The organism is Acinetobacter brisouisimilis (assembly GCF_000368265.1).
In the GTDB taxonomy this organism is placed as follows: Bacteria; Pseudomonadota; Gammaproteobacteria; order Pseudomonadales; family Moraxellaceae; genus Acinetobacter.
The window spans coordinates 173,015-288,357 of sequence record NZ_KB851218.1; the positions used below are offsets into that span (position 1 = coordinate 173,015).

General features: G+C 42.1%; 102 protein-coding genes, 5 tRNA genes, 1 pseudogene and 1 riboswitch (2 of these 109 running past the window's edge). Of the genes and pseudogenes, 38 read left to right on the forward strand and 70 right to left on the reverse strand.

All coding sequences use genetic code 11. The features are described 5' to 3' along the window. From uvrC to lpxO, 4 genes and pseudogenes are all read right to left on the reverse strand, one after another. Positions 1 to 607 carry the beginning of an excinuclease ABC subunit UvrC gene (gene uvrC / locus F975_RS02165; protein WP_004749858.1) on the reverse strand. 1,193 nt of this gene lie to the left of the window's left edge, so 607 of the gene's 1,800 nt are visible here — the first part of the coding sequence; the start codon lies at positions 605 to 607; its stop codon lies off the left edge, out of view. A 73-nt stretch (positions 608 to 680) separates the two neighbouring features. Beyond that, positions 681 to 1,004, reverse strand: a complete 324-nt coding sequence (locus tag F975_RS15790; protein WP_416201876.1) for a DUF8200 family protein — start codon at positions 1,002 to 1,004, stop codon at positions 681 to 683. Then, a pseudogene (locus F975_RS16215) lies at positions 978 to 1,283 on the reverse strand (DUF8200 family protein); the annotation flags it as partial. The pseudogene F975_RS16215 and the gene F975_RS15790, both read right to left, overlap by 27 nt. Positions 1,284 to 1,398: 115 nt before the next feature. Next, positions 1,399 to 2,316: a lipid A hydroxylase LpxO gene (lpxO, locus tag F975_RS02175; protein ID WP_004749860.1), complete on the reverse strand. Its 918-nt coding sequence runs from the start codon at positions 2,314 to 2,316 to the stop codon at positions 1,399 to 1,401. Positions 2,317 to 3,028: 712 nt separating this feature from the next. On the opposite strand from lpxO, the gene fadB reads away from it, so the two are divergent. Both fadB and fadA read left to right on the forward strand, forming a co-directional pair. After that, the gene (gene fadB / locus F975_RS02180) at positions 3,029 to 5,182 is read left to right on the forward strand and encodes a fatty acid oxidation complex subunit alpha FadB (RefSeq protein ID WP_004749862.1); all 2,154 of its coding nucleotides are present in this window, start codon (positions 3,029 to 3,031) and stop codon (positions 5,180 to 5,182) included. Between the two features lie 12 nt (positions 5,183 to 5,194). Next, complete coding sequence (gene fadA, locus F975_RS02185; RefSeq protein ID WP_004749863.1) at positions 5,195 to 6,367, forward strand: acetyl-CoA C-acyltransferase FadA; 1,173 nt, start codon at positions 5,195 to 5,197, stop codon at positions 6,365 to 6,367. Between the two features lie 41 nt (positions 6,368 to 6,408). On the opposite strand, the gene F975_RS02190 is transcribed toward fadA, so the two are convergent. The 3 genes from F975_RS02190 to F975_RS02200 all read right to left on the reverse strand — a co-directional run bounded on the left by F975_RS02190 (position 6,409) and on the right by F975_RS02200 (position 8,640). Beyond that, complete coding sequence (locus F975_RS02190; RefSeq protein WP_004749864.1) at positions 6,409 to 6,885, reverse strand: super-infection exclusion protein B; 477 nt, start codon at positions 6,883 to 6,885, stop codon at positions 6,409 to 6,411. Positions 6,886 to 7,002: 117 nt separating this feature from the next. Further along, entirely contained in the window at positions 7,003 to 7,506 is a 504-nt protein-coding gene (locus F975_RS02195) for a GNAT family N-acetyltransferase (protein ID WP_004749865.1), read from the reverse strand. A 39-nt stretch (positions 7,507 to 7,545) separates the two neighbouring features. Next, entirely contained in the window at positions 7,546 to 8,640 is a 1,095-nt protein-coding gene (locus tag F975_RS02200; protein ID WP_004749866.1) for an SLAC1 family transporter, read from the reverse strand. 402 nt (positions 8,641 to 9,042) lie between these two features. Between F975_RS02200 and F975_RS02205 the strand changes: the two genes are divergently transcribed. From F975_RS02205 to F975_RS02225, 5 genes are all read left to right on the forward strand, one after another. After that, on the forward strand, positions 9,043 to 9,738 hold the full coding sequence (locus F975_RS02205; RefSeq protein ID WP_004749867.1) for a DsbA family oxidoreductase: 696 nt from the start codon (positions 9,043 to 9,045) through the stop codon (positions 9,736 to 9,738). Between the two features lie 171 nt (positions 9,739 to 9,909). Then, positions 9,910 to 10,095 (forward strand): hypothetical protein, encoded by a 186-nt coding sequence (locus F975_RS02210; RefSeq protein WP_004749868.1) that lies wholly within the window; start codon positions 9,910 to 9,912, stop codon positions 10,093 to 10,095. A gap of 10 nt (positions 10,096 to 10,105) precedes the next feature. Continuing rightward, on the forward strand, positions 10,106 to 11,383 hold the full coding sequence (locus tag F975_RS02215) for a hypothetical protein (RefSeq protein WP_004749869.1): 1,278 nt from the start codon (positions 10,106 to 10,108) through the stop codon (positions 11,381 to 11,383). A gap of 66 nt (positions 11,384 to 11,449) precedes the next feature. Then, the gene (locus tag F975_RS02220; protein WP_228127400.1) at positions 11,450 to 12,382 is read left to right on the forward strand and encodes a hypothetical protein; all 933 of its coding nucleotides are present in this window, start codon (positions 11,450 to 11,452) and stop codon (positions 12,380 to 12,382) included. Between the two features lie 179 nt (positions 12,383 to 12,561). After that, positions 12,562 to 13,473, forward strand: a complete 912-nt coding sequence (locus tag F975_RS02225; protein ID WP_004749871.1) for a cation diffusion facilitator family transporter — start codon at positions 12,562 to 12,564, stop codon at positions 13,471 to 13,473. Between the two features lie 70 nt (positions 13,474 to 13,543). Here F975_RS02225 and htpG read toward each other — a convergent pair whose 3' ends face one another. The 4 genes from htpG to F975_RS02245 all read right to left on the reverse strand — a co-directional run bounded on the left by htpG (position 13,544) and on the right by F975_RS02245 (position 17,655). Beyond that, positions 13,544 to 15,466 carry a molecular chaperone HtpG gene (gene htpG / locus F975_RS02230; RefSeq protein ID WP_004749872.1) on the reverse strand — a complete coding sequence of 641 codons (1,923 nt, stop codon included), beginning with the start codon at positions 15,464 to 15,466 and terminating at the stop codon, positions 13,544 to 13,546. 100 nt (positions 15,467 to 15,566) lie between these two features. After that, a complete protein-coding gene (locus F975_RS02235; RefSeq protein WP_004749873.1) occupies positions 15,567 to 15,914 on the reverse strand; it encodes a lysozyme inhibitor LprI family protein in 348 nt (115 codons plus the stop codon). A gap of 162 nt (positions 15,915 to 16,076) precedes the next feature. Next, a complete protein-coding gene (locus F975_RS02240) occupies positions 16,077 to 16,682 on the reverse strand; it encodes an OmpW/AlkL family protein (protein ID WP_004749874.1) in 606 nt (201 codons plus the stop codon). A gap of 619 nt (positions 16,683 to 17,301) precedes the next feature. Beyond that, positions 17,302 to 17,655, reverse strand: a complete 354-nt coding sequence (locus F975_RS02245) for a glycine zipper domain-containing protein (RefSeq protein ID WP_004749875.1) — start codon at positions 17,653 to 17,655, stop codon at positions 17,302 to 17,304. A gap of 239 nt (positions 17,656 to 17,894) precedes the next feature. Between F975_RS02245 and F975_RS02250 the strand changes: the two genes are divergently transcribed. After that, positions 17,895 to 19,268 (forward strand): amino acid permease, encoded by a 1,374-nt coding sequence (locus F975_RS02250; RefSeq protein WP_004749876.1) that lies wholly within the window; start codon positions 17,895 to 17,897, stop codon positions 19,266 to 19,268. Between the two features lie 130 nt (positions 19,269 to 19,398). Continuing rightward, positions 19,399 to 20,364: a cation diffusion facilitator family transporter gene (locus tag F975_RS02255; RefSeq protein ID WP_004749877.1), complete on the forward strand. Its 966-nt coding sequence runs from the start codon at positions 19,399 to 19,401 to the stop codon at positions 20,362 to 20,364. Between the two features lie 60 nt (positions 20,365 to 20,424). Here the strand turns inward: F975_RS02255 and cysK are convergent, their stop codons facing one another. The 30 genes from cysK to F975_RS02405 all read right to left on the reverse strand — a co-directional run bounded on the left by cysK (position 20,425) and on the right by F975_RS02405 (position 52,614). Beyond that, the gene (gene cysK, locus F975_RS02260) at positions 20,425 to 21,426 is read right to left on the reverse strand and encodes a cysteine synthase A (protein WP_004749879.1); all 1,002 of its coding nucleotides are present in this window, start codon (positions 21,424 to 21,426) and stop codon (positions 20,425 to 20,427) included. A 184-nt stretch (positions 21,427 to 21,610) separates the two neighbouring features. Next, on the reverse strand, positions 21,611 to 21,949 hold the full coding sequence (locus F975_RS02265) for a hypothetical protein (protein ID WP_004749880.1): 339 nt from the start codon (positions 21,947 to 21,949) through the stop codon (positions 21,611 to 21,613). A 150-nt stretch (positions 21,950 to 22,099) separates the two neighbouring features. Further along, entirely contained in the window at positions 22,100 to 26,293 is a 4,194-nt protein-coding gene (gene rpoC / locus F975_RS02270; RefSeq protein ID WP_034425647.1) for a DNA-directed RNA polymerase subunit beta', read from the reverse strand. A gap of 87 nt (positions 26,294 to 26,380) precedes the next feature. Next, positions 26,381 to 30,466, reverse strand: coding sequence for a DNA-directed RNA polymerase subunit beta (rpoB, locus tag F975_RS02275; RefSeq protein WP_004749882.1), 4,086 nt, complete (start codon positions 30,464 to 30,466; stop codon positions 26,381 to 26,383). A gap of 307 nt (positions 30,467 to 30,773) precedes the next feature. Beyond that, positions 30,774 to 31,142 carry a 50S ribosomal protein L7/L12 gene (gene rplL / locus F975_RS02280; protein WP_004749883.1) on the reverse strand — a complete coding sequence of 123 codons (369 nt, stop codon included), beginning with the start codon at positions 31,140 to 31,142 and terminating at the stop codon, positions 30,774 to 30,776. Positions 31,143 to 31,190: 48 nt separating this feature from the next. Beyond that, positions 31,191 to 31,697: a 50S ribosomal protein L10 gene (gene rplJ, locus F975_RS02285; RefSeq protein WP_004749884.1), complete on the reverse strand. Its 507-nt coding sequence runs from the start codon at positions 31,695 to 31,697 to the stop codon at positions 31,191 to 31,193. Positions 31,698 to 32,002: 305 nt separating this feature from the next. Then, entirely contained in the window at positions 32,003 to 32,698 is a 696-nt protein-coding gene (rplA, locus tag F975_RS02290; protein WP_004749885.1) for a 50S ribosomal protein L1, read from the reverse strand. Positions 32,699 to 32,701: 3 nt separating this feature from the next. After that, positions 32,702 to 33,130 carry a 50S ribosomal protein L11 gene (gene rplK / locus F975_RS02295; RefSeq protein WP_004637639.1) on the reverse strand — a complete coding sequence of 143 codons (429 nt, stop codon included), beginning with the start codon at positions 33,128 to 33,130 and terminating at the stop codon, positions 32,702 to 32,704. A 110-nt stretch (positions 33,131 to 33,240) separates the two neighbouring features. Continuing rightward, positions 33,241 to 33,774 carry a transcription termination/antitermination protein NusG gene (nusG, locus tag F975_RS02300; protein WP_004749886.1) on the reverse strand — a complete coding sequence of 178 codons (534 nt, stop codon included), beginning with the start codon at positions 33,772 to 33,774 and terminating at the stop codon, positions 33,241 to 33,243. Positions 33,775 to 33,780: 6 nt separating this feature from the next. After that, on the reverse strand, positions 33,781 to 34,221 hold the full coding sequence (gene secE / locus F975_RS02305) for a preprotein translocase subunit SecE (RefSeq protein ID WP_004749887.1): 441 nt from the start codon (positions 34,219 to 34,221) through the stop codon (positions 33,781 to 33,783). An 81-nt stretch (positions 34,222 to 34,302) separates the two neighbouring features. Beyond that, positions 34,303 to 34,378 (reverse strand) — tRNA-Trp (locus tag F975_RS02310). Positions 34,379 to 34,428: 50 nt separating this feature from the next. Then, a complete protein-coding gene (gene tuf, locus F975_RS02315; protein ID WP_004749888.1) occupies positions 34,429 to 35,619 on the reverse strand; it encodes an elongation factor Tu in 1,191 nt (396 codons plus the stop codon). A gap of 171 nt (positions 35,620 to 35,790) precedes the next feature. After that, positions 35,791 to 35,865, reverse strand: a tRNA-Thr gene (locus F975_RS02320). A gap of 12 nt (positions 35,866 to 35,877) precedes the next feature. Then, positions 35,878 to 35,953, reverse strand: a tRNA-Gly gene (locus F975_RS02325). A gap of 37 nt (positions 35,954 to 35,990) precedes the next feature. Beyond that, a tRNA-Tyr gene (locus F975_RS02330) sits at positions 35,991 to 36,074 on the reverse strand. Between the two features lie 54 nt (positions 36,075 to 36,128). Further along, positions 36,129 to 36,204, reverse strand: a tRNA-Thr gene (locus tag F975_RS02335). A 98-nt stretch (positions 36,205 to 36,302) separates the two neighbouring features. Next, positions 36,303 to 37,796 (reverse strand): anthranilate synthase component I, encoded by a 1,494-nt coding sequence (gene trpE / locus F975_RS02340; RefSeq protein WP_004749889.1) that lies wholly within the window; start codon positions 37,794 to 37,796, stop codon positions 36,303 to 36,305. A gap of 129 nt (positions 37,797 to 37,925) precedes the next feature. Next, entirely contained in the window at positions 37,926 to 38,597 is a 672-nt protein-coding gene (locus tag F975_RS02345) for a phosphoglycolate phosphatase (protein WP_004749891.1), read from the reverse strand. Positions 38,598 to 38,647: 50 nt separating this feature from the next. After that, a complete protein-coding gene (locus F975_RS02350) occupies positions 38,648 to 39,292 on the reverse strand; it encodes an FHA domain-containing protein (RefSeq protein ID WP_004749892.1) in 645 nt (214 codons plus the stop codon). Positions 39,293 to 39,577: 285 nt separating this feature from the next. Further along, the gene (locus F975_RS02355) at positions 39,578 to 40,012 is read right to left on the reverse strand and encodes a RidA family protein (protein ID WP_004749893.1); all 435 of its coding nucleotides are present in this window, start codon (positions 40,010 to 40,012) and stop codon (positions 39,578 to 39,580) included. A gap of 55 nt (positions 40,013 to 40,067) precedes the next feature. Then, positions 40,068 to 41,567, reverse strand: coding sequence for an efflux transporter outer membrane subunit (locus F975_RS02360; RefSeq protein WP_004749894.1), 1,500 nt, complete (start codon positions 41,565 to 41,567; stop codon positions 40,068 to 40,070). Beyond that, entirely contained in the window at positions 41,567 to 44,662 is a 3,096-nt protein-coding gene (locus F975_RS02365) for an efflux RND transporter permease subunit (RefSeq protein ID WP_004749895.1), read from the reverse strand. Before F975_RS02365 ends, F975_RS02360 begins: the two co-directional genes overlap by 1 nt. Continuing rightward, the gene (locus tag F975_RS02370; RefSeq protein WP_228127401.1) at positions 44,655 to 45,734 is read right to left on the reverse strand and encodes an efflux RND transporter periplasmic adaptor subunit; all 1,080 of its coding nucleotides are present in this window, start codon (positions 45,732 to 45,734) and stop codon (positions 44,655 to 44,657) included. Before F975_RS02370 ends, F975_RS02365 begins: the two co-directional genes overlap by 8 nt. Positions 45,735 to 46,352: 618 nt before the next feature. Then, positions 46,353 to 46,676 (reverse strand): H-NS histone family protein, encoded by a 324-nt coding sequence (locus tag F975_RS02375; RefSeq protein ID WP_004749897.1) that lies wholly within the window; start codon positions 46,674 to 46,676, stop codon positions 46,353 to 46,355. Positions 46,677 to 46,879: 203 nt separating this feature from the next. Continuing rightward, positions 46,880 to 48,076, reverse strand: coding sequence for a hypothetical protein (locus F975_RS02380; protein WP_004749898.1), 1,197 nt, complete (start codon positions 48,074 to 48,076; stop codon positions 46,880 to 46,882). 9 nt (positions 48,077 to 48,085) lie between these two features. Next, entirely contained in the window at positions 48,086 to 48,922 is an 837-nt protein-coding gene (locus tag F975_RS02385) for a hypothetical protein (protein ID WP_004749899.1), read from the reverse strand. Beyond that, on the reverse strand, positions 48,919 to 49,683 hold the full coding sequence (locus F975_RS02390) for a uroporphyrinogen-III synthase (protein ID WP_004749900.1): 765 nt from the start codon (positions 49,681 to 49,683) through the stop codon (positions 48,919 to 48,921). Before F975_RS02390 ends, F975_RS02385 begins: the two co-directional genes overlap by 4 nt. A gap of 1 nt (position 49,684) precedes the next feature. Further along, the gene (gene hemC, locus F975_RS02395) at positions 49,685 to 50,605 is read right to left on the reverse strand and encodes a hydroxymethylbilane synthase (RefSeq protein ID WP_034425596.1); all 921 of its coding nucleotides are present in this window, start codon (positions 50,603 to 50,605) and stop codon (positions 49,685 to 49,687) included. An 84-nt stretch (positions 50,606 to 50,689) separates the two neighbouring features. After that, on the reverse strand, positions 50,690 to 51,427 hold the full coding sequence (locus F975_RS02400) for a LytR/AlgR family response regulator transcription factor (protein WP_004749903.1): 738 nt from the start codon (positions 51,425 to 51,427) through the stop codon (positions 50,690 to 50,692). Between the two features lie 44 nt (positions 51,428 to 51,471). Further along, positions 51,472 to 52,614, reverse strand: coding sequence for a sensor histidine kinase (locus F975_RS02405; protein WP_004749904.1), 1,143 nt, complete (start codon positions 52,612 to 52,614; stop codon positions 51,472 to 51,474). On the opposite strand from F975_RS02405, the gene argH reads away from it, so the two are divergent. Together argH and F975_RS02415 are read left to right on the forward strand one after the other, a co-directional pair. Continuing rightward, positions 52,605 to 54,038 carry an argininosuccinate lyase gene (argH, locus tag F975_RS02410; protein WP_034425599.1) on the forward strand — a complete coding sequence of 478 codons (1,434 nt, stop codon included), beginning with the start codon at positions 52,605 to 52,607 and terminating at the stop codon, positions 54,036 to 54,038. The genes F975_RS02405 and argH overlap by 10 nt on opposite strands. A gap of 13 nt (positions 54,039 to 54,051) precedes the next feature. Further along, on the forward strand, positions 54,052 to 54,324 hold the full coding sequence (locus F975_RS02415) for an oxidative damage protection protein (RefSeq protein ID WP_004749906.1): 273 nt from the start codon (positions 54,052 to 54,054) through the stop codon (positions 54,322 to 54,324). Positions 54,325 to 54,655: 331 nt separating this feature from the next. On the opposite strand, the gene phoU is transcribed toward F975_RS02415, so the two are convergent. Continuing rightward, entirely contained in the window at positions 54,656 to 55,378 is a 723-nt protein-coding gene (gene phoU / locus F975_RS02420; protein ID WP_004749907.1) for a phosphate signaling complex protein PhoU, read from the reverse strand. Between the two features lie 307 nt (positions 55,379 to 55,685). Here phoU and F975_RS02425 point away from each other — a divergent pair, with 307 nt between their 5' ends. From F975_RS02425 to gluQRS, 7 genes are all read left to right on the forward strand, one after another. Continuing rightward, positions 55,686 to 56,780, forward strand: a complete 1,095-nt coding sequence (locus tag F975_RS02425; RefSeq protein ID WP_004749908.1) for a hypothetical protein — start codon at positions 55,686 to 55,688, stop codon at positions 56,778 to 56,780. Positions 56,781 to 56,856: 76 nt separating this feature from the next. Beyond that, the gene (locus tag F975_RS02430) at positions 56,857 to 57,732 is read left to right on the forward strand and encodes a DMT family transporter (RefSeq protein ID WP_004749909.1); all 876 of its coding nucleotides are present in this window, start codon (positions 56,857 to 56,859) and stop codon (positions 57,730 to 57,732) included. An 83-nt stretch (positions 57,733 to 57,815) separates the two neighbouring features. After that, positions 57,816 to 57,935, forward strand: a riboswitch (TPP riboswitch). 93 nt (positions 57,936 to 58,028) lie between these two features. Beyond that, positions 58,029 to 59,924 carry a phosphomethylpyrimidine synthase ThiC gene (gene thiC / locus F975_RS02435; RefSeq protein ID WP_004749910.1) on the forward strand — a complete coding sequence of 632 codons (1,896 nt, stop codon included), beginning with the start codon at positions 58,029 to 58,031 and terminating at the stop codon, positions 59,922 to 59,924. Positions 59,925 to 60,000: 76 nt separating this feature from the next. After that, positions 60,001 to 60,609, forward strand: a complete 609-nt coding sequence (locus tag F975_RS02440; protein ID WP_034425602.1) for an NUDIX domain-containing protein — start codon at positions 60,001 to 60,003, stop codon at positions 60,607 to 60,609. A gap of 25 nt (positions 60,610 to 60,634) precedes the next feature. After that, a complete protein-coding gene (locus tag F975_RS02445; RefSeq protein ID WP_004749913.1) occupies positions 60,635 to 61,423 on the forward strand; it encodes a metallophosphoesterase in 789 nt (262 codons plus the stop codon). A gap of 206 nt (positions 61,424 to 61,629) precedes the next feature. Next, a complete protein-coding gene (gene dksA / locus F975_RS02450) occupies positions 61,630 to 62,145 on the forward strand; it encodes an RNA polymerase-binding protein DksA (protein ID WP_004749914.1) in 516 nt (171 codons plus the stop codon). A 3-nt stretch (positions 62,146 to 62,148) separates the two neighbouring features. Further along, on the forward strand, positions 62,149 to 63,036 hold the full coding sequence (gene gluQRS / locus F975_RS02455) for a tRNA glutamyl-Q(34) synthetase GluQRS (protein ID WP_004749915.1): 888 nt from the start codon (positions 62,149 to 62,151) through the stop codon (positions 63,034 to 63,036). Between the two features lie 30 nt (positions 63,037 to 63,066). On the opposite strand, the gene ftsW is transcribed toward gluQRS, so the two are convergent. The 5 genes from ftsW to F975_RS02480 all read right to left on the reverse strand — a co-directional run bounded on the left by ftsW (position 63,067) and on the right by F975_RS02480 (position 68,167). Continuing rightward, on the reverse strand, positions 63,067 to 64,260 hold the full coding sequence (gene ftsW / locus F975_RS02460; protein ID WP_004749917.1) for a putative lipid II flippase FtsW: 1,194 nt from the start codon (positions 64,258 to 64,260) through the stop codon (positions 63,067 to 63,069). A 20-nt stretch (positions 64,261 to 64,280) separates the two neighbouring features. Beyond that, positions 64,281 to 65,630, reverse strand: a complete 1,350-nt coding sequence (gene murD / locus F975_RS02465) for a UDP-N-acetylmuramoyl-L-alanine--D-glutamate ligase (RefSeq protein ID WP_004749919.1) — start codon at positions 65,628 to 65,630, stop codon at positions 64,281 to 64,283. Between the two features lie 153 nt (positions 65,631 to 65,783). Continuing rightward, positions 65,784 to 66,038, reverse strand: coding sequence for a DUF6587 family protein (locus F975_RS02470; protein ID WP_004749920.1), 255 nt, complete (start codon positions 66,036 to 66,038; stop codon positions 65,784 to 65,786). 18 nt (positions 66,039 to 66,056) lie between these two features. Continuing rightward, entirely contained in the window at positions 66,057 to 67,910 is a 1,854-nt protein-coding gene (feoB, locus tag F975_RS02475) for a ferrous iron transporter B (protein ID WP_004749921.1), read from the reverse strand. After that, the gene (locus F975_RS02480; RefSeq protein ID WP_004749922.1) at positions 67,907 to 68,167 is read right to left on the reverse strand and encodes a FeoA family protein; all 261 of its coding nucleotides are present in this window, start codon (positions 68,165 to 68,167) and stop codon (positions 67,907 to 67,909) included. The genes feoB and F975_RS02480 overlap by 4 nt, the downstream gene beginning before the upstream one ends. Positions 68,168 to 68,320: 153 nt before the next feature. Here F975_RS02480 and xerD point away from each other — a divergent pair, with 153 nt between their 5' ends. The 4 genes from xerD (at position 68,321) to thrC (ending at position 72,763) form a co-directional block, all read left to right on the forward strand. Next, positions 68,321 to 69,238 (forward strand): site-specific tyrosine recombinase XerD, encoded by a 918-nt coding sequence (xerD, locus tag F975_RS02485; protein ID WP_004749923.1) that lies wholly within the window; start codon positions 68,321 to 68,323, stop codon positions 69,236 to 69,238. Positions 69,239 to 69,351: 113 nt separating this feature from the next. Next, complete coding sequence (locus F975_RS02490) at positions 69,352 to 70,167, forward strand: DsbC family protein (RefSeq protein ID WP_004749924.1); 816 nt, start codon at positions 69,352 to 69,354, stop codon at positions 70,165 to 70,167. 98 nt (positions 70,168 to 70,265) lie between these two features. After that, positions 70,266 to 71,567, forward strand: a complete 1,302-nt coding sequence (locus F975_RS02495; RefSeq protein WP_004749925.1) for a homoserine dehydrogenase — start codon at positions 70,266 to 70,268, stop codon at positions 71,565 to 71,567. A gap of 56 nt (positions 71,568 to 71,623) precedes the next feature. Beyond that, positions 71,624 to 72,763 (forward strand): threonine synthase, encoded by a 1,140-nt coding sequence (gene thrC, locus F975_RS02500; RefSeq protein ID WP_004749926.1) that lies wholly within the window; start codon positions 71,624 to 71,626, stop codon positions 72,761 to 72,763. Between the two features lie 228 nt (positions 72,764 to 72,991). On the opposite strand, the gene F975_RS02505 is transcribed toward thrC, so the two are convergent. Next, entirely contained in the window at positions 72,992 to 73,996 is a 1,005-nt protein-coding gene (locus F975_RS02505) for a D-alanyl-D-alanine carboxypeptidase family protein (protein WP_165493024.1), read from the reverse strand. A gap of 214 nt (positions 73,997 to 74,210) precedes the next feature. Between F975_RS02505 and gacA the strand changes: the two genes are divergently transcribed. Genes gacA through F975_RS02520 form a run of 3 tightly spaced genes read left to right on the forward strand, consistent with a single transcriptional unit; the run spans position 74,211 to position 77,907 of the window. Next, positions 74,211 to 74,846, forward strand: a complete 636-nt coding sequence (gene gacA / locus F975_RS02510; protein ID WP_004749929.1) for a response regulator transcription factor GacA — start codon at positions 74,211 to 74,213, stop codon at positions 74,844 to 74,846. Positions 74,847 to 74,859: 13 nt separating this feature from the next. Next, on the forward strand, positions 74,860 to 76,434 hold the full coding sequence (locus F975_RS02515) for a sensor histidine kinase (RefSeq protein WP_004749930.1): 1,575 nt from the start codon (positions 74,860 to 74,862) through the stop codon (positions 76,432 to 76,434). Between the two features lie 18 nt (positions 76,435 to 76,452). Further along, positions 76,453 to 77,907: a sigma-54-dependent transcriptional regulator gene (locus F975_RS02520; protein WP_004749931.1), complete on the forward strand. Its 1,455-nt coding sequence runs from the start codon at positions 76,453 to 76,455 to the stop codon at positions 77,905 to 77,907. 31 nt (positions 77,908 to 77,938) lie between these two features. Here the strand turns inward: F975_RS02520 and F975_RS02525 are convergent, their stop codons facing one another. From F975_RS02525 to lptF, 4 genes are all read right to left on the reverse strand, one after another. Then, positions 77,939 to 79,132: a S41 family peptidase gene (locus F975_RS02525; RefSeq protein ID WP_004749932.1), complete on the reverse strand. Its 1,194-nt coding sequence runs from the start codon at positions 79,130 to 79,132 to the stop codon at positions 77,939 to 77,941. A 13-nt stretch (positions 79,133 to 79,145) separates the two neighbouring features. Next, positions 79,146 to 80,693, reverse strand: a complete 1,548-nt coding sequence (gene gpmI, locus F975_RS02530) for a 2,3-bisphosphoglycerate-independent phosphoglycerate mutase (RefSeq protein ID WP_034425652.1) — start codon at positions 80,691 to 80,693, stop codon at positions 79,146 to 79,148. Between the two features lie 100 nt (positions 80,694 to 80,793). Then, entirely contained in the window at positions 80,794 to 81,867 is a 1,074-nt protein-coding gene (gene lptG, locus F975_RS02535; RefSeq protein WP_004749934.1) for an LPS export ABC transporter permease LptG, read from the reverse strand. Positions 81,868 to 81,877: 10 nt separating this feature from the next. Beyond that, positions 81,878 to 82,969 (reverse strand): LPS export ABC transporter permease LptF, encoded by a 1,092-nt coding sequence (gene lptF / locus F975_RS02540; RefSeq protein WP_004749936.1) that lies wholly within the window; start codon positions 82,967 to 82,969, stop codon positions 81,878 to 81,880. Positions 82,970 to 83,125: 156 nt separating this feature from the next. Here lptF and F975_RS02545 point away from each other — a divergent pair, with 156 nt between their 5' ends. The 3 genes from F975_RS02545 to F975_RS02555 are packed head-to-tail and all read left to right on the forward strand — an operon-like array spanning position 83,126 to position 85,613. Then, positions 83,126 to 84,559, forward strand: a complete 1,434-nt coding sequence (locus tag F975_RS02545; protein WP_004749937.1) for a leucyl aminopeptidase — start codon at positions 83,126 to 83,128, stop codon at positions 84,557 to 84,559. Further along, a complete protein-coding gene (locus tag F975_RS02550; protein WP_004749938.1) occupies positions 84,552 to 84,959 on the forward strand; it encodes a DNA polymerase III subunit chi in 408 nt (135 codons plus the stop codon). Before F975_RS02545 ends, F975_RS02550 begins: the two co-directional genes overlap by 8 nt. Positions 84,960 to 84,992: 33 nt before the next feature. Next, on the forward strand, positions 84,993 to 85,613 hold the full coding sequence (locus tag F975_RS02555) for a hypothetical protein (RefSeq protein WP_004749939.1): 621 nt from the start codon (positions 84,993 to 84,995) through the stop codon (positions 85,611 to 85,613). 29 nt (positions 85,614 to 85,642) lie between these two features. Here F975_RS02555 and F975_RS02560 read toward each other — a convergent pair whose 3' ends face one another. The 6 genes from F975_RS02560 to glnK all read right to left on the reverse strand — a co-directional run bounded on the left by F975_RS02560 (position 85,643) and on the right by glnK (position 91,095). Continuing rightward, the gene (locus tag F975_RS02560; protein ID WP_004749940.1) at positions 85,643 to 86,302 is read right to left on the reverse strand and encodes a riboflavin synthase; all 660 of its coding nucleotides are present in this window, start codon (positions 86,300 to 86,302) and stop codon (positions 85,643 to 85,645) included. A gap of 21 nt (positions 86,303 to 86,323) precedes the next feature. Next, positions 86,324 to 87,616, reverse strand: coding sequence for a DNA adenine methylase (locus tag F975_RS02565; RefSeq protein ID WP_004749941.1), 1,293 nt, complete (start codon positions 87,614 to 87,616; stop codon positions 86,324 to 86,326). 2 nt (positions 87,617 to 87,618) lie between these two features. Next, entirely contained in the window at positions 87,619 to 88,698 is a 1,080-nt protein-coding gene (ribD, locus tag F975_RS02570; protein ID WP_034425655.1) for a bifunctional diaminohydroxyphosphoribosylaminopyrimidine deaminase/5-amino-6-(5-phosphoribosylamino)uracil reductase RibD, read from the reverse strand. A gap of 6 nt (positions 88,699 to 88,704) precedes the next feature. Further along, a complete protein-coding gene (gene nrdR, locus F975_RS02575) occupies positions 88,705 to 89,163 on the reverse strand; it encodes a transcriptional regulator NrdR (protein WP_004749945.1) in 459 nt (152 codons plus the stop codon). 123 nt (positions 89,164 to 89,286) lie between these two features. Further along, the gene (locus F975_RS02580; protein WP_004749946.1) at positions 89,287 to 90,690 is read right to left on the reverse strand and encodes an ammonium transporter; all 1,404 of its coding nucleotides are present in this window, start codon (positions 90,688 to 90,690) and stop codon (positions 89,287 to 89,289) included. A gap of 66 nt (positions 90,691 to 90,756) precedes the next feature. Beyond that, on the reverse strand, positions 90,757 to 91,095 hold the full coding sequence (glnK, locus tag F975_RS02585) for a P-II family nitrogen regulator (RefSeq protein ID WP_004749947.1): 339 nt from the start codon (positions 91,093 to 91,095) through the stop codon (positions 90,757 to 90,759). A gap of 243 nt (positions 91,096 to 91,338) precedes the next feature. On the opposite strand from glnK, the gene F975_RS02590 reads away from it, so the two are divergent. After that, positions 91,339 to 91,566 carry an accessory factor UbiK family protein gene (locus F975_RS02590; protein ID WP_004749948.1) on the forward strand — a complete coding sequence of 76 codons (228 nt, stop codon included), beginning with the start codon at positions 91,339 to 91,341 and terminating at the stop codon, positions 91,564 to 91,566. A gap of 68 nt (positions 91,567 to 91,634) precedes the next feature. After that, positions 91,635 to 93,125, forward strand: a complete 1,491-nt coding sequence (locus tag F975_RS02595) for a YifB family Mg chelatase-like AAA ATPase (RefSeq protein WP_004749949.1) — start codon at positions 91,635 to 91,637, stop codon at positions 93,123 to 93,125. 61 nt (positions 93,126 to 93,186) lie between these two features. Here the strand turns inward: F975_RS02595 and F975_RS02600 are convergent, their stop codons facing one another. Beyond that, the gene (locus F975_RS02600) at positions 93,187 to 93,966 is read right to left on the reverse strand and encodes a TorF family putative porin (protein WP_004749950.1); all 780 of its coding nucleotides are present in this window, start codon (positions 93,964 to 93,966) and stop codon (positions 93,187 to 93,189) included. 497 nt (positions 93,967 to 94,463) lie between these two features. On the opposite strand from F975_RS02600, the gene F975_RS02610 reads away from it, so the two are divergent. Then, positions 94,464 to 95,750, forward strand: coding sequence for an OprD family outer membrane porin (locus tag F975_RS02610; protein WP_004749951.1), 1,287 nt, complete (start codon positions 94,464 to 94,466; stop codon positions 95,748 to 95,750). 97 nt (positions 95,751 to 95,847) lie between these two features. On the opposite strand, the gene ppa is transcribed toward F975_RS02610, so the two are convergent. Both ppa and F975_RS02620 read right to left on the reverse strand, forming a co-directional pair. Further along, on the reverse strand, positions 95,848 to 96,375 hold the full coding sequence (gene ppa / locus F975_RS02615; protein WP_004749952.1) for an inorganic diphosphatase: 528 nt from the start codon (positions 96,373 to 96,375) through the stop codon (positions 95,848 to 95,850). A gap of 114 nt (positions 96,376 to 96,489) precedes the next feature. After that, complete coding sequence (locus F975_RS02620) at positions 96,490 to 96,888, reverse strand: MAPEG family protein (RefSeq protein ID WP_004749953.1); 399 nt, start codon at positions 96,886 to 96,888, stop codon at positions 96,490 to 96,492. 108 nt (positions 96,889 to 96,996) lie between these two features. Here F975_RS02620 and F975_RS02625 point away from each other — a divergent pair, with 108 nt between their 5' ends. Next, the gene (locus F975_RS02625) at positions 96,997 to 97,383 is read left to right on the forward strand and encodes a hypothetical protein (RefSeq protein WP_004749954.1); all 387 of its coding nucleotides are present in this window, start codon (positions 96,997 to 96,999) and stop codon (positions 97,381 to 97,383) included. A gap of 37 nt (positions 97,384 to 97,420) precedes the next feature. Here F975_RS02625 and F975_RS02630 read toward each other — a convergent pair whose 3' ends face one another. Then, positions 97,421 to 99,100: a long-chain-fatty-acid--CoA ligase gene (locus F975_RS02630; protein ID WP_004749955.1), complete on the reverse strand. Its 1,680-nt coding sequence runs from the start codon at positions 99,098 to 99,100 to the stop codon at positions 97,421 to 97,423. A 132-nt stretch (positions 99,101 to 99,232) separates the two neighbouring features. Continuing rightward, the gene (gene parC / locus F975_RS02635) at positions 99,233 to 101,458 is read right to left on the reverse strand and encodes a DNA topoisomerase IV subunit A (RefSeq protein ID WP_004749956.1); all 2,226 of its coding nucleotides are present in this window, start codon (positions 101,456 to 101,458) and stop codon (positions 99,233 to 99,235) included. 276 nt (positions 101,459 to 101,734) lie between these two features. On the opposite strand from parC, the gene F975_RS02640 reads away from it, so the two are divergent. The 3 genes from F975_RS02640 to F975_RS02650 are packed head-to-tail and all read left to right on the forward strand — an operon-like array spanning position 101,735 to position 103,446. Then, entirely contained in the window at positions 101,735 to 102,400 is a 666-nt protein-coding gene (locus F975_RS02640; RefSeq protein WP_416201877.1) for a CsgG/HfaB family protein, read from the forward strand. Positions 102,401 to 102,418: 18 nt separating this feature from the next. Beyond that, positions 102,419 to 102,772, forward strand: coding sequence for a DUF4810 domain-containing protein (locus F975_RS02645; protein WP_004749959.1), 354 nt, complete (start codon positions 102,419 to 102,421; stop codon positions 102,770 to 102,772). 8 nt (positions 102,773 to 102,780) lie between these two features. Beyond that, positions 102,781 to 103,446: a DUF799 domain-containing protein gene (locus tag F975_RS02650; protein WP_416201878.1), complete on the forward strand. Its 666-nt coding sequence runs from the start codon at positions 102,781 to 102,783 to the stop codon at positions 103,444 to 103,446. A gap of 44 nt (positions 103,447 to 103,490) precedes the next feature. Here the strand turns inward: F975_RS02650 and niaP are convergent, their stop codons facing one another. Genes niaP through F975_RS02670 form a run of 4 tightly spaced genes read right to left on the reverse strand, consistent with a single transcriptional unit; the run spans position 103,491 to position 107,649 of the window. Further along, positions 103,491 to 104,810 carry a niacin transporter NiaP gene (niaP, locus tag F975_RS02655; RefSeq protein ID WP_004749961.1) on the reverse strand — a complete coding sequence of 440 codons (1,320 nt, stop codon included), beginning with the start codon at positions 104,808 to 104,810 and terminating at the stop codon, positions 103,491 to 103,493. Positions 104,811 to 104,870: 60 nt separating this feature from the next. Then, on the reverse strand, positions 104,871 to 105,512 hold the full coding sequence (locus F975_RS02660) for a trimeric intracellular cation channel family protein (protein WP_004749962.1): 642 nt from the start codon (positions 105,510 to 105,512) through the stop codon (positions 104,871 to 104,873). 41 nt (positions 105,513 to 105,553) lie between these two features. Then, positions 105,554 to 106,021 carry a YchJ family protein gene (locus F975_RS02665; RefSeq protein ID WP_004749963.1) on the reverse strand — a complete coding sequence of 156 codons (468 nt, stop codon included), beginning with the start codon at positions 106,019 to 106,021 and terminating at the stop codon, positions 105,554 to 105,556. A gap of 41 nt (positions 106,022 to 106,062) precedes the next feature. Beyond that, positions 106,063 to 107,649 carry a TerC family protein gene (locus tag F975_RS02670; RefSeq protein ID WP_004749965.1) on the reverse strand — a complete coding sequence of 529 codons (1,587 nt, stop codon included), beginning with the start codon at positions 107,647 to 107,649 and terminating at the stop codon, positions 106,063 to 106,065. Between the two features lie 382 nt (positions 107,650 to 108,031). On the opposite strand from F975_RS02670, the gene F975_RS02675 reads away from it, so the two are divergent. Further along, on the forward strand, positions 108,032 to 108,643 hold the full coding sequence (locus F975_RS02675; protein ID WP_004749966.1) for an LOG family protein: 612 nt from the start codon (positions 108,032 to 108,034) through the stop codon (positions 108,641 to 108,643). 99 nt (positions 108,644 to 108,742) lie between these two features. Further along, the gene (locus tag F975_RS02680; protein ID WP_004749967.1) at positions 108,743 to 111,178 is read left to right on the forward strand and encodes an AAA family ATPase; all 2,436 of its coding nucleotides are present in this window, start codon (positions 108,743 to 108,745) and stop codon (positions 111,176 to 111,178) included. A gap of 45 nt (positions 111,179 to 111,223) precedes the next feature. On the opposite strand, the gene guaA is transcribed toward F975_RS02680, so the two are convergent. The 3 genes from guaA to F975_RS02695 all read right to left on the reverse strand — a co-directional run bounded on the left by guaA (position 111,224) and on the right by F975_RS02695 (position 115,013). Continuing rightward, entirely contained in the window at positions 111,224 to 112,792 is a 1,569-nt protein-coding gene (gene guaA / locus F975_RS02685) for a glutamine-hydrolyzing GMP synthase (RefSeq protein ID WP_004749968.1), read from the reverse strand. Between the two features lie 138 nt (positions 112,793 to 112,930). Further along, the gene (locus tag F975_RS02690; protein WP_004749969.1) at positions 112,931 to 114,646 is read right to left on the reverse strand and encodes a cation acetate symporter; all 1,716 of its coding nucleotides are present in this window, start codon (positions 114,644 to 114,646) and stop codon (positions 112,931 to 112,933) included. A 10-nt stretch (positions 114,647 to 114,656) separates the two neighbouring features. After that, positions 114,657 to 115,013 (reverse strand): DUF485 domain-containing protein, encoded by a 357-nt coding sequence (locus F975_RS02695; RefSeq protein WP_004749970.1) that lies wholly within the window; start codon positions 115,011 to 115,013, stop codon positions 114,657 to 114,659. 184 nt (positions 115,014 to 115,197) lie between these two features. Here F975_RS02695 and F975_RS02700 point away from each other — a divergent pair, with 184 nt between their 5' ends. After that, on the forward strand, positions 115,198 to 115,343 hold the 5' end (the start) of the coding sequence (locus F975_RS02700; protein ID WP_004749971.1) for a hybrid sensor histidine kinase/response regulator. 3,343 nt of this gene lie beyond the right edge of the window; 146 of the gene's 3,489 nt are visible here — the first part of the coding sequence; the start codon lies at positions 115,198 to 115,200; its stop codon lies off the right edge, out of view.

The following is a 115,343-nucleotide window of genomic DNA, read 5'->3' on the forward strand; positions in this document are numbered from 1 at the left end:
GCAAAAAGCGAATCGAGTTTTGCACATCTTGTGCATAATCTTCAGGAGAAATCAGTCCGACACACGGCGCGGTACAACGTTTAATTTGATACTGCAAACAAGGGCGTTTGCGCTGAGAAAAATAACTGTTTTCACACTGCCGCACATTAAACAATTTTTGCAAAATCAATAAAGTGTCGCGTGCAGCATAAGCACTCGGATAAGGCCCAAAAAATTTACCAATCTGATGTTTGCCCTTGCCGCGTCCACTGGCAATCCGTGGATAAGGCTGATCGGCTGAAATAAAAATATAAACATAGGATTTATCGTCCCGCAGCATGATGTTATACGGCGGGCGATGTAGCTTAATCAGGTTTTGTTCAAGCAATAATGCCTCGGTTTCAGAGCGCACCACCAGCGTTTCAATATCATAAATGCGTGCAACCAAAGCCTGAGTTTTCGGATGTTCAATGGTTTTGACAAAGTAACTCGACACCCGATTTTTCAGATTTTTAGCTTTGCCCACGTAGAGCAACTCGCCGTCCTTGCCTAGCATTTTATAAACCCCTGGCAATTGGGTCATTTTGGCAAGCAGTTGCTCAATGTGTTCGCGGGCGTTTGGGTTCACGGCTGGCTCAGCAATCAAAACAGTTATGACAGTATGTAGCGCCTGAACCCGCAGATTTCAAGAATAAAATGATTTAACGTGCTGCTGCATTACAACTCGCAAGCTCTCGTGAACCACTGTGCCACTCTGCACCTGCCGAATTGCTATAGCTACTGATACGCCCGACTTTCGCTGCCAAATTACGGCAAGAATCAATAGATAAATCATTGCCCCAAGGACCAGACATACTACATTCGTGCCCATTGCAATCCCAAACAACAGGTGCACCACCTGAAATTTGAGTTTGAACTTTACCCCGATAATGACTTGCAGCATACCATACAGTTTCGCCACGGTTGCTTGGGCGACTGGCTGCCTGATTACACTGATTCAAAGCAGGTGAACCCGCTGACCACATGCGTCCCGCCGAGTTTCCATAATAACGTAGCTCACCCACTTGTGCCGCCAAATTCTGACAAGACTCTAGCGATAAATCATTGCCCCAAGGACCAGACATTTGACATTCACGACCATTACAGTTCCATGTCACGCCTGCACCGCCTGAAATGCGGATATTCACATTACCGCGATGCTCTGAACCCGCAAACCATGTGGTAGCATGTCCCAGCACACTCAGCCCCAATGCCCCCAATAAAACCGCAAGTTGTTTGGTTTTCATTTGTATTTTTCCTACCATTGTTTTTTGATGAATTTATTCCAATTTTATGGAATATTTATTTTTAGACAATGAAAAATAATATTTTTTATGCATAAAAAAACGCCCATTATTGGGCGTTTTAAATCACATTTTTTTATTTAAACACGTACGGACGAATAAAGATCAGGAAGAAAATACCGAGCATCAGTACCCATTTTAAAACGTAGTACAACTGACGATTGGTTTTTTTCAACGCTTTGGCTTTTAAACGAATCTGATACACATAAGCAAAGGCTTTATTTAATCCGCCTGTTTGATCATTTGTATCATTCGGTGAGCTTGCCGCAGTCATGACATTTTTACCAAACCAGTGGTTAAATTTTTCCATCAAACGGCTTTTGAGGGGGCGTTCAACATCGGCAAAAAAGATGATGCGGTTCTGCTCTGTGCTATTTTCAGCATAGTGAATATAAGTTTCATCAAATACGACGCTTTGCCCATCACGCCAAGAATACCGTTGCCCATCGACATCAATAAAACAACGATCATCATTCGGAGTCATTAAACCTAAATGGTAACGCAATGAACCAGCATAAGGGTCACGGTGACGAACCAGACGGCTGTTTGGCGCGAGTTCAGTAAACATTGCAGCTTTAATGCTCGGCAGTGTTTTCAACAAAGCTGTGGTTTTTGGGCAAAGCTCTGCTGCTGAAGGATGTGCAGAATCATACCATTTTAGATAAAAACGCTTCCAACCTGTTTTAAAAAAAGAGTTAAAGCCTAAATCATTATAGGTATCTGCTGCTTTAATGCCGCCACGCGAATACAGTGCTTTGGCTTCATCACGAATCATTTCCCAGTTTTCATCGAGGACTTTCAGATCTTTAAAGTATTGCGTTTCGATATACGGCTGATTGGGTACTTTCGAAAAGGCATACATTAAAAAATTAATCGGTGCGAGCAAGGTTGAATGGTCAAAAAACTGACGATAAAACGAATGACGCACTTTGCCGCGATATTGGATATACAGTGCTGATATCACAAAAATCGCTAAAATAATCCATTTAATCATAGTATTACTCAGAATTAATCAATGATTCGATCAGCCTAAAAAAAGCAACTGATTATCATGTTGTGAAATTTTACCAAAAAAATAAAAACTTACTAGAGAAAAGGCTATTCTTAGAGGAATGTTTAAAAATAATTCTAACTTTGATTTTTATAAATTCAGGCAAAATAATTTTCGTTGATTATTGGGTAGATTGATCAATCACGCAATGATTATGCTTCTTTCATAACGATTTATACCAACATATTCTTGGTTATTGTTGAATAATACTTCTTTACGTGACTTAAGTGTGCAGCCCTAAACACCCATCGGAATTTGCTTGTCGGTATTTTCTGGTGAGTCGTGTATTCAAATGAAAGCGCTGTGCAATTTTGTATGCACCCTCCTTGTAGGAGGTTTATAGAATTGACTCAAATGACAAAAAATACATTTTTATAAATTTTTCCAAATTCCCAGACGATATTTTTCAAGCACATGATTTACATCATGATAAATTCTAGAAACCTGTATTTCAGGTATGGATATCCAACAAAAAAACTGCCCAGTTCGCTTTTGATGCAAAAAATCAGTGACCATTGCGTCACGGCTTGATACAACTCCAAGCATATTTTTTGTTTAGAGTTATCGTAAGATGAAAAGCACTCCAGATGCGTGCTTTGCACCATAACCCAATAACATCAACGTACAAGTCCTCCAAAATAAAGGAGATCAGGGCATGATCCACGCTGGCAATGCCATTACCGTCCAAATGCTACAGGACGGAATTGCAGAATTCCGCTTTGACTTACTCGGTGAGTCGGTTAATAAATTCAATAAAGCCACCATTGATGACTTCCAAGCCGCAATTGCTGCGGTACAGGCGCATCCTGAAATTCAAGGCTTAGTGGTAACCTCTGCCAAATCGACATTTATTGTCGGTGCAGACATTACTGAATTTGGGGAAAATTTTGCTCAAGGTGAGCAAGTAATTCAGGACTGGCTGGTAAGCATTCATCAAGTGTTTAACAGCTTCGAAGATTTGAATATCCCGAAAGTGGTTGCCATTAATGGCATGGCTTTGGGTGGCGGTTTTGAAATGTGTCTGGTGTGTGACTACCGCGTGATGGCACAATCGGCACAAGTTGGCTTACCTGAAATCAAACTTGGTCTCTTCCCTGGCTTTGGTGGCACAGTTCGTTTAAGCCGTATCATCGGGATTGACAATGCGGTTGAATGGATCGCTATGGCTGTCCCTAAAAAACCGGATGCTGCACTCAAAGATGGTGCAGTTGATGCTGTAGTTGCCGATGACAAAGTCGTTGTCGCCGCGATTGATTTGGTGAAACAAGCGATTGCTGGACGTCTGGACTGGAAAGCCAAACGTCAGGAAAAACTTGATCCAGTCAAACTCAATCAAATTGAACAAATGATGGCATTTACCACCGCCAAAGCTGCGGTGCTGTCTAAAGCCAACCCTGCCCAGTACCCAGCACCAAAACTGATGCTGGACTCACTACAAGCAGGTGCAACACTCACTCGTGATGAAGCCGTCAAAATCGAAGCGCAAGGCTTTGCCAAAGCTGCGGTGACGCCACAGGCAGAAGCCTTGATTGGTTTATTCATCAATGATCAGGTTGTGAAAAAAGCCTCGAAAAAACATGAGAAAGGTGCACATCCGATCAACCAAGCTGCAGTTTTAGGTGCAGGGATCATGGGTGGTGGTATTGCCTATCAGGCTGCAAGTAAAGGCACGCCAATTATTATGAAAGACATTGGCAATCCACAACTCGCATTGGGAATGTCTGAAGCCAACAAATTACTCACCAAACAAGTCGAACGTGGCAAATTAACTGCGGCAAAAATGGGCGAAACCCTGACCCGTATCCGTCCATCTTTAAGCTATGACGAATTTAAAGAAGTCGACATCATTATTGAAGCCGTGACTGAAAATCCAAAAGTCAAAGAAATGGTTCTTGCCGATGCCGAAAGCAAAGTGCGTGACAACACCATTCTTGCATCCAACACATCGACTATTTCCATTACCCGTTTGGCCAAAGCGCTAAAACGCCCTGAAAATTTTGTCGGCATGCACTTCTTTAACCCTGTGCATATGATGCCACTGGTAGAAGTAATTCGTGGCGAACACACCTCTGAAGAAGCGATTGCAACGACAGTTGTGTTGGCTCAGAAAATGGGTAAAACCCCGATTGTCGTCAATGACTGTCCAGGCTTCTTGGTTAACCGCGTTCTGTTCCCTTACTTCGGTGCATTCGATCTGTTGCTTAAAGACGGTGCAGACTTCCAGCAAATCGACAAAGTCATGGAAAAATTTGGCTGGCCGATGGGCCCTGCTTACCTCATGGACGTGGTCGGTATTGATACAGGCGTACACGGAGCTGAGGTCATGGCGGAAGGTTTCCCTGACCGTATGAAACCAGACTTCAAAGGTTCAATCGAAACTTTATATGAAGCAAAACGCCTCGGTCAGAAAAATGATGTCGGTTTCTACAAATACGAACTCGACAAGAAAGGCAAAAAAGCCAAAATAGTTGATGCGACAACCTATGAGCTGATCGCCGCTGTGGTCACAGGTGAGAAACGCGAGTTTGACCCTCAGGAAATCATTGACCGTATGATGTTGGCGCTATGCAATGAAACGGTTCGTTGCCTAGAAGACAAAATTGTTGCTACACCACATGAAGCAGACATGGCGATGATCATGGGTATTGGTTTCCCTGCCTTCCGTGGTGGACCATGCCGTTATATCGACCAGACTGGCGTCGCTGAATACGTAGCACTGTGCAACACCTATGCACATTTGGGCAAAGCCTATGAAGCACCGCAATTGCTGCGTGACATGGCTGAAAACAACAAGAAATTTTACGGTTAAGGAGCAGCGTGAATGACTACTTTAAATCCACGTGACGTTGTGATTGTTGATGGCGTACGTACCGCCATGGGCAAATCCAAAAACGGAATGTTCCGCAATGTACGTGCCGAGCATCTATCTGCTGCCCTGATTCGTGCTTTGGTGGCACGTAACAGCTTTGACGTAAATGAAGTTGAAGATGTGCTTTGGGGCTGTGTGAATCAGACTCTTGAACAAGGCTGGAACATTGCCCGTAATGCCAGCTTGCTGGCAGGTTTACCAAAAACCGTTGCAGGTCAAACCATCAACCGTTTGTGCGGTTCATCGATGCAGGCGATTCATACCGCAGCAGCTCAAATCGCCACACATCAAGGTGAAATCTTCATTATTGGTGGTGTGGAACACATGGGTCATGTCAACATGATGCATGGCGTTGACCTCAATCCTGAAGCGTCTAAACACTATGCCAAAGCCTCAAATATGATGGGCTTGACTGCAGAAATGCTGGGTCGCATGAATGGTATTAGCCGTGAAGAACAAGACGCTTTTGGGGTTGAATCACATAAACGTGCTTGGGCAGCAACTCAAGAAGGTCGCTTTAAAAATGAGATTGTTGGCGTTGAAGGTCATAATGCTGATGGTTTTAAAATCTTCTGCGATGTCGATGAAGTGATTCGTGCAGATGCGAACTTGGCTGCGTTCCAAGCACTTCGTCCTGCATTTGACCCGAAAGGCGGTACAGTGACCGCGGCAACCTCATCAGCACTGTCTGATGGTGCATCTGCCATGTTACTCATGTCTGCTGAACGTGCCAAAGATTTAAGTCTCAAACCACGTGCCGTGATTCGCTCAATGGCAGTAGCAGGTTGTGATGCGGCAATTATGGGTTATGGCCCTGTACCTGCGACACAAAAAGCCTTAAAGCGTGCAGGCTTAAGTATATCTGACATTCAAACCATTGAACTAAATGAAGCCTTTGCTGCTCAAGGTTTGTCAGTACTCAAAGGCTTAGGTTTGTATGAGAAACAGGATATCGTCAATCTCAACGGCGGTGCAATTGCACTTGGTCACCCGCTTGGTTGTTCAGGCGCGCGTATTACCACGACCTTGCTCAATGTCATGGAGCAAAAAGATACCCAAATCGGTCTAGCGACTATGTGTATTGGTTTAGGTCAGGGTATTGCAACTATTATTGAGCGTATTTGATTTAAGCTTGAAAGAAAATCCCCGCTCAGTGCGGGGATTTTTTAATATAATAAGTTTGGGTTTTTTCTTAACTCATTCATGACTACAGGATCTATCCTAAAGACTTTTTTATTCTCCTCGGTTTTGAGTGTATTAATAATAAATTTCATATTCTCTAACCAAACCACATTCGGATTGGTTGCATTTAATGCCTTCTCAGTTTTTTGCTCACTCATAAACAATGACAATATATATTTTTCATCATAGTTGAGGGACTTCAACTGATCCTTCAACTGTTGGCTTTGCTTGATTTGCTTTCTTTCTTCCTTTACTAACTGAATTTTATCTTGAAAAACCTCAAGCAAAATAAAAGATAAGCTGACTAAAGCTAACAGAATCAATATAGTTCTGTATTCACTTAAAATAAAATTTGATAAATTTTGATCTACTTGAGGAATATTTGCAGTAATAAACAAAAGAATCAAGAAAATAAAAAACACATAATTATATTTTCCTAAATTAAGCTTAGCTTTATCCATAATTATCCCCTTAATCCGAATTCTTAGCTAAATATTTTATCTTATGATCAAAAAAATCTTATGTATGAAATCTTATCTTTTAAATAATTAACATTCTATCAGCCAATTTATCTATATTTATATATTCTTCACCAAATGCAACAGCCGAATATCCTCAAATAACGGCTGCCCCACATTCGCATCAATTGGATAATCTTCAGTTTCACCTGTCAGCACATAACCCCGACGCAAATAAAACTCGATTAACTCGGTACGACAAGACAGCACCGACATTTTAAAACCTGTAACCGCAAAATTTGCCTGCGCAAAATCTTCTGCAAACTGCAACACTTGTTTACCCAACCCTTGATTTTGCCACTGTGGATGTGTAGTCAACATACCAATATAGGCCTGATCTTTATGTTTCTGCACATGCACACAGGCAATCAGTGCAGCAGCATCAAACCACAACAGGATTTTAGAGTCAGCAATAAATAAATCCTGAAGCTGTTGAGTAGAGATCCGATCTCCTTCAACTACATCGGCTTCTGATGTCCAACCACGCATATCTTGTGAGCGGTAAGATAGATTTACCAGCTCAACAATGTCTGGAATATGCTGTTGTGTTGCTTGTATAAACATGATCAGTTCTGGTTTCTTGTATTTTATTTCAGCATTAGATCATGCTTTTTCAAGCATTGACATTAAACATGGTGAAAAAAACAATGAACCCCGATAAACGCCTTGTATAGTTTTTACCATCACCATTGCCCATAACAGCACAATACATCCTGCAAAGCTGAAACCGATATAGAGCAAAGCCTGACTCTGGATTTGCTGGGCAAGATTTAAAATCGCCAGATCAAACACACCCAGAGGAAAAGTCAGACCCCACCATCCCAGATTAAAGCTCAACGCTGTACGGCTATGTTTATAGATCGTAAACAATGCGATAGCGAACCACCACAACCCAAAGCCCAGCAAAATAAAACTGATCCAAATGCCAGCATAATGCATCAAATTGCCGAGTTCGACCAAATGACAAGCTACCAAAATACGAGGAGCTTGCTGTCCCAACAGCAGCAATGCCAGCGCACCTGTACCAATAGGTCCCAATGCCAGACAAACAGACATTGCCATTTGTGCTTCAGGTAGACGATGCAATGCCAAACGCAGCAATAAAATCGTTAATACTGCAAATGCGGGTAAAACTGACATTCCCCATAAAACATAGCAGCCAAAGAGTAAATTCATTGCAGCTGGACTGGCAGGCAAATGTGCGAGCAGAACACCTCCAGAGCTTGCCACCACTTCTGCCGTCACAATGGGTAATAACCAAATCGCCGTCATGGTTTTTAACTGATGCTGCTGATACACAAACATCAGCATAGGTACACCCACCGCCACAGTCACCGCCAAGATGACATCGACGCCCCATAAGAACTCAGCCAAGTCCAAATGTTGCGGCATGAATTTAACCAGACCATTAATAATGGTTGCCAATCCCATGGGAATCGCACCAAAGAAAAACGCCATACTTGAATGTTGAAAAATCTGTTTGGCTTCATGAAAATAAAAAAGCCAACGTAAGCTATACAACACGACAAATAAGATAAACAGCACAATATTTGCCAACCACAATATACGCGCCAATTCCTCACAAAATGCTGTCATCAGTGGAGATTCACTCAAGAGTAGCGCGACGACTCCGGTTCCCATATTGACCGTAAACCAGTTCGGGGTGAAATGTCGAATCAACTGTTGTGGCTGTTGCATCACAAACATCCTATGAGTATTTGTGATCATCTTAAAACAAACCAATTATCAATAAAATTGATTTATTTTTATTTAAAAAATAAGATTTATAGATATAAGATACACAAATCAAGCGTTCTACAAAACCATAACATCTGAATAAAAATCGAAGCTGTTGATCAATCTATATATTTATTCATCCATCGACTATCTCAAGGCTTTCAATTTTCTGCTTAAAGCTCTCATGTCTACACACCCATGGATCTGCCTTTTTCACTGGAGGGAAATCTACGACCTTGCTGATAAAAATAAATATCGTTCTTTTATGGTTATCGCTTAAATATCAGCAGGCTGTTATGGCACAGCTTTTCATTCCCCGATCTAAGCTTTACTATGCAAAGTCTATTTATCAGAGAATCGAATATGCGTGTAGATATTTGGTCAGATGTGGTCTGCCCGTTTTGCTATATTGGCAAAAAGCGCTTAGAACATGTCGCACAAGAAGTAGGCATTGAACTTGACATTCATTGGCATAGTTTTGAACTCGACCCAGATGCACCAGCCAGACATACGGTGAGCAATACTGAGCGTCTAGCCCAAAAATATGGTCGCAGTTTTGCCGAAATGCAGGATATGGAACGCAATGTTGCTGCTCTTGCTGCCAGTGAAGGCATTGACTTCCAGTGGGAAAAAGCCAATTCAGGCAATAGTTTCAATGCGCATCGCATTATTCATCTGGCACAAAGTAAAGGTCTGGGCGATCAAGCCAAAGAAGCATTCTTTCATGCCTACATGACCGAAGGTTTGGCGATTGGTGAACGTGAAGTCATCGAAGAAATTGCCTCACGTATCGGGCTAGATCATGCCGAAGTCGAGTATGTACTCGATTCAGACGAGTTTGCCGAATTTGTGCGTCATGATGAAAAAATTGCACATGAACAGCTCAACATTACAGGCGTACCGTTTTTTGTCTTTGAACAAAAGTTCGCACTTTCAGGCGCTCAGCCGCGCGAAATCTTCTTACAAGCCCTGCAACAAGCGACTCATATTCAACAGGATACCGATGCAGCTCGTTGTGATGATGAGCAATGTCAAATACCACCTTCAGCAGCGCAGTAAATCTGCGCTTTTTTAAAACCAGAAAATGCCACACTATTCATATTAAATATTAATTATATAAATGAGTTATCAATTATTTAACGATCTAAAAATGTTTTTATTAAACATATGTTTTAAACTGAATGAAGTTGTTTATAATTAAAGCCATCTGTGCTTTTTTGTCAGGCTCCCATGCTAAAGTTACAAGAATTTTTACAAGAAAAAGTTCGCTATGATCAGCTGAATTTAGACGAGCTGATCGAACTTGCAAACCACTATACAGATCAAGAGACTAAAGAATATCGGATACTGGAATTAGCCCTGAATCAGATACTGACACAATATCTCAACAAAGCTAAAAACTATATTAGCAAGTGAGCTATTAACAATGAATTTATTAGAAAAAGCATTGCTGATTAAAGATATTCATCAAACTATTGCCATGATTGACAATCAGCATCTACCGCTGTTTAAGCGTGCTCAGGCAACCCACCATCTCAAAGAAATTTTTCAACTCTGTGAGAAACCAATTACCTTTCGGACACCGAAAGGAACACATATTCCTTCTGAGGCACATGTACATTTAAGCAATGAGCTGCTGAAGCTGTCCACATTTAAAAATAGCTATCGGGGGTTGTTTTATGATCGCTCCTTACTGTTACAGGCGCTGAATCAGAATCCCAACATGGGATGGGCAATTTTATACGATCAGGAACGGCGACTATGGCAAGTCTGGCTCATTCCACAAGCACGACGTGGGGCTATTCACTGTAGCTGGAAAGGGCATCTAAACGAAGGCTATCAATGGATGCTACAGCAACAAAACCTGTTGCAGTGTTTACTGACAGATGATGAGTTTAATGAACGTCTGGGTATTCAACCCCCAGTTCGGGCAGAACAGCAACCGCCCGAGCAGTTGCCAAGCGTTAAAATACCCGATGATATTCCTCAACAGCCTTCTACAGAAAAAATCGATCATTCAATCAATATTCACCAAACCTCCCCGATTCGAATTGAAGGTTTTAGCCAGTTATGTTTTGAAGTCATTTTTCAAAGTCATGACCATATTTCAAACTACCTCACCTGCTTTAGTTTGTCTCAGCGGGTCAATGAAATGCAGCATGCTTCGGCAGTCGTTGCTGAACACATCAACACAAACGGTCAGTTTTTAGGTTATATTGCTATTTTAGGCATTCGTGATATTCAGACTGCGGGGCAGCTCGCACAGCAATATTGTTTACAGACTGATACGATCTTAGCCAGCGTCAAAACTCTCTCATGGATTCAGTTTCAGGCCAGTTATAACCGTATTGAGCTCCTATTCAATGAGTATTTACATGCTAAAAATCTGTGGCAGCAGCAATATATGTACCCATTTATTCCAGCCTCAATGATTTTACCGCAGCGTTTTATTCCTTTTGAAGAAAGTGAAGCCAATTTAGAAACACCATTGCTTCTGATGAAAGAACGACAAAAGTATCGGGTATTGCATGGTGAAAAACGGCTACAACTTGCCCCTGACGAGCTTGGTTATCCATGTATTTTGTTTTCACGCCAAGATGGAGTGAGTTGGCAACTATTTCGTGAAATTGTCGAGATATTGCCTCAACCTATTCGTGCAGAAACCTTATATGCTCAAATCCAAAAACTGTTGGCAGAACATTAGTTTTTAAGCAGCTTTTAAAATAGCAGATTTATTCTCATATGCTACATCAATGCTTTTGATGATTTTATGCCCATGATTTATTTCAATGCTTTTATAAATCGAAAATTGCTGATTATGGCACTATTTGTTTCTACAAATACGTTTGCAAACCAATTACTGAACCAAGAACAACAATATCACTTATTCTCATTTTCCAATGAAAATATCTGTCGGTTACACAATCTGCAACCTACACGTTTATGGCCACCTTCGCCATTTCAAAATTTACCCGAAAATCCGTATGCACCTGAGTTTGATCCCTATTCACCCCAACTCAGTGAAGAGCTAATAGCCGTATTTTCTCAAGATTCTTTGGCAGAAAAAGCACAAAAAGCTGAGCAGAATCGTCGTAAACGTCGCATATTTGGTGAAAACCGTACACAGAAAGCAGTCCGTAAAAAAGTCAGTACAGACAATCACTGGGTCAAACATGTGCTGTCAGATTTGTCCAAAATGTTACCTTTTCAAAATGATATGAACCTAGGTTCAAATTCACCTTCTGATGTTTATGTTGAACTCAGCGCTGAAAAAAACTGGAAGCTCACCCCCAAATTTAGCTTTAACGCGGCGCAAACTTTTCGCTATGGCGCACAAAGCCGTAACTATTCGGAAACCAATTTTAAACTTACACAACAAGAATCTAAAACAACGCTTGCATCAACACAGTTTTCAGTCGTCAAGACCTTTGATGAAACCTACACTTGGGATAACCATCTATTTCGCCAGCAGCAATTTCCTAACGACAAGCGTTTAACTTATGGTATTTATTCGAGCGGTATTTATGACAAGACCAAGCGTGATATCGAATTACAAAGCTGGGGACCTTATGTCTCTTGGCGAAGACCATTGTTGTACAATTGGATTTATATCGAAAATGAAGTCTCTTATTACAAGGAGTTAACCAATAATGAGGGACGTCATATTTTTAGTACCTCACTACAATTTCAAACTAACTTCTAAACCAACAGATGCATTGATCAAGATAAGAAGCATTTCCAAAGTGAAATTATTTTCAATATCCTCAAGATTATTATTAAATAAATAACTGATTTTTAAACATTTTTAAAAAAATAATAATTCAATTTGGTTAAAAACTAGCGTAAACTTTCCTTCCCTTCTGCTGCTATTTCATTTTACTTATGTTAATACCGCATTTTGATGATACTCATGAAGATGATTTTATTCACCCTGAACAACGGGCTAAAGCTGCCAGTAAAACCACTTGGGTCAGTGTGGTCGTCAATTTATGTCTATCTATTTTGCAAATCATGATCGGTATTTTTTCTAAATCGCAAGGTTTAGTTGCCGATGGTATTCACTCTTTAAGTGATTTAGTTGCTGACTTTATTGTATTAATTGCCAATCACTTTAGCCAGAAAGATGCTGATGATGATCACCCATTTGGGCACTATCGCTTTGAAAATGCAGCCTCTTTTGTACTAGGGCTTCTATTGGTCGGTGTAGGGGTTGGCATGTCGATCTCTGCAATTAATAAAATTATGCATCATGAACAGATTGCACAAGTACATAGCGTTGCGATTTATGTTGCAGCGACTGCCCTGATCGCTAAAGAACTGCTATTCCGTTACATGCTTCGTATCGCCAAACAAGTCAAATCCAGCATGCTGGTCGCAAATGCCTGGCATGCGCGTTCGGATGCTGCCTCATCTTTGGTGGTGATGGTCGGTATTATTGGTAACCTCATGGGTTATCCGATTTTAGACCCGATAGCAGCTTTGATCGTTGGCTGTATTATTTTAAAAATGGGCGTTGAGTTCGGTTGGGAAGCACTGAGTGATTTGATGGACCGTGCTGCCGATGAAAGTGAAGTCGAGGCGATTCGCCAAACCTTTTTAACAACAACTGGTATCAGTGGCGTACATAACATCCGTAGCCGTAAAATGGGTGACATGATTATTGTTGATGCACATATCGAAGTTGAGGGTTCACTCAGTGTACGTGAAGGCCACGATATTGCGGTCAATGTCCGAAACCAGATTATGCAGAAACATCGAGTGATTGATGTGATTACCCATATTGATCCTGTATAAATTTCACTTTCTGTCTTTAGAAAAATAAAAAGCCTCTGATTTACAGAGGCTTTTTAGATTTAACACACTATTATTTTAATAACAGGCTGTTAATCCGTTTTACATATGCCGCAGGGTCTTCAGGTAAGCCACCTTCTGCAATCACGGCCTGATCAAAGATCACATTGGCTAAGTCATCAAACTGCTCTGAGCTATCGAGTTTTTTCACCAATGGATGTTCAGGGTTAATTTCAAGAATCGGCTTGCTTTCAGGTACTGCCTGACCTGCCTGTTTCAACATGCGCAGTAACTGTGGTGACAATTCACCTTCACTAGTCACTAAGCATGCAGGTGAATCTACCAGGCGGGTCGTTACACGTACTTCTTTGGTTTTGTCTTTGAGTGAGTCAGACAATTTTTCAACCACTGGTTTGAAATCTTCAGCGGCTTTTTCCAGTGCCTTTTTCTCTTCAGCATCTTGCAAGTCACCTAAGTCTACCGCACCTTTAGACACGCTTTGCATTGGCGTACCATCGAACTCATGAACAAAGTTCATTGCCCATTCATCGACACGGTCTGCCATCAACAATACTTCGATGCCTTTTTTCTTGAAGACTTCAAGTTGTGGCGAGTTTTTCGCAGCCGCTAAACTGTCAGCAGTCACGTAATAGATGGCTTTTTGGCCTTCTTTCATACGTGCCTTATAGTCAGCTAAAGAAGTGCTGATTTCATCGTTATTTGATGTCGCAAAACGTAAGATTTTTAAAATACGTTCGCGGTTACCAAAGTCCTCGCCCAAACCTTCTTTGAGTACAGCACCAAATTCAGCATAGAACTGCTTGAATTTTTCCTGATCTTTTTCGTCTTCTGATTTGGCTAAACCATCAATCACAGTCAAGATACGGCGCGCATTACCTTCACGAATGGTTTTGACATCACGGCTTTCTTGTAACAATTCACGACTGACATTCAGTGGCAAATCAGCGCTGTCCACAACCCCTTGTACAAAACGCAAATAGTTTGGAATCAGGTTGTCTGCATCATCCATAATAAACACGCGTTTTACGTACAGCTTAATGCCTGCTTTCGCTTCACGGGTGAAAATATCTTGAGGTGCTTTGCTTGGAATATATAAAAGCTGAGTATATTCGGTATTGCCTTCAACACGGTTATGCGCCCACGCCAGTGGTGCTTCATAGTCATGGGTTAAGTTTTTATAGAATTCAACATATTGCTCTTCAGTCACGTCATTTTTGTTACGTGTCCACAGCGCACTTGCCGAATTAACCGCTTCCCATTCGTCAGTTTTAACGTACTGACCTGCTTTCGGCTCTTCACCTTCAGCCACTTCTTCTTGCTGCCAAACTTCTTTTTGCATTTGAATTGGCAAGCTAATGTGGTCAGAGTATTTATTGATGATTTGCTTAACTTTATAAGATTCTAAGTAATCCAACTTATCTTCACGCAAATGCAAAATAATGTCTGTACCGCGTGAGGCTTTTTCAATTTGTTCAACTTCAAACTCGCCTGTACCACCACTAATCCAGCGAACTCCTTCAGATGCAGCTACCCCTGCACGGCGTGACTCAACTGTAATTTTATCAGCAGCAATAAAGCCCGAGTAAAAGCCAACACCAAACTGACCGATCAGCTGAGCATCCGATTTTTGATCACCTGTCAGTTTAGACATAAAGTCCTTGGTACCTGACTTGGCAATTGTTCCCAGATTTTCAATCGCTTCTTGTGCCGTTAAACCAATCCCGTTATCCGAAATGGTAATGGTTTTTTGCTCTTTGTCTAAACTGACACGTACATGCAAATCAGCATCATCTTCATAAAATTCTGGATGATTGATGCCTTCAAAACGCAATTTATCACACGCATCTGACGCATTTGAAATCAATTCACGTAAGAAGATTTCTGGGTTGGAATATAGTGAATGTGTCACGAGATGCAAAAGCTGGGCAACTTCTGCTTGGAAACTATAATTTTGTGACGCTTTTTGTTCGCTCATGAATCACTCCTTTAAATATAGATCGGTATTTTTTCTTGAATGCTTTATGAATGGAGTAATTCTGAAATTTTTCAATGCTTACAATATAATTTTTTTCACTCTAAAAAGGCCCATGATTCAAAATACGCTGCTGAATCATTGTATCAAGCTGTTGTTGGCGCTGCTGATAAGCTTTGCTTAAGCAAGGAACATTTGCTCCGCAGGCATTACGGGATTTGAGCCATTGCCATTGAATTTCTTTCTGTTGATCACATCCGCCCATGGGCAAAGCATGCAGGATAATTTGATAGATGGTTGCCATTTTCACGTCAGCATCATTCAGTGAACGTCGCTGGCAAATGGTTTTTTCTGCCTTTAAATGGGCTTTTTCACAAGAAAAACTGGCTGCCTGAGCTTGCGAATAAATTCCCAAAACCAAAATACAAAATCCGATAGATAATCGAGTCATCACACTTTCCTCTGTAATCTGTCTGGTCACTCTAGTCTAAAGTTTACAGCCTCTCCAACCCATTATATTTATAAGACAATTCAGTACATCTACTGTAGCAGGCATAAAAAAACCTCATTCAAATGAATGAGGTTTTTAATTCTAACTCTGTTGCAAAGAGACTTAGAAACGGTAGCTATAACCAACAGTATAAACCACTGGATTGACATCTAAGCTGCCAACTTTAGCGCCATTAACTTTGATGTCTGTATTAATATCTGCATAACGTACATCAAAATATAGACCCCAGTTTTGAGCATCTTTTGGCTTATAGTTCACACCAACCTGACCCGCTACGCCAAAGGCATTATCAGCACCAATTTTTGCACCAGGCAGCTTACTTTTCACATCCCATGGAAGGAATGCAGTTGCACCAATACCTACATATGGTGTGAAGCGAGTTGAATTTTTAAAATTATATTTTACGGTTAGTGTAGGTGGTAATTCTTTTAATGATGCAATTTTACCTAAATTATCTGACTTAACATCATGAGAAACTGGGTTTGCCAAAAGCAATTCTGCAGAAAATGGCGTATTACCAAAAAAATACTCTACTGATGGTGTAAATGCAACTTCATTACTTGCTTGAGCATTTTTAACAGCACCATTTGCAAGATTGCTTTCACCTGACGGTGCAATGTCACTTACCCCTACTTTTACCTGCCAATTACCTGCAAATGTTGCAGAAGAAGCCGCTAATAATGCTAGGACTAATGTTTTTTTCAACATGTTTACAACCCCTTTTATAAATTAATTAAATATTAAAAGCTGATTTAAACGAATGCAATACATTTTTTAACAACAACCACAACATTATTTATAATATATTGTTTTAATTAAAATTTATTTTTAAATCATATTGATTTGGTTGGGTTTTAAAATACAAATTTATGATATAAAACCATTTTTATCTGATTTACAATTGATTAATCAGACCTTTTTAATCTGATTATAATAATATTATTCCAACTACTTTAATCTGATTTAAAATAATCAACTTACAATTTATTCTCACAAATAAAATAGATTATGAAACAAGTTTATTTTAAATAATATTTGTGATTATTATGCTAAGCTTATTTTTTAATTTTCAAAAATCAGCATCCCTCATACAAGATTCAACCTATACCAAGATCTGCCGCAAGGCATTTTCATAGTACAAAATAACTGTTTCAATTTGGCAGATCTGGATTGACTTAAATAGCTGAATAGGTGTTAACCAAACTGATGTTGAGTTGAAAAATAATGAACTTAATTATTGTTGTACTTAATTTCTATAACATGATCATTGATCAAAAAAATAATGGGCTATCCGAAGTATAGCCCTATAAATCAACGCGACAAACGTTTATTTGTTTTCTTGGATAGCAGCACCAGCGCCCCCACCAATTGCACCACCGATTGCTGCACCAGCATCACCACCTAATACTGCTTTACCAATGACTGCACCCACGCCTGCGCCAATTGCACTACCTGTTGTCGTTCTTGAACCACCTTGGGTATGGCTAGCGATACCTGCACCTGCAGCAGCACCAACGCCCGCACCTAAACCACCACCTACATGGTTACCAGCACCACCACCAATTGCACCACCTAACGCTGCCGCACCAATATTTTGCTCAGAAGGTGACATACTTTGGCAGCCAACCAGCATCATGCCAGATAAGGCAGTAAGCGCACATAAACCGAGTAATTTTTTCATCATTTTGCTCCTAATAGACTATGCTGTTGTTCAGTATCAGACTAAACTTTTTTGTAGTAAAAAATCATAACATTTTGTTACAACAAAACCCTTTATTACTTTTTTTTGTAATCGATCAAAAGATACGCATACAGCACAAATTCTTCAATATTCATCAGGAAATACTGGAGCTGGGCAAATATTGTGTGAACTCCCTGTCAAGCTTCTATACAATATGCGCGCATGAATTGGAGTGAATAATGTCAGAGACATCTACTTTACGGCGCGGGCTGAATACGCGTCACATCCGTTTCCTTGCGCTAGGTTCGGCGATTGGAACAGGGTTATTTTATGGTTCGGCATCTGCAATAAAGCAGGCAGGACCATCTGTTTTACTTGCCTATATGATTGCGGGTGTAGCCATTTATATCGTGATGCGCGCACTCGGTGAGATGGCGGTACACAACCCTGTTTCAGACTCCTTTAGCCATTATGCCTCTGAGTATCTCAGCCCATTGGCAGGTTTTACCACAGGTTGGACATATGTCTTTGAAATGGTCATTGTGGCAATTGCCGATGTGACTGCATTTGGTATTTACATGGGGTTTTGGTTTCCCGATGTTCCGCGCTGGATTTGGGTACTCTCGGTCATTTTATTCTTGGGCGCGATTAACCTGATTCATGTCAAAGTCTATGGTGAAGTCGAATTCTGGCTATCTATTATCAAGGTCACTGCGATTATTGCCATGATTTTGGGTGGGTTTGGCATCATGTTGTATGGCATGCACATACCCCATAGTGACTTTACCCCAGGCATCGCCAATTTGTGGCGGCATGGCGGCTTTATGCCAAACGGAATTTCTGGCTTTATTGCCTGTTTCTCCGTGGTGGTATTTGCGTTTGGTGGAATTGAAATTATTGGGGTGACTGCGGGCGAAACCCAAGACCCGAAAACTGCGATTCCACGTGCCATCAATGCCGTGCCGATCCGTATTATTCTGTTCTATGTCCTCACGATTTTTGTCTTAATGTCGATTTTCCCATGGAACCAAATTGGAACTGCAGGTAGCCCATTCGTTCAGATTTTTGAAGGTCTAGGTATTAAATCAGCGGCAGCAATCCTGAACATCGTGGTCATTACTGCGGCTATTTCTGCCATTAACAGTGATGTATTTGGCGCAGGTCGCATGATGTACGGTATGGCACTCAAAGGTCATGCTCCGAAAATTTTCTGTAAAACCTCAAAAAATGGCGCACCACTCATGCCTGTTGTGGTCATGACCGTCGTGCTTTTGGCTGGTGTGGTTTTAAACTATCTGATTCCACAAAATGTCTTTGAAATCATTGCTTCAATTGCAACATTTGCAACGGTTTATGTATGGCTCATGATTTTGCTGGCACAAATGGGAATGCGGAAAAAACTCAGTGCAGAAGACATCAAGAAACTGGATTTCCCAATCATCGGCTGGCCAGTTGCTCCAATCATTGCCACAGCATTTATGATTTTTGTGATTGCCATGATTGGTTATTTTCCAGACTCACGCCCAGCACTCTATGTCGGAGCAATTTGGCTCATCTTCCTCGCAGTTGCACATAAGTTTTTAGTTAAACCGAAAAACCGCTCAAAACTCTAGAACTTATTTTGCATGATTTGAATGCCCTGTTGGTACATCCAACAGGGCATTTTTTATGATTATCCATTGGGCAAAGCGTACAATATTGATGAATCAAAACCAGATTCCCAGATTATTTTAAGGGCCATCTATGAAAAAAGCCTCCAGTAACCGCCGTGTAATTTATATCGCCTTAGTTGGCAATCTGATTATTGCGGTGGCTAAGTTTATTGCAGCTTTTCTCACTTCGAGTGCCGCCATGCTCAGTGAGGCGGTGCATTCGGTGGTCGATACACTCAACGAAATTTTGTTGTTGCACGGTTTAAAAAAATCCCAGCAAACGCCCGATGAAGAGCATCCGTTTGGTTATGGTCGTGAACTGTATTTCTGGTCATTTATTGTAGCGTTACTGGTTTTTGCACTGGGTGCAGTGGTGTCAATTTATCAGGGTCTTCATCATATTGCTGAACCTGAAGCCATCACTTCGCCCGTCATTAACTATGTCATTCTTGTCATTGCTTTTGTCTGTGAAGGTTTTTCTTGGTTACTAGCGCTCAAGGGCTTTCGCAAATACAAAGGCGATATGGGATATTTTGAAGCCTTTCGCAAAAGCAAAGACCCAACCACTTTTACCGTTTTATTTGAAGATAGCGCAGCATTATTAGGCTTAATGATCGCTTTTTTGGGCGTATTCCTTTCGCATTATTATCATGCACCTGTGCTAGACGGTATTGCCTCTATCCTGATTGGCTGTATTTTGGCGGTGGTGGCATTTTTTATGGCACGTGAAACCAAAGGTCTACTTATGGGGGAATCTGCCGATCCTGCGCTGCCGAAGCATATTTTAGAACTGGTACAGCAAGATTATGCTGTGCTGCATGCCAATGGCGTACTCACCCAGCAAATGGGTGCACATCAGGTGATTGCATCGCTCAGTTTGGAGTTTAAAGATAACCTGACTTCCGACGAGATTGAAGCTTGTGTTAACCGTCTGGAAATGCGCGTCAAACACATGCATCCTGAAATTGTCGGTTTATTTATCAAGCCACAGACAAAACAGGTCTGGCTACAACGCTTGGCAGAACGTCGCCGCAACGCACAGCAAGATGAAACCTGATAATAAAAAAGACAAGGCATTTTACCTTGTCTTTTTACAACTTCACTTTGTAGGCTGAGCTTATTCTTCAGCAAACAAACCTTCAAACAATACCGAAGACAAATAACGCTCACCGCTATCTGGTAAAATCACGACAATGGTTTTTCCAGCATTTTCAGGACGTGCAGCCAGTTTCGCTGCTGCTGCCAATGCTGCACCACATGAAATACCCACCAAAATACCTTCTTGAGTTGCAGTTTTACGTGCCCATTCCAAAGCTTCTTCACTAGTCACTGGTAAAACTTCATCGACTAAACTGAGGTCTAGGTTTTTAGGAATGAAGTTTGCACCAATCCCCTGAATTTTATGTGGTGCTGGCGTAAGATCTTCGCCACGTTGGTATTGACTAATAATTGGGGATTCAGCAGGTTCAACTGCAACTGAGTACAATGGCTTGTTTTGTACTTGTTCAAAGTAACGTGAAATCCCAGTGATTGTGCCGCCAGTTCCAACACCTGACACCAAAATATCGACCTGACCGCCTGTTGCCTGCCAAATTTCAGGGCCTGTCGTGTCTTGGTGGATTTGCGGGTTGGCAGGATTTTCAAACTGCTGTGGCAGGAAGTAAAGCTCTGGCTGTTCAGTGGCAAGGCGGATTGCTTCATCTACCGCACCTTTCATGCCTTTTGCAGGTTCAGTCAATACCAAGTTTGCACCAAGCGCCTTCAGTACTTTACGACGCTCTAGACTCATGCTAGCAGGCATAGTTAAGGTAATCGGATAACCTTTTGCAGCCGCTACAAATGCCAAAGCAATACCTGTATTACCACTGGTTGGCTCAACAATATGCATGCCCGCTTTAAGCACACCACGTTTTTCAGCATCTGCGACCAGCGCTGCACCTACACGGCATTTCACTGAAAATGCAGGGTTACGGCTTTCAATTTTTGCCAGTACAGTTGCCCCACCTTGAATAATACGGTTAATGCGAACCAGTGGTGTGTTGCCAATTGCTTCGGCGTTGTTGGCATAAACTGCAATACCTAAATTGGCTGGCGTTGGAAATTGTGCATCTGTTGTCATGAGTCTTCCTGAATAGTTTTTTAAAGGTTATTTCAAGATCATAAACCGTTTTAATTCACAATCTCAAATAATCCAGAATCCTGTTTATGAATTTTTATGCTAAGCATATTCTTTAAATGGCTAAGCCAACTCAGCAATGTTCAATTAATTTTTAACAGTATGGATTAAGCTAGAAAACTCAAATTTAATATAAATATTTATCAAAATTTATTACCTCTTTATCATTTAATACACTGCGAGGACTTGATATGTTCTGAACCAGTAAAAACTTATTATTCTTCATTAATTTGATAACAAGAGGCTCAATTTTCAAAAAATCACATCGTATCAATCCTTTAATTCCAGCAACTTGTAGCATAGCAATAAGATAACTCATGAAACTGAAAGTAGAGTGTTTATCTTGTAATTTGCTAGCAATGTTAATGACTTCATTCATAAATCTTGCCAATAATCCTATGACAAGTATAAAAATCATATAACTAAGGACTATTAATATCCTTTCTAAAAACTTTTCATTTTTCATCCCATACTTCTCTTGTTTTATTAGGGCTTAAATTTCTTAACTATTTCTAATTCAAACAAATTAATCACTATTACGTAATAGCTATTTTCAAAGTATATAAACAAAAAAAAGAGCCTCGAAAGGCTCTTTTTTTAGTCAGTCAATTCAAACTTAGAATTGGCTTTCATTTAATGCTTGGCTAAACGCTTGGTCAACATCACTAAAGTCATTGTGAAGTTCAAACTCCGCAGCTTCAGCTTCTTGACGACGACGTTCCAAGTGATACGCAAGACCTGTACCTGCAGGAATCAAACGACCTACAACCACGTTCTCTTTCAGACCACGTAACTCATCTTCTTTACCTGTTACAGCCGCTTCAGTTAACACACGAGTGGTTTCCTGGAATGATGCAGCAGAAATGAACGAGTCAGTAGAAAGCGACGCTTTGGTAATACCCATCAATTGACGCTCAAATTTCGCTGGGAATTTGTTTTGCGCTGCAACTGCTTGGTTTTCTTGTACCATACGGATGTAATCGACTTGCTCACCTTTGATGAAGCTTGTATCGCCACCATCAGTGATATCAACTTTACGCAACATTTGACGTACGATGACTTCAATGTGCTTATCGTTGATTTTTACACCTTGCAGACGGTAAACGTCCTGAACTTCGTTCACGATGTAGTTGGTCAACGCCACTTCGCCTTTCAAACGTAAGATGTCATGTGGGTTTTGTGGACCATCAGAAATGGTTTCACCACGGTTGACATGCTCGCCTTCGAACACGTTAATGGTACGCCATTTCGGAATAAGCTCTTCATAGATTTCAGAGCCATCATCTGGAGCAATAACCAAACGGTTCTTACCTTTGGTTTCTTTACCGAAGCTTACAACACCTGACACTTCAGCCAAGATTGCATGTTCTTTCGGTTTACGCGCTTCGAACAAGTCCGCAACACGTGGCAAACCACCGGTAATGTCACGAGTACGTGACGTTTCTTGTGGTACACGACCAATAACGTCACCCACACCAATCGTTTCACCATCACGTACAGTTACGATTGTGTTTTGTGGCAAGAAGTAGAACTGTTCAGTACCATCAGCCGTATCAAGCACGATCGCAGGACGCATATCTTTACCAGCTACAGGACGTGCAGTTACAGGCAAGATTTCAACTGTGGTCATACCCGTTGCATCATCAGTTTTCGATGTTGCAGTTACGCCATCAGCAATTTGCGAGAAGCGTACTTTACCAGCAACTTCTGTTACCAATGGATGGGTATGCGGATCCCAAGTCGCAACGATACCACCAGCTTCAACCACTTCACCATCTTTCAGTACAATGCTTGCACCGTAAGGAAGTTTATAACGCTCGCGTTCACGACCTAAATCATCTGCAATACCGATTTCACCTGAACGTGAAACAGAAACCAAATGACCTTTGGTATGCTGTACAGTTTTCACATTGTGGAAACGTACAGTACCTTTGTTACGCACTTGTACGCTGTTTGCCGCAGAAGTTCGGCTCGCTGCACCACCTACGTGGAACGTACGCATGGTTAACTGTGTACCTGGTTCACCAATTGACTGTGCTGCCATTACACCAACAGATTCACCTGGGTTTACCAAGTGACCACGAGCCAAGTCACGACCGTAACAACGTGCACATACACCAAATGTAGATTCACAGTTTACAACTGAACGAACTTTAACTTCATCGACACCTGCTTCTTCAAGATAAGCTGCAATTTTCTCGTCAATTAAAGTACCACGAGGCAATACAACTTCATCATCAGATGCACGTTTTACGTCTTCTGCAGTTACACGACCCAATACGCGGTCACGTAATGGCTCGATCACGTCACCACCTTGAATGAGTGGAGTCATGACTAGACCGCCTGCTGTACCACAGTCAGGCTCAGTAATAACCAAGTCTTGTGCAACGTCTACAAGACGACGTGTCAAGTAACCAGAGTTCGCAGTTTTTAATGCAGTATCCGCCAAACCTTTACGCGCACCGTGGGTTGAAATAAAGTACTGAAGTACTGTCAAACCTTCACGGAAGTTCGCTTTAATTGGAGTTTCAATGATCGAACCATCTGGTTTAGCCATCAAACCACGCATACCTGCAAGCTGACGAATCTGTGCAGCACTACCACGCGCACCAGAGTCAGACATCATGTAGATACTGTTGAATGATTTCTGTTTCTCGTCTTCACCTTTCTTGTTTTTCACAAGAGTATAAGACAAGTTGTCCATCATCGCTTTGGCAACTTGGTCGTTGGTACGCGCCCAAATATCGACCACTTTGTTATAGCGTTCACCCGCAGTTACGAAACCTTGTTCGAACTGTTGTTCGATTTCACGGACTTCAGCTTCTGCTTTGGCAATAATTGCTTGTTTTTGTGGTGGAATGAGCATGTCTTCCATACCCACAGATACACCAGAGCGAGTCGCTTGACGGAAGCCCAAGTACATCAATTGGTCAGCAAAGATAACGGTATCTTTAAGACCTAATTTACGATAGCAAGAGTTGATCAGTTTTGAGATGTTTTTCTTGGTCATCTCAAGGTTGATTGACTCGAAGCTTAGACCTTCAGGTACGATTTCCCAAAGTAAGCAGCGACCAGGCGTTGTATCAACAATAATGGTCTGTTTTTCACGTTCGCCATTTTCGTTAATTACAGTTTGGTGTACACGTGCTTTTACACGGGCGTGCATCGCCACTTGACCTGTTGCAAGCGCACGGTTCACTTCATGAGTATCCGCAAACACCATGCCTTCACCATTGGCATTTACCGCATCACGCGTGATGTAGTAAAGACCCAAGACCACGTCCTGAGAAGGTACGATAATCGGCTCACCATTGGCAGGTGACAAGATGTTGTTGGTTGACATCATTAACGCACGAGCTTCAAGTTGAGCTTCAAGTGTTAATGGTACGTGTACCGCCATTTGGTCACCGTCGAAGTCGGCGTTAAACGCTGTACATACGAGTGGGTGTAGACGGATCGCTTTACCTTCGATCAGGATCGGTTCAAATGCTTGAAGACCCAAACGGTGAAGTGTTGGCGCACGGTTCAACATCACTGGATGCTGACGAATCACAGATGCCAAAACGTCCCAAACTTCCGGAGTCTCGCGTTCAACCATTTTCTTCGCAGCTTTAATGGTTGTTGCCTGACCTGAAGCTTGCAGTTTCGCGAAAATAAACGGCTTGAATAGTTCAAGTGCCATTTTCTTCGGAAGACCACACTGGTGCAAACGTAAAGATGGACCTACGGTAATTACCGAACGGCCAGAATAGTCAACACGTTTACCCAACAAGTTTTGACGGAAACGACCTTGCTTACCTTTGATCATATCAGCCAAAGATTTAAGCGGACGTTTGTTCGAACCTGTAATTGCACGACCACGACGACCGTTGTCTAACAAGGCATCCACAGACTCTTGCAACATACGTTTTTCGTTACGTACGATGATGTCTGGTGCAGCCAAGTCTAGAAGGCGTTTCAAACGGTTATTACGGTTGATCACACGACGGTAAAGGTCATTCAAGTCAGAAGTCGCGAAACGACCGCCTTCAAGTGGTACAAGTGGACGCAAGTCTGGTGGAAGTACTGGAAGTACGTTCATCACCATCCATTCTGGCTTGTTGTTTGACTCTTTGAATGCTTCCATCAATTTCAAGCGTTTAGACGCTTTTTTCAACTTCGTTTCAGAAGTTGTTTGAGGAATTTCTTCACGCAAACGTGTGATTTCAGCTTCAAGGTCGATGTCTTTCAACAAGTCCTGAACCGCTTCTGCACCCATTTTCGCAGTAAATTCATCACCGTGTTCTTCAAGTGCATTGAAGTATTCTTCGTCAGTCAGAAGCTGATACTTCTCGAACGGAGTCATACCAGGATCAGTCACAACGTATGATTCGAAATACAATACACGTTCGATATCACGTAATGTCATATCAAGAAGCAAACCGATACGGCTTGGTAATGATTTCAAGAACCAGATGTGTGCTACTGGTGATGCAAGCTCGATGTGACCCATACGTTCACGACGAACTTTTGCAGTTGTTACTTCAACGCCACATTTTTCACAAATGACGCCTTTATATTTCATACGCTTGTATTTACCACACAAGCATTCGTAATCTTTTACTGGACCAAAGATTTTGGCACAGAACAAACCATCACGTTCTGGTTTAAAGGTACGGTAGTTGATTGTCTCTGGCTTTTTAACTTCACCGTGAGACCACGACTTAATCATTTCTGGTGACGCAAGACCAATACGGATGCGATCAAACTCTACTGGAGCATGACCGTCAGAGTCCGTCTTCTTACGCATGATATCGAGCAAGTCTTTCAATTTTTTTCTCCGTGTGCCGAGGAGCATAACTCGCTCGGCTGGGTCACAAATATTGTTTTTTCCTGAAAAATCTAAGCAGTTTAGGGCTTAGTCACCATTTTTCAGTTCAATGTTGATACCTAAAGAACGGATCTCTTTGGTCAATACGTTGAATGATTCAGGCATACCTGGATCCATATAATGGTTGCCATCTACAATGTTCTTATAGATGCGGGTACGACCTTCAACGTCATCCGACTTAACAGTGAGCATTTCTTGAAGTGTGTATGCTGCACCGTATGCTTCAAGTGCCCAGACTTCCATCTCACCGAAACGCTGACCACCGAACTGTGCTTTACCACCAAGCGGCTGTTGAGTTACAAGCGAGTAAGAACCCGTTGAACGTGCATGCATCTTGTCATCAACCAAGTGGTTCAATTTGAGCATGTACATATAACCAACAGTGACAGGACGATCAAATTTCTCACCTGTACGACCATCGTACAGCTCCATTTGACCAGTCTTCGAGTAGCCTGCAAGGTCAAGTAACTCTTTGATTTGGCTTTCTTCAGCACCATCAAATACAGGTGTTGCCAAAGGCACACCTTTACGCAAGTTACCTGAAAGTTTCAAGACTTCTTCATCAGTCAAGGTATCAAGCTCTTCTTGCTCACCACCGACTTTGTTATAGATCTTGTCAAGGAAATCACGTAGTTCAGCCATCGTACGTTGCTGTTTAAGCATCTTGTCGATTTGCTCGCCCAGACCTTTTGCAGCCAAACCTAAGTGAGTTTCAAGAATCTGACCCACGTTCATACGTGATGGTACGCCCAGCGGGTTCAATACCACGTCAACAGGAACACCATTGGCATCGTGTGGCATGTCTTCTACAGGCAAGATGTTTGATACAACACCTTTGTTCCCGTGACGACCCGCCATTTTATCACCAGGCTGGATACGACGTTTCACTGCCAAGTAAACTTTTACAACTTTCAATACGCCAGTTGTAAGTTCGTCACCTGTTGAAAGTTTGCGTTTTTTCTCAGCAAATTTCTCATCAATTTCAGCGCTCTTCTCTTTCAAGAACACTTGAATTTGACTTAAACGTTCAGCGATTGCTTCATCAGTCGGTTGAATCTCAAGTAAATCAACCAACTCAAGACCTGATAGAACAGATTCAGCAAGCTTGTCACCACGTTTAGTTGTACCACCGCCATTAGATTCTTGATCTGTCAATAAGCGAATAATACGTTCACGTGCTGCTTCTTCAAAGATTTTGAATTCTTCTTTCAAATCTTTGCGGTAAGCATCAAGTTGTGCTTTTTCAATTGCTTGTGCACGTTCGTCTTTCTCTAAACCATCACGAGTAAAGACTTGAACATCAATAACTGTACCTTTAGTACCTGACGGAACACGTAAAGAAGAGTCTTTTACGTCAGCCGCTTTTTCACCAAAGATCGCACGAAGCAATTTTTCTTCTGGAGTTAACTGAGTTTCGCCTTTTGGTGTCACTTTACCAACAAGGATATCCCCTGCTGTTACTTCAGCACCAATATAAACGATACCAGACTCATCCAGTTTAGACAGTGCAGCTTCACCAACGTTAGGAATATCAGCCGTAATTTCTTCTGCACCCAATTTAGTATCACGTGCTACACATGACAATTCTTGGATATGAATCGAGGTTAAACGGTCTTCTTGAAGTACACGTTCAGAAAGCAAGATTGAGTCTTCGTAGTTGAAGCCGTTCCAAGTCATGAACGCAACACGCATGTTTTGACCCAATGCCAACTCACCGCCATCGGTAGAAGGACCATCAGCCAATACATCACCACGACCTACTTTATCACCCAAGTTCACGAGAACTTTCTGGTTGATACAGGTGTTTTGGTTTGAACGTGTATATTTGATCAAGTTATAGATGTCGACACCAGCTTCACCAGCAATCATCTCATCTTCATTGACACGAATTACAACACGCGAAGCGTCAACAAACTCGATCACACCACCACGGTTCGCAATCACACACACACCAGAGTCGCGTGCTACGTTTGCTTCCATACCTGTACCAACAAGTGGCTTGTCAGCAAGCAAAGTCGGAACAGCCTGACGTTGCATGTTTGAACCCATCAATGCACGGTTCGCGTCATCGTGTTCAAGGAATGGAATCAATGATGCCGCAACAGATACAACCTGCTGTGCAGATACATCCATATGCGTCACTTTTTCAGGTGGCATACGTACAGTTTCACCTTGGTGACGAACTGTAACCATCTCATCGATCAAGTTACCTTCAGCATCAACCGCTGAGTCGGCTTGCGCAATAACTGTACCCACTTCTTCAATTGCAGACAGGTATTCAGTTTCCTCAGTAACACGACCATCAACAACTTTACGGTACGGAGTTTCCAAGAAACCGAAGTCATTGGCTTTTGCATACACAGAAAGCGAGTTGATCAAACCAATGTTTGGACCTTCAGGCGTTTCAATCGGACATACACGACCATAGTGTGTATGGTGTACGTCACGCACTTCGAAGCCTGCACGCTCACGAGTCAAACCACCAGGTCCAAGTGCTGATACACGACGTTTGTGTGTAATCTCAGACAATGGGTTGTTTTGATCCATAAACTGAGACAACTGGCTTGAACCAAAGAATTCTTTGATTGCCGCAGCGACAGGTTTAGCATTGATCAAATCTTGTGGAGACAAGTTATCAGTTTCTGCTTGGCTTAAACGCTCTTTTACAGCACGTTCAACACGAACCAAACCAACACGGAATTGGTTTTCGGTCATTTCACCCACAGAGCGAACACGACGGTTACCCAAGTGGTCGATATCGTCGACTTCACCTTTACCGTTACGGATTTCGATCAAGATACGCATTACATCAATGATATCGTCATTCGACAAGATACCTTCAACTTCGCGAGATTTCTGATCTGTACCCACTTCGTATGGACGACCCAAACGACGGTTAAACTTCATACGACCTACAGGTGACAAGTCATAACGTTCTGTAGAGAAGAATAAGTTATGGAACAAGTTTTCTGCTGCTTCTTTGGTTGGTGGCTCGCCTGGGCGCATCACTTTATAAATTTCAACCAAAGCTTCATCACGGCTAGATGTTGTATCTGCGCGTAAAGAGTCTGCAATAAATGAACCGCGGTCAATATCATTGGTAAACAGGATGTTAAATTGCTTAACACCGCCTTCAGCCAATTTCACCATAATGTCATGGCTAAGCAAGGTATTTGCAGGAATCACGTCACCATCACGTAAAGTCACGTTTTCTGCAATAATACGCTCATACAAGTATTCATCTGGAACAGGCAGTTTAGTCAGACCTGAAGCTTCCATTTGACGTACATGGCGTGCGTTAATACGTTTACCTTGTTCAACAATCACTTTGCCAGAGCTGTCAGCGATATCGAACTGTGCCATTTCACCACGCAGGCGATCTGGAACCAATTCAATCTGGTAACTGCCCATATCGACATACACAGGAACTTTTTCATAGAACAAGTTCAGGATTTGTTCATCTGTGTAATTCAACGCACGTAAAATAACTGTTGCCAATAATTTACGACGACGGTCAATACGTACGTAAACCAAATCTTTAATATCAAATTCGAAATCCAACCATGAACCACGGTAAGGAATAATACGAGCAGAGTATAAAGTTTTGTTAGCGTGCGTTTTACCTTTGTCACTGTCAAAGAATACGCCAGGAGAACGGTGTAACTGAGATACGATAACACGCTCAGTCCCGTTAATCACGAACGTACCATTTTCCGTCATGAGTGGCATTTCACCCATATAGACTTCTTGTTCACGAACGTCTTTGATTGATTTGGTTTCGCGATCTTTAATGATCAAGCGAATTTTTACGCGCATTGGTGCCGCATAAGTTGAGCCACGAAGAATACATTCGCGAACATCAAACTCTGGCTTACCAAGGCTATACTCAACAAATTCTAAAGCAGCATTGCCAGAATAGCTTTCGATTGGAAAAACTGAACGAAATGCGGCCTGAAGACCGATATCTTCTCGATTTTTTGGTGTTTTGCCATCTTGTAAGAATGTTCTGTACGAGTCGACTTGAATCGAAAGCAAGTACGGAACGTCCATCACTTTAGGCAAATTACCAAAATTCTTACGGATCCGTTTTTTTTCGGTATATGAGTATGCCATTTGGAGTCCTCGGAAAGTACAAAACTAAATCCGCCTGCAGTTCGGATTTAGATGGAATTACGCAGGCCGATATGGCCACCACTACTTACAAATGCTGCAATTTAGAGTGGTAATAAAACGCTTAACAATATTTTTTATTGAAAAATATTGGTAAGCGTTTGATATATTGCGTTATTTTATAAAATATTCGTTTTCATTCGATAAGAACAAAAATCGAGCCGATTATTGTAACGCAAAAAGGCTGATGACCCAAGAGCCATCAGCCATTTTTTAGGAGCCAATTAAAAATAATTGACTCCCTTGCAAATTACTTAAGTGTAACTGTAGCACCAGCTGCTTCAAGTTTTTTCTTAAGTTCTTCGCCGTCTTCTTTAGAAACTGCTTCTTTAACAACTGAAGGAGCGCTTTCAACAAGATCTTTAGCTTCTTTAAGACCAAGGCCAGTAGCTTCACGAACTGCTTTAATAACCGCAACTTTGTTAGCACCGAAAGAAGTCAACTCAACGTTGAATTCAGTTTGTTCTTCAACAGCAGCAGCAGCGCCAGGAGCAGCAGCAACAGCAACAGCAGCAGCAGATACGTTGAATTTCTCTTCAAAAGCAGAGATAAGTTCAACAAGTTCAAGAACAGTTTTTTCAGCAACTGCGTTTAAAATTTCTTCGTTAGTTAAAGCCATGAGAATAACTCCAAATGGAAATTGAATGGTGTGTAAATAAATTTAAGCTTATGCAGCTTCTGGCTCGTTTTTCTCTTTGAGCGCTGTAATGAGGCGACCCAATTTCGAAATAGGAGCTTGAAGAACACTGGCAAGCATAGTAAGCGCTTTTTCTTGGTTCGGAAGATTTGCAATTACGCTAACTTCAGCACCCACATAAACCTTGCCATCAAATGCAGCAGCTTTAAGTTCAAATGCTTTGTTAGTTTTCGCAAATTCTTCGAACAAGCGTGCAGCTGCACCCATGTCATCTTCAGAAGTTGAAAAACCAAGAATTGTTGGACCAACAAGGTTATCGTTCAAGATATCAAACTGAGTACCTTCGAACGCACGTTTAGCCAAAGTGTTACGAACGATACGCGTATTAACACCTAGCTTACGAGCTTCAACACGTAATTGTGTCAATGCTTCTACAGTTAAACCTTGGTAGTCAGCAACAACAGCAGAAAACGCTTTAGAAGCAACTTCGTTTACTTCTGCAACGATCTGTTTTTTGTCTTCGATAAGAAGAGCCATCGTAAACCTCCTAACGGTGATCTATGTACTTTTACAAGTACACTCCCAATTCGTAAGCTCTTTCGAACTTACACGCGGAGGATGAGTAAATCACACCACCGCGTCTACTCGGACTGGTTTTTTAAGAAAAAAGTTCAAAAAAACTTTTTTCGCCCGAGGTCTTTGACGCTGATAAATTTACATTTATCAATTCAAAGTCCGCCTGATGAGAAAGCAATAAATTGCTTAAGTGTAGAATAAAATCAATGATTTGCTATTTACACTTTTCTCTATCAGGGCTTTAAAATTCTTTTCTAAGTCTAAACTTAGTTAGAAACGTTGCTTACATCAACAGCAAGACCAGGACCCATAGTTGAGCTCAAAGTGATCTTTTTGATGTAGACACCTTTAGAAGTTGCTGGTTTTAACTTTTTCAAGTCAGCAATCAAAGTTTCAACGTTTTGACGAACAGCTTCAGCAGAGAAACCTACTTGACCAATCGCAGCGTGGATAATACCCGCTTTGTCTACACGGTAACGTGCTTGACCAGATTTTGCATTTTTAACTGCATTTGCAACGTCTGGAGTAACCGTACCCACTTTAGGGTTTGGCATCAAACCGCGTGGACCAAGGATCGTACCCAATTTACCTACAACGCGCATTGCGTCTGGAGCAGCAATGACTACATCAAAGTCAAGGTTACCGCCTTGGATGCTCTCAGCAAGATCATCAAAACCAACGATGTCTGCACCAGCAGCTTTAGCTGCTTCTGCATTCGCGCCTTGAGCAAACACTGCAACACGTACAGTTTTACCAGTACCTGCAGGAAGCGTAGTTGCGCCACGAACAACTTGGTCAGATTTACGAGGGTCAACACCTAGGTTTACCGCAACATCCAAAGACTCTTTGAATTTAGCAGCAGGTAAGCTAGAAAGAACTTGTACTGCTTCTTCCAAAGTGTAAACTTTGTTTGCTTCAATAGCAGCAGCAATGGCTTTTTGACGTTTAGTTAACTTTGCCATGTCTTATAGCTCCACTTCCAAGCCCATAGAACGTGCAGAACCAGCGATGGTACGAACACGTGCGTCTAAATCAGCACCAGTTAAATCTGGTTCTTTAGTAGTCGCAATTTCTTCTAACTGAGCACGAGTCAACTTACCAACTTTAGTTTTGTTTGGTACAGATGAACCTTTTTGGATACCAGCAGCTTTCTTAAGAAGAATAGATGCAGGTGGAGTTTTCATGATGAATGTGAACGACTTATCGTTGTACACAGTGATCACGACTGGAATTGGCAAACCAACTTCAAGCTTTTGAGTCGCAGCATTGAATTCTTTACAGAATGCCATGATGTTAACACCACGTTGACCCAATGCAGGACCAATCGGTGGAGATGGATTTGCTTTACCAGCTGGAACTTGCAGCTTGATATAGCCGTCAATCTTCTTAGCCATTTTAAGTTACCTCTGGGTACAAACGCCGCTAGGCTCCCCAACTATTCTCGCAACATAATTGTTACAATAACAATGCCCGAATAAATCGGGCGTTTTCCAACCAATTCAAATTAAATGGTTTTTTCGACTTGGCGAAATTCCAATTCAACTTGAGTTGGTCGATTAAATACATTAATCGTCAACGTTAAACGTGACTTCTCGTATTGAACTTCTTCCACCACACCTTTAAAGTCTGTGAATGGACCGTCAATAACCAATAATTCTTCACCTGGTTCAAACATCGTCTTAGGACGAGGTGCTTCACCAGTACTGCGTACACGAGCAAGAATCGCATCTGCTTCGCGCTGAGTAATCGGTGCAGGTTTTTCTGGTGTACCACCAATAAAGCCCAATACTTTTGGACATTCTTTAACAATGTGCCAAGTATCGTCATTCATTTCCATTTCGACTAACACATAGCCAGGAAAGAATTTACGCTCAGACTTGCGTTTTTTACCATCCTTCATTTCTACCACTTCTTCGGTAGGAACAAGAACATCACCAAAGCTATCGGCAACAGTACTACGCTGGATTCGGTCTTTGAGTGAGCGCATCACTTGTTTTTCATAACCTGAATAGGCATGAATAATATACCAACGTTTCATAGCTTCTTACCCGATAATCAACTTCACTAACCAGCCCAAAGCGTAGTCAAAACACCACAACACAATTGAAGCGATAACAACAACAAGTACCACTTGCCATGAGGTTGTTACGGTTTCTTGCTTGGTTGGCCAAGTTACTCGACGTAATTCTACGCGTGCGTCCTTCAGTAAATGGATAAACCCTTTACCTTGGTGGGTGGCGTATAATAAACCTAAAGCCACGATGATACAAGCTAAAATTGCACCTATACGCGTCCAAACATTATTGGCTGGTGCCCAGTATGCTGGCAGATACTGATTCACCAAAGTTGCACAAATAAATAAAATAATCGCAACAATCCACAGGACAACATCCAAAGGGGAGCCAGAACGAACAACTTCAGCAGAATTATTTCTTTGAGGGATTGGCGCGTCGCTTAATGCGTCACGCGATTTATCATTCGACATGGGTGTACTCGTCGTAGAATTCGCGACTTATTATAAGACAATTTAGCTCAGTCAGCATCAAGCTTTAACTTTTGAAATAAATGGCAGGTTAGGAGGGACTCGAACCCCCAACATTCGGTTTTGGAGACCGACGCTCTACCAATTGAACTACTAACCTACAAAGTAAACCGAGAATCTAAATTCTCGGTTTAAATATCACAACAGATATTATGCAGTTACTTTCGCAACAACACCAGCACCTACAGTACGACCACCTTCACGGATCGCGAAGCGTAAGCCAGCGTCCATTGCGATTGGGTGGATCAATTCTACTGACATTTCCACGTTGTCACCAGGCATAACCATTTCAACGCCTTCTTTCAACTGGATTGCACCAGTTACGTCAGTTGTACGGAAGTAGAACTGTGGACGGTAACCATTTAGGAATGGAGTGTGACGACCACCTTCGTCTTTAGAAAGTACGTATACTTCTGCGTCGAATTTAGTGTGTGGCTTGATTGTACCTGGTTTAGCAAGTACTTGACCACGTTGTACGTCTTCACGTTTAGTACCACGTAGAAGAACACCACAGTTCTCGCCCGCACGACCTTCGTCTAGAAGTTTACGGAACATTTCTACGCCAGTTACAGTTGTTTTAACTGTATCTTTAATACCAACGATTTCAACTTCTTCGCCTACTTTAACAATACCAGACTCAACACGGCCTGTTACTACAGTACCACGACCAGAAATTGAGAATACGTCTTCGATTGGCATCAAGAATGCTTTGTCGATTGCACGTTCTGGTTCTGGAATGTAAGAGTCAAGTGCTGCAACTAGGTCAAGAACTGATTGCTCGCCATAAGGACCAGCTTCACCGTTAAGTGCTGCAAGAGCAGAACCACGGATTACAGGAGTGTCATCACCAGGGAAGTTATAAGCAGAAAGAAGTTCACGAACTTCCATTTCTACCAACTCAAGTAATTCTTCATCGTCTACAAGGTCGCATTTGTTCAAGAATACGATGATGTAAGGTACACCTACCTGACGAGAAAGAAGGATATGTTCACGAGTTTGTGGCATTGGACCATCAGTCGCAGCACATACAAGGATCGCACCGTCCATCTGAGCAGCACCAGTAATCATGTTTTTAACATAATCGGCGTGTCCTGGGCAGTCAACGTGCGCGTAGTGACGAATTGGAGAATCGTATTCTACGTGTGAAGTATTAATTGTAATACCACGTGCTTTTTCTTCTGGAGCTGAGTCGATTTGCGAGTAATCTTTCGCTTCGCCGCCGTAAGTTTTCGCACAGATCGTTGCGATTGCAGCAGTAAGAGTTGTTTTACCATGGTCAACGTGACCAATTGTGCCCACGTTTACGTGTGGCTTATTACGTTCAAACTTGGCTTTAGCCATGATGATCTTCCTCGTTTACGTCGAAAGCAAGCTACAAGAGGCTACAAAAGACACCGAAGCTACACAACACATCGACATATAGTCAAAAAAAACAGACGCCCAATACTTTAAAAGCAGACTAATAAGCCTGCTTCTTTAAAAATTTGTAGATACTTCTACTAAACTGTAATCTGGAGCTCTTATCGAGATTTGAACTCGAGACCTCTCCCTTACCAAGGGAGTGCTCTACCACTGAGCTATAAGAGCGATAAGCTTCGATGGAGCGGGAGACGAGGGTCGAACTCGCGACATGCAGCTTGGAAGGCTGCCGCTCTACCAACTGAGCTACTCCCGCGTGTTGGTATTTATACCACTTCATTCGAAGTTAAATATGGTGGTGAGAGAAGGATTCGAACCTTCGAAGCTTTCGCGACAGAGTTACAGTCTGTTCCCTTTGACCGCTCGGGAATCTCACCAGATCACACTTATTTCAGTGCTGTTCCTACTCAACTAAACTTCACACTTTTAAATGGTGCCGGCACACGGATTCGAACTGTGGACCTACTGATTACAAGTCAGTTGCTCTACCAACTGAGCTATGCCGGCGTTTCTTAGTGTTTCGTACGTTTCGTATCGGAACGGTGTGCAGTTTAGCAAAACTCAGAAATGATGCAAGCGGTTTTTTAAAAAAACCCGCGAAAAACTCATAAAATCAATCCATTTGATGATAATTCAACCGCTTTGATCACTGCGCGAGCTTTTATTTGGGTTTCATTCCATTCAGATTCAGGATTTGAGTCTGCAACCAGCCCCGCTCCAGCCTGTACATAGACTTTATTATCACGAATAACACAGGTACGAATCGCAATCGACATGTCCATTTCACCATGCCAACCCAAATATCCGACTGCACCACCAAAAATACCGCGCTTTACTGGCTCTACTTCGTCAATAATTTCCATGGCACGGATTTTTGGCGCGCCAGATAGCGTACCCGCAGGGAATGTGGCTTTAAAAACATCCAAAGCATCGACATCATCCCGTACTTCACCTTGTACATTCGAAACAATATGCATCACGTGTGAGTAACGTTCGATTACCATGCGGTCAGTCACTTGCACTTTTCCAATTTTAGACACGCGCCCAACATCATTACGCCCCAGATCGATCAGCATAAGATGCTCAGCAATTTCTTTTTCATCAGAAAGTAGGTCTTTTTCCAGTGCCAAGTCTTCTTCTTTAGTTTTACCACGTGGGCGCGTACCCGCAAGTGGGCGCACAGTGGCTATTCCATTTTCTAAACGGGAAAGAATTTCAGGCGATGAACCCACAATATGAAATGGTTTGTGATCGGTTAATGTATGCCCTTGCACCAAGAATAGATACGGCGATGGGTTGAGATGACGTAATGCACGATAGACTTGTAATGGTTCACCATCAAAATCTGACACCATACGATGCCCAGGCACCACCTGCATCACATCGCCCGCACGAATGTATTCTTTGACTTTCTCAACCGTTTGTAAAAATTTCTCTTTACCTGTAAGAGATTCAAAATGTGGTGCTGTATGCGGTTTGGCTTCTAGGCTAATTGGTGTATTGAGCTGTTTTTCAATCTCATCAAGTTGCTGCTGTGCTTTTTGGTAAGCATCGGCATCTTGTGTATCTGCATGCACAATAATAAATAAGGTATCTTTCAAGTTATCAAAAACAATCACGGTTTTTGACAACATCATCCAGATATCAGGTAAGCCAACAGGGTCTTGATTTGGAATATGGTTCAGACGCGGCTCAATATAACGCACAGCATCATAACCAAAGTAACCGACTAGACCACCTGTAAAACTCGGTAACTCTGGTAATTGTTGTTGTGTTGGGACTTTAAACTGAGCTTGGAAGTCACGAATATATTGAAATGGGTCACTACATGACTGTTGAGTGATCTGCCCATCAGGTTGTTGAACTGTGAGCTGACCTTCATTACAAGAAAAGATGGTTGACTCACCCAATCCGATAATTGAATAACGTGCCCAGTTTTCCCCGCCCTCTACCGACTCAAATAAATAAGCTTGTGCATGCTGTTTCAGGCGAGCAAACACTGACAACGGCGTATCAGTATCTGCCAGACGACGGCGGTAAACGGGAATGGTGTTAAAACCTTGTTGTTGCAGTTGTTGAAAGCGTTCAGGAGTCATCATTTGTGGAATGCCTTTTATTTTAAAAATAGGGTTGATCAGTCAAAACTCGGTTAAGCGTGGTTATGAGCGACGCCATCGAAAAAAGGTGATCATATTCATTCCAAAATTCCTGTACTTATTAAACAAACATTAAACGATTAAGGTTTCGAGAGTATCAATCACTTGCTGCGGTTGGCAAGCAGAAATATCTTCACCATGATTATAGCCATAACTCATTACCACACAGTCAATCCCTGCACGACGTGCAGCCTCAACATCATTGCTTGAGTCGCCAATCATCAGGGTCTTTTCAGGTTGTACCTGAAAGAAATCCATAGCATGTAGCAGCGGCATTGAGTCAGGTTTACGTTTAGGCAAACTATCCCCACCAACCACCAAACTAAAGAAGTTCCCGACTTCAAGTTTATTGAGCAGAATTTTTGCCAGATGCTCAGGTTTGTTAGTCACACATGCCATATTCAACTGCTGTGACTGGCAATACTGTAGAAAAGGCAACACCCCTTCAAATAACTGGCTTTCTACACACAATTCAAGTTCATAAACTTCGAGATATTTTTCCAGTAGCTGCCGATGCTGCTCAGGATCAATCTGTCCTTGTAAATGTATCAGCACACGATCACAAAGCTTGGACGTTCCCTGTCCAACCCATTCACGGATTTGCGTTTCAGTGACAAGCGGATAGCCAAGCTGTTGCAGGGTCAGATTCATGGCGCGAAACATATCTGCTGCGGTATCGATTAAGGTGCCATCTAAATCAAATAAAATGACATTTCGCTGCTGTAATCGGCTGACCGATGACATGGGTTTCTCCTTTTAAGCATGAGGTTGTGTTGCAACCTCACCACTTCGTCTTATTTAAAGAATACAAATGCCAAGACAATCAAAATAATGATCGCAATGATGGTCATCAATCCAACTGATACATTTTTCTGTTGTTCAACTTCTTGCTCAACACGAGATGCAGGCGGCTCAATCGGCACTGGAGTAGGTTCAACTTTGGCATGAAGGTCAACACCTTCAGGAATTGGTGCAGGTTTTGGTACAGAAACCTGTTGTGGCATGCCTTCACGGCTGACAGTCGTTTCTACTGCACGCTCTGTTAAGCTTGGCATACCCTGCTCACTCATTTTCTGAGCATGATTGTCTAATTCTGTTTGGCTCGCTGCTTTAGGTAATTCAAGATTTTCATCAATGACCAAATCTGCGTTTTCAGCCAGTAGCGCAAATTTTAAATTCGCAAATTGAACAATATCACCTTGTGCTAACAGCGTCTCTTGAGCAATACGCAAATCATTCACAAACGTGCCATTAGATGAATTTAAATCGGTTAACCACAATTGATCATCACGAACGTTCAATGCTGCATGGCGGCGGGAAATCGCCGAAGATTGCAAAACCAGGTCACAGTCTTGATGACGTCCAACCAGCATATCTTGTTTTACTTCGATTTCCTGACCCTGTAATTCATCAGAAATCGCCTGTAGTGTCCAACTCATATTGATTTCCCATTTTCTCGTTTCACATAGAATAACATGTTTAGCCGATCATGCTGCCCCTGTCAGCCCAATGATTCAATTCACTTTATCTTTGAACAGAGCTGTATTACACGAACCTGTCTAGATGGTTTATTGAACAATATCCATGATCTGAATTGTATTTCCAGCAGCATCATATGAAGTGTGATTCAATTTTTAAATACGTACCAATAAAATCACCAAGATTTAAATTAAAAAAAGCCTGCTATTGAGCAGGCTTTTTTATTCATCATCACATTCATTTTTTTAACGCTTATGCTCAGATTGATGCTTTAAACTCGCACCCGTTAAACAATTTTCATCTTCAAGAATATGTTGTTCTGCAACTGCCTGAACTTCAATTTCAATTTTATATTCCGAGTCAATCAGTTTCACACCTAAAGCCGCACGAGCAGGTGGGCAGCCTTCTGGCACCCAATCCTCCCAGACAGCATTCATTTGTGCATAATCACCCACAGAAGCTAAATAAATTCGGGCGCAAACAATATCTTTTTTACTGGCACCCGCATGTGCAAGCAAGCGATCTATAAATTTCAGAACTTCCTTGGTCTGGCCTTCAACATCTAAAATTGTATTTTCAGCCACCTGCCCTGAAATATAAATAAAATTTGCTGAACCCACATGAGCAATGGTCATTTCACTAAATCGCGGACCTATTTCATGCCGTGTAATTGTCACCATTTGAATTCTCCTTATTCTTTATTTCACAATATCTAATTACATGGCACAGATGTTGTTATTTTGTTATCTCTTGATTTTGCTGAGTTGACCACCATCCCCCGCCTAAAGCTTGGAATAATGCAGCCGTATCTTGTAAGCGATTGCCTTGAGCCTGTGCTAATGCCAATTGCATTTGTAAATCATTTTGCTCAAGTGGCAGTAAAGCTATACGACTAATATCACCTAAACGGTATTGTTTGCGTGCCAAATTTAAACTTTTTGAACTGGCCTGTGTAGCCTGTAAAGCTGTGCCATAGGCATTTTGATCTGACTGGATCGATTGCATCACGTCACCAACATTTTGAAATGCAACAATAATGGTGCTTTTATATTGTGCGACTGCACCATCATAAGCAGCACGTGCCAGTTTTTCTTTATGTTTTAATGCACCACCATCAAAAATAGGGGCAGTTATGTTTGCGCCAAGCCCCCAAAAACTCGAACCCGATGCAAATAAGTTTGAGATTTTATCGGCAGATGACCCCAAATCCGCACTTAAGGCAATATTTGGCAATCTGTTTGCAACCGCAACGCCGATATTAGCGCTCGCAGAATGTAACATGGCTTCAGATAAGCGAATATCGGGACGGCGTTGCAATAAACTTGAAGGTAGTGCTGCTGGTAGTTCATATGGCAACTTAAAGTGAGTTAAATTAAACTCGGCAGCCAAATGATCACTCGGGTATTCACCTGCTAAAGCCTTGATTAAATCACGTTGAATTGCCAGTTGTTTTTGTAAAGGAGGTAACGTCGCTTCCACCGCCAATTGCGCCGACTCTTGTGTCATCACATCTGCATCTGATACCTGCCCGAGTGCTCTCGCTTTATGCAGAATCGAGGTTAATTCACGTTGTTTTTGAATTGCATTTTGCGTAATTCGAATTTGATCACGAATAATCGCTTCTTGGATCGCCGCATTGACGACATTGCTGATCAAAGTGAGATAAGTCACTTCTACATTGTAGCGACTTGCATCTGCTTCAGCTTTGAGCATTTCAACCTGACGTTTATTTGCTCCCCATACATCCAGGCTATAGGATGCATTTAATTGTGCTGTATGCAAATTATAGATATAGCTGTTCGAAGCCAAGGGGCTGGCTAATGACTTCGCAACTCCTTGTCGAGTTGGGTTAAAGTTTGCAGATACGGAAGGGAAAAATGCCGCCTGCTGGATTTTCACATTTTCCAAAGCCTGATTTAAATTCGCTTGGGCAATTGCCACAGAAGGATTATTTTTCAGGCACTTTTCGATCAGTAAATTCAGTTCTTGTGAATGAAAGGCTTGCCACCATGCTGTAGGAATATCTTGTAAAACATATTTCTGTGCTGTTGAAGAAGCCTGAGATAATGCCAAATTGGGTTGCTCAACGAGCGCCTTAGGTAAATGAACATCGGGACGTTGATAATTGGGGCCAACCGTACATCCTGATAGAATTGCTAGCAAACCTATCCCGCCCCAGAGCGTGCCTTTTCTTAAAGTATTTACAGACAAAGCATATGGTCTCAAGTTTTTCATTAACGATGACTCCGACGTCCAGGCATATTCCATTTTTTATTTTCAGCAAATTTTTCAATTACATAATAAAATACTGGAACAATAAATAAGGTCAATAAAGTCGATACAATGAGACCACCGACCACAACTGTAGCCAAATTACGCTGTACATCTGTGCCGACTCCTGTTGCCAGTGCTGCTGGCAACATCCCAATAGAAGCCACCGTAGCCGTCATTAAAACAGGGCGTAAACGTTCACTTGCTGCGGTAATGATACTTTGATCAAGATCAAGCCCATCCCCACGCGCACGCCTGAAATTGGCGACCATAATAATCCCGTTCTGGACAGAGACACCGAACAATGCAATAAAGCCGACTGCACTCGCGACATTTAAGGTATTCCCCGTCACATTCAGCGCAATAAGCCCCCCTAAAGTCGCCAGTGGCACAACACCTAAAATCAGTAATACCTGACGGAAGCGTCCAAACTGGAAAAATAACAAAGCGCCCATCATGCCAATCACTAAAATCATAATAAACCCTAGGCGTTTTTCGGCACGATCTTGGCTTTGGAACTGTCCTGCCCACTCCATATGATATTTACTTGGATCGAGTTTGACTTGAGCATTAATTTTTTGCTGCGCCTCAGCCAAATACGAGGTTAAATCACGACCACGGTTATCAATACGAACGGTAATTTGTCGTTCGCCCTGCTCATGCGAAATGGTGCTTTCACCTGTTTTGAGTGAAATATCGGCCACCTGAGCCAATGGAATTTTTGCACCACTTGCGCTGTTTAATTGCAAAGCACCCAGTTCGGCAGGGCTATTCTTCGCATTTTTAGGGAAACTGACTGTCACGTTATATTGGCGGGCATCAACGTACACAGGGATAATCGGCGTGCTTCCGACACCTGTTTGGATCAGCGCAGAAATATCCGCAATGCTAATACCATATCTTGCCGCTGCTTCACGATTCACCTTGATCATGACTTGCGGGATAGGCGGCTCCTGAAATAATGAAGCTGAAGCTGTTCCTCGGATTCCTTTTAAAATATCGACCACTTGATCACCAATACGGCGACCTTCTTTTAAATCTGGTCCATAAATACGTAAAACCAATGGGCTGTGCGCACCACCTACCGCATCATTTACCCCATCAATAATCGGCTGGCTAATCCCGATATCGTAACCCGGCATTTGGCTAAATTCTTGCCCCAACTTTTTAATAAATTGAGCCTTGGTTTCGCCATTTGGCCACTCACTATAAGGTTTCAACCCGACTGGCATTTCGATATGCGAGGGTGTCCACGGGTCTGTGCCGTCATCACTGCGTCCAACCTGACTCACCGCATAAGACACTTCAGGGTGCTTGAGTAAAACACGGCGCAGATTTGTGGCCATTTCACTGGATTTATCTAGTGAAATACCTGTTGGCAACTGCACTTGTAGCCACAATGCACCTTCATCCAACTCAGGCAAGAATTCACGCCCTGTACGCGCGCCAAGTAAGACCACAGCCACTAAAGACAAAATCGTAATGCTATAAACAATCACTGGGCGGAATAATAAAGTGGTTAAAACCTTTCTATATTTTTCAGTAAGCCAGATTAAGGGTTTATTTTCAAAAACCTTTCTGGGCTTTTTCAAAGCGACGTAAGCCAATCCCGGAATCAATGCGATCGCACAGACTAAAGCACCGAGTAATGCATAGCTCACGGTAATCGCCATCGGTGTAAACAACTTACCTTCAGCACGTTCAAAGGCAAATAATGGTAAATAGGCAGTAATAATAATCAGTGTTGCAAAGAAAATCGGACGACCAACATAACTTAAAGTTTCCAAGATATCTTGCTCGCCTAAAACCACATCTGGTTCTTCTTCTCGCCGTCTTAAAATGGCCTCCATGACCACAATTGCCCCATCGACAATAATCCCGAAGTCGATTGCCCCAAGCGAAAATAAATTGGCAGGCATATTGGTAAAATTCATGAGAATAAATACCGTCACCAACGCCGCTGGAATGGCAACCGCCGCAATAATGGCACTGCGCGGGCTTCCCAAAAACAAGATCAGAACAATCAAGACAAGCCCGACACCTTCCATCACCGTATGTGTCACTTTATCTACAGTGAGTTTGACCAAGCTATCTCGGTCGATATAAGGCACAATTTTGACCCCTTGCGGAGCAAGTTGTTTATTCAGTTGATCAACTTTGGCATGTACACCATCTAGAACGGTTGAAGGGTTTTGATATTTTGTCATCAAAACAATCCCTTCCAGCGTGTCTGGGTTATAGTCTTTACCTACGATTCCTTCACGCTCTTGATGACCAATCACCAGCTTGCCTAAATCTTTTAAATAAATAGGCATGCCATTTTTTTGCGTCACAACAACTGAGGATAAATCTTCAAGGGAATGAACCTGACCAACACCACGCACGACATAGCTTTGTTCACCTCGGGTAATACGCCCACCGCCTGCATCTGAACTGCTGGAGTTAATTGCTGTGGTCACATCATTAAGAACCACGCCATATTGCTGCATTTTTGCAGGGTCTAATTCCATACGGAATTCTTTGGTTAAACCACCAAAGTTATTGACATCGGCAACCCCTGCAACCTGCTTAAATGCAGGCATCACAACCCAGCGCTGGATCTCTGAAAGCTGCATCAAATTTTTATTTTCAGATTCGAGGGTATAACGATAAATTTCACCGCCTGAACCACTTAGCGGGCCTAAACTAGGCTGAGCACCAGCTGGTAAAGTGACACTACTTAAACGCTCCATCACCCGCTGACGGGCAAAGTAATCATCTTTACTGTCAAAAACCAGTGTAATCAGAGAAAGTGCAAAAGTACTACTAGAACGAATGGTCGTGACGCCTGGCGTACTATATAGACTACGTTCTAATGGTGTTGTAATTTGCTGCTCAACATCTTCAGCAGACAACCCAGGAACTTGTGTCGTGACCTGCACAGTGACATCATCAAGTTCTGGATACGCTTCTACTTTCATCACTTTCCATGAGTACATGCCATAAATTGCGAGAATAATGGCAATCGCCCAAACCAAGTGACGGCGACGGAAAAATAAGGCAATCAGACGATTAATCATTGAGTAGCACTCCACCACTAACAATCACGCGATCTGATGGATTTAAGCCAGAGACAATCTGCACATCAGTATCATTTTCACTGCCCAATTCCACCACTTTTCGCACATAAGTATGCGGCTTTGTTTCTACAAAAACGGTGATTTGTTCATTATTCATCAGCAACGCAGACTGCGGCACAGTAATTTTCTGTTGGTTATTATTTTTAATTTGCACCGTCGCAAACATATTTGGCTTCAATTTCATATTGGTGTTATCAAATAAAATACGAGCCTTGGTGCGGCGGGTGTCGCTATCTAAAACATTACTGATATTCCCTATACGCCCATGAAACACTTGGTTTGGATATGCTGGGAAAGTCACATCGACCTCTAACCCTGTATGTACCTGATTCAGCTGTGCTTCTGGAATATTTGCAGTGACCCAGACCTGATCAAAATTTGCGATGGTCAAAATGGCATTAGTATTGTCATTGATAAATGAGCCAAGACCTACATTTAAAGCCGTGACATCACCATTGATTGGAGAAACAATCGGTAAAAAGGCTTCGGAGCCTGAAAGTTTTGCACCATGTCCCGCTAGGGTTTTTAAACGTTGCGTTGCACGTTCATATTCGTCTTTGGCTTGAATTTGTGTACTTTGAGCCGCTTCCAAATCTTTATTGGCATTCGCACCAATCGCATTGACTTCACGCGCACGTTTTAAGCTGGCATTGGCTAAACTCAAACTATCTTTGGCTTTACTCACATCTGCATACGCTTGGGCTAAATCTCCAGAGCTCATGATCGCAAGCACTTGCCCTTTGTGAACATGATCGCCAATTTTTACATTGAGTTGAACGATACGACCTGTCAGTGGAGGCTCAATATTGGCAGATGCTGCCGTATTAGCCTCAACCATGCCAGGGAAGCTGATCACTTGAGCCGAACCGCCTGAACTCACAGGCATGACTTTGAGATGGCTGATTAAAGGTGAATGATTCGGTACAATATATTCATCCCCTTGATGTTTAAACATTTCAGGTGGAGGGCTAGAATTTTTAGCTTCAGCAGGTTCATTTTTATGAAATAACACGATCCAAATAAGACCTATCAGCAAACATCCTCCGAATGCAATAGCCAACTTTGAACCGACAGATAGTTTTGAAGCGTTATGATTGGTTGAAGGCATAGTCTGGCTACCTTAAATCGTATTGGATTCGTGATTTTTTAAAAATCGACCTACTTAAAGCGCGTACATCATATAAATTAAAAATTAAACAAAAATTAAAAAGAATCTAAAAAAAATAAATTAAATAATTGAAATATATTTAAAAATTAAACCAAATACTCCAGATTATAATTCTCTAAAATGACAAGTTAATGATATAAAATTTTAATATTTATGATTATTTTAATCTAATTAAACATAGCAGCGTTATACCAAACGACTCATGATGATTTATTCAACAATACTATTCACAAATATGTAGCATTCATCCACTCAAATCTACTACATTATGAATTTAACTGTAAAACCTCTCTTCTTTTATTGATCTATTTTCTTCAACTATGAACTAAATATAAAAAAGTTAAAACAATCATGAAAGCGACCCAATTGTTAGAATGTCGTCAAACAATAAAACCTGCAACAGCACACATAAAAAAAGCTGAATCTAAATGGATTCAGCTTTTTTTATCTTATTCATCTAGATTAGATCAAGAAGTCTTCCAAGCTTGCGCCTTTTTCCAACTCAGTCACTAACCAGCGAGGTTGTTTACCACGACCAGTCCAAGTTTCTTCTGGGTTGTTTTTATTACGGTAGCGTGGCTCAACAGTTTTACGCGTTGGGCTTTTACGTTTTTGAGCGCCATATTCAAGTAGTTGCTCAATTGTTAAACCAAGACCTGAAGCAATTTCAATCACTTGATTATAAGCATCTTGAATTGCCTGTTCTTTTTTAGAAGCAATTAAAACTTCCGCTTCACGTTGTAAGCGTTTTAACTCTTCAACAGATAAAGTACTAATGTCTTGCACAGTTTTTCTCCAAATTCAGATTGGAATCTATTTAAAATAAACTTCCATGCCAAATATATTAATCTAATCATGATTATTAAGTATAGAGAAAAGCCAAAGAAATAACTTATTTTTACAACATCAATCGCTTTTTATTTTTTAATCATAAAACCTCTAGTTTCATATTTTTAATATCCTGATATTCGAATTGCAAAATTATTCAGCTATAAATTTACTTTTAAAAAGTTCGTATTACTCTCAAACAGTAAATTAAGCTGTTGTACCAGAACTTCATTATCCTTTAACTGGTTTTTAATTCTTAAATAACTCATTAATATATTATCTGGATATAATTCTAATAATTTTTCTGCTTCAGAAAAACGACCTGTTTCCTGATAAATAAACCATCTTGCAAAACTAAATATAGGAATATTTGGGTATTTCGCTTCCCACATATTTAACTGTTGTTCAATTTTATCATATGCAGGTGTTTGTTTTAACAATTGTTTTTCAAACCACAAATAAAAAACCTCCTGATCAAACAATTCGTTCAGTAATGTTTCAGCCAACATTTCATGCGCCAGACTCATCTCTGGTAACCGCGCTAAAACCTTCAACCATAACACTTTATTTTCACGGGTTGTGTCATGCAGCTTCGTCTCTTTAAACTCTTCATAACGCTGCTGTAAATGATTTAAATCTTCTGGGCTAGCTTGATCAAAGGCAATTAAAATCTGCTGCAACCAACGGGTTTTATCAATATCATTGAGCTGCCCAAACTGACTACTTTGCACATACAGCCACGGAAACTGCACCGCAAACTGTCCCCAAAGCAAGGTTAAACGCTGCAGATATCCCTGCTGAATGTCTTTTAGCCAAGGAGATAATTCATGCTGAGATAAAAATTCCAAATGGGTTAATGCATGATTAGGGTTTTGTTCAGATAAATAAATTTCAATTCGCTGTAATTCTGCCAATTCAAACGCCATGGCAGGACTATGTTCAAGCATATTTAATGCTGATTTTGCATCACCCTGCTTCCAGAGGAAAAATGCATGAATCACTTCATTTAATAAATTAGATTGTTTAAAAATCCCTTCAACCATATCCCTTTTTTCTTGATTGGCATCTAATAACCACAATACCGCCATTTTTTCATAAGGATGCAAATGTTCGAAATTAAATACTTTCTGTTTTCTTTGTTCAAGTCGGGAAAAATAACGTTTAAATAGCAACCATAATACCTGTCCAATCAGGCTCAGTATGACCAGCGAAATTAATAATGCCCAAACATTACTCTGAATTTGCCAATGTCGAAAATAAACATAGACATAACCTGCGCCATATCCATAACTCAGGATACTCACCAGCGCAATTAAAAGCAGCAGCACAAATGCATAAGAATATAAAATCTGTTTCATGCCTGACCTCTAATTCAATATTGCCAGTGCAGTGAGTTTCGGCATAGTCACAGCAGGCAGCTGCTTGGCTTTTTCAAGTAATACACTTAAAGCATGGCGATTAAATGTCGGTGCTTGACGCAATAACTGATTTACATCTAACAATGTTTGCTGATATTCATCATATTGGCCAGATTCAAGCAATTGTTTTGCGAGTACCAGACGTATTTGCATTTCTTTTAATACCAGCCGTTGATTCATTAATTCAGTTTGTGGCTGGTCTGTTGATTCGACTTTAAACCAGCGATTCCAAAAATGCTTTTGCTGTACAGGCTGATATTGCTGAGTTTGACTCAATAATAATTGATTTAATTGCTGATCCATTTGGCGAAATATTAAATGTAACTGATCTAGCTGATTTTGATGGTTATCATGATATTGCTGAATATTTTGTAAATCTTGAGTAATTGCCTGATATAAACTTTGTTGCAGGGCAGGTGATAAATCATAAGCTGCAATCTCCTGATTGAGCTTTTGCAATTGTTGAAATGCATAAACGTCCTGTTGCTGCTGTAAAGCAAACTGTACCAGTTGCAACTGCTGCTTCACCAAAATAATCGGATTAAGCGCATGTACAGCAGCACTTTCACTACTGGCAACATCTGAAGCAGTCGCCCCTGACGTATCGGGTGCAAGTTGACGTTGTAATGCCACTAACTGGTCATTGGCATTGGCATTGGCTTGTTCGCTATGCAAAATCCGCGTTTGTAGCTCTTGTAATTGCTTGGAGTTTTGCATCAGATCGTAATTGAGTTTTACCATCCAAGCGACAATCAATAGACTTAAAGCCACAAATAACTTTCTCATGCTGTGCCTTTTTGTTTTAACAGAAAGTTGCGTATGCTCTCTGGGTCTAAACTTTCAAGCTGCTGCACAGCGGGAATGTGCTGCTGAAGCAACAATTGCGTTAAGCGTTGCCCTAAAGTGAGATACTGACATTTAGATAAAATTTCAGGGGTATTTTGACATAGTTTGACCCAGTTCAACCAACTGGCTTCACTACTTATACAAACAAAGATAGGCTGTGTCATTGCCAGCAAGCGTGGGGATAATTGCTGAAACTGTATTGTGGTCTGTGCGGGACACTGGCGCTGATACAGTACAAAATTCAAAATATTGACACCGCGCTGCTGTAAGGCATCCATCATGAACTGTCGTCCACCACGCCCCCGCCAAAATACCACATGCTGAAGATGCAAACCCTGCAACACAGGAAGCTGCAGCATACCTTCAGAGTTCTCAACATCTGGAACACTGGCCGTAATGCCATAGTACTGCAAACTGCGTGCCGTTGCCTGCCCCACTGCAATCCACTGCACCTGTTTCAAAGTGGACAGTTCGATTTGGCTTGCCTGTAAATACCGCATCCCCACATCAACCGCCGTAGGGCTGACGGCTACAATCACCTGAACGTGCAGCAATTGCTGATATAATGAAGCAAGCTCTGCGGAATAGGGTATTGCCTTTAATTCCAGTAAAGGCAATTCCACTACTTCAATCTGGTCTTGTTGCAGGATTTGCGTCAGGGCTTGCGCACGCTCGATTGGGCGAGTATTCAGCAGAAGCATTTTAGTGGTGCAGCGCTTTGAGTAATTCACCTGCACCTTGAGCCAGCAATTGCTGTGCTAATTGCACACCCAGCTGCTCAGCTTGCTCCACAGCACCTGTCACCTGATCTTTCAATAACACGACACCATCGATACTCCCCACCCGACCTTCTAGATGTAATTGCTGATCTTGCAAAGTGGCAAAACCTGCAATCGGCACTTGGCATCCACCTTCTAGATACGCATTAAATGCCCGCTCAGCACGTACACAATATTGAGTTTCAGCATGTGCCAAAGGTGCGATCAAATCCAAAACTGCCTGATCCTGAGCACGACATTCCAAGCCCAAAGCACCTTGTCCAACCGCAGGTAAACTCATGTCTGCGCTAACATGATGACGAATACGTTGTTCCAAACCTAAACGCTTTAATCCTGCACTGGCTAAAATAATGGCATCGTACTGACCTTCATCCAGTTTTCCAAGACGAGTGCCCACATTGCCACGTAAATCTTTAATCACCAAATCAGGACGCTGCTGCAAAATCTGACACTTACGGCGCAAACTAGACGTCCCCACTACTGCACCTTGTGGCAACTCATCAAAATGTGCGTAATGATTGGAAACAAAAGCATCAAACGGGTTTTCACGCTCGCAAATAACCGCCAGCGTTAAGCCTTCAGGCAGTTGCATTGGAACATCTTTCATAGAATGAACCGCTAGATCGGCACGACCATCGAGCAAGGCACTTTCTAGCTCTTTGACAAATAAACCTTTTCCACCAATTTTTGCTAAAGGTGTATCAAGGATTTTGTCCCCTTGAGTGACAAAAGTCACCAATTCTACGGTTAACTGCGGGTAAAGCTGCTCAAGACGACTTTTTATATGCTCGGCTTGCCATAATGCCAGAGGGCTTTGACGGGTCGCAATTTTCAAAATATTCATAATGGATGAAGCCTGAGCATCGAGATGATGCACTAAACTTAACCTGATCTAATAAAAATGCAAGTCCCAAGCCTAAAAAACTGTTTAGAGTTGCTGTATAGACTCGCGAAGCTGAGGCAAATGCCGTCGGCTAATCACCAAACGCTCAGCGACATCACGTAACCGCACCTGATACTGTCCAGAACAAATACTTTCAATTCCATCTAAAAATTTGATGGATACCAAGGCATTGCGATGAATTCGAATAAACTGGTCAGCAAACTCCAGTTCCAGATCTTTTAATGTTTCATCAATCAAGACACTACCCTTTTGATGACGAATGGTGACATATTTCTGATCTGCCAGAAAATAATACACCTGCTCAATCGGAATCAGTTCAACCCCCCGATGAGACTTTGCGGTAATGTGCTGGCGCTGTTTTTTGGATATTTGACTGGATGATTGTTGAAACTGGCTGACTTGTGCCTGATTGGGTTTACAGACTTGATCGAGGACTTCACACAATTCATTTTTGGCAATCGGTTTGAGTAAATAAGCTTGTGCCTGAGACTGAAAAGCCTGTAAAGCATGCTGATCATACGCTGTACAAAAAATGATGGCGGGTTTGATCTCAAGATGCGCCAATTGGCGGGCGCAGCTTAACCCATCTATTTCGGGCATTTGAATATCGAGCAATACCACATCAGGCTCATACTCTAGAACCAAATCGTAGACTTGCCCACCATGTTCAGCTGTTGCCACCACCTGATGCCCCAAATCACTGACCAAACGCACCAATCGTTCAACAGCTAGAGGCTCATCATCACAAATTAAAATATCCATACGCGCTTTATATTCCCCGATTTGCTGTGTATGTCATCCGTTTGTTATTGATACGGATAGGTTAAGATTGTGGTAAAGATGCCCTGCCCTGCAAAACATTGAATATAGGCAGCATCGCCATAATAGGCACGTAGCCGTTGTTTAACATTTTCTAATGCAATGCCATTGCCTTGGCGTTGCCCTTGTTGTTCTTGTAAATATGGATTAGTAATCACAATATTAACTTGTCGGTCGAGAATCTCTACCAATAAACTGATCTTACACGGACTGCTTATTTTTTCAACACCATGAAAAATACTATTTTCAAGTAAAGGCTGCAAACTCAGGACTGGAATCTGAATATATTGCAGTGCCTGAATATCAGGCAAGCGCCAATCCATCTGCAAACGATCCCGTAGGCGAATCTGTTCAATCGCAATATATTGTCGGCAAATCTGGAGTTCTTCTGCCAAGCTCACCAATTTGAGTTCCTGAAAACTCACCCGAAACAGACGCGACAGATTAATCAGCATCTCTTCTGCTTTATCGGGATCAACCGCAATCAAACTGACCACACTGTTTAAGCTATTAAACAAGAAATGCGGCTGAATCCGTGCCTGCATGGCCTGAATTCGCGCCTGCAATTCGCTATGTTGCTGCTTGAGCCACTGATCGCGAATATACAGATAGCGTAGAGAAAATGCCCCCATGAGTACGCCATAGCTGAGATGCAACCCTGCATGATCAAATAACTGTTGCCAATCACCAAGCTGTCGCCATCCAAAATGTATCATCAGCATCAATGCATTTAAGAAAATCGTGGTCAGAAGTACGATCCCTTGCAACAAAAAAAATGCTAATGTAAATACAACAACATGATTTAAATGGTTTATTTTCGGCTGTATTTTCTGAATCACCACAATAAAAGCCAGAATCACCCAATAAATGTAGAGCAAATATTGCAGGACATGCCCCCAGTTCATGGCTTGCCAAGCCCCTGCTTCAGCCAGCATCAATACCACCGCCAAAATACTGCTGGCTGCAAATAATTCGATTAAGTGTTGCCAACGACCTATTTTCGTAAAAAAATAGGCTGACTGATTGTTCAGCACATCGCTACTCTGGGCTGAATGATGATCTTGAGCATCGGCAAGTTGCTGAGCTTTTGTTATACTGCTTTTTATTTTACTGAGCCGCCATGACCACATCTTCTCATTCCTCTAATACTCCGCAAACCAATGAAACTTCAGGTATGTGGGGAGGTCGCTTTACCGAAGCTACTGATGCTTTTGTTGCTGAATTTACTGCATCTGTGCAATTTGACCAACGTTTTTATCAACAAGATATCGCAGGTTCGATTGCACATGCCACCATGCTTGCCAAAGTCGGTGTTCTGACTGAAGCTGAACGTGATGATATTATTCAAGGCTTGACTGAAATTCGTCAGGAAATCGAAGCAGGTACTTTCGAATGGCGTATTGACCTTGAAGATGTTCACATGAACATCGAATCACGTCTGACCAACCGCATCGGCATCACAGGTAAAAAACTGCATACGGGTCGTAGCCGTAATGACCAAGTTGCAACTGATATCCGTTTATATGTACGTGACGAGATTGATGACATTCTCAAACTGCTCGAACGCCTACAAAAAGGAATTTTGGGTTTAGCTGCCAAAAATACCACTACAATTATGCCAGGCTTCACCCATTTGCAAACGGCACAGCCCGTGACTTTTGGTCATCACCTTATGGCGTGGTTTGAAATGCTGGTACGTGACAGCGAACGCCTAATCGACTGCCGTAAACGTGTTAACCGTATGCCGTTAGGTTCAGCAGCGCTTGCGGGCACAACCTATCCAATCGACCGTGCTTATACAGCCGAGTTGTTAGGTTTTGAAGCCGTCATCGAAAATTCACTGGATGCAGTTTCTGACCGTGATTTCGGCATTGAATTTAATGCTGCTGCATCGTTAATCATGATGCACTTGTCACGTATGTCTGAAGAAATGATTTTGTGGACATCGGCACAGTTCAAGTTTGTGAACATTCCTGACCGCTTTTGCACAGGGTCATCGATCATGCCACAAAAGAAAAACCCAGATGTTCCTGAGTTGATTCGTGGTAAAACAGGTCGCGTGTATGGTGACCTTATGAGCCTGTTGACTCTGATGAAAGGTCAACCGTTGGCATATAACAAAGACAACCAAGAAGATAAAGAACCTTTGTTTGATGCGATTGATACCGTTCGTGGTTCACTCATGGCATTTGCCGACATGATTCCTGCACTGGTTCCAAATATTGAAATTATGCGTGAAGCGGCACTACGTGGTTTCTCAACCGCAACTGACTTGGCCGATTATTTGGTGAAAAAAGGCGTGGCATTCCGTGATGCACATGAAATTGTGGGTAAAGCAGTTGCGCTTGGCGTACAGGAATCAAAAGATTTGTCTGAACTCAGCCTTGAACAATTACAACAGTTCTCTGACCTGATCAGTGCAGATGTCTTTGAAAAAGCCTTAACCCTTGAGGCTTCTGTCAGCGCGCGTAACCACATCGGTGGTACTGCCCCTGTACAGGTTGCTGCAGCAATTGAGCGTGCTTATGTGCGTTTAGAAAAACTTTACGCTTAAGGATTAATAAGATATGACTCGACAAGTCTTTTGCCGTAAATATCAAACCGAGATGGAAGGCTTGGACTTTGCACCATTTCCTGGTGCCAAAGGACAAGAACTGTTTGAAACAGTCTCGAAACAGGCATGGCAAGAATGGTTAAAACACCAAACCACACTGATCAATGAAAAACGCTTAAACGTGTTTGAAGCAGAAGCGAAAAAGTTTCTGGAAGAACAGCGTGAAAAATTCTTGAGCAATGATGAAAGCGTAGAGAAAGCTGAAGGTTGGACTGCTGAGAAATAATATTTTACCTATAAATATTATCGCTCTGTATTTAACATCCAATAAAAAGCAACGACCTGTTCGTTGCTTTTTATTTCAACAAAATTTACATGCTGCTTACAAACAGGCATACAAAATAACAAGCCCTCACAGGACTACACATGATTGTTGCTTAGACTCTGGTTATTATACTTTTAACAAGACAAGTTTTTTTCTTGATTAATGTGACCGATACTCCTTTTATATATCCCAGATCACCCCCAACTCTGGGATTTTTTTTATTTTGGATTTGAGTCAGCAATAAAAAAGGGCGAAATTCCTTCGCCCTTTCAAAAATATAAAAGTCAGCTCATTAACGACTGTGCACCCGTTGTTCAACTTCATCTACGCTGGTGTGACGAACATCTAGACCTTTGACAATATAAATCACCTGTTCGGCAATATTACGTGCATGGTCACCTACGCGTTCCAAAGAGCGTAGTACCCAGAGAACATTCAATACACGTGAAATATAGCGTGGATCTTCAATCATATACGTCATGAGCGTACGTGTTGCAGACTGGTATTCACGGTCAATATCAACATCGGCACGCAGTACCTCTAAGGCTTGCTCCGCATCAAGACGAGCAAAAGCATCCAGTGCCTCATGAATCATGACACGGACTTGGTTGCCAATATGACGAGTTTCCATAAAACCGCGTGGTGAACCGCCTTCTTCACATAAAGTTTGTGCAATATTGGCAATTTTTAAGGCTTCATCCCCAATACGTTCCATATCGGTATTGGCTTTGCTCATCGCAATCACCATCCGAAGGTCAATTGCAGCAGGGTGGCGACGCGCTAAAATCAGAGTTAAGCCTTCATCAATTTCCAGCTCAAGGCGATTTACATTTTTTTCTTGGTACTGAACATCGAGTGACATATTCACATCGGTATCGAGCAGTGCATGAATAGCATTGGTCACTTGCTGTTCGACTATCCCTCCCATTGCCATAAATTTAGCATTCACTTCTTGTAAATCTTCATTAAATTGTGAAGAAATATGATGTGCTAAGACTGGATTTTTTAGGGTCAAGAGAGATCTCCAAAATCGAGAAATGAATTTTTTTATTTAAACATAATTCACATGACGGTTTGATGACAAAACCAACAATTTGATACGAGGGTGATTTTTTGATTTTCAATATCTTATTCTTGGAATTCCAAAAAATCATCAAATTTTACACAGTATGGACATATTTCGTTTTTCTTTGACACTTCACTAAATTTGTTAACCAAAATTTGCAACTTTACAACAGCTTTCTTTGCATACTTACTCTAAAAATATCATCCATAAATTCGCAATGTTAGCAATTGACGATTTAAATTTTTGAGGTTGATTTATGCCAGTTAAACTAGGGCGTTCCATGCTAATGCTCGTACTCTTGATAGCAGGCTGCCATCAACCTACCAATGAACAACATCAGGAAGAATCGCAACGCCACGGAATACAAAAAACGGTCATCTCTTTGTGTAGTTTGCTCGGTCAGCAAATGCAGAACATCACCAATACCAGCTCAGTACAAGATTTGCAGTATGTTAATCAACGATTGGAACAATGTTTACCACAACTTCCAGCGAATGAGCGCCAACAATTACTCTATGCCTCAACGAGCATGTATCAGCGCTTTCTCGCCAGCGACCGTACGACAGAACAACAGCGTGCTTTTGATCAATACGCGATGAGTGACAATACATACAACACCAGTTATATATCCGAGTTTTCACCGCGTGACCGCTATTTACTACAGCATCAGGGCAATGCAGCCTATTATGAGGTGTATGATTCTGGCGATACAGGGATTATGTATCGCCGTCAGCCCAAATATTTGCTGCATATTTTTGCGCCTTATCTCCCCAAAGCCGAGCAGATTTTTATTGAAACACTGGCAGCGCAAAATGAATTTCCAGTCTTGTCTAGCAATGGTTTTAATATCTCATGGGCTGAAATTTCCAAACGGGCATTATTTTGGCAAAATTATGTCCAGACGTACCCTGACAGCGCTCTGATTGATGATGCACAACGCCTGAAATTCAAATATACCCAGTTTCTCTTTCACGGAGTAAGTAATATGCTCGTGTCTAGCAACTATGTCGGCGAGGACAGCATCTATCCTGAAGCACTCGAAGAAATTAAGTATTTAGCAGTGCAAGATCACTCTGAGCTAGGACAACAGGCAAAAAAATTCCTGCATTTTATTCAGATTACCCCGCACAACCGTGATGAGACTATTCCGATTGAACTCAGTCCAAGTGAACAGCGTTCACAGCGAAGCGAGACAATCAAAGCCATAAAACAGCTCGATCATTACATGGGACTCTATGATCCTCTGGCGCTAGACAGCACACATATTAATCGGGATTGTTTAAGTGATTCTATTTGTATTACCCATGCAGGTAAGGTGGCAAATAGCCTGGTGAGTAAGCAGCAATTTTAGGATCTGTGCCGAAAAAGTAGCCCATTTATGCTATCTTAGGCGATTATTCTGACTTTATTTTCTCACTTTCCAAACCATGACTTCGAACTCCTCCGATATATTGAAAGCAATTGGCCTTTTGATTATTTCTGCCTTTTTATTTTCAATTATGGGGGTTTGTATTCGCTATGCGTCACATACTGTAGACAACGCGACTATTGTTTTTTTCCGCAATTTTATCGGGTTATTTATTTTTATTCCGATACTTTTACAAAAAGGGCCACAGTTTTTTAAAACTACAAAACTATGGATGCATTTGTGGCGTAGCATTGTCGGATTATCTGCAATGTATGGTTTTTTCTATGCGATTGCCCATCTTAAGCTCTCCAATGCCATGGTGTTTACTTATTCTTCCCCGATTTTTATTCCCGTAATTGCGTGGTTGTTTTTAAAAGAACGGATTACCAAATCCATGCTGATTGCGGCGCTGATTGGTTTAACAGGCGTCCTGTGTGTTGCAAAACCTGACTCAGGTATGTTTAACAGTATTTCGCTGATTGGGCTTACCGCCAGTTTTCTGGCAGCGATGGCTTTTGTCACAGTACGGGCGCTGACCGATACCGAACCTGCTGAACGAATTGTGTTTTATTTCTGCGCTTTTGGTTCACTGGTGTCGGCAATTCCAATGTTTTGGCTGATTCGCCCTTATCACTGGCAGGAGCTGGCATTTTTAATTAGTGCAGGTTTACTGGCCAATATCAGTCAGATTTTTATGTCCAAAGCCTACAGCCTGGCACCTGCTGGGCAGATTGGGCCTGTCAATTATATGGCAATTATTTTTGCAGGTATTTGGGGTTATTTCTTTTGGAAAGAATTGCCAGACCATGCCAGCTTAATTGGATTTATCCTCATTTTTGCCTCCATTTTACTGTGCAACCCAACTGTCTTAGGCAAGTTAAAATTTAAAAAATAATTAAAAATCTATAGCTTAAAAACTGTTGTATCGCAAAATAATGACAGAGACTTTTTTCTCAATAAAAACATGCTAAGCTGTTGCCATGCTTGACGGAGCGCGAGTAATCCCTCGCTGAGATTGTGTAAATTCTGTATTTAAACACAAGTACCGTTGAACCTGATCAGGTTAAAACCTGCGTAGGAATCAAGCCATCTAAAAACTACAGCTCGCGATTTATCCTTTCTAACCCGATAAATCCGCCACGTTTTTTGGTCGTGCTTGATTCGTTGATGTCATTCATAAGGATCATGACCATGAACCAATTAACGAATCCGTCCCCTGCTGATATTTCAGCACAACATGAACAAGATGCAAAAGATCTGACCCGTATTTTGCCTGCATCGCGCAAAGTCTATGTTCAAGGCTCTCGCCCAGACATTCAAGTACCCTTCCGTGAAATCTCACTGACTGAAACGCCTACAGGTTTGGGTGGTGAGCATAATCCACCTGTCATGGTCTATGACACTTCAGGCGTGTATACTGACCCGAATACGCAAATTAACCTCAATCAAGGTTTGCCATCAGTTCGTGGCACTTGGATTGAAGAACGTGCTGATACCGATGTACTCGACACCTTAACCTCGAAGTTCGGTCAAGAACGCCTCAAAGATATCCGTACCGCAGAAATCCGTTTCGCCCATATTCAAAACCCTCGCCGTGCCAAGGCAGGTAAAAACGTTACGCAAATGCATTATGCCAAGCAAGGTATTATTACGCCTGAAATGGAATATATCGCAATTCGTGAAAACCAGCGTCAGCGTGAAGATGTCGATATGCGTCAGCACGCAGGGCAAAACTTTGGTGCGCAAAACCTTAAAGAAATTACCCCTGAATTTGTGCGTCAGGAAGTGGCTGCGGGACGTGCGATTATTCCTGCCAACATTAACCACCCTGAACTTGAGCCAATGATTATCGGGCGCAATTTCTTGGTGAAAATCAATGCCAATATTGGTAACTCCGCGCTTGGTTCTTCGATTGATGAAGAAGTGGCGAAAATGACCTGGGCAACCCGTTGGGGCGCTGACACCATCATGGACTTGTCAACAGGGAAAAATATTCACGAAACCCGTGAATGGATTATCCGCAACTCGCCAGTGCCTATCGGTACCGTGCCAATCTACCAAGCACTAGAAAAAGTCGATGGCGTTGCCGAAGACCTGACTTGGGAAATCTTTAAAGACACCCTGATCGAACAGGCTGAGCAAGGCGTGGATTACTTCACTATCCATGCAGGTGTATTGCTGCGTTATGTGCCAATGACGGCTAACCGTCTGACAGGTATTGTGTCACGTGGTGGTTCGATCATGGCACAGTGGTGTCTGGCACATCATGAAGAAAACTTCCTGTATACGCACTTTGATGAAATCTGTGAAATCATGAAAGCCTATGACGTGTCATTCAGCTTAGGTGATGGTTTACGCCCAGGCTGTATTCAGGATGCCAATGACGAAGCACAGTTCAGTGAACTTAAAACACTGGGTGAGCTGACCCACCGTGCATGGGAACATGATGTTCAGGTCATGATCGAAGGCCCTGGACACGTGCCAATGCACATGATCAAGGAAAATATGGACTTACAGCTTGAAGTCTGTAAAGAAGCGCCATTCTATACTCTTGGGCCGCTAGCGACCGATATCGCACCGGGTTATGACCACATCACTTCAGCGATTGGTGCAGCCATGATTGGTTGGTACGGAACAGCCATGCTGTGCTATGTGACACCAAAAGAACACTTGGGTCTGCCAAACAAGAAAGATGTGAAAGATGGCATTATTACCTACAAGATTGCTGCGCATGCTGCTGACCTTGCCAAAGGGCATCCGGGTGCACAAGTACGTGACAATGCGCTGTCAAAAGCACGTTTTGAGTTCCGTTGGGATGATCAGTTCAACTTAAGTCTGGACCCAGATACGGCGCGTAGCATGCATGATGAAACCTTGCCGAAAGAAGCGCATAAATCAGCACACTTCTGCTCAATGTGTGGTCCTAAATTCTGCTCGATGAAAATCACGCAAAACGTGAGAGATTATGCAGAAAATCAAAAAAATGCAAATCAGCCAGATATTCAAAATCAAGAAGTTGAACAAGGCTTACAAAGCATGAAGGAAACCTACCAGCAGACAGGGCAAAAGTTATACCACAAGGTCTAATTTTCCCATAAAAAAGAGTTGCCTTAATTCATAGCTCAGTTAGGATGAAATGAAATATTTCATCCTAATTTTGCTTATGAATATCGTTGAGCATGCAAGCTATAACAAACAAGATGTTGAAGTGACTTCTCGCAAAACATTATTTAAAGGTTTCTTGCAAGTTGAGAAAGTCAGTTTACGTCATCGTTTATTTAAAAAAACAAGCTATACCTCTGTTTTACAACGTGAATTAATTCACCGACCAGAAGCAGCAGGTGTACTCATTTATAATGATCAGCAACAACGCTTTGCACTGATTGAGCAATTCCGTGTTGGCGCACTCGATGATCAGCAATCACCATGGCAACTGGAAATTATTGCAGGCGTCCTCGATGGGGATGAATCACCAGAAACCTGTATTCGCCGTGAAAGCCTAGAAGAGTCAGGTTGTCAGCTTGACCAACTCCAGCATTTATTCAGTTTTTACCCTTCCGCAGGCGCATGTTCCGAGTTATTTCATCTGTATGCCGCACAAGCGGACTTGCCTGAACAGGGTGGAATTTTTGGGGTCGCCGACGAAGGCGAAAATATTCAATTACATCTTTTTGATTATGCTGACCTAGCCCGATTGCTGACGAGCGGACGACTTGCCAATGCGCCTGTAATTATGGCATTGCAATGGTTACAGCAACATCTTCAAAAATAAATGGCACTCAAGTGTGATAGATGCGATGACACAACAGGCTCAAACTATTATTCAAATTAGCGATACCCACTTGATGGAGCATGCCGGTGCGACATTTGTGGAAATGTGTCCAGAACATAACTTTCATGGAATTATGCAACATATTGTTGCCACACATCCCCATATTCAAGCCATTGTACACACGGGAGATGTCGCGCAAGACGCAACGCCAACCACTTATGCCCGCTATATGCAATATATGCAGAGTTTAGGCATTCCATTTTATCAAACGCCTGGCAATCATGACGATCTGCACTATTTTCCGTATTCACAACCCGCGCCCATTACAGTGATCGATTTGATGCCGTGGACGATCGTTTTATTGACAACGACAGTCACGGGAAAAATTGATGGACATATTGATCAAGATCAATTAGATCAATTAGATCAATTGTTACAGCAATTGAATGACCGTTTTGTGCTTATTGGCTGTCATCATCATCCACTGCATATGCAATCCACCTGGATCGATCATCACCGGCTTAAAAATAGTGCTGACCTGTGCTCTGTACTTCATAAATTTTCTCAAGTTAAAGCTGTGATTCACGGGCACGTCCACCAAGAATTTTCACAGATTCAAGACAATATCGAATTTTTAGCTGTTCCATCGACCTGTGTTCAGTTTGAACCCCAAAGCCATGATTTCGCTCTGGGACATAGCGATGCACCAGGTTATCGTGTATTGGATTTGTATAATGACGGACGTATAGACAGTAGGGTTTACCGTGTCAATCACCTCATTCCAAAAATAAATAATGAGATTTCAGGTTATTAACTTTTCATTTGGTGCAATTTCGATTAAGTTAACCGTCTTGAAAAAGGATCGCTTGGGTAGAATTTAAGACTATTCAAGTATGCAAAAAGTCTTTATGATGACGACCCCTTGAGCATGAATTCACTTGAGGGTGAAATAACAAAAAACTTGCATATCACCATAGCGATTACGTCGATCTCGATGTATATGATGAGGAATGCCCTATTATGGCGAATGACAACCTAAACCAAGTCTTAGATGACCACACAGATGCACCGAAACGTGCACCACGTAAGACCAAGCCTAAGGCTTCTGAAGGCAGCTCAACAGCAAGCTTATTCGGTATCGCTCCTTATGAACCGAAGAAAAATGAAGAGTATATGTCTGAAGGTCAGCTTAAGCACTTCCATCAAATTCTTGAAGCTTGGAAAGCCGAGCTTATGTCTGAGGTTGATCGTACACTCAACACCATGCAAGACGAATCAACTGCTTTGCCAGATGTAAATGACCGTGCAACCCAAGAAGAAGAGTTTGCCATTGAACTGCGTACACGTGACCGTGAACGTAAACTGATTCGTAAGATTGAACAATCTCTTACTGCAATCAAAGATGAAGATTATGGCTTCTGTGAAACTTGCGGTATTGAAATTGGTTTACGCCGCCTAGAAGCTCGTCCAACAGCGACTTTATGTATCGACTGTAAGACCTTGGCAGAAATCAAAGAGAAGCAAAACAACGGTTAAACCATGAGTGAATTGCAGTCCATGCAGTCTGCTTACGTGGGTCGGTTTGCGCCATCGCCAACCGGCCCGTTGCATTTTGGTTCACTACTCACTGCTGTTGCCAGCTATTGCGATGCAAAATCGCAAAATGGTACATGGCTGGTTCGGATTGAAGACACCGACATTCCCCGCATTTATCCTGGCAGTGAAACACATATTTTACAGTGCCTAGATGCCTTTGCATTTGAACCTGATTCTGACATTATTTTTCAAAAAGACCGTCTAGATCTATATCAAGACGTACTCAATCAACTCCAGCAGCAAGACCTTGTCTATGCCTGCCAGTGTACCCGTAAAATGCTCGGCTCCAATGCCATTTATGCAGGGACTTGCCGCAAGCTAAAATTACCATTTGAACATCAGGCCATTCGGGTCAAAGTCAGTGATCAGCTCATCTGTTTTGATGACCGCCTACAAGGTCGACATTGTTCCAATCTTGCCCATGAGCTCGGTGATTTTGTTTTGAAACGTCGCGATGACATTATTAACTATCAACTGGCTGTCGTGGTTGATGACTATTTACAAGGCATGACCCATGTGGTGCGTGGCGCAGACCTGCTGGATAATACTGAACGGCAAATCTGGCTCGGGCAATTACTCGGCTATCCGCACCTCAGCTATATGCATTTGCCTCTTGCTATGAATGCTCAGGGGCAAAAACTCTCCAAGCAAAATCTGGCACAGGCACTTGACCCGACACAAGCACCACAGCTTTTACAACAAGCGATTGCTGCCTTACATCAGTTACCTGTTGAACTCGATCACCCTGCCCGCATGCTTACACAGGCAGTTGCGCAGTGGGATGTTTCACGAATTCCGCGAACCACGCAACTTACACAGATTTATCAATAAAAAACCACACGATTGCGTGGTTTTTTATTTTTAGAAGTTGGAGACTTCCTGATTGGGGTTGGTCTGCCTAGTCGATGCGTCAATTTTCAGTACAAAAGCAATCATCACCGCACACATCATCAGCGATGTCCCGCCATAACTAATAAACGGCAAGGTCAAACCTTTGGTTGGCAGCATGCCCATGTTCATGCCTGCATTCACCAGAATCTGCATCAGGAAAATCATGCTAATCCCGTATGCCAGATAACCTGCGCGTAAATAGTTATTTTTTAAGGCGCGTTGCCCAATCCGCACACAACATGCCAGCATCACGAACTCAAGCCCTAACACTGTGGTAATGCCTATAAAACCAAACTCTTCACCCAAGATCGCCAGCATGAAATCGGTATGTGCTTCAGGTAAATAGGACATTTTTTGCATACTGTGCCCGAGTCCGACACCAAACCATTCACCACGTCCAAAGGCCATCAAGGCATTCGACAACTGATAACCTGAACCCAGTGGATCTGCCCACGGGTTACTGAAAGACACCAGACGTTCATAACGATACGGTTCAAATACGATCAGAAACACCAAGGCAATCAGAATCGCGCCAATATAAAACAGGAACTGGATGATCGGTGCGCCTGCCAAAAAGAACACGCCAAACATCATCATCACAATAACCACGGTTGCCCCAAGGTCAGGTTCAGCCAAAATCAAACCAACCGTAATCGACATGATCCCACCTAAACGCACCAAGCCCATCCAGCTATTACGGACTTCATGGGCACGACGCACCACATAATCTGCAGTAAAGATTGCCATCATCAACTTGGCAACTTCCGTTGGCTGCAAGGTAAAACCTGCAATACGAATCCAGCGTGTTGAACCATTGACCTCGGTTCCTACACCAAGTGCCACGACTAACAGACCAATCGTAACTAACCAGAACAAAAAGGTATTTTTAAACCAGTAATCCAGCGGAAATTTGGACGTAACAAATGCTGCAATGGCAGCAATCACAATCGAAATGGCATGTCGTTCCAAGAAATAAAATGGATCATGCTGCTTGGCATCGGCATAAGGCATAGATGCCGATCCCACCATCACTGTCCCGATCACCAGTAAACTCACCACACAGAAAATCAAAATATTACGTGCAGTGATTTCGCTCGGAAATTTTGGGGCAATGCGAGTATAGAGACTTTGCAGTTTGCTCATACCTTGAGTAATTACAGCCATACGTGCTCCCTGATTCTTGCTTATGCAGACAAGGCTTGTACACAAGCCACAAACTGATGTCCTCGGTCAGCGTAACCTTTGAACATGTCAAAGCTTGCACAGGCAGGCGACAATAACACCACATCATGTGCTTGGGTATGCTGTTGGCATAACGCGACTGCCTGCTGCAAACTATCGGCATATAGTAACTTGGTTGTACCTGCGATTGCCTGCTCAATGAGTGGAGCATCCTCACCAATCAACACGGCAACTTTGACATATTTTTGTAGCGAATCACGCAAGGCTTTGAAATCTTGTCCTTTGCCCTGACCACCCAAAATCACAGCCACTTTGCCCTGCTGAGCTTCGATTGCTGCACCCAAGCCATCAATCGCCGCTAAAGTGGCACCAATGTTTGTTCCTTTAGAATCATTGTAATAACGCACGTCTTGTACAGTTGCCACATATTCACAGCGATGTTCCAGACCTTTAAACTGCTTTAAAGTTTCCAGCATGGAATCCATTGGCAAACCAATCGCCTCACCGAGCGCCAAACATGCCAAGGCATTGGCAACATTGTGCGTCCCCTGAATATACATGTCAGAACTTTTCAGCAAACGCTCACGTCCACGTGCGAGCCAGATTGTGCCATCCAAATCTTTTAAAATACCGTACTGCTGAATGTCTGGGGCGTTTAAACCGAAGCTCTGCATCGGGGTGGTGTCAGGAACTAAAGGGCGAGTTAAATTATCATCGCGGTTAAAGACCACTTTTTTCACGCCTTGGAAAATGCGGTGCTTGGCTTGATGGTAACCCCACATATCGCCATGACGGTCAAGATGGTCTTCACTCATGTTAAGCACCACCGCAACTTCGGCATTGAGATGCAACGTAGTTTCAAGTTGAAAACTAGATAATTCCAATACTAGCAATTCAGGATCATCTTTGAGCAAGTCCAGTGCTGGGCGACCCAAATTCCCGCCTACAGCCACTTTTTTACCTGCATCTTTTGCCATTAAGCCGACCAAAGTGGTGACGGTGCTTTTGGCATTGGAACCTGTAATTGCGACAATCGGTGCATCGGTTGCACGGCGCAACAATTGCACATCACCCACGACAGAAATGCCTTGGGCAATGGCTTGCTGAATTTCAGGCAGTTGTGGCGCAAGCCCTGGGCTTAAAATAACTTCTTCGGCTTGCAAGAGCAAATCAACATCCAGTTTACCAAAACTGGTCTGCACATGACTTGGAATCTGATCATGTCCAGGCGGTGTCGCACGCGAATCGGTCACCGCAACCTGATAACCCTGTTCCACCAAAAAATTGACAGCTGAAACACCAGAAATACCAAGCCCTGCAACGACTTTCAATCCACCGCGTTGTATTAACATATTTGCCCCATCGCATTTATTTTTAAACTTGGCAAATGTTAGCACTTTGCTTTTTGGAAAGCTTTTCCTGATCGAGGCTTATCGCATTTTTTTTGTATATTCACGTAAAAAAACCGCCAGTATTTGGCGGTTTTACAGATCAGTTCAATGCAGTTATTTCCACTTCACCGCTTGGACTGTAACTTTATTTTTGCTCTGCGCAGAACTGTCAGCACTACAACCGCAGCCTCCCGAACAGCCTGCCGACATCGTCGGACGTAGCCATTTTGCCAAAGTCATCCAGCCGCGCTGCTCACAACTGCGTGCCAGAGCAGAAAACACAGTATATGCCGATTGAGGGAAAATCTTTTTAAAGGTATAGATGGCACTCCAAAGCACTAATACCGCAATAATCAGATAACTCACCATACTCACCTCCGCTTGCATTTAGCCCAGATAATGGGACGCAATTTGATAGGTTAAAAATGCTGCAAAATAAGCTAATGCAAATAGATAGCCTGTCATCCACGCCACCATTTTCCATGAACCTGTTTCACGGCGTACCGTTGCCAATGTCGATAAACAATGTGGTGCATAGATGTACCACACTAAAAGTGATAACCCTGTTGCCAGACTCCAGCCGCTACCTGGTGCACTAATTAAATGACTTAAACCCTGTGCCATCGCATCATCGTTGGCAGCAGACAATGCATACACTGTTCCTAGAGATGCCACCATCACTTCACGGGCTGCCATCCCTGGAATGAGGGCAATACAGATTTGCCAGTTAAAGCCAACCGGTGCAAAAAATGGCTGCATGAAATGCCCAATATATCCTGCAAAGCTGTAATTAATTGGCGATAAAGCAGCATGCTCTGGTGCTTGCGGAAAACTACACAAAAACCAAAGCAAAATAGATAAAGCGAAGATAATCCCACCCACACGCTTCAAGAAGATTTTGGCGCGATCGAGCAAGCCAATCCCGATACTTTTCATATTCGGAAAACGATAACTTGGCAGCTCCATGAGTAAAGCGTATTGGGATTTGTCTTTCTGGAAAAACTTTAAGACAAATGCCACGATTAACGCGCTGATAATGCCTGCCATATACAACGCAAACAGCACCAAACCCTGCAAATTGAAAATGCCCCACACCATTTTGCTGGGAATAAAGGCAGAGATCAGCAAGGCATACACGGGCAAACGTGCCGAACAGGTCATGAGTGGTGCAACAAAAATTGTGGTTAAGCGGTCACGCGGGTCCTGAATGGTTCGGGTCGCCATAATGCCAGGCACGGCACAAGCAAAGCTCGACAATAACGGAATAAATGCACGCCCACTTAAGCCCGCTTTATACATGAGTTTGTCCAGCAAAAATGCTGCACGAGGCAAATAACCCGTTTCTTCCAGAAGTAAAATAAAAAAGAATAAAATCAGAATCTGTGGCAAGAACACCACAACGCCGCCCGCACCCGCAATCACACCATCAACCACCAAGCTGTGTAGCAGCGGCTGCGTCACTAATGTGCCCATCTCGGTGCCCAACCAGGAGAATGCTTTGGTGATGGCTTCCTGAAAAGGCGCTGCCCAAGTAAAGACCGCCTGAAACACCACAAACATCAGCAAGGCTAGAACGACAAACCCCAATACAGGATGTAAAAAAATGCTGTCTAAAAATTCGGTACGTTTATCTTCATGATCTGAAAAGACCACGACATCTGCCAGAATCTGTGCAACTTTTTGATGCTGATCCCCCACGACACCGTTCATTTCTGTCTGTGGCAAGGCAAATTTTTTCTGACTCAAAGCATCAATCAGATTCATCACCCCTGACGAGGTTTTAGCAACAGTTTCAACAACAGGAATACCAAGGCGTTCAGACAGTTTCTGTGAGTTAATCTGAATACCACGGCGGCGTGCTTCATCCATCATGTTCAAAACCAGCAGCACAGGTCGTCCGAGCTCAATGACTTCTAAAACCAAACCCAAATGCAACCGCAAGTTAGTAGCATCTACCACACACAAAAATGCATCCTGCTGGCTTTCATCTTTGATTTTACCAAGACAGACATCACGAGTCACGGCTTCATCAGGGCTAGTCGCCTCGAGGCTATAAGCTCCAGGCAAATCCAGTACCCGCACCTGATTGCCAGAAGGTAACTGAAAAAAGCCGATTTTACGTTCAACCGTGACGCCAGCATAGTTGCCAACTTTTTGACGGGTTCCCGTCAGTTGGTTAAAAACCGAGGTTTTACCACAGTTTGGATTGCCGACTAGAGCAACACGCAAAGTTTCGCTCATGTTACAGCTCCCTGTGCGGAAATTTCAATTTTCTGAGCTTCTGCTTTTCGCAAGGCAAAACGAGTAAAGCCAATCTGAATCAGCAGTGGATCACCACCAAAGACCCCTTTGGCGACAACTTTCACAGGTGTTCCTGGAATAAAGCCCAAGGTTTCCAATCGACTTGCTATTAAATCCGCCTTGCCATCATCAACAGTTTGACGGTTGACTTTGGTAATGACAGCGGCTTGTTTTACCTTTAAATCTGATAACCGCACAGCGTTCTACTCACAGACATTTGATTTATTATAAACATAAATGAGAATAATTTACATACACTACTTGCATCTAGCTTAGCTTTACAATTCGACTTTTACAGAAATTTATTCTAGAGTGAAATAGCACTTTTTATACTGATTCATATCTGATAGATGATCAACAAGAAACCTCGTATTCCAACAGCGATTAATATTCCAAAAAATTTAGAATTTTTATTTGGTTACAGAGACTATCTCGTTGCTCAAACCGTCAGCCCGCACACCCGAAATGCTTATTTGTCTGACCTGATCCAGTGTAGCCAGTATATGGAAAAACCGTTATTAGACTGGTCAAGTGAAGATATTACCGATGTATTGATCGCATTCACACAACAAGGGAAAAGCCCACGCTCCATTGCCCGCCTTTTGTCTGCGCTACGTTCTTTTTTCAAGTTTTTACGAGAACAGCAACTACGCACCGACAATCCGCTGAGTACCCATAAAACTCCAAAACTGGGGCGTGCCCTGCCTCAAGATTTATCTGAAAGCCAAGTTGATGCCCTGATTCAAGCACCCAATACCGAAACTGCGCTCGGTTTACGGGATCGAACCATGCTAGAAGTACTCTATGCTTGTGGCTTGCGGGTTTCAGAGCTCATCACGCTGCGCCTAGAATTACTCAATCTTAAACAAGGCTATGTACGAATTGTCGGAAAAGGCAATAAAGAGCGTCTGGTTCCATTAGGGCAAATTGCTTGTGAATGGCTGGAACGCTATCTCAGTGAATCACGTTCACAACTGTTAAAATCAAGCAGCGACTATGTGTTTTTAACCCAGCAAGGCGGCATTATGAGTCGGCAGAATTTTTGGTATGTGATCAAACGCTATGCCCTACAGGCTGGTATCGACTTTGAAATTTCACCGCACACTTTACGGCACGCCTTTGCTACACATTTACTCAATCACGGTGCCGACCTGCGCGTAGTACAAATGCTCTTGGGGCATAGTGACCTGTCCACCACGCAAATTTATACCCATGTCGCACAAATCCGCATGCAGCAACTACATCAGCAATACCACCCTCGCGCATAACCTTCGCTGTGTTATCGAAGAATTACACAGAATAATGAAAATTCACGAAGCACCACACATTTTTTGTTATGCTAACGGTGTTTTCTTTTTATTGACCAGTCAAAGGGTTATTTATGTCCTTGCACCGTTCCAAAATTTTCCTAGCATGTACACTTGCCGCTGCTGGTATGCTCAGTGCGTGCTCTAAAGATAAAAATACTGAACAAAAAACTGATTCTCTGACTGCAACGGCACCTGCAACAGGACAAGCTTCGCCAATTCTAGAACGCAATGCCAAACAGCGGTTAATCAATACCCTGCAAGAAAGTTTAAAAAAAGCCAACATCAACGTTAAAATTATTGATATTAAAACCACTGAAATTCCCAATATTTACTGGGTCAACCTAGACGGCATGCCATCGGTTTATGCTATGGCTGATGGTAAATACCTGATTCAGGGTGATGTGCTGCGTTTAGGCGATACGAAACTGCAAAATGTCAGTCAAGCCTTACAAGCGACTGAAAACAAAAAACTGTTTGCTGCACTCAATCCCAAAGATTTAATTGTTTACCCTGCTCAAGGCGCGACAAAACATATTGTCTATGTGTTTACTGATGCCAACTGTCCATACTGCCATAAACTGCACGAACATTTGCCTGAGATCAATGCCAAAGGCATTGAAGTCCGCTATATTGCCTGGCCACGTGGCGAGCAGTTCTTCCCGACCATGGAAGCCATTTGGTGTAATAATGACCGTAAATCAGCCTTTAATGCAGTGATACAAGGGCAGCAAATTTCCGCAGTACAGTGTAATAGCCCTGTAAAAGCCCAATATCAACTCGGCATTAAAATTGGGGTCAATGGTACACCTGCAATTTACTCACAAGATGGTTTATACCTTGGCGGCTATCTCAGCCCTGAAGAACTAGAGCAACATTTGGAAAAATAATCTGAAATAAGGTGAAGATATTGTGATCTTCACCCTAGAGTCTGTGCATTTTTTTAGCTATGATCAACCTCAATCGCAATAAATACTTGGAGTGTGACGTGAAACCAGTTCGCCTGGCTATATTAGGTCTTGGTACCGTAGGTGGTGGTGCCCTTAAATTATTACAAGAAAACGCCGCTGAAATTAAACGTCGCACAGGTCGAGAAATTCAAATTACCTACGTTGGTACCCGCCGCCCTCGCCCAGACCTCAATTTAGAAGGGATTAAACAAAGCGCTGACTTGCTCGAAATCGTTCGCCAACCCGATGTCGATGTTGTGGTTGAAGTCATGGGCGGTATTCACCCTGCTTATGAAATCATTTATGAAGCGATTAAACATGGTAAGCATGTTGTTACTGCCAACAAAGCCCTTATGGCTGAACATGGCAATGAACTGTTTAAAGCTGCTGAAGATCACAAAGTTCAGATTGCTTATGAAGCTGCTGTTGCGGGTGGTATTCCAATTATTAAAGTTATCCGTGAAGGTCTGGCAGCCAATAAAATTGATTGGTTAGCAGGTATCATCAACGGTACAGGTAACTTCATTCTGACTGAAATGCGTGACAAAGGTCGTGCTTTTGCCGATGTATTAAAAGAAGCTCAAGAGCTTGGCTATGCAGAAGCTGATCCAACTTTTGACGTTGAAGGCATTGATGCTGCACACAAACTCACCATTTTAGCCTCTTGTGCATTTGGTATTCCTTTACAGTTCAATAAAGTCTATACCGAAGGCATCAGCAAAATTACTGCGCAAGATGTGAAATATGCTGAAGAACTTGGCTTTCGCATCAAGCACTTGGGGATCGCCCGTCGCACTGACAAAGGCATTGAACTGCGTGTTCACCCAACCCTGATTCCTGCTGAAGAACTGCTGGCCAATGTCAATGGCGTGAAAAATGCCGTTCTGGTTCAAGCCAATGCGGTTGGTCCAACTTTATATTATGGTGCGGGCGCAGGTGCAGGTCCAACCGCTTCAGCCGTAGTTGCCGATATCGTAGATATTGTACGTGACATTTCCTATACTGAAGATGGGGCAGGAACCATTCCTCAATTGGCCTTTGAAGCATTGGCCGATACGCCTATCTTGAGCCGCGAAGAAATGACTACAGGTTATTATATTCGCCTCAATGCTGAAGACCAAACTGGTGTACTTGCTGATGTGACAACCATTCTCAGCCGTGCAGGGATTAGTATTGATGCCATCATGCAACAATCCCGTTTAAAAGATCTTATTCCTATTGTGATTCTGACCGATCCGATCGTGGAATCCAAAATGGATGAGGCGCTTGCTCAAATTCAAGCGCTTCCTGCCATTCATGGCGAAATTGTGCGAATTCGTTTAGAATCGCTGGATAACTAATCAGGTCGAGGGGAACTCTCCCCTCTACGTGCTTCTTCTTTCATTGGAACATCATCATGTCGAATGCCAATCGTTATACTGGTCTTGTAGATCGTTATCGTGATCGTTTACCTGTATCTGCAACTACACGTGCAATTTCTTTAGGTGAAGGTAACACCCCTCTCATTAAACTGGAGAATATTCCACGTATTATTGGCAAAGATGTTGAAATCTATGTGAAATATGAAGGTCTTAATCCAACAGGTTCATTTAAAGACCGTGGTATGACCATGGCAGTAACCAAAGCGGTTGAAGCAGGTTCAAAAGCGATTATCTGTGCATCAACAGGTAACACTTCTGCTGCTGCCGCAGCTTATGCAGCACGTGCAGGCATTAAAGCTTTCGTTTTAATTCCAGAAGGCAAAATTGCCATGGGTAAAATGGCGCAAGCGATGATGTACGGTGCGGTCACCATGCAAATCCGTGGTAACTTCGACGATGGTATGCGCCTTGTAAAAGAAGTTGCCGACCAAGCACCTGTAACGATTGTAAACTCAATCAACCCTTACCGTTTACAAGGTCAAAAAACCATTGCTTACGAAATCGTCGAAGCGTTGGGTCGTGCACCAGATTACCACTGCTTGCCTGTCGGTAATGCAGGTAACATCACTGCACACTGGATGGGTTATACCGAAGTGGTTGCCAATCAGCCTGCTGACCAGTTTGAGCAAGTGATTTATGATGCTGAAACTGATCAATTCACAGGGCCAAAACCTGAAGGCTTACCAACAATGGTCGGTTATCAGGCGGCGGGTGCTGCACCTTTCCTTCGTGGTGCGCCTGTTGCTAACCCTGAAACTGTTGCAACAGCAATCCGTATTGGTAATCCACAAAGCTGGAACCATGCTAAAGCTGTAGTACGTGACTCTAAAGGCTGGTTCGATGAACTACAAGATGCTGAAATCCTAGAAGCACAGCGCTTGCTTTCAATGTATGAAGGCGTCTTTGTTGAGCCTGCTTCAGCAGCGTCTATTGGTGGTGCTATCCGTGACATTAAAGCGGGTAAAATTGCTGAGGGTTCTGTGATCGTATGTACCGTGACAGGTAATGGTTTGAAAGACCCAGACACAGCAATCAAGCAATGTGCTGATGCTGTTATGTTGTCAATTGATGCCACAATGAGCCAAGTGAAAGATTCTATTCTTTCTAACATGTAAGTATTTCGCTTAAGTATAAAAAACCAGTTGTTTGCAACTGGTTTTTTATTTGCATCTTCTAGCGTGCATTATCGAATACAAGCCTAAAGGTATTTAGTTTTTACACATTTTTCAGTTCAACCAACCATCTGTCCATCTGTAAAATGCCAACAAACCCTATTTGTTAGAGATAAAAAAAGCCTTTCATCTTAGAAAAGCTTTTTTTGAAAAGTAATTCATTCTAAAGATTTAGATTTGTTTTGGTAATTGATTCACCCAGCTCAACAAATTCGTTGCATCACTATTGCGTGACTGTGTTGTTGGTTCACCCAATAAGACCACAACGGTTGGGCGCGAATTAACAGTTGCATGCATAACAACACAACGTCCAGCTTCATTAATATAACCTGTTTTAGACAGATTAATATTCCAACCACCATTACGTACCAAAGCATTGGTGTTATTTGATTTTAATACGCGATAGCCTAAATCGAAATCATAATGCGGTGTTGATGAAAACTGACGAATTACGCCATAACGTGAAGCTTCAGCCACTAAAATTCCCAGATCACGTGCCGATGATACATTACGAGCATCTAAACCTGTTGATTCATAATAATGGGTTGAGCTCATACCAAGCTGACGTGCTTTGGCATTCATTGCTGATACAAAAGCAGGTTTCCCTCCTGGATAAGTACGTGCCAACGCTGCCGCTGCAGGGTTTTCTGACTTCATTAAAGCCACCAACAAAACTTCTGCACGGTTCATCTTGTCACCAGGCTTTAAAGTAGAGCTGGCGTGTTTGGGACCTTCAAAATCACTTTGCTGTAAGGTAATCTGCTCAGACATATTTAAATGCGCATCGGCAGTGACTACAGCTGTCATCAATTTAGTAATCGATGCGATCGGGCGTGACGCATTACTATTTTTACTATACAGTACTTCACCAGTATGAGCATCCATAACCAGTGCCGAACCTGCTGCTACAGCTGGGCTGCTAGTTGCAAAGCGAGTATCCGTCACATGCGGTGCACGGAATGTAGTGGTAGTGACACCTCTGCGTACAGAAGTTTCAGCATTATTTCGATCTTGGCTCAGGAGCTGTTTTGCTTCATCGGTTGACCAGTTTAGTTTTGCTTGGGAAGCTGCCCCCGAGCCACTGTTCACGATGAGTTCAGCAAAACTATTGGCACTCAACCCTATTAGCATCGACATGCTTACAGCACGTACTAAAGATTTTTTTAAACTTTTCATCATATTACACTCAACTCAGGGGTGGTAAGATACATTTGTGTATAACCACAAAAATGCCTTACATTTACACAATCGACTCGCTCTTTTAAAGTTCAGTAATTGTGCATAACTTTTAGGTTATATTTTAAGATAGCATTGCTAATTTTGTCGTTTCATTGCAAGCTTAATTTGCTTTATGTAACAAAAAAATCATTTAGATTGGGAGGTGTTGCTCGTGATTTCGGTTTTAGTTGTGGATGATCATGAATTAGTACGCACAGGGATTTGTCGTATGTTGGCAGACCATGCGGATGTTGAAGTCATTGGTCAAGCCGAATCAGGAGAAGAAGCCTTGACTCTCGCACGCCAGTATCGCCCGAATGTGGTGTTACTCGATGTCAATATGCCTGGTATCGGTGGTGTAGAAACAACACGGCGTTTATTGCAAATTACACCTGAAACTAAAGTTATCGCTGTGAGCGGCTTGGCCGAAGAACCTTATCCGTCTTTATTGCTCAAGGCAGGTGCGAAGGGTTATATCACCAAAGGTGCACCCATTCAGGAAATGCTTCGTGCCATCAACAAGGTGATGCAAGGTGGTAAATACTTTAGTGCTGACATTGCTGAACAGTTGGCAAGCTCATATTTATCTGAAACGCAGAAATCTCCTTTTGACCAACTCTCTGAGCGTGAAATGCAAGTCGCCATGATGGTAGTCAACTGCCATAGTGCACAAGCCATTGCAGACAAGTTATTTGTGAGCGTAAAAACCGTCAATACCTACCGCTACCGTATTTTTGAGAAACTGGAAATTGACAGTGACGTGAAGCTGACCCATTTGGCAATTCGTTATGGTTTAATCAAACCTTAATCAGGTTCTATATATGCATACCGCACTTCTGAGCTCCAATCCCAGTACATTATATCGTCTTGGGGTGTGGTACGGTGTTTATCGACTGATTATCTCCTTCAGCCTGATCATAATTTTTTTCTTAACTTTTCAACAATTTAAAAGCGACTATCAACATCTCGGGGTGTATCTTTTCACCCTGTTGGCTTATTCATTTTTAGGCACTTTACAGTTACTTGCACTGAAACTTTTTCCGATTGCACTGCCTAGACAGCTGCTCTTGATCAGCCTGATCGATGTGGGGTGTTTCTCTAGCCTGACTTTTGCAATGGGTGGCCCGACCCTACATATCGGCTTACTGTTTGTTATTACCATTTTCGTTACTAATCTACTCATTAGCCGGAGTCAGGCGTTCAGTATTACGCTACTTTCAGTGATCTCTGTACTCTACCTGCAACTTTTTGGTAGCTGGTTCATGACCTCCGACCTGAGTAAAATCGGAAATAGTACGTTACTTGCCTTTTTATTTTTTGTGGTCTATCTGACTGGGCAATTTGCAGTACAACGCTTTCGGTTACTCGAAAATATCAGTATTTCCCAGTCATTAGAATTATTACAATTACAAAATATTAATCGCTATATCCTCGAACAAATTGATATGGGTTATCTGGCCATTGATGAAAAAATGCAAGTGGTGCTGAGTAACCCTGCAGCTTATACGCTGCTTGGTATTCCAGCACTAATGGTTTTTCGCTCTGCTCCTTTACAAGAAATTCAGCCTGATTTGTATCAATATTTACAGCTAAACTCAGCTAAACAAGGCGAGCGCTTTATTTTTGAAACAATGCAGTCCCGCTATAGCAGCATTCATATTCGGGTACAAAAGCTGGAACTGCCACAGCAGACCCTAACTCTGTTTGTCATGCAGGACGCACAGAAAATCAACCAGCAAGTCCAGCAACTTAAACTGGCTGCGCTTGGACAACTTTCCGCAAGTATTGCCCATGAAATTCGTAACCCGCTTGCCAGTATTGTACAAGCCAATAATCTGTTGACTGATGCTGATAGCGAGCAACACTCAATGCTGATCAATATGATCCAGAAACAGGCTCAACGTATTGATCATATTATTCAGTCAACCCTGAATATGGCGCATAATCAGGCGACATTGCCGATTGATATTCAGCTCAAACAATTTTTACCGCAACTGGTGCTTGAAGATCTATATGAAGTTCATCATAAAATTATTGTTGAAGTTCGAGATGCTGTACTCATTTCATTTGATGAAGCACAGCTTCGCCAAGTGCTAATCAATCTGATTCGCAACGCATTGCGCCACACTGCGCCAGAAAAACCTCAGATTTATGTGTATGCCTATAAACAAGATGGCTATGCTTTTATTGATGTGATTGATTTTGGAGAAGGAATTACTGCGGATAAAGTACACAGCCTATTCCATCCATTTTTTACTACACAAATTGATGGAACGGGTTTAGGGTTATACCTTTCACGTAGTTTTTGTGAAGCAAATCAGGCAAAATTAAGTTATGTTAAATTACAAGACGGTACTTGTTTCCGCATTGAATGCCCTGCCATTCAAATACAATAAATAAGTCATTGGAGCATTATGACAACCCAGCAACCACGCGTGCTTCTGGTCGATGATGAAAAAGATTTATGCATGCTCATGCAGATGAGTCTAAAGCGTATCGGGATTCAAGCCGAAGTAGCCTATAACATTACACAAGCCAAACAACAGCTAAAGGCTCAACGTTTTGATGCCTGCTTAACCGATTTAAACCTTCCAGATGGTGATGGTATCCAACTGGTACGACATGTCACTGAATATTATCCCAATACACCCATTGCGGTGATTACGGCGTATGGCAATATGGAAATTGCAATTGCAGCACTCAAAGCAGGCGCTTTTGACTTCGTAAGCAAGCCTGTCCGCTCTGAAGATTTACAACAACTCTTAGAAAAAGCAATTATTCCAAATGAAGACAATAGTCACTTAACAGCCTCCTCTGCTATTGAAGAACGTATGTTAATTGGCAGCTCTGAAGTGATTCAACAGCTCAAACATACCATTCGCAAAATCTCAAAAACTCAAGCACCTGTATTTATTACAGGTGAATCAGGCACGGGCAAAGAAGTCGTGGCTAACCTGATTCATTCTCTAAGCAACCGCAAGAATGGCCCCTTTGTCCCGATTAACTGCGGTGCAATTCCTGTTGAGCTGATGGAAAGTGAACTGTTTGGACATAAAAAAGGCAGCTTTACCAATGCAACCCAAGACAAGCAAGGACTGATTCAGGCTGCACATGGTGGCAGTCTATTTCTCGATGAGATTGCCGAGTTACCCATGAACATGCAGGTCAAACTGTTACGTGCTGTTCAGGAAAAGAAGATTCGCCCCATTGGTAGCGATGTCGAAATTGCTGTAGATTTTCGCATTATCAGTGCAACCCACCAAAATCTGGAAACGCTGATTCAACAAGGAAAGTTTCGCCAAGACTTATTTTTCCGCTTACATGTAATGGACATTCGTCTGCCACCTTTACGGGAGCGCGGACAAGATATTTTAGAACTTGCCCATTATTTTATTCAGAAAATCTGCCAGGAATGGCAAATTCCAAATAAGCAGCTTACGCTTACAGCTCAACAATTTTTACTTGAACAGAGATTTTCAGGCAATGTCCGTGAACTGCGCAATATTATTGAACGGGCATTAACACTTAGTGATTCCACTGTGATTGATATTCAACATATCCGATATCATTCTGAGTCGAGGTTAAGCTCACAAACGAGCAACCCGACAATAGTCAAAGTGGCTGAACCTGAAGCAAAACCTATCTCTCATCCGAATGAAAACCTTACGCTACGTCAGCGTTTCAAATTACCTGAAGAGGGCTTAGAAGCCTATCTGGAAAGTATTGAAAAAAATATTTTACTGAATGCTTTAGAAATGACTCACTGGAACCGCACGATGGCAGCCAAAAAGCTACAAATGTCATTTCGTTCATTACGCTATCGCCTGAAAAAATTTGGGCTAGATATCGAAGGCGATGAAGACAGCTAAATACTGTCTTTATTTTTATTATTGTGGTCTGTTAGCGATGCTTGAGTAAAATCTCGGCGACATTCTCGATATATAAATCGTCACGCATATCGATTGGCAACGCATAAAGCTGGTTGGGCTGAATGCCCTGCCCATCAATCATACTGCCTTTCGGCGTATAGTAATGAGAAACTGTCATTTGTAATGCTGCGCCACTTGGCAATGGGAATAACTTTTGCACAACCCCTTTTCCATAGCTTTTCTCACCAATCACCCAAGCACGTCCATGATCCTTTAAAGCCGCGCTAAAAACTTCTGCGGCTGATGCCGAGCGACCATTAATCAACAGCCCCAATTTAATATTGCTAAATTTATTACCAGGGAGTGCCTGAAAGGTCTGATCACCTTCTGAACGGCTTTTGGTCGTGACAATGATGCCATTATTTAAAAACAGATCAGCGGTTTCAACTGCTGCAGACAGTAACCCACCGGGGTTATTTCTGAGGTCAATTAAAATCGCTTTTAAACGGCTGGACGGATATTGCTCGATAATATTTTTGATTTCGCTCGCAGTTTCCTGTTGAAATACAGGAACTTTAATCACCAAAACCTGATTGTGTAAAAGTGTCGATGACACTGCAACATCTACTTTTTTATTACGAACAATCGTGACAGGCTGCCCAACAGGCGCTGTCTGCACCGTTAGAACTGTTCCGATTGAACCATATAACAAGTTACGAACTTGCTCATGATTGAGATCTTTTAATTCCTGATTATCAATTTTATAGACCGTCATACCATTATGCAGTCCAAGTTTGACGGAATCTGAACTCTCTTTCAGCCCTTGAATCAGCCACTGACGGCGCAATTTATCAAAAATTAAATCAAAGTCAACAGAAGCAACATCACCCTCAGTATATTGCATTAATTGGCGATAATCTTCGGGAGAAAGGTAGCGAGAATAGCGATCTAACCCACCTACCAAGCCCTTGATGGCTTGTTCAAATAGCGCATCATCTGACTTTTCAGTGACGTAGTTATCTTTGACAATACTGTAAATCTGCACAAATTTCTGAATCGAATCGACAGGAATCTCCTTATTAGAAGACGATTCCGAGCCATCAGTGTCATAGTCAAGACTGGCATCAGCTTCTGTTGAAGCTGAATTTGCAGCATAAACAGGATGATTCAAATAGCAGAGTGTTAAACTGGTCGCTAAAAATACCTGCCTGATTTTTTGAATCATCCATCCACCTTTTTTATGCTTGTAATGTAATTAAATTGCGACCTTGCATTTCCATCGGAACAGGAATATTCATTAAATGCAATAATGTCGGCGCAACATCTGCCAAAACACCGCCTTCAGCAATCACTGCTTGCATTGGACCAACGTAGATAAATGGTACAAGCTCAGTGGTATGTTGGGTATGCACCTGACCACTTTCGTAGTCTTGCATTTGCTCAACATTCCCATGATCGGCAGTAATCAGCATGTGCCCATGATTTGCCATTACCGCGTCATAAACACGACCTAAGCAGGTATCTACAGCTTCAACAGCTTTCACTGCAGCATTAAAAATACCCGTATGCCCAACCATATCGCCATTGGCATAGTTCACGACCAACAAGTCATATTCACCTGAATTAATCGCTTTCACCAATTCATCAGTCACTTCATAAGCGCTCATTTCTGGTTTAAGGTCATAGGTTGCAACATTTGGCGATGGAATCAAGATACGCTTTTCACCAGGATATTCATCTTCACGACCACCACTGAAGAAGAATGTTACATGGGCATATTTTTCAGTTTCCGCGATACGTAGCTGGGTTTTGCCCAAGTTAGATAAGTATTCGCCAATTGAATTGTGCAAGGCTTCAGGCATATAGGCAACGGGTGCATCAATGCTGGCTTGGTAACGGGTCAGCATTACGTATTTTGCCAGTTGTGGCACAACTTTCCGTTGGAATCCTGTGAAGTCTTTTTCAACAAATGCACGGGTCAACTCTCGCGCACGGTCAGCACGGAAGTTCATGAATACGACACTGTCGCCATCTTGAATGGCAGCTACATCGCCTACTCGGGTTGCTTTAACAAACTCATCGCTTTCTTCAGCGGCATAAGCTTGTGCCAAGCCTTCAGTTGCTGTCGCAACTACACGGACTGCTTCACCTTCGGTCAGTAAACGATACGCTTGTTCAACGCGATCCCAACGATTGTCGCGATCCATAGCGAAGTAACGACCAATCATTGTCGCAATACGACCTTGATTTGGGTATTGAGCAAAGACTGCATCGAGTTTTTGTAAAGAGGGTTCAGCACTGCGTGGCGGGGTATCACGACCATCTAAAAATGCATGTAGATAAACTTTTGCACCACGTTTAAGTGCCAACTCACACATCGCAACGATATGGTCTTCATGCGAATGCACGCCACCTTCTGACAAAAGTCCCATAATGTGGACTGCACCACCTGTTGCTTTGGCTTTCTCAACAGCATCGACCAAAACTTCATGCTCAAAGAATGCCCCAGTACGGATATCTTTGGTGATACGGGTAAAGTCCTGATACAACACACGACCTGCACCCAAGTTCATATGTCCAACTTCAGAGTTACCCATTTGCCCATCTGGTAAACCGACATCTTCGCCAGAACCTGAAATTAAGCTATGCGGATGCTTGGCTTGCATTGCAGTCAAATTAGGTGTTTTTGCTGCCAAGAAAGCATTGTCTTGAATCGCTTCACGATGCCCCACACCATCCATAATCACCAAGACATGAGGAATCTTAGCTGCCTTCGCATCCGTCATTTTGAACTCTCTTTCAGTTGTCAATTGCATGCGCGCATTTTACCTAATTTTTAAGCAATTCTCCATCGACTAAAAATTGATGATCCTTCTCACATCAATATTATTTGGCGCGATTGAGTAAGTATCCACCTGCGATAAAGATCAGGATAATCGGAACAAATACAAACCATGCAGGCGACGGCGAATAAACCAGACTCGCATAACCCAAAAAGTCCTGCATATAATAAAAGCCGAGACCAATAAACAAGGCAATCACCAAGCGAAAGCCCATCGACTGTTGGCGCAATGGTCCAAAAATAAATGAACAAGCAATCACCACCAGCGCAATCAAGGAAAATGGCATAGCGACTTTTTTCCAGAATGCCAACTGATACGTTTTTGGCACTTGGCTATAGACTGACAAATAATTTATAAATGAAACTAACTGGCTTGGTGCTAACTCTTCTGGGTCAATCGTCACCATATGCACATATTTAGGCTGTAAAGCCAAAGTCAGTGGTAACTGCGCCGATTCAATTAAATTCGCATCGCCATTTGGCTGAACCTGCATTTGCTGGCTTTGCTTCAAATCCCATTGTCTGGTACTGCTGCTATATTGACCCTGCTCAGCATTCAACACACTTTTTAAGCGATAATTAGCATCAAAATCCAGAACCTGAATATTGCGTAAAATGCCTTGTGAATTGGCATAGTTAATATAAATAAAGCGCTGCCCTTCACGTGTCCAGTAACCTTTCACTTCACCTAAGGCCGCAACCGTTTGGTGTTTCTTAATACTGTCCGCTTTTTCACTGCTATAGGGAATCGCCCACTGACTCAGCGCAAATGCCAAAATCACCAGTAACATGGCTGAACGTACCAGCCATCCCACAATCCGCCATAAGCTAATCCCAACAGAACGCATCACAATCAGTTCACTGTTTGATGCCAGTGTGCCTAAACCAATCACTGAGCCAATCAATGCAGAAATCGGTAAAATCTGATACAGATAATAAGGTGTATTCCAAAAGACATATTGAATGGCCTGCCAAGCGTTATAATCACTTTTGAGTTCACTCAGCTCCGCCAAATAGGTAAACAGAAACTGTAACAAGGTCAGTATAGCCGTAGCCCCTAACATGGCTAAAGTGGAGGTTTTCGTCACATGCTTAGCGACTAGACGACGTGCGAACATTAGCTTAACCTCACTTGCTCAATTTAAGTTTTAACTTCGGCGCAAGGTTCGGTTTGCGCAAAAATAATATCGTGACAAAAGCATATCCAAATATCACGGCGGGATACGCCCAAATACTTAACTGATCTTTGGTAATACGGGTTTTGACGGCCATCAATGCCACAATCAAACTGGCAAAAATCAAAATAGCAGGCAATAAACGATAGTAACGTCCCTGACGTGGGTTCACTTCAGACAATGCCGTTGCGAGCAGTAATGCCACAACAATTGCAAATGGCACACACAAACGCCAACCGAGTTCACTTTGTACAACAGGGTTTTGACGTTTCTCCCAAAGCTGTTCTAAACGCATCGACTCTGCTTTATCACCCGAAATATCGGCTTCTTTATTATTTTCAATTCTTAAACGATAACTTTTAAATTCAGCCTGCGTATAACGTGGCTGTCCTGGATAAATTTCATAACGGCGACCGTCAATCAAATCCACCACACTGGCCGTGTCATTGGGAATCTCTACGCGAGTTGCTTCACGCGCCAAAATGACCACATCAGGTTTACCCTCTTTGGTTGCACGTTGATAAAACACAATATCGCGCAAATTTTTACGGTCTTCTGACAGATCACTGGCATAAATCGTATAAGCACCAGAAGAAACAAATTCTTTGGGGCGTACCAGATCAAAGCCTGTGCGTACAGCCTGTGTGCTCGACAGCTGTTCAAATTTACGTAGTCCCCACGGCGACACCCACACCATCATGACAAGCTGCACGATCAGAAAAACAACCGTAAGCGGTGCAAGTAAACGTGCCAACTGGTTGCGACTCACGCCACTGGCATTGAGCACGGCCATCTCATGATCAATATACAAACGCCCAAACACCAGCATCAAGCCAATAAAAAAGCCCAATGGCATAATCAGGGTTAAAAATTCAGGTAATCGATAGCCAATAATGCTAAATAAGATATTGGCATCTATACGACCTTGAGCAGCAATACCAAAATATTTGATTAAGCGACCGCCCATCATGATTAATGTGAGTAAGGCGATGACGACCAAAGAAGTCTCCATAACCTGCTTAACAAGATAACGTCGAATAATCAAAGGAAGCTTCCGTTAAAAATGAAAACATGACTGATGAATAGTTTAACCCAATAGCCAGCAGAAAAAACCCATACTTGTATTGCACATTGCAACCTGATCCAGTGTAATGTTGCAATCGTTTAAATTCCGCAAACATCAATAGGCATCTAAAACCATATGAAACTGTCTTTAAAACGCACTCAAGACACTGGCTCTGCTCTGTTTGTCTTGGTGGATGCTGAACAAATCCAACATCCAACAGCGCAGCATATTAAAAATTACCAGCAATTGATTGCGACCACACAATTTAAAGCAAGCTTAAATGAAAGTGTAACCTTAATTACACAGCACGATCATTATCCATTTTGTAGCTTGCTTGGTCTAGGTAATGCAGCACAAATTCAGGCAGCACAACTCGGCAAATTAGCACAAAGCATTATTAAAGAATCACAAAAAAAATATAGCCGCATTGATATTGACCTATCCGCGTTACCTGAACAGCTACATACATTGTTTGTGATGAGCTTAACCCAAGCCAATTATGCCTTCGATGAATTCAAATCCAAGAAAAATGAATTTATTTTAGAAGAAGTTCATTTTATTGCAGAAAAATCACCACTCAATGCAGAACAGCTCAATTTATTGCAAGCGATTAGTACTGGGCAAAATCTGGCACGTGATCTGGGCAATCGTCCAGGTAATATCTGTTTCCCTGAGTACCTTGCTGAGCAAGCACTCGCATTGGCAGCAGAATATCCTGAACTGCTGAAAGTGACCGTGCTAGATGAACAGCAAATCACCGATTTGGGCATGCATGCTTTCTTGGCTGTCAGCAAAGGTTCAGCACGTGCAGGTCGGGTAATCACGCTCGAATACAAAGCCGAATTAGAGCAAGCTCCAATTGTCCTGGTTGGTAAAGGCGTAACTTTTGATACTGGCGGCATTTCACTCAAACCAGGCTTAGGTATGGATGAAATGAAATTTGACATGTGTGGTGCAGCATCGGTTTTAGGAACCATGCGTGCCTTGTGTGAAGCCAAACTGCCGATTCATGTGGTGGGTGCGGTTGCCGCAGCAGAAAACATGCCCTCTGACCATGCCACACGCCCAGGAGATATTGTCACCACCATGAGCGGGCAAACCGTGGAAATTCTCAATACCGATGCGGAAGGTCGATTGGTTCTTTGCGATACCTTAACGTATATCCAGCGTTTTAACCCTGCAGTCGTGATTGATATTGCGACTTTAACAGGCGCCTGTGTAGTGGCACTCGGTAAAGTGCTTAGTGGTTTGTTCTCGCCAGATGACGCTTTGGCGCAAGAGTTGACCCAAGCAGGTGAACAAAGCTTTGACCGCGTCTGGCGCATGCCTGTGTTAGACGACTATCAGGAACTACTCGATTCACCATTTGCAGATATTGCCAATATTGGCGGGCCACACGGCGGTGCGATTACCGCAGCGTGCTTCTTGCAACGCTTTACCCGTGACTACCGCTGGGCACATCTGGATGTTGCAGGGACTGCGTGGCTGTCTGGCAGCAACAAAGGCGCAACAGGTCGTCCTGTACCATTACTCATGCAATTTATTGCGAACCGTGTTCAGCATGACTAAAGTCAGTTTTTATTTGTTTGAAAATAGCGTAGAACGGCAAGTCGACAGCGCTTGCCGTTTATCGCGCAAACTGTTACGCCAGCCCGTACATATTTGGTGGTATTGCTGCCAAGCCGAGCAGCAACAGTTACTCGATGAGGCTTTGTGGACTTTTGATCCGCAAAGCTTTATTCCCCATGGCATTGATCAGCCGAAAGCCAGTGTCTGTATTTCAGCACAATTGCCTGATCAGGGTTCTTGGCTGATCTTTAACTTTGAACAGCAGGCACTCGAACTTCAAGACACGTTTGAACACATTATTGAAATTGTCGAAAACCAAGAATCGACTAAAATAATAGGACGCAACAAGTTTAGACAGTATCGCGATTGGGGCATAAGCCCACGTACTTTTAAATTATAATATAAACCAATGTGTTATTTTGAGGAGTGAAATGTGGCGTTAGATGTTGGAGCAGATTTTGAAAAGCGTTGGCTCAATGCACCACAAGCTGTTCGCCAAACTTATATCGATGATCTGACTCGTATTTGTGAATTATTTTCGAACGATGTGCGTTTAGAAGACTGGCTGTCTAAAAATAAACAAGCCCAGCTCCAGTCCTATGAAACCATCGAAAATGCCTACGCCGAACTCAAGGCACAGCTCCTTGAGGAAGCACGTATTCGCCGTCAACATGCCTTGGAACAATCTTTGGCAAAAAAGCGCGCCCAGCAACAGGCGTATATTGATGACCTGCAACTGGATGAACGCTTGCAACAACAGGCACAAACTCAACAATTACAAGCATTGCAGCAACAACTTGGTCAGGAAAGTCTGGCATATACTGAACGTTATACCACGACACCAAAACTACGTTTTGAAGCGACCAGAAACAGTGTCATTAGTCCTGAAATCCAGCATGCGCTAGATAACTTAAAAATTCGGTTAGAACTTGAAGCTGAAAGTTTAATTGAGCAGATTCAGCAAAGCGTAAATCACCTCAATCAAAAAATTCAGCAAGCCGCCGATGAAGAAATCCGCTACTTGCTGGAACAGCATCCTTCTTCAGATACTTAAAAAAATCTCGGCAAATGCCGAGATTTTTTTTATTTTAGAAAGCCATTTTCCGCTAGAAATGACATGCTAATGTTGGACTGTGTCTTTTGTTCAGCAGCTTTGTCACCCAACAATAAACGTTCGATATAACGTGCCAGCACATCTACTTCGAGATTGACTTTTGAACCTTGTTTCCACGTGCCAATATTGGTACGTTCCGCAGTATGTGGAATCAGGTTCAGACTTAAAATATTGCCACGTAAATGGTTAATCGTCAGGCTAATACCATCGACCGTAACCGAACCTTTTTCAGCCAGATACTTGGCAAGCTCGGCAGGCGCTGTCACTTCAAAATACAGGGAACGGGCATCTTCACGTACCAAAGTGATTTCACCAATGCCATCGACATGTCCACTGACAATATGCCCGCCAAAACGGGTCGTTGGCAACATGGCTTTCTCGACATTGACTGCCTGCCCCACTTGCCATGTCCCTAATGTGGTACGGTTGAGACTTTCACGAGAGACATCCGCAGCATACCAGTTGTCACCCCACTCAATCACTGTCAGACAAATACCATTGGTCGCAATCGAATCGCCCAAATGTACATCCGACATATCTAAATCGGTCTGAATTCGTAACCGCACATCACCACCCACATTTTGCAGGCTGGACACTTTACCTAGGCTTTCAATAATTCCTGTAAACATAGTCTATTCTCTTTATTTTGCTTACCACAATGCAAGCTGGGTACTGGTACCAAAGGTATCTACCCCACCCAATTCAGCACAATGATAAAGTTGTCCCAATAACTGACGCAATGGCGGCCCAGACTTGGCATGGGTATCAGTAATCACGATAAATTCCAGTACACGCGCACGCTCAGACTGACGTTGTTTGCTCACGCGATAACGTGGCACATCTTGTGTTAATAAGGTCACTCGCCCGCGTTCCAAGTTAGCTTTAAGCAAATCTTTGGCGGCAATATTGCCATCGGTTGAATAACTGGTCAGAATGTAGCGAGCATTGATCGTTGACAGCAAGGTTTCATAGGCATCCTTGGCATGTTTCGATGAATTATAGGGGCTTGGACGCTCTTTACGCCATGCACGATCAATCCCGCTTTTAAAGCCTTTGGTGTCTGGTGAAGGTAAATCCGCCTGATCCCACAAGGTGAGTGAATTCAAAACATGATAGTTACTGCTATACGCGTGCTGATTGTATGGTGGATCTAAATAGGCAACATCGACCTCAAAACCACTCATTTGGTTTGCCAAATGCTGAGCATCGACACACCACATTTCGGCTATCGGATTTTTGACATCACCGATTTCACAAAAACGGCTTGGCGTTAACCACAATAACGACTCAATACGCTCCAGCGCAGTCTGGGTTTTACCGCCCCAACCATGATGGAAGCTTTTGAATACACCACTGGTATTGCTGACAAAACTGGCAGAATACAGTAACGGCGCCAGCAAGGCGCTCATTTCAACATCATCAATCGCGCCTTCTGCCTGCCAGGTGGCAATTTGCTGGCGAATGGCATCAATCCTCATACCATTACGGCGCTTAAAAAACAAACGATCACGTGCAGGATCATATTCTTCATCTTTTCGCGGGCAAAGATTATGCGTCACCCAACCTTTTGCCAGTGGCAAGCGGTTAAGATAATCAATCGCTTTCTGATAACCGCCCAGCTCTTTAAACTTTGGCGCATCAATACACGACAACACCGCATGATTTAAAGCGTGGCTATACGGCTCCCAGTCATTGGCAATCACCCGATAACCATTCTGACGCGCCAAACGGGATACCACACCACTGCCTGCAAAAAAGTCAGCAAAAATAGGGGCACGCTTGCTTTTGTGATTCAGTGTTCCTGTTTCTTCCAGCGCTTCTAAAATCAGATGCAGCAATCGACGCTTATTACCCAAATATGGCACCAACTGATGAAACAAGTATTCATCAGTGGTACGGGCAGCATGACGGCGTTTATGATAAAGCGTTGTTTCTGAACTCATAATCACTCTTGCAATGGCGTTAAGTTAAGGCGGATATCTTCCCCAACTTGGGCAATTTCTTGAATATGCAAACGATATTGCTGGTTAAGACTCTGCAAATCGGCTTGGAACATGGCACGAGCCGAATGCCCCAATAAAGTTGGTGCAATATAATGAATATATTCATCAACCAAGTGCTGTTGAATAAATGCTGAAGTCAAAGTTGCACCAGCTTCAACCAATACATCATAAATCTGATAATCACGTACCAATTGCTTGAGCAATTGATCTAAAGGCTGTACTTCAATCTGTACCACCCCTAAATCTGCTAGTTCCTGACGAAAGGGACCCATGACCATTAGGGTTTCAGGATGTTGCAAGATCTTGGCTGTGAGTGGCAAACGCCCCTGACGATCCAACACCACACGTTTCGGCTGGACGACATTATTCAGATCGACATCGGCGAGTTCACGCACATTAAGCTGGCAATCATCAGCTAGAACTGTCCCGATTCCCGTAATCACAGCACTTGAAATGGCGCGCCAGTGCTGTACATCTTGACGCGCTGCGCTGCCAGTAATCCATTTTGACTCACCCGAGGCCATTGCAGTTCGACCATCTAGGCTTGCCGCAATTTTCAGGCGAACATACGGCATTTGAGTTGCCATCGCCTTTAAAAAGCCTTTGTTCAATGCAGCAGCTTCAGCGTTACAAATGCCCGATTCAACCTCAATACCTGCGGCTTTTAAAATCCCGATACCTTTACCTGCCACGAGTGGATTTGGATCTAAACAGGCAATAACCACTTTTTTAACTTGCGCTTTGACCAATGCTTCAGCACAAGGTGGTGTCCGACCATAATGCGCACATGGCTCAAGCGTGACATAAGCGGTTGCACCCTGAGCCTGCTCAGCGGCCTGACGCAAGGCAAACACTTCAGCATGAGGCTGCCCCGCACGCGGATGAAACCCTTGACCAATGACCTGACCATCTTTAACAATGACACAGCCCACATTCGGATTTGGCTTGGTACTGTAACAACCTTGCTTGGCAAGCCCAATTGCCTGCTGCATATAGCGTTCATCAACAGAATAATTCGACATCATGTGTTAGTGTTCTCGTTGTTGCATCAGTTCAATATGTTGGCGAAAAGCTTCTACATCTTGGAAATCCTGATAAACCGAAGCGAAACGCACATACGCCACATGATCTAAACCAAACAAAGCCTGCATCACAATTTCACCAATGGTGCGTGAGCTGACATCACGCTCACCTAAGCGACGAATCTTAATTTGAATATCACTGAGTACTGTTTCTATTTGTTCTTGTGTTACGGGACGTTTCTGCAAAGCATGCATCAGTGAGCGGCGTAATTTAGCTTCATCAAATGGTTCATTTTTACCATTCGATTTAATCACACGTGGCATAACCACTTCATAACTTTCAAATGTCGTAAACCGCTCGCCACAACCCGGACATTCACGACGACGACGAATCTGACTTCCTTCCGCAGCTAAACGTGAGTCAATCACTTTGCTATCGGCAACATTACAAAATGGACAATGCATTACACAATGAATCAAGCAAAACGGTAATTCTAGTGTATCAAAAATCTTCCAGATACTAAATGTTGTGTTTGAAATAAAAAACAGCCCCGATTGGAGCTGTTTTTTCAATCTAAAAGCGAGAGCTTATTCGATACGTTCGCCATGTTGGCTAAGGTCAAGACCCATACGTTCATCGTCATTGCTCGCACGTAGACCAATAACCACATCGATCACTTTTAAGATCACGAAAGTCAAAATACCACTGTAGGCAATTGTTGCAAGTACACCTTCAACTTGCACCCAAACTTGGTGTGCAATATCTGTTGGCGCTTTGCTTCCCATGATGAATGAGCTGGCAAATACACCTGTCAAGATTGCACCCACAATACCACCTACGGCATGTAGACCAAAAGCATCAAGTGAATCATCGACTTTAAGTAAGCGTTTCAGACCAGTTGTTCCCCAGAAGCACACCACGCCTCCGATCAAGCCCATGATTAAAGCACCACTTACAGTCACATAACCCGCTGCTGGTGTAATCACAACAAGGCCTGCAACTGCACCAGAGGCTACGCCCAATACAGAACCTTTGCCACGAATCATTTTTTCAACAAACAACCAAGAAATAGCGGCTGCTGCTGCGGCAACTTGTGTGGTTAGCACGGCATAACCTGCGGCGCCGTTTGCACCCAAAGCTGAACCACCATTGAAACCAAACCAACCCACCCATAACATGCTTGCGCCGATAACCGTCAAGACAAGGTTATGGGGTGCCATAGATTCCTTACCAAGGCCAATACGTTTACCCAAGAGGTATGCAGCAACCAGACCTGCAACACCAGAGTTAATATGCACCACTGTACCACCAGCAAAGTCAAGCGCACCATCTGTGCCTAACCAGCCACCACCCCAAACCCAGTGAGTAATTGGTGCATACACTGCAATCACCCAAATGGTAATAAATGCCACGAATGCGCCAAACTTCATACGCTCAGCAACAGAACCACTAATAATAGCGACCGTAATAATTGCAAAAGTCATTTGGAAGATAACGAAGAGAATTTCAGGAATCGTTCCCTGCAAAGTATCCGTGTTAATACCAGCCAGCATGGTTTTACTAAAACCACCAATAAAAGCATTGCCTGTGTCAAATGCCAGAGTGTAACCAATCACCACCCAGACAATGCTCACAATCACGGCTGCCATAAAGCTATGCGCCATGGTTCCCAATACGTTCTTTTTACGAACCATACCACCATAAAATAAAGCCAATCCTGGAATGGTCATCAGAAGGACTAATGCGGTAGAGATGAGAATCCATGCCGTGTCACCAGTATCCAATTTGGGTTTGGCTGCTGACGCAGGCGTTGTTGCTGCGGGTGCTAATGCTGGTGTTGCTGTGGCGGCAGATGCTGCCGTGGTTGTTGCTGCGTCCGATGCAGCAACTACTGTTTGTTTAGGTGCAGAAGACGTTGCTTCTTCTGCCCAAGCAGCAGAACCACCGAATAATGCGCCAGATAAACTAAGCGCCATGATTATTTTTTTCATGTGTATCCCCCAACCTTAATCTTTTGCGAGCTAAACTCTACTGAGCAAACTTCGTGCCAAAATTACTTACACAGCATCTGGACCTGTTTCGCCTGTACGAATACGGATAACTTGCTCAAGGTTGGTCACAAAAATTTTACCATCACCAATTTTACCTGTGCTTGCGACACGAGTAATGGATTCAATCACTGAATCCACCATTTCATCACTAATGGCAATTTCAATTTTAACTTTTGGTAGGAAATCAACGACATACTCAGCACCACGGTACAATTCCGTATGACCTTTTTGGCGACCGAAACCTTTAACTTCGGTTACAGTGATCCCTTGAACACCAATTTCAGAGAGTGCTTCACGCACATCATCCAATTTGAATGGTTTTACAATTGCAGTTACGAGCTTCATGTTTGTTTTCCTTCGGCTTGTTGTTCAGCTGTAAGGTTTTATGTTCAATTTTCATGCCAATATCCCTGCGGTTAGGGGAATACAGAAATATCTAACATGAATCCACTTTATACCCTATTTTAACGCTTTACGTGCATAGATCAGAAAAAAAAGAAGTTTTTTTCAATTTATGATGCTCTAAACACATCATGCTAGAATACTGCAGATTTTTAACATTTTCTGCACATTTATGAGGATCTTATAATGATCGAAACCTTATTAGAGGCGATATTAGAGCAAATTGATCAACCCAAAAAGGACTTGGAGCACAATTTAAGGGCACTTCTCAATGAAGCTGTGAGCCGTATGGATTTGGTCTCTCAAGAGGAAATTCAGCGCCAAAAAAATGCACTATTTATTGCAAATCAACGCCTAGAAATTTTAGATGAAAAAATTAAACAACTTGAAAACAGCCTACAATCACAAAAATAAGCACCATAGTTGTGCAAAAAAATAGAATTTTGACTAAATAATAAGCACCAAAACGGAACTAAAATAACATGTCGTTTGCCAAAATTTATACGCGGGGAGTATTGGGACTCCATGCTCCCCTTATTGAAGTTGAAGTTCATGTCAGTCAGGGATTACCTTCTTTAACAATCGTCGGTTTGGCCGAAGCCGCGGTACGCGAAAGTAAAGATCGAGTCCGTTCAGCCATCATTAATAGTGGTTTTCAGTTCCCGACCAAACGCCTCACCATTAATTTAGCCCCTGCAGATTTACCCAAAGATGGTTCACGGCTTGATCTACCAATTGCCTTGGGAATTTTAATTGCTTCTGGGCAAATTCCTGACCAGAAAATTACAAACTATGAATTGATCGGTGAACTGGCTCTGGATGGGCAATTACGTGCTGTTTCAAGTACGTTAAGTATTGCGTTGGCTTGTCAGAAAGCCCAGCATAAACTGTTATTGCCAACAGACAATGCCAATGAGGCCGCCCAGTTACAGCAGCTTGACGTCTATGCAGCCAGTTCCCTTCAGCAAGTTTGTCAGCATTTTTTAGAACAGCAACCGATTCAGGTCACACCTCCCTCGCAAAACCTTACCATCTCACAGCAGTTACTGGATCTGGCAGATATTAAAGGTCAACTTCGACCACGTCGTGCCTTAGAAATTGCGGCGGCTGGCGGACATTCTATTTTATTTCGTGGCCCGCCTGGCACAGGTAAAACCTTACTGGCATCAAGACTCTCTGGTATTCTTCCCGCACTCGATCAAGAAGATAGCCTCACCGTTGCCAGTATTTATTCGATGGCCAATCAATCTTATCAATTCGGACAACGCCCCTTTCGTGCGCCACATCATACAGCATCAGCAATTGCTCTGGTTGGCGGAGGCTCACAGCCTAAACCAGGTGAAATTACGCTTGCCCATTTAGGGGTATTATTTTTAGATGAACTGCCAGAATTTGATCGTAAGGTTTTAGAAGTTCTGCGCCAACCCTTAGAAAGTCAGGAAATTGTGATTTCACGAGCGGCTCGGCAGATGACATTCCCAGCACAGTTTCAACTGGTTGCAGCAATGAACCCCTGCCCTTGTGGTTATGCTTTTAATCAGGACAGTCGTTGCCAATGTTCTGCTGAAGCGATTAAACGCTATCAGAACCGAATTTCAGGGCCATTGCTGGATCGCATTGATTTACATATTGATGTGCCGCCACTCTCGGCGCAAGATCTACAAACCCAGCTCCCAAGTGAAACTTCTGCAACAGTTCGTGCTCGGGTCTTGGCAGCTTATCAATTTCAGCTCTCCCGCCAAGGGTTTAGTAATCAGCAGTTATCCCCTCAGCAACTTGAACAATATACTGTGTTGTCTAGTGACTCGCAAAAAATGCTGGCGCTTGCACAACAACGCCTCAACCTTTCTGCTCGAGCTTATCATCGGGTACTGCGTGTTGCGCGCAGTATTGCTGATCTGGCACAAAGTGAGTCTATTTCCACAGCTCATCTTTCCGAAGCACTCTCCTATCGTAGCCCATTTCAAGGCTAATTTTTCGACATAAAAAAACCGCATGTTTTACATGCGGTTTTTTTATGTCGACCTGCTATTTTTAGAAAGTTTTAGTCAAACTAAAAACCGCACCTGTATCGGTTTCGCGTTTAACAGCATTTGGCAAACCACTGGTATTGTAATTATTACCAATCGCATCCAGCTCGGCAGTTAAACCAGATACTGATTTAAAGCTATAGGTGATGCCAGCCTTCCAGTCCGTAAAGTTGTCATGTTTTTTATCACCATAACCAAAGATGTCTTTATCCGCTTTGGTATAGCCAGCACCCACGACGCCGCCAAAACCTTTGGCGATTGGGAATGAGTAGCTCGCATTGACATTCCAAGAATTACTGCCTGTATAGCCACCCCAGTCATTGGTGTAGTTCACATTGGTAAATAGGCTATCACCATTGGTAATTAAGCTTGCAAATGTTAACTTGGCGTAAAATTCTGTCCAGTCCCAATCTTTGCTATGGCTTGGATAGTTATATTCCACAACCCCGACATCCAGCGTTGGCTTAATTTTATTCGACAATGGCAAGGTGGTTGTAAAACCAATCGATGGATCTAGTTCTAAATGTGGAACATTATCACCATCAAAATCAACATTTGAAGCAAAAGTAGAAAAATACAAACCACTAGAATGTGCCAAAGTAAATGATCCTTGAATTGCTGGATCATTTAACGTTTGAGTCATCCCACGGAAACGATAGTCTGAAGTCAATGCAACATTACCACTAAATGTTAATCCATATTGTGCCAATGTATTTTCTTCCGCAGCCATTGCTCCTGTTGACAAGGTCGATGCAAATAATGCTGTTGCGAGTAGTTTCTTCATTTTGTGATTTCTCCCCAAACCGTGAATTCAATTTTTTGGTTATTTCTTGCAACCCACCTAGTACTAGCAATAGTTATGCCAACTTTCCTTGCCAGCAAATGATTATTCGTCTCATAATTTTTAGAAAATTGATCACTTTTAGTTCATTTCAGCGATTTATTTGTATAAAAAAAGTGCATATGCTTCAAAAAATATTCGCTGAAGCCAAGCAACCGAAAATACATATAATATATTATGTTTATTTAAAAAATTATTATAAAGGCCATTTTAAGATGAAAATAAATCTCATTTATATTCAAAAAAAGTATAAATGATCTATTCCATCATCAACTCTTAAATTTAAAAATACAGATATATTAAAACCATATGAAATTTTCGTGAAAAAATCATGAAATAATATTGATAGTTGTAATCTTTTTATTATAGATTAAAGCCCACTTTGTAACTTTCTGTATCAAACAGCGTTACGGGTTTTATTTTATTTTTAGGGGCAACCAATGCTAAAAGCACAGAAGCTAACCTTAGCAGTTTTAATTCAGGCTACTTTACTCTCTCCCGCGTTTGCAAGTGAACAAAGCGAATCTAAAGGCTTTGTTGAAGATGCAACTGCATCAGTTTTATTACGTACAGGTTTTATCGACCGCGATAAAAAAAATGTTGCACCAGGTGTAGACACTCGCTCTACTGTTCAATCTGTTATGTTGAATGCTGAATCTGGCTTCACTCAAGGTACTGTCGGCGTTGCTGTCGGTGTCATTGGTGATTTCTCATTCAAACTCGGTGACAATAAGCACTCTGGCAACCAAATGATCCCTTGGAAAAATGACAATCGTAATGATCCATATGACCAATGGACTCGTGGTGGCGGTTATGTCAAAGTGCGCGCTTCAAATACAACTTTAACTTATGGTACACAAGTTCTTGATATTCCTGTACTCGCGAGCAACACAGCACGTATGGTACCTGAATATTTCACAGGGACTTTGCTCACTAGCCATGAAATTAAAAATTTAGAAGTGATCGCTGGTGAATTTACCAAAGATCAAATGTCTGATCAGATTGCTACAGATCAAAATCATTTAAAACGTGCTTATGTTTGGGGCACAAAATATAAATTTAATGACAAATTCAATGCGTCTTACTACGGTTTAGACAGCAAAGATGCGCTTACACGCCATTATGCTGATTTGAACTTTAAACAACCGCTAAGCGATAAAAGTTCATTAACATATGACTTGAGTGGTTATCACACTGAGTGGGATAAAGGCGCAAGTGCATCTTCTTCTAAATTAACGGCTGATTCTTCTGATCGTTCAAATAATATTTGGGCATTCTCTACAACTTATAACCATGGCCCTCATACCGTAATGCTTGCTTACCAACAAAGCACAGGTAACACAGGTTATGCTTATAACGAAAATGCGGATGGTTTCCAAAGTATTTATCTACCAAACTCTTACCTTTCAGACTTTAACGGTCGTGGTGAAAGGTCTGCACAAGTTCAATATAGTGTTGATTTAGGCGCTTTCGGTGTTCCTGGCTTATCATTTACAACTGCGTATGTCTATGGTTGGGATATCAACACCAAAACAACGCAAAATGCGAAAGAAAGCGAATTCTTCAACCAGCTTAAATACACCGTTCAATCTGGTTTTGCAAAAGGCGTAAACTTGCGTCTACGTGAATCTATCTATCGTAATAGCCAAGCTTATGCAAACGACTACTACATGCCTGATACCAACGAAACACGTATCTTCCTAGATATCCCTATTAAATTCTTTTAATCATGACTGATTAATACGAATAAAAAAAACCTACACTTTACAGTGTAGGTTTTTTTATATAAATACATTCTGCTCACAGGCATGAGCAAAAAATTACTTATTTTTTAGCAGCTTCAATTGCTTTAAGAACTTCAGCTTTTGCAACATCTGCACCTTCCCAACCAGAGATTTTCACCCATTTGCCAGGTTCTAAATCTTTATAGTGTGCGAAGAAATGTTCGATTTGGCTGATCAATAATTTTGGCAAATCTGTGTATTCCTGTACATCTTTGTACAATGGAGTCAATTTGTCATGCGGTACAGCAACCAATTTCGCATCGATACCACCGTCATCTTCCATCTTCAATTTACCAACAGGGCGGCAACGAATCACAGAACCCGCAGCGATTGGATGTGGAGTCACAACCAACACGTCTAATGGATCACCATCTTCAGACAAGGTATTTGGTACATAACCATAGTTTGCAGGGTAGAACATTGCTGTACCCATGAAACGGTCTACAAATAATGCATCCGAATCTTTATCGATTTCGTACTTAATTGGTGCAGCATTCGCAGGAATTTCAATGATCACATAGATATCATTTGGTGCATCTTTACCCGCAGGGATATTGTTGTAGCTCATGACAATACTCTTTAAATGGAAACAAATTGAAAAAATTGAGTTGAGAGACTCAAGTTTTACCATGTGCCCAATTATACATGGCACATGATTTGATTGGAAAAATATTCAGATGCCTTAAAGCAGGCGCAAGGTAAATACCAACAATAAAATCGGGCATGCCATCGAAAATGCCCAAATGATTGAACGTAGCGTTGCCCAGTTTACCAAATAGCAAATACCATACAAAACACGCAGCACAATATAAGCAATGCCAAGCGTCATAATCATGCTCTGATTCATAACCATATACTCAGCCATCAGCACAGATGCTAAAAATAACGGTAAACTTTCAAAACTATTTTGTTGCACTGCATTAGCTCTGGCGGCTAGACCTGTGGTTTTCGCCAAAAATTCACGTGGATTTTGATTATCTTTTAATTTATATCCACCTGCTATTTTAGCGATAAAGGTAAATACATAAGGCAATAAACATGCAGTCAAAATCAGATAAATAATCCCGCTTATGCTTTGCATGAATGTTTTCTCTTATTGAAATTAGACAGGCACTCATCATAACATGGCTTTTCTGTGATTTTTTTTGTTAAATATAGGGCTTTCTATTATGCAAATGTGGATGCCCGAATGATCGATCAAGATCAACAAACTTTGTTAGATGCCCTGTCACAACAAATGCTTGCTCAAAAGCGCGTCGATCGTATCTTAAAAATTGTATTACCAATCTCAGCCTTACTGATTACCACCATTTGCGCCAATATGACATGGCAGTCAACTCTTGGCACATTCATCATGTTAACCGTTGCATTTTATGCTGTTGGCATTAAACGCTGGTCAATCTGGTTATGGCTGATTCTGTGTGTTGTATATAGCTTGATCGACAATTACCTCACTTTTGCAACATTACAACTTAAACCATTACGTTTACAACTGGTTGGAATGTTACCTTTTCTGATTATTATCTATATCGCACGTCCTTATTTAGACAAACTAATGCAACAACCAAAAAAATAAGACCGAAATTTCGGTCTTATTTTGTCAAACTCAAAACTTATTTGGCTTTATTACGTAAATCCTTACGCAAGATTTTTCCAACATTGGATTTTGGCAATTCATCCATAAATTCCACATAACGTGGGCGTTTATAGCCTGTCAGATTATCTTTCGCATAAGCCAGCAGTTCTTCTGTGGTCAGGCTTGGGTCTTTTTTCACCACAAACAGTTTTGGAACTTCTCCCGATTTTTCATCAGGTACACCGATGGCTGCAACTTCCAAAACTTTTGGATGCTTTGCAACAACTTCTTCAATTTCAGCAGGATAAACATTAAAACCCGATACCAAAATCATGTCTTTTTTACGATCAACGATTTTAATAAAACCACGGTCATTCATGACCCCAATATCGCCTGTACGGAAAAAGCCATCTGCAGTCATGGTTTTTTCTGTTTCATCTGGGCGGTTCCAGTAGCCTTTCATGACCTGAGGGCCACGAATCGAGATTTCCCCCTGCTCACCCAACGCCACTTCTTTACCATCGTCATCTAAAATGGCAACTTCAGTTGCAGGCAGTGGAATCCCAATCGAGCCACTAAATTCAGAGGAAGCTGGCGGGTTAAATGTTGCAACTGGTGAAGTTTCTGACAAGCCATAACCTTCATGGATAATAATACCTGTCAGCTCTTTCCATGCTGCGGCAGTCGATGGCAAAACAGCCATGCCTCCGCCAAGTGCCAGCTTCATTTGGCTGTGATCTAGCTGACGGAAACCCTCATTATTGACCAAAGCATTAAATAAGGTATTGACTGCAGGGAAAATCGTTGGCTTGAATTTAGCAAGTTCTTTGGTCAATGCGGTTAAATCACGCGGGTTAGGAATCAGTAAGTTACTGAAACCTTTATACATACCGTACAGTTCACATACCGTAAACGCAAAAATATGATACAGTGGCAAAGCACACACCAAGCGTTCGATTTCCTGCGAGTTTTTACCAAATTTGCTCTGGAACATGGTGTCACATTGCAGCATATTGGCAATCAGGTTGCGATGCGTCAGTTCAGCACCTTTGGATACGCCTGTAGTTCCGCCTGTATATTGTAATACTGCAGTATCACTCATGGTGACAATCGGGCGTTTATATTGGCTCGGGCTGACTTTATGTAATGCAGTATTAAAACGGATATGCCCAGGAATATCCCAGTCAGGAATCTGTTTACGTACTTTACGCAAGACAAAATTAACCAGATTGCCTTTCACAAAACCCAACATGTCGCCAACCGATGCAACTACCACATGCTTGACAGGCGTATGCCCAATGATTTTTTGATACACCGAAGCAAAGTTTTCAATAATCACTAAAACTTCTGCACCTGCATCATTGAGCTGATGTTCAAGTTCACGTGCAGTATAAAGCGGGTTAACATTGACCAGAATCAAACCCGCCCGAAAAATCCCCAAACTGACAATCGGATATTGAAATACGTTTGGCATCATCACTGCAACGCGTGAGCCTTTTGCTAAACCTAAACTTTGCAAATAACAGGCAAATTTCTTACTTTCACGATCAACATCAGCGTAAGAAATGGTTTTATCCATGAAAATAAAAGCATCTCGAGAAGCATATTTTTGAAAATTGCGTTCAAAAATATCAATTAAGGAAGTATTTTCGGATGGCAGCTCGACTATTTCGGGAATACCTGTTTTTTTGTATTCATTAATCCAAATTTTTTCCATAATGCCTTTAATCTCCAATCTATAATCCGATCTGATCGCGTTGTATACTATGTAGCTGGTTGTTGAGTTTCTTATGCCCAACGCGCTTTTGTTTCCACAATAACATATATAACGTATTTCAAAATTGGCTTACTAGATCAATGTCTGAACTATGAGTTTATTTGCTTTTTGATAACCACGTGGTAAAAGTTGTCCTTTTGCTGCACGTTTTCCAAGATATTTTTGTAAGTCATCGCCTTTTAATTTCAATTGTTGTTGCCCTGCAACCACCTGAATCACATCAGATAAATTCAATAATTGCATATCCACAACAATTTCATTGTCCTGAAGTTGTATCAATTTGTTGCCTTTACCTTTGTTTAAAACAGGTAATTCTTGCAAGTCAACAATCAAGACGCGCCCACTAGAGCTTAACAGTGCAACATGACTTTTTTGTTGAATTGGCATTAAAGGTAACACTTGAGCCTGATCAGGTATGCTCAGGAATGCTTTCCCTGCTTTGGCATTGGTATCGAGGGCATTGGCTTGGGTTTTAAAGCCATAACCTGCACTGCTCGCAGCCAGTAATTCTTGTTGATCGTCTTCAATCAGCACTTGAGTAAATGCTACGCCATTCGCAGGTGAAAGTTTCGAGCTTAATGGTTCACCCAAACCACGTGCTGATGGCAAGCTATTGATTGGCAAGGCATAACTTCGCCCTGTCTGATCTATCACATAAACCCGCTGATTACTCTTACCAACAGCATGGCTCAAATACTGATCGCCTGCACGGTAATTGAGGTTTTCAGCATCGACCTCTGCACCTTTTGGAGCACGAATCCAGCCTGCTTCAGATAACACGACCGTTACAGCTTCGGCTGGCATCAAATCCTGTTCTTTAATTTGTACCGCTTCGGCGCGTTGTACAATCGCTGAACGGCGCTCATCGCCAAATTTTTTTGCATCTTCTTTGAGTTCATTAATCACCAGGTTTTTCAATGACTCAGGATTTGCCAATTGCTCACGAATAATTGCTGCCTTGGCTGAAAGTTCATCCTGCTCTTGGCGAATTTGCATTTCTTCAAGTTTAGCCAGTTGACGCAATTTCAGTTCCAGAATCGCTTCGGCCTGTATCTCATCGATCTGCAATTTTTCCATCAATGCCTGTTTCGGCTGATCTTCTTCACGAATAATCTGAATAACCGTGTCGATATCCAAATATGCAATTAACAAACCCGCCAGAATATGCAGGCGTTTTTCAATTTTATTTAAATGATATTGCAAACGACGAGTGACGGTTGCTTTACGAATTTCGATCCATTCCAGCAAGATTTTACGAATCGATTTAACCTGTGGGCGACCATCTGCCCCAATCATGTTTAAGTTAACCCGATAGCTAGACTCTAAATCGGTGGTCGCAAACAAGTGACTCATCACCTGCTCGGCATCAACACGATTCGAGCGCAGTACAATCACCAAGCGAGTTGGGTTTTTGTGATCCGATTCGTCACGAATGTCAGAGACTAAAGGTAATTTCTTTGCCAACATCTGATCTGCGATTTGAGTGACCACTTTTGAGCCAGACACCTGATACGGCAAATCACTGATCACAATTTCATTTTTTTCAACCGTATACACTGCACGCATACGGTAGCTGCCACGCCCAGTCGTCTGAATTTTTAGCAGTTCATCTGGTGGCGTAATAATTTCCGCTTTGGTCGGTAAGTCTGGACCTGGAATATATTCTGCGACTTTTTCATCGCTCAGATTCGGGTTACGAATTAGGGCAATAGTTCCTTTAATGACTTCACGTAGGTTATGTGGCGGAATGTCGGTTGCCATCCCCACAGCAATGCCTGTCGTACCATTCAACAGGATATTTGGCACACGTGCAGGCAAGTTTATCGGTTCTTTTAACGAGCCATCAAAGTTGTCCTGCCAGTCACACGTGCCTTGCCCAAGCTCAGACAGTAACAGCTCACTAAACTGGGATAATTTTGCTTCGGTATAACGCATTGCCGCAAAAGACTTCGGATCATCGGGTGAACCCCAGTTGCCTTGCCCTTCAATAAACGGATAACGATAACTAAATGGTTGCGCCATGAGCACCATGGCTTCATAACATGCCGAGTCACCATGTGGGTGGTATTTACCCAGTACGTCACCGACAGTACGCGCTGACTTTTTCGGTTTGCCACTGTGCTTTAACCCTAGCTCACTCATGGCATAGACGATACGGCGCTGTACAGGTTTTAAACCATCACTAATATGGGGCAATGCACGATCCATAATGACGTACATGGCATAGTTTAAGTAGGCTTGTTCGGTAAACTCTGCTACGGAGCGGTTTTCTGTCGCATGATGCGCAAGATTGGTCATAAAAGAATTGAACCTATCTGAATGCTAAGGGAAAGAAACAATGAATATGGCTATTTAACAAGATCAGGACTCAAACGTAAATTAAAACTCTATGATCTCGCTGCTTTTTTCTACTTTCTTAAATTATTGCATACAATTCACACATTCCTTTGGGTTTTATACCCTGCTTCTTTATAATATATAGGCTATGTAATGTGGTTGATTTATAATATTTATTAGATTACATAAGCTTCATTATAACTCGATTGGAAAAAATAATTTATGAAAATTCATTATATGGGTTGCTCTTTACTCGCACTCGGTGTTTTGGTCAGTGGCTGTGCGCCTGTTGAAAAATCAACAGTTTTACAATCTCCTCAAGTGAATGCTGCCCTGAGCGCAAATAAATACACAGGTACAAAAACCAGTATTTCGATTGGGAAATTTGATAACCGCTCAAGCTATATGCGTGGCATTTTCTCAGACAATGTCGACCGTTTGGGTGGACAAGCTAAAACTATTTTAGAAACTCACTTACAGCAAACAGGCTATTTTACCGTCTTAAACCGTGACAACTTATCCGAACTGAAACAGGAAACAGGGTTTAGTGGCTCAGCTCAGAAAATTCAGGGCGCACGTTATGTAGTTACAGGTGATGTTTCTGAATTTGGGCGCAAAGAAGTGGGCGATGTGCAGTTATTTGGCTTGCTTGGACGTGGCAAAGCACAAGTTGCGTATGCCAAAGTCAATTTAAATATTGTCGATGTACAAACCTCAGCAATTGTACATTCTGTGCAAGGCAGTGGTGAATACTCACTCAGCCAACGCGAAGTTTTAGGCTTTGGCAGTGATGCCTCTTATGACTCAACCTTAAATGGCAAAGTGCTGGATTTGGCCATTCGTGAAGCAGTCAATCATCTGGTCAACGATATTCAAAACAATCAGTGGAATATCCAGAAGTAAGCCAGAGAATAACATCACATGAAAAAAATTTTACCATGGGTAAGTCTTGGACTTGCCATTGGCTTGACAGGTTGTGCTTCGCAACCCAATACGCTTTACCATTGGGGCAATTATCCTCAACAGGTTTATTTAGGATTTAATCAACCTGAGAAAGCCTCTCCAGCCAAGCAAATCAGCGTCTTAGAAGCTGATGTTGAAAAAGCGCGTGCTAAAAATCAAGCCATTCCACCAGGCTTATATGCTCATTTGGGACTACTGTATAGCAATAGTGACACTCAAAAAGCAGCTCAATATTTTGAACTGGAAAAACAAAGCTACCCTGAAGCCAGCGTATTGATGAATCGCTTATTGGCTCAATTGAAAGCCAATTAAGGAACAATATCATGAAAAATATGACGTTATTGCTTCTGGCTTGCTTCGGAATCAGCTTAACAGGCTGTGCAACCCACCAAGCCATCAAACCTCAATACGATGCAACGGTATATAAACAACATATGCCGCATTCGATCTTAGTTTTGCCACCTGTCAATGACAGCCCTGAGCCGCGTGCAACTTACAGTTTTTGGTCAACCACCACCGTGCCTGTTGCAGAAGCAGGTTACTATGTTTTCCCTTTAAGCGTTGTGGATCGGATGTTTAAAGAAAATGGTGTAACCAACGGATACGATGCTCAGTCCATTCCTGCAGCAAAACTCAAAGAGATTTTTGGCGCAGATGCTGCTTTATATATTCACTTAAAAGAATATGGCTCGAAGTATCAAGTCATTCAGACTACAACCACTGTCTCGGCAGATGCCAAACTGGTTGACTTGAACACAGGTACTGTTTTATGGACAGGTTCGAAACGCATCGTTCTGTCCAATAGTGACAATAACAACAACTTGGTTGCGATGCTGGTCATTTCTGTTGTAGATCAGGTGATTAATCAAAAGTCTGATTCGGGTTATAAAGCTGCTGCAATTGTCAGCTCTCAAATGCTTACTCCGACCCAACAGGGCGGTATTGGTCTACTTTATGGACCACGTTCGCCTAAATATCAGCCTTAATGAATGGGCGATCCTAGCGATGATAAATCGTTAGGATCGTTTTCTTACAAACCAATCGACTCAAGCGTTTTGCCTTGGGTTTCCTCTCCAAGAATGAGAATTACCGCAGCAACAGCTAAAAGCACCACCGTAAACATCATAAAGACATGATGAAAAGCTTCTGGTGCAACCATTAAATGCGTAACTACCATGGGTGCCACAATACCACCAATCCGTCCAATCGCTGCCGCCCAACCTGAACCAAAGGCACGGATATTGGCTGGATATTGCTCTGGCGTATAAGTATATAAAACACCCCACGCCCCCAGATTAAAGAAGGACATTAAACAGCCCCACAGCATAATTTCACTGGCGCTGCTGGCTTGACCAAAAAAGTATGCCGACACCGCACAAAATCCGATAAAACCTGCCAATGTCCCTTTACGACCCAGTTTTTCCACCAGCCAAGATGCCGCAACATAGCCTGGAAGCTGTGCCAAAATCATAAACAGCACATATTCAAAAGATTTAACAATATCATAGCCCTGCTTCACCAACAGGCTCGGCAACCAGGTAAAAATTCCATAATAAGAAAATACTATGCCAAACCAGATCAGCCACAGCATGAGGGTTCTACGCACAAATGGTTTCTGCCATAACTGCTGAAAGGATACTTTTTGCTGATGTGCGACAGGCTGCACTTCAATCTCTTGAATAACCTCAACTCCTGCCTGCCGCTCCAGTTTCTGGATCAGCACATGCGCTTCTTCAATACGATTTCGGTTAATTAAATAAGGAACTGACTCAGGCACTTTGCTAAAAATTACCCAAACATAAAATAGGGGTAAACCACCAATTAAAAAGGCAATATGCCAACCAAAATGCGGAATCAGAAAATAAGAGATCAGGGCAGCAACCAACCAGCCTAGCCCCCAAAAACTTTCCAGCAATACAATAAAACGCCCACGTACCTGTGCGGGCACATATTCACTGACCAAAGTCACAGCTACAGGCAACTGCCCACCCAAGCCCAATCCCACAATAAAACGACAGACCAGAAGCACCGTCAAATTTGGAGCAAACGCACATAATCCAGTCGCAATACTATAGATGACCAAGGTACTGGCAAAGGTATTCTTGCGTCCGAAACGATCAGCCAATGCACCTGAAAACACCGCACCAATTGCCATACCGACAAAACCGATACTCACAATCCAGCCACTTTCTACAGGTGTCAAACTCCAGTCATGCACCAGCTTGGTCATAATAAATGCGATGATGCCAGTATCCATCGCATCGAACATCCAACCCAAACCAACCATCCACAACAGATTATAATGAAAGCGACCAATCGGTAAGCGCTGCACGCGGGATACAAGATCCATAAGCTGTTCTCAAATCAATAGGTTATTTAAAAGGCATTGAAAAGTGTTCTACACAATGTCTTATTCATCAATCGATGATGCCGAATGTCCATCATCTTCTTTATAGATAAATTTCGGCATTTCCAGACCAAAATAAATCGCAATCACCCTTAGGGTAAAACCAAACAACAAGGTAATAATGCTGGTGACTTCAAGTGTTAAATCAAGCATGCTGCACAACCAGTAACAGATGACAGCCACAAAGGAAATGCTGGCATAGAGTTCACGGCGAAATACCAGTGGAATATCATTACACAAAATATCGCGCAAAATTCCGCCAGATACACCCGTCAATACGCCTGCCACCGCTGCCACCACAAAACCATGCCCCATTTTGATAGCGACCTGACAACCAATAATGGTAAAAGCAATCAACCCCAAAGCATCGAGCAGCAAAAAGATAGAGCGTAAATGCTTCATCCATTTGGCAATAAAAATTGTGACCAGCGCGGCAAAAGACGTTAGCATCAGATATTCAGGGTGTTTCACCCACCCCAGAGGATAATGCCCCAGCAAAACATCACGTACCGACCCACCGCCAAGTGCAGTGACACAGGCAATCAGAATCACACCGAACCAGTCCATGCTGCGTCGACCCGCAGACAAGGCACCTGTCATAGCTTCAGCGGTAATCGCCACAATATAAATGACCGTTAACAGCATTCCCTGAAACCTTTTTTAGGTAGCTCAAAACAAACATTATTCTAAAGAAAACTCGCACAACAATGTTTAAATTTTTTCCCAGAACCGCACAGGCAGGCTTGCTTCATACTGAATGTTTTTGGCAATGTCGGATCCAGAAAAAACCATTGATCGGCATGATATACAAAATAAGATTTTTCTTGATGAATTTGATTTTCCTGACCATCAAAATAGTAAGCTTTAAATTCCACCATAGCGTGTGATTTATCCAGCTTAGGCACACTGTTTAGAATCTCCAGTTGCTGCCATTGATTATGTCTGCTCCATGCCTCTAGCGCAGCATGGTCTAATTGCTCCTGCTGCCCTAAAGCTGTTGTTTTGACAATATAATCAATCTCATGTTTAGTAAATGCGCTATAACGCGAACGCATGAGCTGTTCAGCACTTTGCGCGCTGGCTATGCCTTGATGTAAAGGTTGACAGCATGTAGCGTATTGCCCATGACCACATGGGCAGGTTTGTTCATTCATAAAAAAGCCCTATTTAAAGGGCTATTTTAGCAAAACCAGACTTAGGATGTTTGTTCAGGTTTTTCTTTGGGTACAATATGGACTTTCTCAATTTTATGCCCATCCATGGTGACAATTTCGAAGCGATAATCATCAACTTCAACCACATCACCACTTTCGGGTAAGCGTCCCAAATGCAACAATAAATATCCTGACAGTGTTGAATATTCTTCACTTTCATCAACCAAGTCACGTCCGAGCAACAAAGAAATATGACGAATGTCGGTTGAACCATCAATCATGAGTGAACCATCTTCCAGACTTTCTGCAACTGTCTGCATTTCATCTTCATCAGGGAACTCCCCTGCAATGGCTTCTAAGATATCAATCGGTGTAACAATCCCTTCGATTGAACCATACTCATTTAACACGATTGCCATTTGTAAGGGTGCCTGACGTAGCTGCTCCATAACCATGAGTACCTGAGCATTTTCATGCACAATCATCGGTTCACGCAGATGTCCCGTAAAGTTCAGCTTACCTGTTTCGATATACTCATTCAGGATTTTATGTGTCAGGGCAATTCCCGCCAGATTATCCAGTTCACCATGTGCAAATATCAAACGTGAATGGGTCATTTGCGTCATATGTTCGCGAATCTGCTCAGGATGATCATCAAGATCAATCCATTCCAGCTCAGGTCGTGGCGTCATAACCGATTTGACAGGGCGTTCTGATAAGCCCAAAACACCTTGCACCATCACACTGTGATATGCGCTATTTGCACCATCAAACATTTCTTCAGCAAAGGCATGCGTTGCCAAAACATCGTTCTCAGATACAGTTTCATTGCTGGTATTGCTTGGTCGACCACCCAGCATGCGCATGACTGCCGAAGCAGTCCGATAACGCAAATCAGTTGTAGTGATTGTACGTGCCTGATTACGACGAGTAACCTGATTAATCGCTTCAATCAAGACCGAGAAGCCAATCGCTGCATACAGGTAACCTTTTGGAATATGGAAATTGAAGCCTTCCACCACCAAAGAGAAACCAATCATCATCAAAAAGCCAAGACATAAAATCACGACCGTTGGATGTTTGTTGACAAAATCCATCAGCGGTTTGGATGCCCAAAGCATAATGCCGACAGCGATGACCACGGCAATCATCATCACAGGCAGATGTTTCACCATCCCGACAGCAGTAATCACACTGTCGAGCGAAAACACAGCATCGAGGACTACAATTTGGGCAATCACCACCCAAAAAGCCGCATGGACTGGGTTTTCATCTTTTAAATGCAGGTTACCTTCAATACGTTCGTGCAGCTCCATGGTGCCTTTAAATAACAGGAATACGCCACCGAACAGTAAAATCAGATTATGCCCAGAAAAAGGATGTCCCAAAATATGAAATAAAGGCTGATCTAAAGTGACAATCCATGCTATGGATGCCAATAAAACCATACGCATACACAATGCCAGCAATAAGCCAACGACACGTGCTTTACCTCGTTGCTCTAATGGCAACTTTTCTGACAAAACGGCAATAAACACCAAGTTATCGATCCCGAGAACCACCTCAAGAATCACCAGTGTTGCCAAGCCTACCCATGCTGAGGGATCAGACATCCATTCGAAAATCATTGATCACACTCCCCGAGGAAAGCTTTAACTGGAAACTGAACTTGCGTCAAAAAGAAAGAATGAACTGAAATGTAGTTCAAAATTTGAGTTGTTGAAAAATCGTGCGAGCGCCTACAACCACTACTCATGTTGATCTATATGTTGTGAATCGAATTTTCAGTATAGGCAAGATTTTTTAGAAATTCACCATTTTTATCCTCTTTTCATGAGAGTTTTTCAAAAAATCGAGCTTTTTCGAGACAGTTCTTTCAAGCTGATTCAAGACCATCATACTGATGATAAGGTTTACAAAATACGCTAGGAATACAATCACTTTCGCATCAAATTGTCATATTTCTTGCTTAATCTAAAACAAGAAAACATGATAAGGTGAGAATAAAAGATGAATAGTGTTGTAAATATGAATAAAGATCACAAAGTAAAAACGATGCAAGCACTGATTGCATTATATTGTGGCTCCCGTGTAGGTAATAAAGCAGTTTATTTAGAAAGTGCAATTCAATTGGCGCAAGGTTTAGCCGAACATGGATTTGGAATTGTTTATGGTGGTGCAAGTATTGGTTTGATGGGTCAGGTCGCAGATACTGTACTTGAACATGGTGGCGAAGTTGTGGGAGTCATTCCTGAATTTATGCTGGACTATGAAATCGCCAATGAACGCCTCACAGAGTTGCATATTGTAAAAAGTATGCATGAACGTAAAGCTATGATGGCTGAACGCGCCAGTGCCTTTATTGCCCTGCCAGGCGGCTTAGGTACATTTGAAGAAATTCTGGAAATTGCCACTTGGGGACAGTTGGATCAGCATCAAAAACCCATGATCCTTTATAACGTCAACGGTTTTTATAACGCGTTAATTGCCCAACTTGACCATGCAGTTGCAGAAGGTTTTCTTCCACCACAACACCGTGCCAAACTGATTATTTGCCAGAATATTTCTGAAATTTACACTGCCATTAATAATCTCAAAACACCTGCAAGTTTTGTGATTTAAAATCATGCTTAATCAAGCCACCTTTAATGAGTGGCTTTTTTGTATAAAAAACATCCTTACTTTATAATCAGTAAAAATTAACTACATAAGAGTAGAATAATGCAAAAAATTAAAAATATAAAAGAAATTCAAAACTTTGGGATTTTTAAAAATTTTAATTGGGATTCAAATCTAAGTTATCAACATAAAAACAACACTGAAATTTACAACTTTAAAGATATCAATATCTTTTACGGACGTAACTATTCAGGAAAAACTAGCCTTTCGAAAATCATTCGATCTTTAGAGAAACAGGCTTTACCTGAAAAATATGAAAATCCCGATTTTAAAATTGAGTTAAATGATGAAAGTCTAATTACCCAATCTACTCTCTCTAACTTCGGACATCCAATTCATGTTTATAATTCTGATTTTTTGAAAGAAAATCTAAAATTTCTTCATAATGAAAATGAAAATATTGAATCTTTTTCAGTAGCTTTAGGTGATGAGAATCAGCCAATTTTAGATCGTATTCAAGAATTAAAGCATGAACTTGGAACAAATGAAGAAAATACTAAAACTGGTACTTTTCTAGATATTCAAAATAAGGCAAATGAGCTAAAAAACGCTACAATAGAACATGGAACTAAAAAGCGTGAACTCGACAAACTACTAACTGATAAGGCAACAAAAAATTCTGACTCTATAAAGAACCAATACTCTATATTTGGTGAGATTAATTACACTATCACTAAGCTCAATCAGGATATAGCCTCAGTTCAAGATAGTACCTTTAACGCATTAACTGATGATCAAATAGTAGAAAACAGAACCATAATAACTCAAAAAGAATTAGATAATCCCCCCGAAGTTTCAACCTATACTTTAAATTTTACTTCACTTATTCAATCTACAACTGAAATCTTAAAAACAATAGTTGGTGGCTCTAAAAAGATTGGAGAATTAGTGAATAATAATGCTTTAAATATATGGGTACAAACGGGTCATCAACTACATAGTGATCGAACTACTTGTGCATTTTGTAATAATGAAATATCAGAGAACAGACGAGAAGAATTAAGAAATCATTTTGACCTAGAAACTCAAAATCTTCGAAATCGTATTTCAAAGGGCATTGAACATTTAACTGGTTTATTAAATGGTGAAAATTTTAAAATCAGCTTTGATGTTAATCATTATTATCAACAATATCACACCAATCTTTTTCAACTTAATATAGATCTACAAGCAGCCCTAGATAAGCAAAAATCATCCATTGAACAACTTAAGATTTTATTAGAACAAAAAAATGGAAAGCTATTTACTGAGCTAGAAGTGGAATATCCTGATGATCATTCAGACGAAATTAAAGCTGTCCTCAATAAAATTTCTCAAATTAGACTGGATTGTATTCAACTTAACAGCGAACTAACTACCAAACAAAAAGAGGCTAAGAATGAACTACGCCTCAATCATGTTTATCAATTTATACAAAACATTAATTACACCAAATTAAAAGCAGATATAGACACAGCTTTTCAAGCAATTGAGCCTTTAGAGCATCAGCTCGAAGCACTAAATACTAGAAAGAGTTTGATTGAAAGCCAAATTAAAGAAGAAGAAGCTAAATTAAAATCTGAGGACGAAGCTTGTAAACGCATTAATGCAATTTTACAGCATGATTTTGGACATCAATGTCTAAGCCTTGAAGCGATAGAAACAGATTCCATAAATGGAAAATCATTTAAATTTGAAATTCAAAGAAATCAAAATGGAAACAAAATAAAAGCTCATAACTTAAGTGAAGGTGAACAAAGCTTGATTGCCTTCTGCTATTTCTTAGCAAAAATTCAAGATGATTTGGATCAAAATAAAGAACCTATTCTTTGGATTGATGATCCGATTTCTAGTCTTGATAACAATCATATTTTCTTTATTTTTTCACTAATTGAGGACAAAATAGTATCTAATCAGAAATTTGGTCAACTATTTATATCAACACATAATTTAGAGTTTTTAAAATACCTAAAACGACTCAATGGTAGAAAATGGGGAGATATACAATTTTTTATAATTAAAAGAAATTTTAACTCGTCCTCTATCTTCCAAATGCCAAACTATATGAAAAACTATTTTTCAGAACTTAACTTTCTATTTCAACAACTATATCTTTGTGCAAATGAAGAAAATATTAGCGACCAAAACTACAATCTCTTTTACAACTTTCCCAATAATGCGAGAAAATTTTTGGAGTTATATTCTAACTTTCATTATCCTGATGGATTTTCCAACACTGATACCGAAAAGCTCAAATCCCTTTGGGGTGAACATCTAGCATTTACACTTACAGATAGGATTAATAATGAATACTCCCACTTATCTGGAATATTTGAAAGATCATTTACCCCATTAGAACAACCTGAAATGTATAAAGCCTCTTTTGCTATTCTCAAAAAAATTGTTGAATTAAACCCAAAGCAATACGAAGGATTCTTAAAAAGCATTGGGATCAACTCCACTACTCTAGACCCACTCTATATAAAACTGACTACATAAAAAAGGACGCTTACGCGTCCTTTCTCCTAGCAACTATGTGGAAAATTATTCCCATTCAATAGTTGCAGGTGGTTTAGATGACACGTCATACACAACACGTGATACATCTTTAATTTCATTCATAATACGCGTTGAGATTTTATCAACCAACTCATACGGCAAGTGAGCAAAACGCGCTGTCATGAAATCAACTGTTTCAACAGCACGAAGTGCAATCACCCATGCATAACGACGACCATCACCAACCACACCAACAGATTTTACAGGTTGGAACACGGCAAATGCTTGAGCAGTTTTGTCGTACCAGCCACTGTCGCGAAGTTCTTGCATGAAAATATCATCGGCAAGGCGAAGAATATCAGCATATTCTTTCTTCACTTCACCTAAAATACGCACACCCAAACCTGGACCTGGGAATGGATGACGGTAAATCATGCTATGTGGCAAGCCTAAAGTTGTACCCAGTTTACGCACTTCGTCTTTAAACAAGTCACGTAATGGCTCAACCAAGTCAAAAGCTAAATCTTCTGGTAAGCCGCCCACGTTGTGGTGTGATTTAATCACATGTGCTTTGCCTTGTTTGCTTGCAGCAGATTCAATCACGTCTGGGTAAATTGTACCTTGTGCCAAGAATTTCACACCATCGAGTCTACGTGCTTCTTCGGCAAAAACTTCAATGAACTCGCGACCAATGATTTTACGTTTTTTCTCAGGATCAACTTCACCCGCCAAAGCCGTCAAGAAGCGCTCTTCTGCATCGGCACGGATGACACGAATTCCCATGTTGTCTGCAAACATTTGCATGACTTGTTCACCTTCGTTTAAACGAAGCAAGCCATTGTCTACAAATACGCAAGTTAACTGATCACCAATGGCTTTATGTAAAAGTGCAGCCACAACAGATGAATCCACACCACCTGACAAACCAAGAAGAACCTTTTCATCACCGATTTGTGCGCGAAGCTGTTCTACACGCAAGTCAATGATATGTTCTGGTGTCCAAAGACCACGGCAACCACAGATTTTATGCACAAAGTTAGCGAGAAGTTCTGCACCTTTTGCAGTATGTGTGACTTCTGGGTGGAACTGTACACCGTAGAAGCGACGGTTTTCATCGCTCACCGCAGCAAATGGACAGCTTGGTGTGCTTGCAGTTACCACAAAACCTTCTGGAATCTGGCTGACTTTATCGCCATGACTCATCCAAACATGAAGTTGGTTTTCTTTGTCTTGTAATTTACCAATCAGTTGGTCACGTACCAAAATATCGACTTCGGCATAACCAAATTCATGCACAGTACCTGGTTCAACTTTACCACCAAGCTGCTCAGACATGGTTTGTAAACCATAGCAGATACCAAGAACAGGTACGCCAAGTTCGAACACAACTTGCGGTGCACGTGGACTACCTTCTTCATGCACACTTTCAGGACCACCTGACAAGATAATGCCGTTTGGTTTAAATGCACGAATGTCTTCCTCAGACATATCAAACGCATACATTTCAGAATATACGCCTGCTTCACGTACACGACGTGCAATCAATTGGCTATATTGCGAACCGAAATCCAGAATCAGGATACGATCTTCAGTAATTTGGGTATTGGTAGTCATGAGAAACAACTATAGATAGCTAAAGAAGATAGGCGCGTTATTCTAGCAGTTTTTCTGTATGAAGCACATTGTCTAATATGTTTATTCATTAAGCATAAAAAAAAGCCCCTGACGGAGCTTTTTTTATCGATTCAAAGATTAGTGATCAGATGCACCTGATGCGCCAATCCCTGTCATTGAGCGAACATACTGAGCATCGAATGCTTTACGTTCTTTTTGTGCACGCGCTGAGTTATCAGTAATTGAGAAGAACCAGCAGCAGATGAACGATAATGGCATTGCAATGATTGCTGGACCATTCAATGGGTTAACTGGAGACTCAGAGATTTTAAGCGTATCTACCCAAACTGCTTTAGACAATACAATCATAATCACTGCTGTTGCTAAGCCAACAACGCCACCAATTACCGCACCACGAGTGGTTAAACCTCTCCAGAACATTGACAATACAAGCACTGGGAAGTTTGCACAAGAAGCAACAGAGAATGCTAAACCTACCATGAATGCAACGTTTTGTTTTTCAAACAGGACACCTAAGATCATCGCAAAGATTGCAAGACCAAGTGTTGCAATTTTTGACATACGAAGTTCAGATTCAGGTGTTGTTTGACCTTTTTTGAACACGTTTGCATACAAGTCATGAGAAATTGCAGATGCACCTGACAAGGTCAAGCCTGCAACAACCGCAAGAATCGTTGCGAATGCTACTGCTGAAATAAAGCCCATGAACATATCGCCACCTACAGCATCACTAAGATGCACAGCTGCCATGTTGTTACCGCCAATCAATTCCAGTTTGCCAGTCATTGCCATTTTTGCAGCATCAAGGAATTGAGGGTTGTTCGATACGAATAAGATCGCACCAAAACCGATAATGAAGGTTAATAGGTAGAAGTAACCAATAAAACCTGTTGCAACAACCACTGACTTACGTGCTTCTTTCGCGTCTTTTACTGTGAAGAAACGCATCAAGATATGTGGCAGACCTGCTGTACCAAACATCAATGCCAAGCCAAGAGACAGTGCATCAATCGGGTTTGCTGCAAGTTTACCAGGCCCCATGATTTTAGATGCATCGCTGAAGCTGATATGACGGACTTCACCAAATACTTGGATAGATTTAGTGAACATTTCGCTGAAACTGAAACCGACAGAGTTCATTACCATGAACGCCATGAAGGTTGCACCGCTCAGTAACATGACCGCTTTAATAATCTGTACCCAAGTTGTTGCCAACATGCCGCCGAAGATTACATAAGCCATCATCAGTAAACCAACGACAACAACTGCAATGTTATAGTTCAAACCGAATAGAAGTTTGATCAACTGACCTGCACCTACCATTTGTGCAATCAAATAGAACGCAACAACAACCAACGAACTAAATGCAGCAAGTGTACGTACTGGTTTTTCTTCCAAGCGGAAAGATACAACGTCAGACAGGTTATATTTACCCAAGTTACGTAAACGTTCAGCAATCAAGAACAATACAACTGGCCAGCCCACCATAAAACCAAGTGAGTACAGCAAACCGTCAAAACCTGAACTAAACACCAGTGCCGAAATACCGAGGAACGATGCAGCCGACATGTAGTCACCCGCAATGGCCAAGCCATTTTGGAAACCACTGATACCACCACCTGCGGTATAGAAGTCTTTGGTACTTGTAGTTTGTTTAGCCGCCCATTTGGTAATGAACAAAGTTAAACCAACAAAAATCACGAACATGATAATCGCGTGCCAGTTGGTTGCCTGTTGTTCAGTTGCACCAAGATCTGGGCTTGCCATCGCAACAGTTGAACAAAGTGCTGTTGATGCAAGCAGAGCTTTAGTTTTTAGAGAAGTCCAATTCATCCGCTGATCCTCATCCTTGATTTGCATTTGATTGTGAAGCAGAAGTTTTTTGATGCGTGATCGCTTCAACTTCTTTCATTGCTTCTGCACTCAACTGGTCAAATGTATTGTTGGCGATGTACGAATACACACCACATAAAACAAAAGACAAGACAATGATACCGAGCCCGAGAGGAATTCCCCAAGTCGTTACGCCTCCACTAAAAGAACTCATTAAGAATTCTTTGTTGTAACCGACAAGAAGCATGAAGCTAACATAGATCACCAACATGATGATGGTTAATGTCCAACTTAACTTACTTTTGCGGCTAACCATTTCTTTGAATTTTGGATTTTGTAGAATTCGTTCTACTTGAACCTCATCCATAGCATTACTCCGTGTGTACAACCAGCCTTGGTCGCAATTTTTAATTGTTTTTTCTGTGTTCTAACGGTATCAATATTTAAGGCTTTTAGTCAGTTAGACTTTGGTCGCTAAATTTTTAAGCAGAATTTTTGTTCAGGCACGACCTTCAGGTATCATAACAACAGATTTTTAATAAGCCATCAATATGAATAACTGGGTAATCATTGGGGTATTAACCCTTTACATTCTGATTTTATTTGTCTGTGCTTTCTTTGGAGAGAAATATGCAAGCCGGCTAAATGCACGTGGTCGCATGTTACTCTTTAGTCTAACCCTCGGTGTGTATTGCTC

Bases quoted from the DNA above. Each gene is read 5' to 3' on its own strand.
- F975_RS15790 (WP_416201876.1), bottom strand. From the start codon at position 1,004: ATGTGGTCAGCGGGTTCACCTGCTTTGAATCAGTGTAATCAGGCAGCC.
- lpxO (WP_004749860.1), bottom strand. From the start codon at position 2,316: ATGATTAAATGGATTATTTTAGCGATTTTTGTGATATCAGCACTGTAT.
- fadB (WP_004749862.1), top strand. From the start codon at position 3,029: ATGATCCACGCTGGCAATGCCATTACCGTCCAAATGCTACAGGACGGA.
- fadA (WP_004749863.1), top strand. From the start codon at position 5,195: ATGACTACTTTAAATCCACGTGACGTTGTGATTGTTGATGGCGTACGT.
- F975_RS02190 (WP_004749864.1), bottom strand. From the start codon at position 6,885: ATGGATAAAGCTAAGCTTAATTTAGGAAAATATAATTATGTGTTTTTT.
- F975_RS02195 (WP_004749865.1), bottom strand. From the start codon at position 7,506: ATGTTTATACAAGCAACACAACAGCATATTCCAGACATTGTTGAGCTG.
- F975_RS02200 (WP_004749866.1), bottom strand. From the start codon at position 8,640: ATGCAACAGCCACAACAGTTGATTCGACATTTCACCCCGAACTGGTTT.
- F975_RS02205 (WP_004749867.1), top strand. From the start codon at position 9,043: ATGCGTGTAGATATTTGGTCAGATGTGGTCTGCCCGTTTTGCTATATT.
- F975_RS02210 (WP_004749868.1), top strand. From the start codon at position 9,910: ATGCTAAAGTTACAAGAATTTTTACAAGAAAAAGTTCGCTATGATCAG.
- F975_RS02215 (WP_004749869.1), top strand. From the start codon at position 10,106: ATGAATTTATTAGAAAAAGCATTGCTGATTAAAGATATTCATCAAACT.
- F975_RS02220 (WP_228127400.1), top strand. From the start codon at position 11,450: ATGCCCATGATTTATTTCAATGCTTTTATAAATCGAAAATTGCTGATT.
- F975_RS02225 (WP_004749871.1), top strand. From the start codon at position 12,562: ATGTTAATACCGCATTTTGATGATACTCATGAAGATGATTTTATTCAC.
- htpG (WP_004749872.1), bottom strand. From the start codon at position 15,466: ATGAGCGAACAAAAAGCGTCACAAAATTATAGTTTCCAAGCAGAAGTT.
- F975_RS02235 (WP_004749873.1), bottom strand. From the start codon at position 15,914: ATGACTCGATTATCTATCGGATTTTGTATTTTGGTTTTGGGAATTTAT.
- F975_RS02240 (WP_004749874.1), bottom strand. From the start codon at position 16,682: ATGTTGAAAAAAACATTAGTCCTAGCATTATTAGCGGCTTCTTCTGCA.
- F975_RS02245 (WP_004749875.1), bottom strand. From the start codon at position 17,655: ATGAAAAAATTACTCGGTTTATGTGCGCTTACTGCCTTATCTGGCATG.
- F975_RS02250 (WP_004749876.1), top strand. From the start codon at position 17,895: ATGTCAGAGACATCTACTTTACGGCGCGGGCTGAATACGCGTCACATC.
- F975_RS02255 (WP_004749877.1), top strand. From the start codon at position 19,399: ATGAAAAAAGCCTCCAGTAACCGCCGTGTAATTTATATCGCCTTAGTT.
- cysK (WP_004749879.1), bottom strand. From the start codon at position 21,426: ATGACAACAGATGCACAATTTCCAACGCCAGCCAATTTAGGTATTGCA.
- F975_RS02265 (WP_004749880.1), bottom strand. From the start codon at position 21,949: ATGAAAAATGAAAAGTTTTTAGAAAGGATATTAATAGTCCTTAGTTAT.
- rpoB (WP_004749882.1), bottom strand. From the start codon at position 30,466: ATGGCATACTCATATACCGAAAAAAAACGGATCCGTAAGAATTTTGGT.
- rplL (WP_004749883.1), bottom strand. From the start codon at position 31,142: ATGGCTTTAACTAACGAAGAAATTTTAAACGCAGTTGCTGAAAAAACT.
- rplJ (WP_004749884.1), bottom strand. From the start codon at position 31,697: ATGGCTCTTCTTATCGAAGACAAAAAACAGATCGTTGCAGAAGTAAAC.
- rplA (WP_004749885.1), bottom strand. From the start codon at position 32,698: ATGGCAAAGTTAACTAAACGTCAAAAAGCCATTGCTGCTGCTATTGAA.
- rplK (WP_004637639.1), bottom strand. From the start codon at position 33,130: ATGGCTAAGAAGATTGACGGCTATATCAAGCTGCAAGTTCCAGCTGGT.
- nusG (WP_004749886.1), bottom strand. From the start codon at position 33,774: ATGAAACGTTGGTATATTATTCATGCCTATTCAGGTTATGAAAAACAA.
- secE (WP_004749887.1), bottom strand. From the start codon at position 34,221: ATGTCGAATGATAAATCGCGTGACGCATTAAGCGACGCGCCAATCCCT.
- tuf (WP_004749888.1), bottom strand. From the start codon at position 35,619: ATGGCTAAAGCCAAGTTTGAACGTAATAAGCCACACGTAAACGTGGGC.
- trpE (WP_004749889.1), bottom strand. From the start codon at position 37,796: ATGATGACTCCTGAACGCTTTCAACAACTGCAACAACAAGGTTTTAAC.
- F975_RS02345 (WP_004749891.1), bottom strand. From the start codon at position 38,597: ATGTCATCGGTCAGCCGATTACAGCAGCGAAATGTCATTTTATTTGAT.
- F975_RS02350 (WP_004749892.1), bottom strand. From the start codon at position 39,292: ATGAGTTGGACACTACAGGCGATTTCTGATGAATTACAGGGTCAGGAA.
- F975_RS02355 (WP_004749893.1), bottom strand. From the start codon at position 40,012: ATGGTGACAATTACACGGCATGAAATAGGTCCGCGATTTAGTGAAATG.
- F975_RS02360 (WP_004749894.1), bottom strand. From the start codon at position 41,567: ATGAAAAACTTGAGACCATATGCTTTGTCTGTAAATACTTTAAGAAAA.
- F975_RS02365 (WP_004749895.1), bottom strand. From the start codon at position 44,662: ATGATTAATCGTCTGATTGCCTTATTTTTCCGTCGCCGTCACTTGGTT.
- F975_RS02380 (WP_004749898.1), bottom strand. From the start codon at position 48,076: ATGAAACAGATTTTATATTCTTATGCATTTGTGCTGCTGCTTTTAATT.
- F975_RS02385 (WP_004749899.1), bottom strand. From the start codon at position 48,922: ATGAGAAAGTTATTTGTGGCTTTAAGTCTATTGATTGTCGCTTGGATG.
- F975_RS02390 (WP_004749900.1), bottom strand. From the start codon at position 49,683: ATGCTTCTGCTGAATACTCGCCCAATCGAGCGTGCGCAAGCCCTGACG.
- hemC (WP_034425596.1), bottom strand. From the start codon at position 50,605: ATGAATATTTTGAAAATTGCGACCCGTCAAAGCCCTCTGGCATTATGG.
- F975_RS02400 (WP_004749903.1), bottom strand. From the start codon at position 51,427: ATGGATATTTTAATTTGTGATGATGAGCCTCTAGCTGTTGAACGATTG.
- argH (WP_034425599.1), top strand. From the start codon at position 52,605: ATGACCACATCTTCTCATTCCTCTAATACTCCGCAAACCAATGAAACT.
- F975_RS02405 (WP_004749904.1), bottom strand. From the start codon at position 52,614: ATGTGGTCATGGCGGCTCAGTAAAATAAAAAGCAGTATAACAAAAGCT.
- F975_RS02415 (WP_004749906.1), top strand. From the start codon at position 54,052: ATGACTCGACAAGTCTTTTGCCGTAAATATCAAACCGAGATGGAAGGC.
- F975_RS02425 (WP_004749908.1), top strand. From the start codon at position 55,686: ATGCCAGTTAAACTAGGGCGTTCCATGCTAATGCTCGTACTCTTGATA.
- F975_RS02430 (WP_004749909.1), top strand. From the start codon at position 56,857: ATGACTTCGAACTCCTCCGATATATTGAAAGCAATTGGCCTTTTGATT.
- thiC (WP_004749910.1), top strand. From the start codon at position 58,029: ATGAACCAATTAACGAATCCGTCCCCTGCTGATATTTCAGCACAACAT.
- F975_RS02440 (WP_034425602.1), top strand. From the start codon at position 60,001: ATGAATATCGTTGAGCATGCAAGCTATAACAAACAAGATGTTGAAGTG.
- F975_RS02445 (WP_004749913.1), top strand. From the start codon at position 60,635: ATGACACAACAGGCTCAAACTATTATTCAAATTAGCGATACCCACTTG.
- dksA (WP_004749914.1), top strand. From the start codon at position 61,630: ATGGCGAATGACAACCTAAACCAAGTCTTAGATGACCACACAGATGCA.
- gluQRS (WP_004749915.1), top strand. From the start codon at position 62,149: ATGAGTGAATTGCAGTCCATGCAGTCTGCTTACGTGGGTCGGTTTGCG.
- ftsW (WP_004749917.1), bottom strand. From the start codon at position 64,260: ATGGCTGTAATTACTCAAGGTATGAGCAAACTGCAAAGTCTCTATACT.
- murD (WP_004749919.1), bottom strand. From the start codon at position 65,630: ATGTTAATACAACGCGGTGGATTGAAAGTCGTTGCAGGGCTTGGTATT.
- F975_RS02470 (WP_004749920.1), bottom strand. From the start codon at position 66,038: ATGGTGAGTTATCTGATTATTGCGGTATTAGTGCTTTGGAGTGCCATC.
- feoB (WP_004749921.1), bottom strand. From the start codon at position 67,910: ATGAGCGAAACTTTGCGTGTTGCTCTAGTCGGCAATCCAAACTGTGGT.
- xerD (WP_004749923.1), top strand. From the start codon at position 68,321: ATGATCAACAAGAAACCTCGTATTCCAACAGCGATTAATATTCCAAAA.
- F975_RS02490 (WP_004749924.1), top strand. From the start codon at position 69,352: ATGTCCTTGCACCGTTCCAAAATTTTCCTAGCATGTACACTTGCCGCT.
- thrC (WP_004749926.1), top strand. From the start codon at position 71,624: ATGTCGAATGCCAATCGTTATACTGGTCTTGTAGATCGTTATCGTGAT.
- F975_RS02505 (WP_165493024.1), bottom strand. From the start codon at position 73,996: ATGAAAAGTTTAAAAAAATCTTTAGTACGTGCTGTAAGCATGTCGATG.
- F975_RS02515 (WP_004749930.1), top strand. From the start codon at position 74,860: ATGCATACCGCACTTCTGAGCTCCAATCCCAGTACATTATATCGTCTT.
- F975_RS02520 (WP_004749931.1), top strand. From the start codon at position 76,453: ATGACAACCCAGCAACCACGCGTGCTTCTGGTCGATGATGAAAAAGAT.
- F975_RS02525 (WP_004749932.1), bottom strand. From the start codon at position 79,132: ATGATTCAAAAAATCAGGCAGGTATTTTTAGCGACCAGTTTAACACTC.
- gpmI (WP_034425652.1), bottom strand. From the start codon at position 80,693: ATGACGGATGCGAAGGCAGCTAAGATTCCTCATGTCTTGGTGATTATG.
- lptG (WP_004749934.1), bottom strand. From the start codon at position 81,867: ATGTTCGCACGTCGTCTAGTCGCTAAGCATGTGACGAAAACCTCCACT.
- F975_RS02545 (WP_004749937.1), top strand. From the start codon at position 83,126: ATGAAACTGTCTTTAAAACGCACTCAAGACACTGGCTCTGCTCTGTTT.
- F975_RS02550 (WP_004749938.1), top strand. From the start codon at position 84,552: ATGACTAAAGTCAGTTTTTATTTGTTTGAAAATAGCGTAGAACGGCAA.
- F975_RS02560 (WP_004749940.1), bottom strand. From the start codon at position 86,302: ATGTTTACAGGAATTATTGAAAGCCTAGGTAAAGTGTCCAGCCTGCAA.
- F975_RS02565 (WP_004749941.1), bottom strand. From the start codon at position 87,616: ATGAGTTCAGAAACAACGCTTTATCATAAACGCCGTCATGCTGCCCGT.
- ribD (WP_034425655.1), bottom strand. From the start codon at position 88,698: ATGTCGAATTATTCTGTTGATGAACGCTATATGCAGCAGGCAATTGGG.
- nrdR (WP_004749945.1), bottom strand. From the start codon at position 89,163: ATGCATTGTCCATTTTGTAATGTTGCCGATAGCAAAGTGATTGACTCA.
- F975_RS02580 (WP_004749946.1), bottom strand. From the start codon at position 90,690: ATGAAAAAAATAATCATGGCGCTTAGTTTATCTGGCGCATTATTCGGT.
- glnK (WP_004749947.1), bottom strand. From the start codon at position 91,095: ATGAAGCTCGTAACTGCAATTGTAAAACCATTCAAATTGGATGATGTG.
- F975_RS02590 (WP_004749948.1), top strand. From the start codon at position 91,339: ATGATCGAAACCTTATTAGAGGCGATATTAGAGCAAATTGATCAACCC.
- F975_RS02595 (WP_004749949.1), top strand. From the start codon at position 91,635: ATGTCGTTTGCCAAAATTTATACGCGGGGAGTATTGGGACTCCATGCT.
- F975_RS02600 (WP_004749950.1), bottom strand. From the start codon at position 93,966: ATGAAGAAACTACTCGCAACAGCATTATTTGCATCGACCTTGTCAACA.
- F975_RS02610 (WP_004749951.1), top strand. From the start codon at position 94,464: ATGCTAAAAGCACAGAAGCTAACCTTAGCAGTTTTAATTCAGGCTACT.
- ppa (WP_004749952.1), bottom strand. From the start codon at position 96,375: ATGAGCTACAACAATATCCCTGCGGGTAAAGATGCACCAAATGATATC.
- F975_RS02620 (WP_004749953.1), bottom strand. From the start codon at position 96,888: ATGCAAAGCATAAGCGGGATTATTTATCTGATTTTGACTGCATGTTTA.
- F975_RS02625 (WP_004749954.1), top strand. From the start codon at position 96,997: ATGATCGATCAAGATCAACAAACTTTGTTAGATGCCCTGTCACAACAA.
- F975_RS02630 (WP_004749955.1), bottom strand. From the start codon at position 99,100: ATGGAAAAAATTTGGATTAATGAATACAAAAAAACAGGTATTCCCGAA.
- parC (WP_004749956.1), bottom strand. From the start codon at position 101,458: ATGACCAATCTTGCGCATCATGCGACAGAAAACCGCTCCGTAGCAGAG.
- F975_RS02640 (WP_416201877.1), top strand. From the start codon at position 101,735: ATGGGTTGCTCTTTACTCGCACTCGGTGTTTTGGTCAGTGGCTGTGCG.
- F975_RS02645 (WP_004749959.1), top strand. From the start codon at position 102,419: ATGAAAAAAATTTTACCATGGGTAAGTCTTGGACTTGCCATTGGCTTG.
- niaP (WP_004749961.1), bottom strand. From the start codon at position 104,810: ATGGATCTTGTATCCCGCGTGCAGCGCTTACCGATTGGTCGCTTTCAT.
- F975_RS02660 (WP_004749962.1), bottom strand. From the start codon at position 105,512: ATGCTGTTAACGGTCATTTATATTGTGGCGATTACCGCTGAAGCTATG.
- F975_RS02665 (WP_004749963.1), bottom strand. From the start codon at position 106,021: ATGAATGAACAAACCTGCCCATGTGGTCATGGGCAATACGCTACATGC.
- F975_RS02670 (WP_004749965.1), bottom strand. From the start codon at position 107,649: ATGATTTTCGAATGGATGTCTGATCCCTCAGCATGGGTAGGCTTGGCA.
- F975_RS02675 (WP_004749966.1), top strand. From the start codon at position 108,032: ATGAATAGTGTTGTAAATATGAATAAAGATCACAAAGTAAAAACGATG.
- F975_RS02680 (WP_004749967.1), top strand. From the start codon at position 108,743: ATGCAAAAAATTAAAAATATAAAAGAAATTCAAAACTTTGGGATTTTT.
- guaA (WP_004749968.1), bottom strand. From the start codon at position 112,792: ATGACTACCAATACCCAAATTACTGAAGATCGTATCCTGATTCTGGAT.
- F975_RS02690 (WP_004749969.1), bottom strand. From the start codon at position 114,646: ATGAATTGGACTTCTCTAAAAACTAAAGCTCTGCTTGCATCAACAGCA.
- F975_RS02695 (WP_004749970.1), bottom strand. From the start codon at position 115,013: ATGGATGAGGTTCAAGTAGAACGAATTCTACAAAATCCAAAATTCAAA.